Origin of the sequence: Pseudomonas sp. WPR_5_2, assembly GCF_003634475.1 — a bacterium.
Classification (GTDB): domain Bacteria; phylum Pseudomonadota; class Gammaproteobacteria; order Pseudomonadales; family Pseudomonadaceae; genus Aquipseudomonas; species Aquipseudomonas izuensis.
The window spans coordinates 57672-173014 of sequence record NZ_RBLA01000008.1; the positions used below are offsets into that span (position 1 = coordinate 57672).

General features: G+C 60.4%; 101 protein-coding genes, 1 tRNA gene, 1 pseudogene and 2 riboswitches (2 of these 105 cut by a window edge). Of the genes and pseudogenes, 52 read left to right on the forward strand and 51 right to left on the reverse strand.

The features are described from left to right. Positions 1-370, reverse strand: the beginning of a protein-coding gene (locus tag BJ917_RS25720; protein WP_121105201.1) for an L-lactate permease. It extends 1394 nt beyond the left edge of the window; 370 of the gene's 1764 nt are visible here — the first part of the coding sequence; the start codon lies at positions 368-370; its stop codon lies off the left edge, out of view. A 172-nt stretch (positions 371-542) separates the two neighbouring features. On the opposite strand from BJ917_RS25720, the gene BJ917_RS25725 reads away from it, so the two are divergent. After that, the gene (locus tag BJ917_RS25725) at positions 543-779 is read left to right on the forward strand and encodes a hypothetical protein (protein ID WP_096512092.1); all 237 of its coding nucleotides are present in this window, start codon (positions 543-545) and stop codon (positions 777-779) included. A gap of 596 nt (positions 780-1375) precedes the next feature. Here BJ917_RS25725 and BJ917_RS25730 read toward each other — a convergent pair. After that, on the reverse strand, positions 1376-1795 hold the full coding sequence (locus BJ917_RS25730; RefSeq protein WP_096512091.1) for an organic hydroperoxide resistance protein: 420 nt from the start codon (positions 1793-1795) through the stop codon (positions 1376-1378). Positions 1796-2031: 236 nt separating this feature from the next. Here BJ917_RS25730 and BJ917_RS25735 point away from each other — a divergent pair, with 236 nt between their 5' ends. Next, positions 2032-2466: a GNAT family N-acetyltransferase gene (locus BJ917_RS25735; RefSeq protein WP_096512090.1), complete on the forward strand. Its 435-nt coding sequence runs from the start codon at positions 2032-2034 to the stop codon at positions 2464-2466. Between the two features lie 117 nt (positions 2467-2583). After that, positions 2584-5283, forward strand: a complete 2700-nt coding sequence (gene mdeB / locus BJ917_RS25740) for an alpha-ketoglutarate dehydrogenase (protein ID WP_121105203.1) — start codon at positions 2584-2586, stop codon at positions 5281-5283. A gap of 17 nt (positions 5284-5300) precedes the next feature. On the opposite strand, the gene BJ917_RS25745 is transcribed toward mdeB, so the two are convergent. The 4 genes from BJ917_RS25745 to BJ917_RS25760 form a co-directional block, all read right to left on the reverse strand. Beyond that, positions 5301-6047: a hypothetical protein gene (locus tag BJ917_RS25745; RefSeq protein ID WP_121105205.1), complete on the reverse strand. Its 747-nt coding sequence runs from the start codon at positions 6045-6047 to the stop codon at positions 5301-5303. 306 nt (positions 6048-6353) lie between these two features. Beyond that, positions 6354-7244, reverse strand: a complete 891-nt coding sequence (locus tag BJ917_RS25750; protein ID WP_121105207.1) for a DUF2950 domain-containing protein — start codon at positions 7242-7244, stop codon at positions 6354-6356. A gap of 26 nt (positions 7245-7270) precedes the next feature. Then, the gene (locus BJ917_RS25755) at positions 7271-8809 is read right to left on the reverse strand and encodes a DUF3300 domain-containing protein (RefSeq protein WP_121105209.1); all 1539 of its coding nucleotides are present in this window, start codon (positions 8807-8809) and stop codon (positions 7271-7273) included. A gap of 186 nt (positions 8810-8995) precedes the next feature. Then, positions 8996-9571, reverse strand: a complete 576-nt coding sequence (locus BJ917_RS25760) for a hypothetical protein (RefSeq protein WP_096512085.1) — start codon at positions 9569-9571, stop codon at positions 8996-8998. 276 nt (positions 9572-9847) lie between these two features. On the opposite strand from BJ917_RS25760, the gene BJ917_RS25765 reads away from it, so the two are divergent. Continuing rightward, entirely contained in the window at positions 9848-10138 is a 291-nt protein-coding gene (locus tag BJ917_RS25765; RefSeq protein ID WP_096512084.1) for a hypothetical protein, read from the forward strand. Positions 10139-10385: 247 nt separating this feature from the next. Then, positions 10386-10796: pseudogene (locus tag BJ917_RS32415) on the forward strand (NUDIX domain-containing protein); the annotation flags it as partial. On the opposite strand, the gene BJ917_RS32420 reads toward BJ917_RS32415, so the two are convergent. Next, positions 10788-11117 (reverse strand): DUF2834 domain-containing protein, encoded by a 330-nt coding sequence (locus BJ917_RS32420; RefSeq protein ID WP_256658575.1) that lies wholly within the window; start codon positions 11115-11117, stop codon positions 10788-10790. The pseudogene BJ917_RS32415 and the gene BJ917_RS32420 overlap by 9 nt on opposite strands. A 108-nt stretch (positions 11118-11225) precedes the next feature. On the opposite strand from BJ917_RS32420, the gene BJ917_RS25775 reads away from it, so the two are divergent. Next, positions 11226-12041, forward strand: a complete 816-nt coding sequence (locus BJ917_RS25775) for a helix-turn-helix domain-containing protein (RefSeq protein WP_121105213.1) — start codon at positions 11226-11228, stop codon at positions 12039-12041. 134 nt (positions 12042-12175) lie between these two features. On the opposite strand, the gene BJ917_RS25780 is transcribed toward BJ917_RS25775, so the two are convergent. After that, on the reverse strand, positions 12176-12823 hold the full coding sequence (locus BJ917_RS25780) for a TetR/AcrR family transcriptional regulator (RefSeq protein ID WP_096512081.1): 648 nt from the start codon (positions 12821-12823) through the stop codon (positions 12176-12178). Positions 12824-12948: 125 nt separating this feature from the next. Between BJ917_RS25780 and BJ917_RS25785 the strand changes: the two genes are divergently transcribed. The 7 genes from BJ917_RS25785 to BJ917_RS25815 all read left to right on the forward strand — a co-directional run bounded on the left by BJ917_RS25785 (position 12949) and on the right by BJ917_RS25815 (position 20542). Next, complete coding sequence (locus BJ917_RS25785; RefSeq protein ID WP_121105215.1) at positions 12949-14985, forward strand: NADH:flavin oxidoreductase; 2037 nt, start codon at positions 12949-12951, stop codon at positions 14983-14985. A gap of 126 nt (positions 14986-15111) precedes the next feature. Then, on the forward strand, positions 15112-16419 hold the full coding sequence (locus tag BJ917_RS25790) for a Xaa-Pro peptidase family protein (protein WP_121105217.1): 1308 nt from the start codon (positions 15112-15114) through the stop codon (positions 16417-16419). A 13-nt stretch (positions 16420-16432) separates the two neighbouring features. Next, positions 16433-17242 carry an amino acid ABC transporter ATP-binding protein gene (locus tag BJ917_RS25795; RefSeq protein WP_121105227.1) on the forward strand — a complete coding sequence of 270 codons (810 nt, stop codon included), beginning with the start codon at positions 16433-16435 and terminating at the stop codon, positions 17240-17242. Next, entirely contained in the window at positions 17242-17883 is a 642-nt protein-coding gene (locus tag BJ917_RS25800) for an amino acid ABC transporter permease (protein ID WP_121105229.1), read from the forward strand. Before BJ917_RS25795 ends, BJ917_RS25800 begins: the two co-directional genes overlap by 1 nt. Next, the gene (locus tag BJ917_RS25805; protein WP_096512076.1) at positions 17880-18539 is read left to right on the forward strand and encodes an amino acid ABC transporter permease; all 660 of its coding nucleotides are present in this window, start codon (positions 17880-17882) and stop codon (positions 18537-18539) included. The genes BJ917_RS25800 and BJ917_RS25805 overlap by 4 nt, the downstream gene beginning before the upstream one ends. A gap of 58 nt (positions 18540-18597) precedes the next feature. Continuing rightward, the gene (locus BJ917_RS25810; protein WP_096512075.1) at positions 18598-19431 is read left to right on the forward strand and encodes an ABC transporter substrate-binding protein; all 834 of its coding nucleotides are present in this window, start codon (positions 18598-18600) and stop codon (positions 19429-19431) included. A gap of 103 nt (positions 19432-19534) precedes the next feature. After that, the gene (locus BJ917_RS25815) at positions 19535-20542 is read left to right on the forward strand and encodes an Ldh family oxidoreductase (protein ID WP_121105231.1); all 1008 of its coding nucleotides are present in this window, start codon (positions 19535-19537) and stop codon (positions 20540-20542) included. Positions 20543-20785: 243 nt separating this feature from the next. On the opposite strand, the gene BJ917_RS25825 is transcribed toward BJ917_RS25815, so the two are convergent. Next, positions 20786-21712 (reverse strand): LysR family transcriptional regulator, encoded by a 927-nt coding sequence (locus tag BJ917_RS25825; protein WP_177435613.1) that lies wholly within the window; start codon positions 21710-21712, stop codon positions 20786-20788. A gap of 289 nt (positions 21713-22001) precedes the next feature. Here BJ917_RS25825 and BJ917_RS25830 point away from each other — a divergent pair, with 289 nt between their 5' ends. The 8 genes from BJ917_RS25830 to BJ917_RS25865 all read left to right on the forward strand — a co-directional run bounded on the left by BJ917_RS25830 (position 22002) and on the right by BJ917_RS25865 (position 30174). Beyond that, on the forward strand, positions 22002-22517 hold the full coding sequence (locus BJ917_RS25830) for a flavin reductase family protein (RefSeq protein WP_096512043.1): 516 nt from the start codon (positions 22002-22004) through the stop codon (positions 22515-22517). A gap of 203 nt (positions 22518-22720) precedes the next feature. Continuing rightward, positions 22721-23563, forward strand: coding sequence for an ABC transporter permease (locus BJ917_RS25835; RefSeq protein ID WP_254007525.1), 843 nt, complete (start codon positions 22721-22723; stop codon positions 23561-23563). Positions 23564-23620: 57 nt separating this feature from the next. Continuing rightward, on the forward strand, positions 23621-24571 hold the full coding sequence (locus BJ917_RS25840; RefSeq protein WP_096512041.1) for a sugar ABC transporter substrate-binding protein: 951 nt from the start codon (positions 23621-23623) through the stop codon (positions 24569-24571). A 23-nt stretch (positions 24572-24594) separates the two neighbouring features. Next, on the forward strand, positions 24595-26094 hold the full coding sequence (locus BJ917_RS25845) for a sugar ABC transporter ATP-binding protein (RefSeq protein ID WP_096512040.1): 1500 nt from the start codon (positions 24595-24597) through the stop codon (positions 26092-26094). 29 nt (positions 26095-26123) lie between these two features. Next, positions 26124-26921 carry an SDR family NAD(P)-dependent oxidoreductase gene (locus tag BJ917_RS25850; protein ID WP_096512039.1) on the forward strand — a complete coding sequence of 266 codons (798 nt, stop codon included), beginning with the start codon at positions 26124-26126 and terminating at the stop codon, positions 26919-26921. Positions 26922-27122: 201 nt separating this feature from the next. Then, positions 27123-28226 carry an LLM class flavin-dependent oxidoreductase gene (locus tag BJ917_RS25855; protein WP_096512038.1) on the forward strand — a complete coding sequence of 368 codons (1104 nt, stop codon included), beginning with the start codon at positions 27123-27125 and terminating at the stop codon, positions 28224-28226. 79 nt (positions 28227-28305) lie between these two features. Next, positions 28306-29190, forward strand: coding sequence for a transketolase (locus tag BJ917_RS25860; RefSeq protein ID WP_096512037.1), 885 nt, complete (start codon positions 28306-28308; stop codon positions 29188-29190). Positions 29191-29193: 3 nt separating this feature from the next. After that, positions 29194-30174 (forward strand): transketolase family protein, encoded by a 981-nt coding sequence (locus BJ917_RS25865; protein WP_096512036.1) that lies wholly within the window; start codon positions 29194-29196, stop codon positions 30172-30174. A gap of 201 nt (positions 30175-30375) precedes the next feature. Here BJ917_RS25865 and BJ917_RS25870 read toward each other — a convergent pair whose 3' ends face one another. Continuing rightward, positions 30376-31281, reverse strand: coding sequence for an NAD-dependent epimerase/dehydratase family protein (locus BJ917_RS25870; RefSeq protein ID WP_096512035.1), 906 nt, complete (start codon positions 31279-31281; stop codon positions 30376-30378). Positions 31282-31429: 148 nt separating this feature from the next. Between BJ917_RS25870 and BJ917_RS25875 the strand changes: the two genes are divergently transcribed. Both BJ917_RS25875 and BJ917_RS25880 read left to right on the forward strand, forming a co-directional pair. After that, complete coding sequence (locus BJ917_RS25875; RefSeq protein WP_121105235.1) at positions 31430-32353, forward strand: LysR family transcriptional regulator; 924 nt, start codon at positions 31430-31432, stop codon at positions 32351-32353. A 118-nt stretch (positions 32354-32471) separates the two neighbouring features. Next, positions 32472-33254, forward strand: a complete 783-nt coding sequence (locus BJ917_RS25880) for an SDR family NAD(P)-dependent oxidoreductase (protein WP_096512033.1) — start codon at positions 32472-32474, stop codon at positions 33252-33254. Positions 33255-33445: 191 nt separating this feature from the next. On the opposite strand, the gene BJ917_RS25885 is transcribed toward BJ917_RS25880, so the two are convergent. The 6 genes from BJ917_RS25885 to BJ917_RS25910 form a co-directional block, all read right to left on the reverse strand. Further along, positions 33446-34378 (reverse strand): cupin, encoded by a 933-nt coding sequence (locus tag BJ917_RS25885; protein WP_121105237.1) that lies wholly within the window; start codon positions 34376-34378, stop codon positions 33446-33448. Between the two features lie 88 nt (positions 34379-34466). After that, complete coding sequence (locus tag BJ917_RS25890; protein ID WP_121105239.1) at positions 34467-35783, reverse strand: MFS transporter; 1317 nt, start codon at positions 35781-35783, stop codon at positions 34467-34469. A 119-nt stretch (positions 35784-35902) separates the two neighbouring features. Further along, positions 35903-36724, reverse strand: coding sequence for an enoyl-CoA hydratase (locus BJ917_RS25895; protein WP_121105241.1), 822 nt, complete (start codon positions 36722-36724; stop codon positions 35903-35905). Beyond that, on the reverse strand, positions 36721-38160 hold the full coding sequence (locus tag BJ917_RS25900) for an aldehyde dehydrogenase family protein (protein WP_121105243.1): 1440 nt from the start codon (positions 38158-38160) through the stop codon (positions 36721-36723). The genes BJ917_RS25895 and BJ917_RS25900 overlap by 4 nt, the downstream gene beginning before the upstream one ends. Next, a complete protein-coding gene (locus BJ917_RS25905) occupies positions 38157-38951 on the reverse strand; it encodes an enoyl-CoA hydratase/isomerase family protein (RefSeq protein WP_121105245.1) in 795 nt (264 codons plus the stop codon). Before BJ917_RS25905 ends, BJ917_RS25900 begins: the two co-directional genes overlap by 4 nt. Further along, a complete protein-coding gene (locus BJ917_RS25910) occupies positions 38948-41038 on the reverse strand; it encodes an acetate--CoA ligase family protein (RefSeq protein ID WP_121105247.1) in 2091 nt (696 codons plus the stop codon). The genes BJ917_RS25905 and BJ917_RS25910 overlap by 4 nt, the downstream gene beginning before the upstream one ends. Positions 41039-41198: 160 nt before the next feature. On the opposite strand from BJ917_RS25910, the gene BJ917_RS25915 reads away from it, so the two are divergent. Continuing rightward, positions 41199-42095: a LysR family transcriptional regulator gene (locus BJ917_RS25915; RefSeq protein WP_121105249.1), complete on the forward strand. Its 897-nt coding sequence runs from the start codon at positions 41199-41201 to the stop codon at positions 42093-42095. A gap of 304 nt (positions 42096-42399) precedes the next feature. Here BJ917_RS25915 and BJ917_RS25920 read toward each other — a convergent pair. Next, positions 42400-42487 (reverse strand) — tRNA-Ser (locus BJ917_RS25920). A 123-nt stretch (positions 42488-42610) separates the two neighbouring features. Here BJ917_RS25920 and BJ917_RS25925 point away from each other — a divergent pair. After that, on the forward strand, positions 42611-43282 hold the full coding sequence (locus BJ917_RS25925) for a Bax inhibitor-1/YccA family protein (protein WP_121105251.1): 672 nt from the start codon (positions 42611-42613) through the stop codon (positions 43280-43282). A 59-nt stretch (positions 43283-43341) separates the two neighbouring features. Here BJ917_RS25925 and BJ917_RS25930 read toward each other — a convergent pair whose 3' ends face one another. Further along, a complete protein-coding gene (locus tag BJ917_RS25930) occupies positions 43342-43671 on the reverse strand; it encodes a YceK/YidQ family lipoprotein (protein ID WP_096512024.1) in 330 nt (109 codons plus the stop codon). A 57-nt stretch (positions 43672-43728) separates the two neighbouring features. After that, positions 43729-44166, reverse strand: coding sequence for an Lrp/AsnC family transcriptional regulator (locus BJ917_RS25935; RefSeq protein WP_096512023.1), 438 nt, complete (start codon positions 44164-44166; stop codon positions 43729-43731). A 136-nt stretch (positions 44167-44302) separates the two neighbouring features. Between BJ917_RS25935 and BJ917_RS25940 the strand changes: the two genes are divergently transcribed. Further along, positions 44303-45196: a DMT family transporter gene (locus BJ917_RS25940; RefSeq protein WP_121105253.1), complete on the forward strand. Its 894-nt coding sequence runs from the start codon at positions 44303-44305 to the stop codon at positions 45194-45196. A gap of 7 nt (positions 45197-45203) precedes the next feature. Here the strand turns inward: BJ917_RS25940 and BJ917_RS25945 are convergent, their stop codons facing one another. Further along, positions 45204-46244, reverse strand: coding sequence for an FUSC family protein (locus BJ917_RS25945; RefSeq protein WP_121105457.1), 1041 nt, complete (start codon positions 46242-46244; stop codon positions 45204-45206). 44 nt (positions 46245-46288) lie between these two features. Beyond that, positions 46289-47914 (reverse strand): NADP-dependent glyceraldehyde-3-phosphate dehydrogenase, encoded by a 1626-nt coding sequence (locus BJ917_RS25950; RefSeq protein ID WP_121105255.1) that lies wholly within the window; start codon positions 47912-47914, stop codon positions 46289-46291. Between the two features lie 299 nt (positions 47915-48213). Between BJ917_RS25950 and BJ917_RS25955 the strand changes: the two genes are divergently transcribed. The 9 genes from BJ917_RS25955 to BJ917_RS26000 all read left to right on the forward strand — a co-directional run bounded on the left by BJ917_RS25955 (position 48214) and on the right by BJ917_RS26000 (position 56736). Beyond that, positions 48214-49101 carry a Dyp-type peroxidase gene (locus tag BJ917_RS25955; RefSeq protein WP_096512018.1) on the forward strand — a complete coding sequence of 296 codons (888 nt, stop codon included), beginning with the start codon at positions 48214-48216 and terminating at the stop codon, positions 49099-49101. A gap of 206 nt (positions 49102-49307) precedes the next feature. Beyond that, positions 49308-50060: a GntR family transcriptional regulator gene (locus tag BJ917_RS25965; protein WP_121105259.1), complete on the forward strand. Its 753-nt coding sequence runs from the start codon at positions 49308-49310 to the stop codon at positions 50058-50060. Next, positions 50057-51802 (forward strand): fumarate reductase/succinate dehydrogenase flavoprotein subunit, encoded by a 1746-nt coding sequence (locus BJ917_RS25970; RefSeq protein WP_177435614.1) that lies wholly within the window; start codon positions 50057-50059, stop codon positions 51800-51802. The genes BJ917_RS25965 and BJ917_RS25970 overlap by 4 nt, the downstream gene beginning before the upstream one ends. 26 nt (positions 51803-51828) lie before the next feature. Continuing rightward, complete coding sequence (locus BJ917_RS25975) at positions 51829-52074, forward strand: ferredoxin family protein (protein ID WP_008060065.1); 246 nt, start codon at positions 51829-51831, stop codon at positions 52072-52074. Between the two features lie 235 nt (positions 52075-52309). Further along, on the forward strand, positions 52310-53716 hold the full coding sequence (locus BJ917_RS25980) for an ABC transporter substrate-binding protein (protein ID WP_096512015.1): 1407 nt from the start codon (positions 52310-52312) through the stop codon (positions 53714-53716). 140 nt (positions 53717-53856) lie between these two features. Next, positions 53857-54639 carry an ABC transporter permease gene (locus BJ917_RS25985; RefSeq protein WP_121105261.1) on the forward strand — a complete coding sequence of 261 codons (783 nt, stop codon included), beginning with the start codon at positions 53857-53859 and terminating at the stop codon, positions 54637-54639. Then, positions 54639-55487, forward strand: a complete 849-nt coding sequence (locus tag BJ917_RS25990; protein WP_121105263.1) for an ABC transporter ATP-binding protein — start codon at positions 54639-54641, stop codon at positions 55485-55487. The genes BJ917_RS25985 and BJ917_RS25990 overlap by 1 nt, the downstream gene beginning before the upstream one ends. Beyond that, positions 55484-56446 (forward strand): HEAT repeat domain-containing protein, encoded by a 963-nt coding sequence (locus BJ917_RS25995; protein ID WP_121105265.1) that lies wholly within the window; start codon positions 55484-55486, stop codon positions 56444-56446. Before BJ917_RS25990 ends, BJ917_RS25995 begins: the two co-directional genes overlap by 4 nt. Next, on the forward strand, positions 56443-56736 hold the full coding sequence (locus BJ917_RS26000) for a DUF971 domain-containing protein (protein WP_121105267.1): 294 nt from the start codon (positions 56443-56445) through the stop codon (positions 56734-56736). The genes BJ917_RS25995 and BJ917_RS26000 overlap by 4 nt, the downstream gene beginning before the upstream one ends. A 103-nt stretch (positions 56737-56839) precedes the next feature. Here the strand turns inward: BJ917_RS26000 and BJ917_RS26005 are convergent, their stop codons facing one another. Then, entirely contained in the window at positions 56840-57577 is a 738-nt protein-coding gene (locus BJ917_RS26005; protein ID WP_121105270.1) for a TorF family putative porin, read from the reverse strand. A gap of 138 nt (positions 57578-57715) precedes the next feature. After that, positions 57716-59458: an amidohydrolase gene (locus BJ917_RS26010; RefSeq protein ID WP_096512009.1), complete on the reverse strand. Its 1743-nt coding sequence runs from the start codon at positions 59456-59458 to the stop codon at positions 57716-57718. A gap of 103 nt (positions 59459-59561) precedes the next feature. Here BJ917_RS26010 and BJ917_RS26015 point away from each other — a divergent pair, with 103 nt between their 5' ends. The 5 genes from BJ917_RS26015 to BJ917_RS26035 all read left to right on the forward strand — a co-directional run bounded on the left by BJ917_RS26015 (position 59562) and on the right by BJ917_RS26035 (position 66358). Beyond that, a complete protein-coding gene (locus BJ917_RS26015) occupies positions 59562-60476 on the forward strand; it encodes a LysR family transcriptional regulator (RefSeq protein ID WP_096512008.1) in 915 nt (304 codons plus the stop codon). A 150-nt stretch (positions 60477-60626) separates the two neighbouring features. Then, the gene (gene lexA, locus BJ917_RS26020) at positions 60627-61244 is read left to right on the forward strand and encodes a transcriptional repressor LexA (RefSeq protein ID WP_121105272.1); all 618 of its coding nucleotides are present in this window, start codon (positions 60627-60629) and stop codon (positions 61242-61244) included. Continuing rightward, positions 61244-61861 (forward strand): translesion DNA synthesis-associated protein ImuA, encoded by a 618-nt coding sequence (gene imuA, locus BJ917_RS26025; RefSeq protein ID WP_121105274.1) that lies wholly within the window; start codon positions 61244-61246, stop codon positions 61859-61861. Before lexA ends, imuA begins: the two co-directional genes overlap by 1 nt. A gap of 7 nt (positions 61862-61868) precedes the next feature. After that, on the forward strand, positions 61869-63284 hold the full coding sequence (locus tag BJ917_RS26030; protein ID WP_096512005.1) for a DNA polymerase Y family protein: 1416 nt from the start codon (positions 61869-61871) through the stop codon (positions 63282-63284). Then, entirely contained in the window at positions 63281-66358 is a 3078-nt protein-coding gene (locus BJ917_RS26035) for an error-prone DNA polymerase (protein ID WP_121105276.1), read from the forward strand. Before BJ917_RS26030 ends, BJ917_RS26035 begins: the two co-directional genes overlap by 4 nt. A 131-nt stretch (positions 66359-66489) precedes the next feature. Here the strand turns inward: BJ917_RS26035 and BJ917_RS26040 are convergent, their stop codons facing one another. The 7 genes from BJ917_RS26040 to BJ917_RS26070 form a co-directional block, all read right to left on the reverse strand. After that, positions 66490-67152: a flavin reductase family protein gene (locus tag BJ917_RS26040; protein ID WP_121105278.1), complete on the reverse strand. Its 663-nt coding sequence runs from the start codon at positions 67150-67152 to the stop codon at positions 66490-66492. A 12-nt stretch (positions 67153-67164) separates the two neighbouring features. Beyond that, positions 67165-68652, reverse strand: coding sequence for an amidohydrolase family protein (locus BJ917_RS26045; protein WP_121105280.1), 1488 nt, complete (start codon positions 68650-68652; stop codon positions 67165-67167). Beyond that, positions 68649-69845 (reverse strand): amidohydrolase family protein, encoded by a 1197-nt coding sequence (locus BJ917_RS26050; protein WP_121105282.1) that lies wholly within the window; start codon positions 69843-69845, stop codon positions 68649-68651. Before BJ917_RS26050 ends, BJ917_RS26045 begins: the two co-directional genes overlap by 4 nt. A 147-nt stretch (positions 69846-69992) precedes the next feature. Continuing rightward, positions 69993-71045: an extracellular solute-binding protein gene (locus BJ917_RS26055; protein WP_096512000.1), complete on the reverse strand. Its 1053-nt coding sequence runs from the start codon at positions 71043-71045 to the stop codon at positions 69993-69995. A gap of 19 nt (positions 71046-71064) precedes the next feature. Further along, complete coding sequence (locus BJ917_RS26060; RefSeq protein ID WP_096511999.1) at positions 71065-71853, reverse strand: ABC transporter permease; 789 nt, start codon at positions 71851-71853, stop codon at positions 71065-71067. Next, the gene (locus tag BJ917_RS26065) at positions 71850-72767 is read right to left on the reverse strand and encodes an ABC transporter permease (protein ID WP_096511998.1); all 918 of its coding nucleotides are present in this window, start codon (positions 72765-72767) and stop codon (positions 71850-71852) included. Before BJ917_RS26065 ends, BJ917_RS26060 begins: the two co-directional genes overlap by 4 nt. 1 nt (position 72768) lies before the next feature. Then, complete coding sequence (locus BJ917_RS26070; protein WP_121105284.1) at positions 72769-73851, reverse strand: ABC transporter ATP-binding protein; 1083 nt, start codon at positions 73849-73851, stop codon at positions 72769-72771. Positions 73852-73991: 140 nt separating this feature from the next. On the opposite strand from BJ917_RS26070, the gene BJ917_RS26075 reads away from it, so the two are divergent. The 3 genes from BJ917_RS26075 (at position 73992) to BJ917_RS26090 (ending at position 79755) form a co-directional block, all read left to right on the forward strand. Then, the gene (locus BJ917_RS26075; protein WP_095194661.1) at positions 73992-74681 is read left to right on the forward strand and encodes a GntR family transcriptional regulator; all 690 of its coding nucleotides are present in this window, start codon (positions 73992-73994) and stop codon (positions 74679-74681) included. Between the two features lie 253 nt (positions 74682-74934). Next, entirely contained in the window at positions 74935-76998 is a 2064-nt protein-coding gene (locus BJ917_RS26085) for a PAS domain-containing sensor histidine kinase (protein WP_096511995.1), read from the forward strand. Between the two features lie 126 nt (positions 76999-77124). Continuing rightward, the gene (locus tag BJ917_RS26090) at positions 77125-79755 is read left to right on the forward strand and encodes an excinuclease ABC subunit UvrA (RefSeq protein WP_121105287.1); all 2631 of its coding nucleotides are present in this window, start codon (positions 77125-77127) and stop codon (positions 79753-79755) included. Positions 79756-79864: 109 nt separating this feature from the next. On the opposite strand, the gene BJ917_RS26095 is transcribed toward BJ917_RS26090, so the two are convergent. The 7 genes from BJ917_RS26095 to BJ917_RS26125 all read right to left on the reverse strand — a co-directional run bounded on the left by BJ917_RS26095 (position 79865) and on the right by BJ917_RS26125 (position 86045). Continuing rightward, positions 79865-81808 carry a response regulator gene (locus BJ917_RS26095; protein WP_121105289.1) on the reverse strand — a complete coding sequence of 648 codons (1944 nt, stop codon included), beginning with the start codon at positions 81806-81808 and terminating at the stop codon, positions 79865-79867. Beyond that, positions 81798-82673: a sensor histidine kinase KdpD gene (locus tag BJ917_RS26100; RefSeq protein ID WP_096511992.1), complete on the reverse strand. Its 876-nt coding sequence runs from the start codon at positions 82671-82673 to the stop codon at positions 81798-81800. The genes BJ917_RS26095 and BJ917_RS26100 overlap by 11 nt, the downstream gene beginning before the upstream one ends. After that, positions 82666-83676 carry an ATP-binding protein gene (locus BJ917_RS26105; protein ID WP_096515437.1) on the reverse strand — a complete coding sequence of 337 codons (1011 nt, stop codon included), beginning with the start codon at positions 83674-83676 and terminating at the stop codon, positions 82666-82668. The genes BJ917_RS26100 and BJ917_RS26105 overlap by 8 nt, the downstream gene beginning before the upstream one ends. Beyond that, a complete protein-coding gene (locus tag BJ917_RS26110; RefSeq protein ID WP_096511991.1) occupies positions 83673-84077 on the reverse strand; it encodes an anti-sigma regulatory factor in 405 nt (134 codons plus the stop codon). Before BJ917_RS26110 ends, BJ917_RS26105 begins: the two co-directional genes overlap by 4 nt. Next, positions 84074-84436: an STAS domain-containing protein gene (locus tag BJ917_RS26115; protein ID WP_096511990.1), complete on the reverse strand. Its 363-nt coding sequence runs from the start codon at positions 84434-84436 to the stop codon at positions 84074-84076. Before BJ917_RS26115 ends, BJ917_RS26110 begins: the two co-directional genes overlap by 4 nt. A gap of 4 nt (positions 84437-84440) precedes the next feature. Next, a complete protein-coding gene (locus tag BJ917_RS26120; protein ID WP_096511989.1) occupies positions 84441-85292 on the reverse strand; it encodes an STAS domain-containing protein in 852 nt (283 codons plus the stop codon). Between the two features lie 231 nt (positions 85293-85523). Next, positions 85524-86045, reverse strand: coding sequence for a DUF4142 domain-containing protein (locus BJ917_RS26125; RefSeq protein WP_121105291.1), 522 nt, complete (start codon positions 86043-86045; stop codon positions 85524-85526). 208 nt (positions 86046-86253) lie between these two features. Between BJ917_RS26125 and BJ917_RS26130 the strand changes: the two genes are divergently transcribed. Both BJ917_RS26130 and BJ917_RS26135 read left to right on the forward strand, forming a co-directional pair. Then, complete coding sequence (locus tag BJ917_RS26130; protein WP_096511987.1) at positions 86254-86487, forward strand: DUF465 domain-containing protein; 234 nt, start codon at positions 86254-86256, stop codon at positions 86485-86487. 109 nt (positions 86488-86596) lie between these two features. Next, positions 86597-86776 carry a hypothetical protein gene (locus tag BJ917_RS26135; protein WP_121105293.1) on the forward strand — a complete coding sequence of 60 codons (180 nt, stop codon included), beginning with the start codon at positions 86597-86599 and terminating at the stop codon, positions 86774-86776. Positions 86777-86889: 113 nt separating this feature from the next. Here BJ917_RS26135 and BJ917_RS26140 read toward each other — a convergent pair whose 3' ends face one another. The 6 genes from BJ917_RS26140 to BJ917_RS26165 form a co-directional block, all read right to left on the reverse strand. Next, complete coding sequence (locus BJ917_RS26140; RefSeq protein WP_121105295.1) at positions 86890-87981, reverse strand: SMP-30/gluconolactonase/LRE family protein; 1092 nt, start codon at positions 87979-87981, stop codon at positions 86890-86892. After that, positions 87978-89123, reverse strand: coding sequence for an SRPBCC family protein (locus tag BJ917_RS26145; protein ID WP_121105297.1), 1146 nt, complete (start codon positions 89121-89123; stop codon positions 87978-87980). The genes BJ917_RS26140 and BJ917_RS26145 overlap by 4 nt, the downstream gene beginning before the upstream one ends. Before the next feature lie 106 nt (positions 89124-89229). Then, positions 89230-90093, reverse strand: a complete 864-nt coding sequence (locus tag BJ917_RS26150) for a LysR family transcriptional regulator (RefSeq protein WP_096511984.1) — start codon at positions 90091-90093, stop codon at positions 89230-89232. Between the two features lie 196 nt (positions 90094-90289). Beyond that, the gene (locus tag BJ917_RS26155; protein ID WP_177435615.1) at positions 90290-92134 is read right to left on the reverse strand and encodes an amidohydrolase; all 1845 of its coding nucleotides are present in this window, start codon (positions 92132-92134) and stop codon (positions 90290-90292) included. 293 nt (positions 92135-92427) lie between these two features. Further along, complete coding sequence (locus BJ917_RS26160; protein ID WP_008154977.1) at positions 92428-92742, reverse strand: SCP2 sterol-binding domain-containing protein; 315 nt, start codon at positions 92740-92742, stop codon at positions 92428-92430. A 78-nt stretch (positions 92743-92820) separates the two neighbouring features. Further along, entirely contained in the window at positions 92821-93531 is a 711-nt protein-coding gene (locus BJ917_RS26165; protein ID WP_121105301.1) for a histidine phosphatase family protein, read from the reverse strand. Between the two features lie 201 nt (positions 93532-93732). Between BJ917_RS26165 and sohB the strand changes: the two genes are divergently transcribed. Together sohB and BJ917_RS26175 are read left to right on the forward strand one after the other, a co-directional pair. Further along, positions 93733-94755: a protease SohB gene (gene sohB, locus BJ917_RS26170; RefSeq protein ID WP_096511980.1), complete on the forward strand. Its 1023-nt coding sequence runs from the start codon at positions 93733-93735 to the stop codon at positions 94753-94755. A 237-nt stretch (positions 94756-94992) separates the two neighbouring features. Next, positions 94993-98880, forward strand: a complete 3888-nt coding sequence (locus BJ917_RS26175) for a dermonecrotic toxin domain-containing protein (protein ID WP_121105303.1) — start codon at positions 94993-94995, stop codon at positions 98878-98880. Positions 98881-98936: 56 nt separating this feature from the next. Here BJ917_RS26175 and BJ917_RS26180 read toward each other — a convergent pair whose 3' ends face one another. Further along, positions 98937-99431, reverse strand: coding sequence for a DUF934 domain-containing protein (locus BJ917_RS26180; RefSeq protein WP_096511978.1), 495 nt, complete (start codon positions 99429-99431; stop codon positions 98937-98939). Continuing rightward, positions 99415-101073, reverse strand: a complete 1659-nt coding sequence (locus BJ917_RS26185; RefSeq protein WP_121105305.1) for a nitrite/sulfite reductase — start codon at positions 101071-101073, stop codon at positions 99415-99417. The genes BJ917_RS26180 and BJ917_RS26185 overlap by 17 nt, the downstream gene beginning before the upstream one ends. A gap of 521 nt (positions 101074-101594) precedes the next feature. Between BJ917_RS26185 and BJ917_RS26190 the strand changes: the two genes are divergently transcribed. Further along, the gene (locus tag BJ917_RS26190) at positions 101595-102692 is read left to right on the forward strand and encodes an ABC transporter substrate-binding protein (protein ID WP_121105307.1); all 1098 of its coding nucleotides are present in this window, start codon (positions 101595-101597) and stop codon (positions 102690-102692) included. On the opposite strand, the gene BJ917_RS26195 is transcribed toward BJ917_RS26190, so the two are convergent. Both BJ917_RS26195 and metH read right to left on the reverse strand, forming a co-directional pair. After that, positions 102689-102907, reverse strand: a complete 219-nt coding sequence (locus BJ917_RS26195) for a DUF2970 domain-containing protein (protein ID WP_096511975.1) — start codon at positions 102905-102907, stop codon at positions 102689-102691. The two genes, BJ917_RS26190 and BJ917_RS26195, sit on opposite strands and share 4 nt — an antisense overlap. A gap of 195 nt (positions 102908-103102) precedes the next feature. Continuing rightward, positions 103103-106813, reverse strand: coding sequence for a methionine synthase (gene metH, locus BJ917_RS26200; RefSeq protein WP_121105309.1), 3711 nt, complete (start codon positions 106811-106813; stop codon positions 103103-103105). A gap of 156 nt (positions 106814-106969) precedes the next feature. Between metH and BJ917_RS26205 the strand changes: the two genes are divergently transcribed. Then, positions 106970-109255 (forward strand): fatty acid cis/trans isomerase, encoded by a 2286-nt coding sequence (locus BJ917_RS26205; RefSeq protein ID WP_121105311.1) that lies wholly within the window; start codon positions 106970-106972, stop codon positions 109253-109255. A 194-nt stretch (positions 109256-109449) separates the two neighbouring features. Continuing rightward, positions 109450-110034 (forward strand): Fe-S biogenesis protein NfuA, encoded by a 585-nt coding sequence (gene nfuA, locus BJ917_RS26210; RefSeq protein ID WP_007912592.1) that lies wholly within the window; start codon positions 109450-109452, stop codon positions 110032-110034. A gap of 142 nt (positions 110035-110176) precedes the next feature. Here nfuA and cobM read toward each other — a convergent pair whose 3' ends face one another. The 4 genes from cobM to BJ917_RS26230 all read right to left on the reverse strand — a co-directional run bounded on the left by cobM (position 110177) and on the right by BJ917_RS26230 (position 112338). Next, a complete protein-coding gene (gene cobM, locus BJ917_RS26215) occupies positions 110177-110923 on the reverse strand; it encodes a precorrin-4 C(11)-methyltransferase (RefSeq protein WP_121105313.1) in 747 nt (248 codons plus the stop codon). Between the two features lie 94 nt (positions 110924-111017). Then, positions 111018-111431 (reverse strand): cobalamin biosynthesis protein, encoded by a 414-nt coding sequence (locus BJ917_RS26220; protein ID WP_121105315.1) that lies wholly within the window; start codon positions 111429-111431, stop codon positions 111018-111020. Further along, positions 111428-112132: a CbtA family protein gene (locus tag BJ917_RS26225; RefSeq protein WP_096511970.1), complete on the reverse strand. Its 705-nt coding sequence runs from the start codon at positions 112130-112132 to the stop codon at positions 111428-111430. Before BJ917_RS26225 ends, BJ917_RS26220 begins: the two co-directional genes overlap by 4 nt. Before the next feature lie 11 nt (positions 112133-112143). Further along, complete coding sequence (locus BJ917_RS26230; protein WP_121105316.1) at positions 112144-112338, reverse strand: CbtB-domain containing protein; 195 nt, start codon at positions 112336-112338, stop codon at positions 112144-112146. Between the two features lie 120 nt (positions 112339-112458). Further along, a riboswitch (cobalamin riboswitch) is annotated at positions 112459-112685 on the reverse strand. Positions 112686-112873: 188 nt separating this feature from the next. Beyond that, a riboswitch (cobalamin riboswitch) is annotated at positions 112874-113086 on the forward strand. 98 nt (positions 113087-113184) lie between these two features. Between BJ917_RS26230 and cobW the strand changes: the two genes are divergently transcribed. Continuing rightward, entirely contained in the window at positions 113185-114246 is a 1062-nt protein-coding gene (gene cobW / locus BJ917_RS26235; protein WP_096511968.1) for a cobalamin biosynthesis protein CobW, read from the forward strand. A gap of 3 nt (positions 114247-114249) precedes the next feature. Continuing rightward, positions 114250-115343: the 5' end (the start) of a cobaltochelatase subunit CobN gene (gene cobN / locus BJ917_RS26240; RefSeq protein ID WP_121105318.1), read on the forward strand. It continues 2755 nt past the right edge of the window; 1094 of the gene's 3849 nt are visible here — the first part of the coding sequence; the start codon lies at positions 114250-114252; its stop codon lies beyond the right edge, outside the window.

Below are 115343 nucleotides of genomic sequence, written 5' to 3' on the forward strand. Positions count from 1 at the left end.
AGCAGAACGCGATCAGCAGCAGTTGCAGGCGACGGTCGTCGGTGATTCGCGCCAGGGAGTCCTGCAGCACTTTGAACGAGCCGTTTTCCGTGGTCAGCCGGTGCAAAAAGATGATGTTCAACACGATCCAGCCAATCGGCAGCAAACCATTGGCGGCCCCGTACAGTGCCGCCGAACCGGCCATGTTGGCGGGCATGCCGAAGGCGAAGATGGCGATCACCAGCGCCGAGGCCAGGGCGAGCAACGCCGCCAGGTGTGCCTTGACATGAAAAAATGCCAACGAAGCAAGCATCACCACCACCGGCACTGCCGCCATGACGGTTGAAAGCACCGGGTTATTGAACGGATCGTAGATTTGCTGCCAGACCATGTTCCACCTCTGCTTCTTATTGTTGGAAATGCAGACCCCCGTGGGGGGAGGTGGCTTGTAGTATAGGTGGCATTACGCCGCTGTCCTTTTGTCTCATGAGCCCGCGCTATTTCGATGGCCTGAGCTAGCATGGCCAATAGGGTCGATCACCAGCAATGGGAGGAATGCCGCGATGACAGAGCGTCATGAGGAACACAAGGAGACGCTGTCGAACGGATGCAGTATCAGGGTCAAGGCCGAGATTTTGAAAGACGGCTCGTTGGGGATGTTCATCGGAGTCTACCGGCCGGATGGTTCGGTCATTGATGAGAACCACGATCCGAAGCCCCATATGCTGGACATGGAAGCGGCGATGGATTGGGGGATTGATATTGCCAAGGGGATTGGCAATAGCCAGCGCACGTTGTAGTGGCTGGCTTGCAGTAAACCTGTGGGAGCGAGCCTGCTCGCGATAGCGGTTCCACATCTATGTTGAATGTAAAACGGTATTCGCGAGCAGGCTCGCTCCCACAAGAGATCTTCGTTGTCAGAGGGTGGCCCGTTGACGTTTTGCGCATAGCATTTTTCTTTCCTGCGGCATTTTCCACAGGATGAAATCGGTCTAAAAACACCGTCGCATTCTGTGAGCACTTTGCTAATCTAGACCTTGTAGGTGAAAACGCAGACTGATGCGCAAGCGGATAGCGAGGAAGCGTGGGGCGCGTTCCGAAGGGTACACGGTTAGAAAGATCTCCGCGCTGAGATCCAGCCCTTATGCCGTGTGAAGCAGGACAGCGCATTGCTGTACCTGTGGGAGTCCTGATAAACCTCGTAAGCCAGAGACCAGCGCTGGCCACCTACTAAACCCACTAGAGCCCGCCTTGCGCGGGCTTTCTAATGCCCGTCGGAAATTGGATGCGGCTTTTTTGTGGGACCGAGCCTGCTCGCGAAGAGGCCATCACATCCAACATCCATGCTGACCGACCCACCGCTTTCGCGAGCAGGCTCGCTCCCACAGAAGGGCGGTTAAATCAGATTGATCGTCACGTCGATGTTGCCCCGGGTCGCCTTGGAGTACGGGCAGTTCTGGTGCGCGGCATCCACCAGGGTGCGGGCCAGCACCGGGTCCACGCCCGGCAGGCTGACATTCAGGCGCGCCTGGAGGAAAAACGCGTTGTCGGTCTTGCCCAGGTCGATTTCGGTGGCGACGCTGACGTCAGCCGGCAAGCTGACCTTCAACGCCACAGCGGCTTTGCCCATGGCACCGATGAAGCACGCCGACCAGCCGGCACCCAGCAGTTGTTCGGGATTGGTACCACTGCCGGAAGAACCGGGAGGGGAAAGCTTGACGTCCAGACGTCCATCGTCACTGCGCGACTCGCCTTGGCGGCCGCCGGTGGTGACGGTCTTGCCGGTGTACAAAACGGTTTCGATTTGATTGATCATTGGGGGCTCCTGAAGGTTGTTGGCACTCGGGCCTGGATGTCGCTCAATGGGTCGACCCCTGCACTTTTTCACCTTCATGTACGCCACGTGTGTCCTGAACCGGCGCGGGCGTATCGCTGTGTAAAATCATCCGGCAAACCTACACAGTGATACAAATCATTGACTGCGCATCGTCACACAACCGCCTCACGGCTTTTGCTAGCCTGCGCCCTCCGTCACTCAACAGGCGCCTTCCAATGTTCACTCTGCGTGTCATGACCATGGACGATTACGATGCGGTGATCGACCTCATGTGCCATACCCCGGGCATCTCCCTGCGCGATGCCGACTCCCGCGAGTCGACATCGCGTTACCTGCAGCGAAATCCGGGCATGAGTTTCGTGGCCGACATAGACGGCACCCTGGGCGGCTGCGTGATGTGCGGGCATGACGGTCGCCGAGGCTACCTGCAGCACTTGCTGGTCCTGCCCGAGCACCGTGGTCAAGGCATTGCCAGCGCGTTGGTCGAGCGTTGTCTGTCGAGCCTTGAGCGACAAGGCATCCTCAAATGTCATCTCGATGTATTCAAGACCAACGAGACAGCCGCTCGCTATTGGCAAGGCCAGGGGTGGCAGCTGCGCGATGATATCGACCGGTATTCGTTTATCCGGTCGGGGGACCGGAATGCGTGAGAGCACCTACAGACCAGCGATGAATGCCAGTCATGTGCTGCAATTTAGCGAAAGTCGACCATATTGACTGAAGCATCATGGTTTCCGAGCGTCGCCCGACACTTGCAGGAGTTGCCCATGAACCCGCCCGACAGCCCTGCCCAATTACCGGGCCAGGCAGCAGAAGATCTCCAGGAAATCGCCGAATGGCGTGATGCCTTGCGCTCGGTCATCGCCCATGGCGGCACAGCCCAGGCGAAAAAGATCCTCGACATGCTGGTGGCGGTGGCAAGCGAGTCGGACATCGGTTGGCGGCCCAGTCATGGCACGCCTTACATCAACACCATCAGTGTCGAGCATCAGCCGGTGTTTCCGGGGGATCTGGCCATCGAAGAGCGACTGGCCTCGATCATGCGCTGGAACGCGCTGGCGATGGTTGCCAGGGCCAACCATGCCTATGGCGAACTGGGCGGGCACATCGCCAGTTATGCCAGCGCCGCCGACCTGTTCGAAGTGGGTTTCAACCATTTCTTCAAGGCCCGCACCGAAAGCAGCGGGGGCGATCTGGTGTTCTATCAGCCGCACTCGGCGCCGGGCGTCTATGCCCGGGCCTTTCTCGAGGGACGCCTCGACGAGCAGGATTTGCAGCACTATCGGCAGGAAATCGGCGCAAAGACCCAGGGTGCACGGGGCTTGTCGAGTTACCCGCACCCCTGGTTGATGCCGGACTTCTGGCAGTTCCCGACGGGGTCCATGGGCATCGGTCCGATCAGTTCGATCTACCAGGCGCGTTTCATGCGTTATCTGCACCACCGGGGCCTGCAAGACACCACGGGCCGGACCGTCTGGGGCGTGTTCGGCGACGGTGAAATGGATGAGCCGGAGAGCATGTCGGCGCTGACCCTGGCCGCACGGGAGGGGTTGGACAATCTGGTGTGGGTGGTCAATTGCAACCTGCAGCGGCTGGACGGGCCGGTGCGCGGCAATGGTCGCATCATCGACGAGCTGGAGGCACTGTTCGGCGGGGCCGGCTGGAACGTGATCAAACTGGTCTGGGGGTCCGATTGGGACGGGTTGTTTGCACGGGATACCGATGGCGCGCTGGTGCGGGCGCTGTCCAGCACCGTCGATGGTCAGTTCCAGACGTTCGCAGCCAAGGACGGGCGCTTCAATCGCGAGCAATTCTTCGGTCAGAACGAAGCATTGGCGCACTTGGCCCAGGACCTGACCGACGAGCAGATCGACCGCCTCAAGCGCGGTGGACACGACGTGGTGAAGATCTATGCCGCCTACCGCAGCGCACTGCTCGAAGACCGCAAACCCACGGTCATTCTGGCGCAGACCAAGAAGGGGTTCGGCATGGGTGATGCCGGGCAGGGCCGGATGACCGTGCACCAGCAGAAGAAGCTCGACAGGGAGGCACTGATCGCGTTTCGCAACCGTTTCAATCTGCCGTTGACCGATGAGCAGGCCGCCGCGTTGAGCTTTTTCAAACCCGACGAAGACAGCGCCGAAATGCGCTATCTGCATGAGCGTCGCCGGGCGTTGGGCGGGTACATGCCCGCGCGATCCTCCGCCTGCGAGCCATTGGCCGTCCCTGGCATCGACAGCTACGGTGCCTTTGCCATCGCCGCCGCCGACAAGGAAATGTCCACCACCATGGCCTTCGTCCGGATGCTCGGCGGATTGCTGCGGGACAAGCAACTGGGGCCGCGCATCGTGCCGATCGTGGCCGATGAAGCGCGTACGTTCGGCATGGCCAGCCTGTTCAAGCAGATCGGCATCTACTCCAGCGTCGGCCAGCGATATGAACCGGAAGACATCGGTTCGATCCTGAGCTATCGGGAAGCCCTGGACGGGCAGATTCTGGAAGAGGGCATCAGCGAGGCCGGGGCAATCAGTTCCTGGGTGGCAGCCGCGACCAGTTACTCGGTGCATGGCCTGCCGATGTTGCCGTTCTACATCTACTACTCGATGTTCGGCTTCCAGCGCGTCGGCGACCTGATCTGGGCGGCGGCCGATCAACGGGCCCGGGGCTTCCTGCTTGGGGCCACCGCAGGGCGCACGACGCTGGGGGGCGAAGGCCTGCAACACCAGGACGGCAACAGCCACCTGATGGCGTCGACGGTCCCCAACTGCCGCGCCTACGACCCGGCATTCGCCGGCGAATTCGCAGTGATTCTGGACCATGGCATGCGCCAGATGCTGGAGCGTCAGGTGGACGAGTTTTACTACGTCACCTTGATGAACGAGAACTACCCGCAGCCCGACCTCCCTGAAGGTGTCGAACAGGCGATCATCAAAGGCATGTACCTGTACGCCCGACAGGAAGCAGAAGGTGCCCGTGGCCGCGTGCAGTTGCTGGGCTCCGGGGCCATCCTGCGCGAAGCCATCGCCGCCGCCGAGTTACTGGCCCGCGACTGGAACATCGATAGCCAGGTGTGGAGCGTCACCAGTTTCACCGAGCTGGCCCGTGATGCCCGTGATGTCGAGCGCTGGAATCGCTTTCATCCAGAACAACCGGCGCGCCAGAGTCACGTTCAACAATCACTCAACGACACGGCGCCGATCATTGCCTGCACCGACTACGTTCGCGCCTTGCCTCAGTTGATCGCCAGTTATCTGAATGCCCGTTACACGGTACTCGGCACCGACGGCTTCGGACGCAGCGATACCCGCCACCGGCTGCGCACGTTTTTCGAGGTGGACCGTCATCAGATCGTGTTGAGCGCGTTGACGGCGCTGGTGCACGAGGGACTGCTCGATGCCGGTGTCTGCTCCGAGGCGATTGCCAGATACGGCATCGATGTCGAGGGGGTGGCGCCTTGGCAGGCGTGAAGGCTGGCTTCAAGCCGTTAAAAGACGAAACCCAGTTTTACGCCATATTCATCCCTGGTTTGTTTGTCCAGGTCGGTGACTGCAAATTGACCTTCCAGGTCATATTTGAAGCGGTTGTAGTACAGGGAGGCGATCAACGGAATTGATCCTTGCCGGTTAAACAGGACACTCAACTCGACAAAAGGATTACTGCTATCTTTCACATCCAGGTTTTCGCTATTGACGCCATGGAGTTTCAGTTGTGAGTCACCGTTTATAAACTTTCGAATGCCCGCTTCAAGGCGCAGGGTTGAAGTGCCGAATTGATGATTGTAGCCAATCGCGGCTTTAGCGAAAGGCGTGCGACTGGTCAGATCAATGTCGTACTTGTTAGAGTCCGGGTGAAATCGATTCCATTTGTACCCTGCGCCCAGCAAGATATCTATAAAGTTGCGGGTATCCAAAGCCATTCTCCAGCCAAGATCCAGGTCGGCCTGGGCATCCTTTACTTTCTGATTCTGCTTTTCCGAGTACTGCCCACTGAGTTCTGCCTGGTAAACAAGCCCGCTCTGTGCCGTCATCTTGTTGCCAAAGTTAAGAAAAAGCCCTCCTTCTGGCATGTGCTCGGTGTTCGTGCTTTTGTGTCCCTTGAATTCAAGCACGCTGTAGCTTCCAAGCAAGCCAAATGCGAAAACCGGTTCCGTTGGAGAAGCAGCGTAGGAAAGTGTGGGCAGGGTTCCTGCGATAAGCGTGGTGACAACAGCAGCAAGATTGGTTCTTTTCATAAGAACTCCATCAGTGCACTACTGGTCTGGAGTAGACCGATTACTTACAACCATAGTCGCTTTTTTGCGTTGGACTAGTTAACGAAAGTATTAGTTGTTAAGGCGGGTTCTCTCGAGCCAGGAAGGGCGATGAAAGTTAAATTAAGTATGTTGTCGCAGGAGAGCTACAATCAATGGTCTCTAATAAAAGTTCGGAAGCGATACCCCCGGAGTCGATAAAAAGCCAAGCCGTGGAAACGGCAACGCCCTGAATAGTCAGGGCGTTGTATAGGCGCTAAGTTTGTTTATCGCCAAGCCAGATAAATATTACTCTTTTTGATCGACGGTCACTTCTTTCCAACTGTCATCCGGATCGAAACGCTTCATCGACTTCGCCACTTTGTCACCCTTGGGTCCCAAGTCTTTCTCGAATACCTGTCCTTCGTGACTGATCATGAAACTCATCACGCCGGTGTCATCGTATTTTGCCGGCCAGGCAATCAGTGCAAAGCCGCGGCTCATCTTGTCGCCGATGAGGTAGCTGTAAGCGCCACCGGGTGCCGACGGGCCTTGTCCCTCAAGGATGCGGAAGTGATAACCGTGCCAGTCTTCACCGACTTTAGCTGTGCCGAACAGGGGACCCAATGGACTGATCTGGCCGCTATCATCGTCTGCCCAATACAGCCCGTCGTGCATGCCGGGTGTGCTGAAGATTTTCTGCGCATATTCGAGTGCGCCGTCACCGTCACGATCCACGGAGGCGTAGTCCATCTGGGCGTCGTGATAGGTCAGCACCGATTGCACTGCGGCGAGTTCGTTGCTGCCAATTCGACGCGCACGGATTTCGGCGCTACCGGCCTTGATGTCGAAGCGCCAACCATTTTTGGCCTTGATCATGGGGATCGGCAATGTCCAGTGATCACTGCCGACCGCCAGCACTGCCTTGCGCTCGCTGGGTTTTTCGATGTCATGTTGCTCGTGGTACAGCTTCAAAAACGCATCCACGTCACTGCGTTGTACGCCGCCTCGCGGTATGTAAATGCGCCAGTCTTCACCCAACAGCTCTGTCAGGCGTGCCTGGTCGGCGTGTTTCGTACCCAGTGCTTCGACGAACGCTTGCGCGGCTTTTTCCGGCGTTGGAAATGCCTGCTGCGCCATGGCAATGCATGACCACGCCAGGCCGAAAGCGATTGCCAGAACACGAGGGAGCAAGTCCATGGGTACCTTCACTCGAAGATGGATGTTCAACGCCGGCCCCCCCCTCGTTGTCGCATGGGTGGGCTGGACGGCCTGCTGATCTGACGACCGGCAGATCGCTCGGCACTCGGGCGCAGGGCGGATGCCTGGCTGGAGCGACCACGGGCAGCTTGCAGGTTGGTCTGCGACGGTGACCGCGCGCCGGCGAATGCGTTGTTGCGGGCACTGCCGGGACTGGCGGCCGGTCGTTTTTGCGTAGCCTGGCGCGCCTGCGGGCTTTCCTGTCGACGCTGATTGGTCTGAGCGGTCTGTCTCCCGGGCTGCTGATTGTCCCGAATGTTCCGGTTTGTGCCCTGGCTCCTGTCAGATGCCCTTGGTCTGTCCGCACCGGCTGTGCCCTGGCCCCTGTCAGCCGCCCTGGGTCTGTCAGCACCGGCTTGCATCCGATTACCGACCGAGGCATCGGACTGCGCTTTGCGCGCGTGATCCCGGGCCTGGCGATTGCTGGTGGCAGGTCGTTCGATACCGGCCCTGTCCATGGAACTACGGGCGTTTTCTCGAGCCTGGGCTCGTTGGGCATTGTCCCCTCGAAAAGCTTCACGCTGATTGGCACCGTTCAGTTGACGGCCGTACTGTTCCCGGCTCCTGTTGTCGCGATAAGGCACGCCATCGCGATGCACTGCGTTGTGCTGCCATTTGTTCTGGTTATTGGTGATCTGGTTGTTGCGATTGATGTTGTTGTAACGATTGACGTCGATGTCGACGTCGTTATTACCCCAGTCACAATCACCCCATAACGAGGCGACGATAGCCACACCGGTCCCAAACGCCAGCCCGGCCACCAATGCCGAACCGGGGTAGTAAGCGGGCGGCGGTGGATAGTACGCGGGCGGCGACGCAGGATAGGGCCAGGTGCCGTAGGTGGTTGTCGGGTTGTAAGTGGGTACGTACACAACCTGTGGATCGGCGGGCTGAATGATGATGGTGGAACTGCTGCTGGCAGGCGCAGGGGCGGGAGCAGGGGCCGAAGAAGTTGTTGGCGCAGGTGCCGGTGGCGCCACCGCCTGAACCGTCACATTCTGATATTGGTTGCTCTGGAGGTTGCCGGCGGCTTGCGCCTGGCGGCGCAAACGTTGCACACCCCCCATGACATCGTCCGGTTGCGCCAGGAAGGCATCGCCCAGGCGCTGTACCCAGACGGGATCCTGTCCCAGCGTTGCCAGGACCTGTGGGAAGGCAACCAGCGCCTGTACGCTCGGATCCCAGGTCTGGTTCGCCACTTGTTTGACCGCGTCATCGCCCTTGGCGTCCGGATGGGCCTTGGACCAGGTGACCGCCTCGGCGATTTCCCCCGGGTATGTGGAAGCCATCAGGACCTGTGCCAGCAGTGGGTCCGGGTAAAGTGCAATGGGAGCCAGCATTTGATCCAGCTGCTCCTGGGTAAATACGGCATCTTTGGCCGCTGCCGTCACGGGCGCTGTAGCGGCAGCGTTTGCGGGAGCGGGTGCGTCCACTGGCTGCGCCAGGCATGTAGATCCACTTAGAAACAGTACAGCTGACACCGCGTAAAATAATGAAATACGCATTGCGCCTTACCCCTATGTGGTCAGGCAGGCATGGATTGACCGGATCAACGTCAGGCACTGAAAGCAGGCAACCTCGTTGCCACTCACTAATGGTAGCAACATATTTTGTTGCCATGGATCCAGATCCTATTTTCCATCATTGGCCCTGAACGGAGCCCGGCAGCCCGCGATGCCCAGCCGATGTGACTAGCGTGAAGTTTTGACATGCATGACTTCGGTGTAGATGGCGTTGATCGTCTGACCCACCTGGAGCTTCTTCATCCGGACCTGGAGCTTGGGGTCCTCGACCTTCAGGACGGTCTCTTTACCTTCTGGAGGAAGCAAGGTCACCTCATGCCGTTTCAAATCAATGTGGGTGATCTTCGAAGTGACCTTGACCTGACGAACCGCTTCACCACCCGGATTAGGATTGTCCTTGGTGGCCCGGATGGTCATGGATTCGTTGCTGACGCCCGGCGCGCCGTCGACATCGGTGTCGAGCACGTAGGCAACTGAGCGAATAACGTGAATATCGACCGTGTCGCCGACTTTCAAATTGTGCAGGGCTTTGGCTTTGTCCGTGAGCTGGATGGGCACCGGGCTTTTGTCGGGGCCTTCTACAGTGACCTGATAGTTCGCCGGATCGACGGCTACTACCCGCGTAACGATGTGGCCTTCCATGGAATGGCTACCCAACGGCACATCGGCTGCACGGGCAAAACCGGCGGTGGAGATGATCGAGGCAAGGGCAACCACGCAGGTAAGGGAGCGGATCGGTTTCATCGGCCTGTATTTCCATGTGATGGCTGACAGATCAGCGCGATGGATCTTGGGTCAGAGCACGTTGCACCCCAAGCATAGTCATTGATCGCTGATGTGTCCGGGGCGTTTGAAGTGGCCCGGGCAGGGTGCTTGCGGCTTCAACCGGTGGTCGTTGCCTTTGGCTTGTCACCGGCGCGTGGCTAAGCTTAATAAATCGAGGCGAATTGAAACTTGGGTGGTACCGGTCATCAACGGATCTGGATCGGCATCAAGACGGTGCCCCCAAAGGAGACGAAAATGTATGCGGTCATAAGAACCTACCTGGGTGCAGGCGCGAGGCAGCTGTTCGCGCTGCTGGAAGAGCGCAACACGGACGTCGAAGCGACCCTGCGGACAGTGCCAGGTCTCGTCAGCTACACACTGTTGAATACGGGTGATGGCGGCACGTCGGTGACTGTTTGCACGGACAAGGCCGGCAGCGATGCGAGCTTGAAAGTCGCACGTGAATGGATTCAGAAAAATGCATCGCATATCCACGCGGAGCCGCCGATCGTAACGGAAGGCCCGGTGGTTGTGCAGATCAAATAGTGCGTCCTTGCGATTGATCTCACGACACTATCGCTGTCGCGGGTTTTGTGTGTTTGCTTCGCAGAGATCTGATCGTCCGCGAACCATCGGGTTGTGTTTGATTGCAGTGGAAACGAACGACGGGGCGGGGCCTTTTCAGCCTGTCTCGGGAGGCAGAAATCGACCTGAGGCGGGCATCTGGATATCTGGCCGCGCGTAAGGGATAAGGCCGTAAGATGTGTGCTTCATTGCCGATAAGGAAGTCGCCATGTCACCGAACAAGGCTTGCCCCGTCATCCTCTCCAGTATTCCTGGCACACACATCCTTCTGTTCCGCCATCCAATAGCAGGCGTACAACTGGTCAAAGGGACAATCGAGACAGGTGAAACGCCAGCTCAGACCGCTCTGCGTGAATTAAGCGAAGAATCAGGCATAAAAGCCGCCTCGGTTGTCAGCGATATGGGCTGCTGGGACGCTGTGCATCTGGACCAGATATGGTCATTTCAACTGTGTTGCACGCAGGCGCTTTTGCCGGAGCAATGGACTCATCACACGCTCGATGACCATGGTCACACCTTCAGCTTTTTTTGGGCTCCGCTCGATGATTTGCCGTTTGCCGACTGTCATCCGGTCTTCCGTCGAGCCTTACGGCACCTGACTGCCGCGCTTTCAGCGCAAGGGTATGTATTGCCCGCGCGGCCCCGCAACCCCCTTGACCACGATGTACAGGAGTGGGCCTATGGAAACGAAAATGAGCGTAAGCAACAGGTACGGCAATGCACCAAGCCACGAACCGCCTCTCGACCTTGTGTCGTTAATCATCCAGAGGCAAGCGAGCGCCGCCATCAGATAGAGATCGATGACTACTTGCGCGGTGTCAGGCCGGGACATTAACTCCAAACCAAAGGCAAAAAGCGACTGTTCTGCCATCAACAACGTCCAGCCGGTATAGAGCGAAAAAATCAGTAACACGGGTAGTGCAACGTAGACGCCTTTCATGTCCTTCTCCTTGGTGGGTAGCGTCTACACAGTAGTGATAGTGTTGCTCGTCTCACAATGACCTGAGAGGTCATAGACACTCTTCACATGGACAGTCAGAGTTGAATAATGGGCCAGCACTCCTTTCATCCTACGTATTCAGTCGCCAGTAATGCCGCTGGCGAGCACCTACGACGCCTCCGTCAGCAAGCGGGGCTCAGCCAGCTAAATCTTTCCCTGTTGGCAGGCATATCTCAACGTCACCTTAGCTGCGTCGAGACGGGTCGTGCCAAGGCCAGCCCTGGCACATTACATGCGCTATTAACAGCCCTCGATGTACCTCTCGAGCACTGCAACGTAGTATTCATTGCGGCTGGCTATGCGCCGCGCTACGTTGCTTCTGCGCTGGACGCTCCGGCATTGGAGGTTGTCCACGTCGCGATCGATCACATTCTGCAAGCCAACAATCCTGCACCAGCCATTGTCATTAACAGCAGCTGGGACATCACCGCAGCCAACGCCAGCGCGGGATTGCTATTCGAAATGGCCGGTGTTTCAGTGGCTGGTGAGTCAGGTCTCAACCTGCTGGATACCCTGTTGCGTCCCGGCGGCTTGGGTGATTGTCTGGCGAATGCGCAAGAGATACGGGCTATTGCTTGGCAACGCGCCGCAAGGGAATCCGCCAGCAATCCCGATTTGGCTCGCCTCCTGGAAGACCTGGCAGGGCCGAAAGAAATACCACTGCACGTCCCACCGTCACCCTTGATACTGACTCGAGTGCGCACCGAAAACGGGGAACTTCGCTTTCTATCCACATTTACAACTTTCGGAATGCCGCTCGATATCACGGTAGCGTCATTGCGCATCGAACATCTTGTCCCCGCCGATGCTCATACCTGGCAAAGGATGAAAGCAGCTTATGACCAGTGGTTGGCGGCTAGATGAGCGAATCGCCCTGGCGTCCTTCCAGGACTGCCTCATGCAGCCAATTCAGTCAGGTATCGGGAAGGCCGAGACAGGCTCGGAAACAAGGTGGACCACGCGCATTTTCAAAAAAACTGACTTGTGAGTCGATGTTTCTAGACGTTCAAATCGGCACCGCTAAAACCGTTGCGCTGATAAAAGCGCTCCAGCTCACGGGCTTCCGGCTCCCTGCCGGTGAAAATCTTCAGGTACTCGGGGATGTAGCGCATGCGCTGGGCCAGGGGCTCCCGGGTTTTCATGCTGATGTAGCCGATTTGCGTGAGGTAGATCGAACGGGCGCGGGTAATCGCAGCATCGTGTTCAAAGCCGAAACGGTCGAACATCTGCCGCAATGCCTCGACGCGCTGCGCGTCAGCCTCGCTGATTTCCTGCGCCACTTCCGGTGATTGCAGCGCCCAACTGCGCATGGCGAACTCGAACTGCGAGTCGAACAATTCGCTGTTCAACCAGCAGTCGAAGACGTTGAGAATCGCCTCGGTGATGGACTCGGCATAGGCCTGGGATTTGGTCACCAGGTTGAAGGTGTTCTTGTTTTTCCATTGCTCGATCAAGGCTACGAGCAAGGCATCGCGGTCTTCGAAAAACCAGTAGAAGCTGGTGCGCGACAAATTCAGTTTTTTCGCCAGCGGCATCACTCGCACGGCATCGACGCCTGACTCAGTCAGACTTTCGTAGGCCGCATTAAGCCAGCCTTCCAGTGAGCCTCGGCCTGCCGGTTCCGCCGTTGAGGTGGTTGCTTTCATGGGCATTTCTTCCCTGTTTGAATTTGCTTTTCGTGGTCAACTGTACACCAGTGTCAAGAGTATTGACACCTGTGTACAGAGGGGCATATTGTCGGCGTGCCTGATGACCTGTTTGCGAGACCGATATGAAAAACGATCCGCTACTTCAGCCTTATCGCCTCAAGCATTTGACCCTGCGCAACCGCATCATAACCACCTCCCACGAACCGGCTTACCCGGAAGACGGGATGCCGAAAAAGCTCTACCGGGCCTACCACGTTGAACGTGCCAAAGCCGGTGTCGCCATGACCATGACCGCAGGCTCCGCCGCGATCTCCCGTGACAGCCCGCCCGTGTTCAACAACATTCTGGCCTACAAGGACGAAGTGGTCGGCTGGATGAAAGACCTGACCGACGAGTGCCACGAACATGGTGCGGCGGTGATGATCCAGCTCACTCACCTGGGCCGGCGTACCCGATGGGACAAAGGCGACTGGCTACCGGTGGTGTCGCCCTCGCACAATCAAGAACCCGCACACCGCGCCTTCCCCAAGCAGCTCGAACAGTGGGACATCGACCGCATCATTCGCGACTACGCCGATGCCGCCGAACGCATGAAAGCCGCCGGCCTGGACGGCATCGAGTTGCAAGCCTACGGCCACTTGATGGACCAGTTCTGGTCGCCACTGACCAACGAACTGGAAGGACCGTACGGCGGCTCGCTGCAAAACCGCCTGCGCTTTACCTTCGATGTGCTCACGGCCATTCGCAAACGCGTGGGCTCGGAATTTATCGTCGGCATTCGCTACACCGGGGACGAAGTCCTCGCCGGCGGCCTGCAGAAAGAGGAGGGCTTGCAGATCTCCCAACTGTTGAAAGACAGTGGCATGATCGACTTCCTTAATGTGATTCGCGGCAACATCGCCACCGACGCCGGGCTGACCGACATCATCCCGATCCAGGGCATGCGCAATGCCCCGCACCTGGACTTTGCCGGCGAAATCAAGGCGCTGACCGGCTTCCCGACCTTCCATGCAGCGAAAATTCCCGACGTGGCCACGGCGCGGCATGCCATTGCCTCGGGGTTGGTGGACATGGTCGGCATGACCCGCGCGCACATGACCGACCCGCACATCGTGCGCAAGATCATCGAAGGCCGTGAAGACGATATCCGCCCTTGCGTGGGCGCCAACTATTGCCTGGACCGCATTTACAACGCTGGCGCTGCCTACTGCATCCACAACGCCGCGACCGGGCGTGAAACCACCATGCCTCATGAAATACCCAAGGCTGCGCAGAAGCGCAAAGTGGTGATTATCGGTGCCGGTCCCGGTGGCCTGGAAGCGGCACGGGTGGCAGGAGAGCGCGGCCACGAGGTGGTGGTGTATGAGCTGGCGGACAAACCCGGCGGACAGATTCGCCTGACCGCGCAGTCCGAGCGGCGCAAAGAAATGATCAGCATCATCGATTGGCGCATGGCGCAATGCGAGCGCCTTGGCGTGACGTTTCACTTCAACACCTGGGCAGACGCCGCGATTGTTCTCGATGAAAATGCCGACGTGGTGATCGTGGCGACCGGGGGCATGCCGCACACCGAAGTGCTGGAACACGGCAATCAGTTCCTGGTTTCAAGCTGGGACATTATTTCCGGCGACGTGAAGCCTGGGCGCAATGTGCTGGTGTACGACGATGCGGGCGACCACGCCGGCCTGCAAGCCGCCGAATTCATCGCCCGCAGTGGCGCCAAGACTGAAATCATGACCCCCGACCGCTCGTTCGCGCCGGAAGTCATGGGCATGAACCTGGTTCCCTACATGCGCTCGTTGCAGCAACTGGACACCACCTTCACCGTCACCTACCGGCTCAAGGTTGTGGAGAAACAAGGCGACCAATTGCTGGCTACGATCGGCACCGATTACAGCGACCTGACTAAAACACGCCTGGTGGATCAGGTGGTGGTCAACCACGGCACCCGTCCGCTGGACGAGCTGTATTTCGAACTCAAACCCTTGGCCAGCAACGAAGGCGCCGTGGAGTACATGGACCTGATTGTCGGCAAGCCGCAAACCGTTGCGAGCAACCCCGAAGGGCGCTTCCAGTTGTTCCGCATTGGTGATGCCGTGGCGTCGCGCAATACCCATGCGGCCATCTACGATGCCCTGCGGCTGGTCAAGGACCTCTAGCTGCCGTGTGTCGCCCACAACAATAAAGACAGCCGTCGCCTGATTTAGAAGCCTTTAGTTACTGCCCCGACAGTTGGTCTGATTGAATTTGATGAACATCAAACTCTTCCCAGCGGAGGTTGTTGCATGCATACGGGTTCTGATTCCATTGAGCTGCTCACTGCGTTAACCGAACGCGACCTGCGCTTTCGCAGCGATGCCAAGGTCACTGAACATGCCCTGGCGCCGGTCGACACGGCGTTACTCGATGCGTATACCGCCATCGATCGCAAAGCCCTGCGTCATTACCGCCTGGAGCGCATTCGCGAGCAACTGCGCGCCCAGGATTACGCCGGCATTCTGTTGGCCGATCCGATCAATATTCGCTATGCCACCGACACCAATAATCTCGGCTTGTGGGTGATGCACTCGCCCAGCCGCTATGTGTTTGTGGCCACCGACGGCCCGGTGGTGCTGTTCGAGTTCACCAGCAGCCGGCACAACAGCGAGCACGTGGAAACCATCGATGAAATTCGCCCGGCGATTCCCTGGCTGTATTTTCTTGCCGGCCCCCGCGTGCAGGAAAAAGCCGAGCGCTGGGCCCAGGAAGTGGCGGACCTGATAGCCCGCCACGGTGGCGGCAATCGCCGCTTGGCGGTGGACCGTTGCGACCCTTGGGGCGCGCAGCGCCTGACGCATAAGGGCATTGAGCTGTTTGATGCGCAGCCGTTGATGGAGCAGGCACGCTTGATCAAATCGGCGGAAGAGGTCGCCAGCCACCGGGTGTCCATGTGCGTGTGCGACCTGGCCATTGCCCGGATGCGCACAAGCCTGGTGCCGGGGGTCACTGAAAACCAGCTGTGGAGCATCATGCACGGGACTAATGTCGCGCACGGCGGGGAATGGGCCGAAAGCCGCTTGCTCAGCTCCGGGCCGCGCACCAACCCGTGGTTCCAGGACGCCACCGACAAGGTCATCAAGGCCGGTGAGATGGTCTGTTTTGACACCGACATGGTCGGGCCCGGTGGTTACCTTTCGGACATCTCTCGCAGCTTCGTCTGCCCTGGCAAGGCGCCGACAACGGCCCAGCGCGACTTGCTGGAAATCGCCTCGCAGCAGATCAACCACAACGTCGAACTGCTGCGCCCGGGCCTGTCCTTTCGCGAGTTTGCCGAACACTGTTGGCCTGTGCCCAAGCGCTTTGAACACAACCGCTACATGATGATGCTGCACGGCGTCGGCCTGGTGGACGAGTACCCCAGCGTCGCCTACGCCGTGGATTTCGCCGAGTGGGGTTACGACGGCCTGTTCGAGGAAAACATGGTGGTGTCGGTGGAAAGTTACATCGGTGAACAAGGCGGTGGGGAAGGGGTGAAGCTCGAAGAACAGGTGCTGATCAGCGCCAACGGGCCGATAAAACTTTCGTGCACGCCCTTAGTCGACGGCGATCGATAGCTGGAGCAAAACCATGAGCAGTATGACCGTGATTGAATCCGCGCCCTCCTTGGCGCCGCGCCCAGTGGCCAGCGCCGAACCGTTCTTGCGCCTGGAGGGAATTCATAAACAGTTTGGCCCCTATCCCGTCCTGCACGACGTGTGTTTTGAAATGAGCAAGGGCGAGGTGGTGGCCATTATTGGGCCTAGTGGTTCGGGCAAGAGTACCTTGCTGCGCTGTATCAATCAGTTGGAGCCGCCGACTCAGGGCCGGGTCAGTATGGATGGTGTGCACATCGAAGCTGGCAAAACGTTGCCCCGTACAGAGCTGCTCAAGCTGCGCCGGCGCATTGGCATGGTGTTCCAGTCGTTTAATCTTTTTCCGCACCTGACGGTACTGCGCAATGTCAGCCTGGCGCAAATCCGTACCTTGGGCCGCAGCGCCAAAGAGGCCGACGCCCGCTCCATGCAACTGCTCGAACGCGTGGGGTTGGCCGACAAGGCCCAGCATTATCCGGCGCGCTGCTCCGGTGGCCAGCAACAACGGATCGCCATCGCCCGCGCCCTGGCATTGGACCCTGAATTGATGCTGTTCGATGAGCCGACCTCGGCGCTGGACCCCGAACTGGGCCTGGAGGTGCTGGCGGTGATGAAAGAGCTCGCCAGCGAAGGCATGTCGATGATCGTCGTGACCCACGAAATGCACTTCGCCGAAACCGTGTCCGACCGCGTGGTGGTGATGGCCGAGGGGCGAATCATCGAGCAGGGGCCGAGCCAGCAAGTGATGCGCCAGCCCGAGCATGAACGGGTGATCCAGTTCCTCCAGGCCGTGAGGAATCGCTGATGCAAGACATCCTGATGATGCTGTTGAACGGTGTGCCGTGGACCATTGCGGTCACCGTGCTCGCCTTCTGCGTCGGCGTAGTGCTGGGGTTTCCGATCTGTGCCCTGCGCCTGTCCAGGGTCAAGCCACTGCGTTTTCTGGCGGCCATGCTGGTGCTGACCCTGCGCTCCATTCCGCCGATTGTCTGGCTGTTTTTCATCTTCTTTGGCATCGGTGGCGGCTATATCAGCCTGTCGCCGTTTACCGCGGCAGTGGTCGGCCTGGGGCTGATTACGGCGGCGCACATGTCCGAGGTGTACCGCGGTGCTTTCGCGGCGATTCCCACCGGGCAGTTCGAAGCCGCCTATGTGCTTAACCTGTCGACATCGCAACGGTTTTTCGATGTGGTGTTACCGCAGTTGGTGCGCATCGCCATTCCCACCTCGGCCACCTACGCCATTGGCCTGCTCAAGGATTCGGCCGTGGCCTCGACCATTGGCGTCGGCGATATCAGCTTCCAGGCCTATCAGGTTTCACAACAAACCTTTCAGGGCCTGAGTGTCTACAGCGCGGCGGCGCTGGTTTACCTGGTGCTCAGCGTGCCGGTGGCTTTGTTCTCCCGTTGGCTCTCGGCCACGTTGAAACAGAGGATTGCCCGATGAGCGAACTGCTGACGATGTGGGCCCAATGGCTGCCGGAGTTGTGGAAGGGCTTTGTGCTGTCGATGCAGGTCACGGCGGTGAGCCTGGGCCTGGGTATTGTACTGGGGCTGGTGCTGGCACTCAGTGTCTCGGCCCCGAGCCGCTGGTGGCGTTACCCGTCTTTGGTCATCGTGGAGTTTGGGCGCGGTGCGCCGGCGTTGATCCTGCTGCAGTATTTTTACTTTGGCCTGCCCAGCGTCAACCTGACCTTGACCTCGTTCTGGGCTGCCGCGCTGGCCATGGCGTACTGCACGGCGGCCTACACCAGTGAAATCATTCGCGGTGGCATCGAGGCGGTGGCCCCAGGGCAAACCGAGGCCGCTGAGGTGATCGGCCTCAACCGGTTCGACGCCCTGCGCTTTGTGATCCTGCCTCAGGCCTTGCGGGTAGCGCTGCCGTCGCTGCTGGGGTTCTCGATCATGATGTTCCAGGCCTCGTCGCTGTGTTTCACCATCGCCCTGCCGGAAATTGTCAGCCGGGCGTCTTCCATAGGTTCCTCCACGTTTGAGTACATGCCGGTGCTGATCCTGGCCGGTTTGATGTATGCCGCTGTCTGTGCTCCGGCGACCCTGGGCGTGGCAGCGCTGGAAAAAAGACTGGCACCCAGCCAGCCATAACAACAAATGCCACTCACGCCGTTTTCGGCTGCTGCTCTCTTATTGCAAAGGTGACGTCATGACTCGCTCATTTAAACGTTTTACCCATTGGATGTTCTTGTGTTCGACCCTGGCCGGCGCGCCGTACGCCCTGGCCGAATGCACCCCGGCGAACCAGTTTGAAACCATTACGCCGGGTGTACTGACCGTGGCGGCGTATGTCTTCCCGCCTTACTCGATACCGGGGCCGAACAACCAGTTGAGCGGCGTGGATGGCGAGATCATCAAGCGCATCGCCGAGCGCGAATGCCTGAAGGTCAAGACCATGGTGGTGGACACCGCAGCGGTGGTGCAGGCAGTGGTGGCAAAGCGCGCCGATGTCGGCATCGGTGACTGGTATCGCACGGCAGAGCGCAGCAAGGCGTTGGGGTTGTCGGCACCCTTGTACCTGGACGTGATGGGCATTATTTCGGATGAGGGTTACACGAAGATTTCCGAACTGGACGGCAAGCGCATCGGCACCGTGCAGGGCTACTTGTGGGTAGACGATTTGAAGAAGGCCTTTGGCGATAATCTGGTGCTCTACCCGAACCCGGTGGCCATGGCCCAGGACCTGGCGTCCAAGCGCATCCAGGTCGGCGCGGACAGCTTCGCGGTGGGGGTTTCTTCGCAGCAGAAGGGCGCCTACCCCGGCAAGAGCATCAAGGTGTCCGAGCCCGATCAGCGGGTCAAGGCCACGCTTGAGCCTGGGCAGAGTGCCTTCCCGTACACCAAGACTAACGCAGCCTTGGGCGAGGCGTTGGGCAAGAACATCCAGGCCTTGCATGCCTCGGGCGAAATCGCGGAAATCCTCGCCTCCTTTGGCCTGGACCGCGAGGCTGCGCAGGTGGGTGAGCCGAGGATGATTCAGTAGAGATAATCAACTGAACGACACAAATCCTGCGGGAGCGGCTAAAGCCGCTCCTGCAGGTTCTCAAGCTGCGGCACACCTACAATCCGAGAACACTGAAGCCACCATGGACGACAACAAACCCGACAAGCGCCTGTCTCTGACCGATGCCACTACCTTCGCACAACAGCTCTGCATGGCCCACGGCACCAGCTACGCCGTGGCCTCGGCGCTTGCCAACGCCACGGTATCAGCCCAGGCCCATGGCCAACACGAAGTCGGTTTCGGCCATTTGCCTGACTACCTCAGCGGCTTTGCCACCGGCCGAATCGCCATGGCTGCCGAGCCCATCGTGACCCAGGTCGCGCCGGCCATGATCCGCTGCGACGCGGCCCAAGGCATCGCGCAACTGGGGTTCGATCGCGCTTTCCCTGTGCTGTGCAGCAATGCGCATCAACTGGGTATCGCCCTGTTTGCGCAGTTCAACGCGTTCACCTGTGGCGAGTTGGGCTATTACACCCGTCGCCTGGCGCGCGAGGGGCTGGTAGCGTTGGCGTTCACCAATGGCTCACCGCTGCTCACCGTGGCGGGCCAGAGCCGGCCGCTGTACTCCACCAACCCCATCGCATTTGCCGCCGCCAGTGCTGCGGGTCGTTTACTGGCGATTGACCAGGCCAGCAGCGCCACGGCCTACGTAAACCTGCTTCGGGCCGCTGAAGCGGGGGAGGCGATACCGGCAGGCTGGGCGGTTGATGCACAAGGCAATGAAACGCGCAGCGCACGGGAGGCACTGCACGGGACGTTGCTGGCATTCGGGGGCGGTCGCGGCGCCAACATCGCGTTGATGGTCGAGGTGCTCGCGGCGGGTTTGACGGGGGCCAATTGGTCGTTGGATGCAGCAGATTTCCGTACCGGCAGCGAGTCCCCAGGGGCTGGCATGCTGGTGATTGGCATTGCGCCCAGGTTGCTGGACGAGTGCTTTGCCTCACGGCTGGGCGAGCAGATGACGCGGCTTGAAGCCTTGGGCGTTTACCTGCCGGGCAAGGCCAAAGAGCAAGCCTATGCCCGTGCGGTCCGCGAGGGCATCAGCCTGCCGTTATCGGCGTACGACGCGTTCAAGGCGCAGGTGGAATAGAGTTGGCTCGCGATTGTCCACCGGGAGGCGGGCGTTAGATTATCGCCAAACGGACTTTCAGGGATGTCCGCCTTTGGCCCGGAGTGTGTAAAAACCAGCCTCCACTCAAGGCCGCCGGCGCCTTCATCAGATTCTGCTTACCAAGGATTTTCACTGCCCGCTTCAAGTTATAGGCGAGCGCATTCAGCTCATTTCGGTGCTCACCCCCAGCTTTGCTGATTGCGATCATGTCGACGCTAAGGTCTAAGGTGGGGGCAGGATGTATCGCGATGGCGTATCGAGCTTTTTGAAGTACTGCACGGCAAAGTCGACGAAGGTCTTGACGCGTAACGGCAGCTTTTTGCCACCCTCCGTCAGCAGGTGAAATCCGGTGCTTGGGCATTGATAGTCTTCAAGCAGTGGGATCAACCGATTGGCTTGTATGTCGTCCGCCACCTCCCAGACCGACTTCCAGATGATCCCCAAGCCTTGAACTCCCCATTGACGCAAGGTAAATCCGTCATTGGCCAGCCGATTGCCCTTGACCTGAATTGTGGTTGGCACCCCTTTGTCCATGAATTTCCAACGATCAAGTGTGAAATCCGCACTCAGGTGTACCAGGCAGTTGTGATGCTGCAGGTCTTCAGGGCTGAGCGGTGCGCCGCGCTGCTCAAGATACTGCGGAGAACAGCAAACTATATGCCGGTCCACTCCAAGGGAGCGGGCGATAAGTGTGCTGTCCGGAAGGTCACCGAACCTGATCGCAATGTCCGAGCCGGACTCGACAAAGTCCAGTACGCGGTCGGTGAGAAAAAGGCGAACGCGGATATCGGGATTTTCGCTGATGAAGCTATCGACCAATTGGCTGATCCACTGCCGACCCAGATCGGTAGGGCACGTCAGGCCGATAGTGCCTAGCAAATCGCTTTGGCCGTTTTTGATGATGCTGTCGAGGGCGTCGACCTCCTCGAGAATTTTCTGGGCATTTTCAAACAGCAACTGGCCTTCGGCGGTAGGGCTCAAGCTTCGGGTGTTGCGCTTGAGCAAGCGCAATCCGTAGAAGTCCTCCATCGCCTTGAGTCGACCACTCATGGCGGCTGGCGACAGGCCCATTTGCCGACCCGCCGTTGAAAGTGAACCTGTCTGAACGACGAGACGAAACAGCCGCATGTCCTGCAATCGATCGACCATGGGGATTTTGCCTCGTGAAAGTTACGTTTTATTGTTAACAAAGTATCAGTCAATTGTTCAGTAAAAACCATCTAATCAAAAAGTCGGCAGGTAAGGCGAGCAAGTACGCAAGCGCTTTGGAATAGGGGTTTGAGGGCGCCTGTGAAGCGAATTCAAATATGTTTGTTGTTGGGTTCATCTTTCAGTTTCAGTGAAGAGTCAATTTTCTAAAATCGAATAGAAAAGTTCGGCTGATTGTTAATAATGCAAGCCAGTGCCTGTGAGTCACAATAAAAAGAGGGTTTATGCTATGCGTGTTCAATATCAAGAGGCCGCCCCTTCGATAGACCTGGCCGGTCAATTCAAATCGGCAATGGGCCGCTTTGCCTCTTCTATAACCCTGATCACCACACTTGATGACGATGGTCAGCCCCACGGCCTGGCCGCGACTGCCTTTTCCTCGGTGTCGATGGACCCTGCGTCGGCTCTTATCTGTGTCAATCGCAGCGCCAGTGCGTCACCGATCATCAAGCGTTCCGGGCTGTTCTGCGTGAACATGCTGCAAAGCCAGCATGAGCCGATCTGCAAAATATTCAGTCAGCCCGATCTGCGCGAACGACGCTTTGTCGAGGGTGACTGGCGTACCGGAGTTCACGGCATTCGTTACTTGGCCGACGCCCAGGCAGCGATCTTTTGCGAAGTGGTGCAGGAGATTGAACACGGTACGCACACGGTGATTATCGGCAACGTCATTTATGTCATCACTCAATCACTGGAAGAGCCACTTCTCTATATGGGAGGACGCTATCGGGAACTGGGTCGTTAATTCGTAGCTATCACGTGCTGCTCGATCTTATAACAATCAAATAAGAAGTGGATGTGGGTATGAACAATCAGTTGTTGGTAAAAACAAGATTGCCCGGGTCGATTCCAAAGTGGATTGGACTGGACAACAGTGTGGCGGGTCCGATGGCCGGGCTTTTATTGTTATGCGCAGTATTAACCTTCTTTACCAATAGTTTTCTGACCTTGAGTAACTTGCTCAATGTGCTGGATCAAGTGACGGTGCTGGGCATCATGGCGCTGGGCATGACGCTGGTGATTCTCATCGGTGGTATCGACTTGTCCGTGGGTGCTGTGCTGGCGGTGGCGATCATGGTCATGAGCTGGCTCGAACAGGCGCTCGGCCTGCCGATGTGGGTGGCCATGCTCGGGGCGATTGCCGTGGGTGCAGCCTGTGGTTCGACCACGGCCTTGCTGGTGGTTCGGGCCGGCCTTCCATCATTCATTGCGACGCTGGCGATGATGTCCATCGCCCGCGGCCTGGCCTATATGGTCACGGACGGTGCGCAAGTCAGTGGATTTCCGGAATGGTTCAGCAACCTCTCGGTTATCCGCTACGGCGGCGTGCTGTCGCTGACTGTCTGTTGTTTCGTGGTGCTGGCGCTGGTGTTCTGGTTCGTTCTCAAGTTCACGGTATCCGGTCGCAGCCTGTATGCCATCGGCGGTAGCAGCAAGGTGGCCAAGCTCGCCGGAATCCGGGTCAAGGGTTACACCAGCGCGGTGTACATCATCTCGGGCATCTGTGCGGCCCTGGGCGGCATCATCATGACATCCCGCCTGGACACCGCTGGCGCTGGTGCAGGTGTCGGCTATGAGCTGGATGTGATCGCTGCCGTGGTGATCGGCGGCGGCAGCCTCAAGGGCGGTGCGGGGAGTGTGGTCGGCACGATCATCGGTGTGTTGATCATCGGCGTATTGCGCAACGGCTTGAACCTGGCCGGCATTTCACCCTTCGTCCAGCAAGTGGTCATCGGCGCGGTGATCGCATTCGCGGTGATGCTCGATCTGCTCAAGCGCAAGGCTGACTGATCTCGGGTCATCGATCAAAACCGGCATCGTTCCACGCACAATAAAAAGGTAAAAAACATGAACCTGTCTGCTTTTTCGCTTCGCTTTCTGTGGCTGCCACTGCTGGGCTGCCTGATGTCGGCCGGTGCTTACGCACAAGGCAAACCTACGGACGAAATCACCGTCGGGATGTCGATCCCGAGCCTGCAATGGGTGTTCTACCTGATGGTCCGGGATGGCGTCATGGAACAGGCCAAGACCCTCGGCATCAAGAATGTACTGGTGGCTGATGCCCAGGCTGATCCCGCGCGCCAGGTCAGTCAGATTCAGGACATGTTGAGCAAAGGAATCGATGTACTGCTCTACACCGCGACCGGTAGCGCCGCCTCGGCCGTGCCGGTGCGACTGGCGCGACAGCAGGGTGTGCCGGTGATCTGCATTGACAACTTCCCGAAAAACGTCGAGTGCGACGCCTACATCTCCACCGACAACCTGGCCGCGGCGGGTGAACTGGCCCGGCAAATGATCAAGTTGACCGGCGGCAAGGCTGAAATCGGCCTGCTGCAAGGCACTCTCGGCGACTCCACTGAAGTGGCCCGGGCCAAAGGCCTCGATGCGGTGCTGTCCGAGGCGCCGGAGATGAAGATCATCGACCGCAAACCGACAGACTGGCTGCAGGACAACGGCTTCAAGGTCGCCCAGGACATGCTGCAGAAGAACCCGAAGATCAACGTGTTCATCGGACGTTCCGATGCGCCGGCGCTCGGTGCGGCTCAGGCGGTAAAGGTGGCCAATATCGATCACAAGGTCTGGGTGTTCGGTTATGACGGTTTGCCATCTGCTCTGGAAGCGATTCGCGATGGAAAACTGGACATGACCATCACGCAACAAGCCGTGGAAATGGGGCGTTCCGCATTGCGTACCGCCGTCGATCTGCAGCAAGGCAAACAGGTGACCAAGACGCAGCTATTGCCGGCCTTCGTCACCACCCGGGAAAACGCAGCAACCTTCCTTGAACAGCATCCTTGAGAACGGTGAAGGGAGGGCAAGTCATGAGTGCGATCAATACCACCCGGGAGCCGTTGTTCCGCGCGAGCAACATCGGCAAGTCATTCAACTCGGTCAGGGTGCTGGAAGATATCAGCCTCGATATCGGCTACGGAGAAGTGGTGGCGTTGCTGGGGGAAAACGGCGCAGGAAAATCGACCTTTTCCTCCATCGTCGCCGGCGCACTGACACCGTCCAAAGGCTCGATGTTCCTGGCTGGTGAACCTTATGCGCCAACCGGGCCGGGAGCTGCCATGGCGCTGGGGATCAACATGATCCATCAGGAAATCCACCTGCTGCCTGACTTGAGCGTGGCGGAGAACGTTTTCCTCGGTCATCTGCCGACCCGCGACGGCATCATCGACCGTAAGGCAATGTTCCGTGAAACAGAGAAGCAACTGCGGCGCCTGGGTCTGGATATATCGCCGGATACACCGGTGCGGCAACTGAAAATCGCCGCCCAGCAACTGGTGGAAATCGCCCGGGCCCTGACGCTCAACTCGCGCTTGTTGATTCTCGACGAGCCGACCGCAGCCCTGGGCAAGGACGAAACCGACCTGTTGTTCAAGCAAATCGAGGAACTGAAGAAGGAGGGGGTGTCCTTCATCTACATCAGTCATCGCATGGATGAAATTGCCCGGATCGCCGACAAGGTCGTGGTCATGCGTGATGGTCACCTGATCGCGCGTCACGACAGCGGTACGGCCGATGTCGGCGTCCTGGTGTCGCAAATGGTGGGGCGCCCGATCGATCGCTTGTTTCCAGAGTTGCCGGCCCCTGGGGATGCGGTGGTATTGAGCGTCGAGCAGCTGTCGGACAAGGCGGGGCGCTTTCACGATGTGTCTTTTTCAGTGAAGGCCGGGGAGATTTTCGGCATTGCCGGCATCGTCGGCGCGGGTCGAACGGAGCTGGTTCAGGCGATAGCCGGGTTGAGTGCATTGAGCCAGGGCAGGGTGATGCTGGGGGATCGATCACTGCCGGCCAATAACGTGCTGGCGGCGATCCATGCCGGCGTCGTGCTGATCCCGGAGGACCGCAAATCCGAAGGCGTGGTGCTGAGTCAGACGATTGCCGAAAACCTGGCCTACTGCAATCTGGATAGCCTCAGCTCCTGCGGTGTCATGGCCAACCACCGGGTAGCGGCATTCGCCCGTGAACGTATTGCGACGCTGGGAATCAAGGGCGTGGCGGGGCAGGTGCTCGACAAGTTGTCCGGCGGCAACCAACAGAAAGTGGTGATCGCCAAATGGATCGCGCGTAATCCGAAAGTCATCATTCTCGATGAGCCAACGCGGGGCATCGACATGGGCGCGCGCGCGGCGATTTACGAACTGATCATCAATCTGGCCAAAACCGGGGTGTCGGTGATTGTCGTGAGTTCCGACCTGGAGGAGGTCATCGGTCTGTCCCATCGGGTGATGGTCATGGCGCGCGGCCGTTCCCAAGGCATCCTGCATCGGCCGCAGATTGCCCCCGACAGCATCATGACCCTGGCGACCGCTTGATGACGGGCGCTAATCGAGGAGGTTCAAACATGTCGGCCCCATACCAGGCAATGCCGTATCGACCCTTTGCCGAGCTATTGGATTTGTCCGGAAAAACCGCGGTCGTCACGGGTGGCAGCAGCGGCATCGGTTTCGCCATCAGTCGGCGACTGGCCGAAGCAGGGGCCAATGTACTGATCGGCAGCCTGGCGCCGGAGCGTAGCGGGGAATTGATGGAGGCGGGTTATGCCGTGGCATTTGAGGTCACCGATGTCAGTCGTCCGGGTGACATTCAGCGGCTGGCGGACATCGCGGTCGAGCGTTTCGGTTGCCTGGATATCTGGATCAATAACGCCGGTGTCTACCCGCTCAAGGCGATTGATGACGTCGATGCGGATTTCTGGGACGGACTGCACGCGATCAACACGCGCGCTGTGTTTCTGGGGGCTCAGGCCGCACAACGGCAGATGCGCCGGCAGAAAGGCGCCGGGGCGATCGTCAATCTGTCGTCGATCTGCGGTCATCGTCCCATGGCTAATCACTGCACCTATGACGCCTCCAAGGGCGCGGTACTGGCCATGACCCGAAGCCTGGCGAAGGACTTGAGTGCCTCCAACATTCGGGTCAATTCGATCTCGCCAGGCTTGACCGCGACACCGGGCAACCTGGAGCCGGAGCTGCTTGAGCAGCACCGGCAGAACAACGTGCTGGGCAACATCGGCCTGGGTCGGGCGGCCGAACCCTGGGAGATCGCCGATGCTGTGCTGTTCCTGGTTTCGCCGCTGTCGTCCTATGTGACAGGCATCGATTTGCTGGTGGACGGCGGCTGGTTGCTGCACGGAAGTTGAATCGCAAACAAAGCATTTGAGGGTGAGCTGCACGCGCTGATGTAACGCGTCACTTGCCCCGGATATTTAACCCATTCCTTGAACGTTGCGACTTGCAGCGCCGGCACTGGCACGCCTGCGAAACGAGCGCTCGTCATGAAAACGGTGTGCAGCGAAACAGTTTCGCAGCGCACCGGTCACTGAAAACAGCAGGAGAACGACATGAAACTCGCCATGTTCATGCAGCCACTTCATCACAAGGGCTGGGACTATCACGAGATGTACGATCAGGACATCGCGTGTGCTGTACATGCCGACAGCGTCGGTTTTGATGAGCTTTGGGTCGGTGAACATACGTCACAGCGCACCGAGCCGATAACCAATGCGCTGCAATTTCTATCCACCCTGATTCCGTTGACCCAACGCATGAAACTGTGCACCGGAGTGCTGAATCTTCCGCACCATTTCCCGGCTCGAATCGCCGCCGATGCCGCGATGTTCGACCACATGTCCAAGGGGCGTTTCATCATGGGTATCGGCCCGGGTGGACTGGCTTCCGACTTCGAGGTGTACGGCAGCAACGGCAAGGACCGTGGACAGATGATGGTGGAGTGCTACGAGATGATCCGTGCGATCTGGAACTCGGGCGCGCCCTATGATTTTTCCTCGCAGCACTACCAGGTCAGCCTCAAGGATGCGGTGCACCACGAATTGGAAATTGGCTACATGCCGACGCCATTCCAGAAACCGTTTCCGCGGGTGGCAACCACGGCCATGAGTCCGTTTTCCGGCACCGCAAAACTTGCGGGTGCCAAGGATTGGGACCTGATGTCCGCCAACTTCAACCCGACGGCAACAGTGGCTTCCCATTGGCAGGCTTACTGCCAGGGCGCGGAAAGTGCCGGGATCAAGGCCGATGCCAATAATTGGCGCGTGGCCCGTTCGGTATTCGTTGCCGACTCCCAGGCCCAGGCCGAGGACTATCTGGCGCAAGAGAGCTGCACGCTGCGGCGCTACTTCGACTACATGATCGATAACCTGGCCACCAACCACTACACCAAGATCTTCAAGACCCGCCCCGACATGACCGACGAGGAAGTGACGGTCGACCACTGCATCAAGGAAATGGTGATTTACGGCGACGTGAACTCCGTCACCGAGCAACTGGTGGCGTTCAGTGAGCAGACCGGGCCGTTCGGCACGTTGATGACCACTTTCCACGAGTGGGATGACGAAGCGCTGTGGCGGCGCTCGATGCAACTGACTGCGCAACAGGTCATGCCGCGCCTCAACGACTACATGACGCCACGTTTGAAAGCGCAGTAATCGCCCGATTGCGCTGGGCTTATGTGCGGCCGCATCACGGATGCGGCCGAAACTCTGGTAACGCGCCTGGACACTACATATGACTGATTTGACAGATTTCCGCGACAACGCGGATCACGCTTTTGAACTGACTGCGAAAGAGTTGACTCGCCTGCGGGAAAAAGCCCAGTTCATTCGCCTGGAAACCATCCGGCTGATCGAGATCGCCAAGGTCGGCCACTACACGTCGGTGTTCTCCGCCGCCGAGTTGTTCGCCGCGTTGTATTACGACGTAATGGACTTGCGATTCGCCGAGCCCAAATGGCCCGACCGCGATCGTTTCATGATGGGTAAGGGGCATGCGGCCGTCGGGTTGTTTCCGGTGTTGGTGGAGTGGGGTTTCTTCGCCAAAGAAATCCTCGACAACTACACGCGCCTCGGTAATCCGCTGGGTGACCACCCTGATATGCGCAAAGTCCCTGGAGTGGATTTCTCCTCCGGTTCCATCGGTCATGCGCTGTCCGGCGGCTTGGGCATGGCCCTGGCCGGGCGGATGCTGGGCAAGACGTTCACCACTTACGTGATGCTCGGCGACGGGGAAATGCAGGAAGGGCAAGTGTGGGAAGCGGCGCTGTCGGCGGCCCACCATAAAACCGCAAACCTGGTGGCAATCATCGATCGCAATGGCTTTCAGCTCGACGGTAATGTCGATGACGTCATCGGTATCGAGCCGTTGGCGGACAAGTGGATTGCGTTCGGTTGGGAGACACACGTGGTGGACGGCCATGATCTCGCGGCAGTCACCCGCCTGTTGCGTCGCCTCAAAGCCGACACCACGCGTACGCAGCCGGTGTGCATCATCGCCAATACGGTGAAGGGCAAAGGGGTTTCCTACATGGAAACCGAGCCGGGTTGGCACTTGGGGTATCTCGACCCCGAAGATGCGCAACGTGCTATCGACGAAATCAAAAGCAAGGTGATCTAACTCATGAATACCGCACCTCTGTCGAACAACTCCTGGCAATACCGGGAACTAAACAGCCAGACGCCGAGCTTGAATGCCTTGTCGGATGCCCTGATCGAACTGGTCGAACGGGGCGAACCGATCGTTGCCGGTACCGCTGACCTGCAATACTCCAACGGCCTGTCAAAGTTCGCCGAATTGCACCCGGAAAAATTCGTGCAGTTCGGTATTTCCGAACAGAACATGGTGTCTGCCGCGGCCGGGATGGCGGCGGTAGGCATGAAGCCGTTCGTGGCGACCTTTGCATCCTTCCTGCCATTGCTGTGCTGCGAGCAGATCCGGATGGACGTGGCGTACTCAGCCTTGCCGGTGCGCCTGATCGGCCATCATGCCGGGATTTCTCTGGGCTTCTACGGCACCTCGCACCACGCCACCGAAGACCTGGCGATCATGCGTTCTATTGCCGATATCACGGTGGTTGCGCCAGCCGATGGCAATCAACTCAAGGCCGCGATACTCGCTTCGGCCAACTACCCGCAACCGATCTACTTTCGCATCCAGCGCGGGCGTGATCCGGTGGTGTACGAGACCGTTCCGGACTTTGTCTTCGGCAAGGCAACTGTGCACCTGACCGGCGATGAACTGACCATCATCGCGACCGGCTCAACAGTTCATCCGGCACTTGAAGCGGCGCGAGCCTTGAATGCCGCCGGGCGTTCGGTAGGCGTGATCGATATGACCACCATCAAGCCATTGGACCGTGAGGCGGTACTGACCGCCGCGCGCAACAGCCGATCCATTCTTACCGTTGAAGAACACAACATCATTGGCGGTCTGGGTGGTGCTGTGTGTGAAGTGATCGCGGAGGAGGGCATTGGGGTGAAAGTGCGACGCCATGGTATTTACGACGAGTACAGTCTTATTGCGCCGCCGACTCACCTTTATCGTCATTACCGGCTGGACGCGGCGGGTATCGAAAGCGTAGCGCTGGAGGTGTTGGCCTAAGCCTTGATATCGGGCGAAGGCGTTTGACTGACGGTTTTCCCCTTTAGGCTCAATGGGCCTGACGTGCAGCGAGGGTCTTCATTGACGATGACCCTGGTTGCACGTTTTTTTATGGGTGTGATTTGCCTGGAAGAGAGCATTCGCCAGCGCATAAAAAAGCTCACCGAAGTGAGCTTTCAGAATCTCGACAGTCAGCGGGTATTACCATTGTACTCCGCTGTTTTCGATCCACTGCAAAATCGATTCGCGCTTGGGCTTCCAGCCGAGCAGATTGCGCGCATTGACTGCCCGCACGCGGCTGTTGGAACCGATGGCAAAGCGCGCCCAATCTCCAAGCTTGGCGATGGCTTCATCAGCCGGCCAGCTTTGAGTCTCGCCGCCAAAGCCAAGGGATTTGCTGATGGACGTAGCGATTTCGAGGAAGGATGCTTCGCCGTTCTCGGCGAAGAACAACGAGGCCGATGGGGCCTTTTCGATTGCAAGGCGATAAAGCTCTGCCAGATCTTCGATGTGCACGTTGGACCAGCGATGCACCCCGGCCCCCATGTAGGCCCCGGCGCCATATTTACGCGATTGCGCGAACAGCTTGGGCAGTTGATCGCTTTTTGCCGGCAACCCCAATGATTCACCGTAAATCATGGTCGGGCAAAACACGATGCTGCGAATACCGTGTTCGACACCTGCGCGCCGCACGATCTGGTTGATGTGGACCCGATCCTTGCGGATGTCCATGGGGGTGAATGGCGTCTCGTCGGTGAAGATCTCGGCACGTTCATAAGCACCGCGAGCATCGTCACCCACAACACTTGAGCCTGAGGTGTGCAGCAGTACTTTTCCGCTGCCGCTCAGAGCGCTGATAAAGGTTTGTACCGAGGCCAGGTGATCCGAATTGGCCGCATTCACGACGGCGTCGGCAGCACGCGCCTGTTCGCTGAGAATGAAAGCGTCATCCAGGGTGCCGAGCACAGGGGTGATACCCAGCGCCAGTAGCGCACTGCGCTGTTCCGGGTTACGCAGCAGGCCACTGACTTCATGCCCCGCATCTACCAGGTATTTGGCAACCGAACCGCCGATGTAACCGGTCACGCCGGTAACGAAAATTTTCAATGTTCTGTCTCCTTCGCATCTTGAGTTTGCCCGGCCCTCACTTGAAACAAAGGCGCGGTCATTCCTGGTTAAGGAATCTCTTCACGATACGACGGGGTCCGTTTGTGAGCTAGACTGCTCTAACTACAAGTATCTGTGAATACAGTTCATGCTAAATCTCAAAGACATCAACCGCTCCGGCGAAATGGAAGTATTCACCCGAGTCGTTAATGCCGGCACCTTCTCCGAGGCCGCCCGGCGTCTGGACATGTCACCCTCTGCGGTGAGCAAGTTGATCGCCCGTTTGGAAACGCGACTGGGTGCGCGTTTACTTCATCGCTCTACCCGACGCCTTGAACTCACGGCCGAAGGCGAGCGATTCAACAATGAATGCCTGCGGATTCTTGAGCTGATTGACTCCGCCGAGCGTGATATTGCCAATGTAGCCAAACCTAGCGGGTTGATTCAGGTCAATGCCAATCTTCCTTTTGGCCTGCATTGCCTGCTACCGCAATTGCCTGATTTTCTGGCGGCTTACCCGGACATCACCCTGAACGTGGAGCTGACCGATACCGTTGTGGATCTACTGGAACGACGCGCGGATGTCGCGATACGTACCGGACCGATGAAGGAGTCGAGCCTGGTTCAGCGTCGTCTGGGTGAAAGTCGAATGATCACAGTGGCGTCACCGGCGTACATCGCGCGCTGCGGTCAGCCGAAAACCCTGGAAGACCTGCAGCGACATAATCGGCTGAGCTTTGGTTTTCATCGTCATTCGCAGGCCTGGGTTTATCGCGACGCCGAAGGCCAGCGCATCGAAATCGAGCCCAAAGGCAACGCCTTGTTCAGCGATGGCGAGAGCATGCGCCAGTCTGCGCTGGCTGGATTGGGTATCGCTCGACTGGCGAGCTTCCATATCAATGCCGATATCGAGTCGGGGCGTTTGATGCCGCTGCTGGAGCAATACAACAGCGGTGAAACCGAGGCGATTCATGCGGTGTTCATCGGCCCGGGACAGCAACTACCCCATCGTGTCAGGGTTTTTATTGATTTTCTGATAGCGAGGATTGGCCCGCATCTCACACCCTCATGACGGCAGGTCAAGCACCCATTTTCAGAGATTTGTTAAAGCAGTCTTCTGCAACCCTTGAAAGACTTCAGCCCGAGCCTGGGGCAAGATTTTGCGCATAACAACAAACAAGGCAGCTTTCATGGATTATCAACTGACTGGCAAAACCGCACTCATCACAGGCGGGGCGACAGGCATTGGCAAGGCCATCGCCCAACGCTTCATTCTCGAAGGTGCGAAGGTTGTCATTAGCGGGCTATTGGCAGACGAAGTGAATGCGGCGGTTGAAGAACTGGGCGACTCCTGTCAGGGCCTGGTTGCCGATCTGACGCAGGACGGGGCGGCGGAGCGCCTGGTCGAAATGGCCCAGGCGTCCGGCCCGATCGACTTCCTGATCAATAATGTCGGGATATTCGAGGTCAGGGACTTTTTCGAAACGGACGATGCCCAGTGGTTTCATTACTTCAACGTCAATGTCATGAGCGGTGTGCGCATGACTCGCCTTGTCATGAGGGATATGCTCAATCGCGGGCACGGGTCGATCGTCTTTATCAGCAGTGAATCCGCCGTAAAGCCTCAGCCGTGGATGGTTCACTACGGCGCGATGAAAACCTGTCTGCTGGGTATTTCCAGGGCCCTGGCTGAGTTGACCAAAGGCACAGCGGTGCGCGTCAACTCGATACTGCCCGGGCCGACCTCCACCGAGGCGGTCAAGCGCTATCACCGGGAAATCGCGGAAGAGAAGGGCATCTCGGCACAACAGGTGGTACACGATTATTTTGACGAAACCGAACCCACATCACTGATCAGACGCATGATCGAGCCCGAAGAAGTGGCTTGCAGCGTCCTGCACCTGGCCGCATCACCGGCGCTCAATGGCATGGCCATGCGCATTGAAGGTGGAACCATACGGTCGATACTTTGAAGTGGTACCCGCTCTTTCACCCTGACGAAAGATAGCACTTCACAGTGCTGTCCTCTTTCCGCCTATCCCGCAGATAAGGCGGTCCGGGCTACCTCCCGCGCAAACAGCAATTGGGATTTACTGCTGACCACACCTGCAACACCCCGCCCGGTTGCGAAGGGTAGAGCAACAAGGGATGTGGTCAGCCTGTTTCAGCTGAAGCGAATATCCAGTGAACGAAGATGTGTCTGCAAGCCCGCATCTTGAATCGGGATCAGAAACGCTTCCTGATCCGACTCATTGAAATGGGCGTGCCAGTATCCGGGTGGTGTCACAAATGCCAACCCCGGAGCCCAATCCACCCGAACCGGGTTACGAATTCGCCCATCGACATCCAGCTCCGTCCCTACCAGGGTGTAGCAGCCTGTCGGGCAATCGATAATGAAATCCAGCGCAATGGACTGGTGCCGGTGAGGTTTCTGGATCGAGCCGGCAGGCAGAATTCCATACATGGCCCAGAGCACGTGGGTCACGGTTCTGGTTTGCGGGAAATTGCTATTGCCAAGCAAGATGCTGATGCGGCTGCGGTCTTGCGCGCGCGGATCATTGGCGGCTTCACGCAGCTTCGCGTTGACTGTCTGCGCGGGATACAGCGTGGGAGCGAAGCGATCGGTGCTGCGGGTCACACCGAGATAGCGCAACAGGGGTTCGTCATGAACGTAGTAGAGCCGGGCGTCCTCGGTCGCGCTGAAGCGGGCATCCAGAAGACCCGGTAGCGCAATGAAGCAGCCCTGGGACCACTCAATGCTGTGCTCACCCTGGATGACTTTTCCTGCGCCGGCAATCACGTAAAACACCTGTGAGGTGGCGTTGGGTTGAAGCGTCAGGCTGTCGCCCGCGTTGAGGCGGATGAAGTTCGCGCACAACCCCGGCCCGGTCGCGGGACCTTCACAGCCAAGGGCGTCGCTCAAGTCCAGCGGTATGACCCGAGAGGGCCCGCTGTCACAGAGTGACGCTGGAAAGTTGTGGTAGGGAATTCGGGTAATGAGGTTAGCGCTGATCGGATTGGCCGCCTTGCTGTACTCGAAGTATTCGGCTTCCAGTTGATTGGCCGGTACCGCATCGATCTTCATTGGGCTGTTCATGGTGGTCACTTCAGTCTCTCGTCCTTTGATGCAGCTTCTGCCGGGTTGTCGCCAGAAGCTGTGATGGGTTTACAACAGGAAAGGCAGACTATCGGTTGACCATCCTGGCGGGTACGAACACCAGGATGATCATGGCCGACACAAACACGCAGCCCGCGACGATGACCAGGCCGGTGGTCATGGATTGCGTCAGGTCCTTCAGGAAACCGAGCAACGCAGGGCCGGCAAAGCTGGCCAGATTGCCCGTGGAATTGATCAGCGCAATACCCGCCGCTGCTCCAGCGCCGCCCAGGAATGAGGTCGGCAATGCCCAGAACATGGGCAGGGACGTGATGATCCCCGCCGTCGCAATGATCAGGCCGGTAATCGCCAGCCAGGGCGTCAGCGGGAAAAAGGCGCAAATCAGGAACCCGGGCACTGCCACCAACAGTGGAATGACCGCGTGCCAACGACGTTCACGGTGGCGATCGGAACTTTTACCGGCCAGGTACATACCCAGCAGTGCTGCCAGGTAAGGCACCGCGGAAATGATCCCGATCGTTCTTGGATCGGTAATGCCGGAATTGCTGATGATGCTTGGCTGCCAGAAGCCGATGGTGCTGGTGCCCATGACCAGCAGGAACAGAATGGAGCACATCAGCCATACTCGCCCGCCGAGCAGTCCCTGACGAACCGAACTGTGGGTTTTGGCACGGTTGTCCAGGCTGATTTCTTCGGCAACGATGGCTCGCTGCTCGTTGCTCAGCCAGTGCGCGTCGTCAACTTTGTCGGTGAGAAAGAACATCACCACCAACCCGAGTATCAGTGCCGGTGCGGCTTCGATGATGAACAGCCATTGCCAGCCTGCCAGGCCATGGACCATGTTCATCGTGTGCAGGATATAGCCCGACACCAGCCCACTGAGGATGCCGGACACCGGGTTGCCGGCCATCAGCAGCGCGACCATCTTGCCCCGGCGATGGGCGGGAAACCAAAGGGTGAGGTAGAGCACGATGCCAGGAAAAAAGCCCGCTTCGGCGATGCCCAGGAAAAACCGCGCGATATAGAACTGCATCGGCGTCTGCACCAGCGCAGTCGCCGCCGAGATCAGCGACCAGGTGATCATGATTCGCGCGATCCAGCGTCGCGCGCCAACGCGGTGCAGGATCAGATTGCTCGGCACTTCGGCAAAGAAATAGCCGATGAAGAACACGCCGGCGCCCAGGCCGTAGACCGCGTTGCTGAAGGACAAATCGTTGAGCATGGTCAGCTTGGCGAAGCCGACGTTGATCCTGTCGAGATAGCTGACGACGTAGCAGAGGAACAACAGCGGCATGAATCGCCACATGATTTTCTTGAACGTCGATTCGGCGAGGGCAGGGTCCTGCACGCCGATTGGCTGTTCTGCGGTATTGAGAATAGTCATCGCTGACTCCTTGTTATTTTTATGGAGTGCTCGTGATTTCAATGCCCTGTGATCCCCAGCGAGACGTCTGACGACTGTACGCCGGGGATTGTGGCAGCTCTGAAGGTTGTCTGGAGAAATCAGCGGCCGCTGAAACGTGCCGGTCGTCGCTCCATGAAATGCGCCACACCTTCCTTGAAATCATCACTCTGGATACTCAGGAACATTTCCCGGTTGGCCTGGGTGATGGATTCGGTGAGTGTCTGGAAGGGTGATTCGCCCAACTGTTGCTTGATGACCTTTATCGAACGCGGCGAGACATTCAGGGCCAGGTCTTCGGCGTATTTCAGGGTCTGGTCCAACAGGGTATCCGGCGCGAACAGGCGTTCGACCAGGCCCATGCTCAACGCTTCCTGCGCCGAAACCTTGCGTGACGAGAGCAGCAAGTCCGCGGCGTGCCCGGGCCCGACAACACGCGGCAGCAGCCACGCAATGCCGTGCTCGGCAATCAATCCACGTTTGGCGAAGGCCGTGGAAAACACGGCGGTTTCACTGGCAAAACGCATGTCGCTGTACAGCGCCAACACCAAACCCAATCCCGCAGCAGCGCCGTTGATCGCGCTGATAATGGGTTTGCGCACACCGGGGAAATACGAGTAACGGCTTTGATAGTCGGCGCGACGGTTCATGTCATAGGCGCGCATCCAGGCCATTTCACTGATGTCGTCCGGTGGCAGCACCTCGAGTTCATCGATGTCCATGCCGGCGCAGAACGCCCGGCCGTTACCGGTCAGCACGATGACGCGCACGCTGTCGTCGCGATCCAGTTGGGCAAACGCTTCGCGCAGTTCGGCCTCCATGACTTTGGTCAATGCATTCATCTTGTCGGGACGCATCAGCGTCACGACGGCAACGTGCTCTTGGGTGCCAAAGCGGCTGAGTTCAATCTGAGTGAAGTTCATGATTTCTCCTGGGTTCTGGCAACTGGCATCTGAATGGCACGGACCTCGACAAACTCCTCGATGCCATAGGTCCCGCCTTCTCGACCGAGGCCGGAATCGCCGAAGCCACCAAAGGGAGCCGCCGGGTTATAGGGTGCGCCATTGACATCGACCTGACCGGCACGCAGTTGAAGTGCGAGGCGAAGGGCGTGATCGACATCGGCCGCCCAGACGGCACCGGCCAGGCCATAGGCCGTGCCGTTGGCAATCTCGATGGCCTGCTGTTCGGTTTCGTAAGTGATGACGCTGAGCACCGGACCGAACACTTCCTGTTGCGCCAGCGTCGATTGAGGCGGGACTCGTCCGAAAATGGTCGGCGCGATGTAGTAACCCGTCGCCGGCACCGGTGCCTGGCTGCCGCCGGCAATCAGGTCAAATCCTTGGGATTGGCTCTCAGCAATCACGGCGTGTACACGGTCGCGATGCGCCGCTGACACCAATGGCCCCATGCGCGTGGCCGAATCCATGGGATCGCCCAGCGTCAGGCGCGTCACGGCATCGGCCAGCAAGGCGCGGTAGGTGTCATACCGCTCGACAGGGACCAGCAGGCGAGTCAGCGAATTGCACGATTGACCCGAGTTCAGGAAGCACGAGCCGATCACCTGGCGGACGACGTTCTCGGCCGGGGCATCGGCTGTCGCGATGCACGCTGATTTACCGCCCAGTTCCAGCGCAACCCGCTTCAGGGCCTGGCCTGCCGAGGCGGCGATGCGCCGGCCCACGGCGGTGGAGCCGGTAAACGACAACAAGGCGACATCGGGATGATCAACCAGGGCCTGACCGGTAGCCGCATCGCCCAGGACGATGTTCAGCACGCCGTTGGGCAGGCCGGCGGCCAGCGCGGCTTCACCCAGCGCACGTGCTGTGCAGGGAGCCAGCTCCGAGGGTTTGAGCACCACGGTGCAACCGGCGACCAAGGCGGCGGCCACCTTGCCGGTGATCTGGTGCAAAGGGTAGTTCCACGGCGTGATTGCGCCGACCACGCCCACCGGGACATGGGTGATGGTGGAGTTGCCGACCCGGGCATCCGCCAGGCAATCGACCGCCAGATCAGCCGTCGCCCTCCAGGCCAGAATGGGGGCTTGCACCTGTATGCGCTGTGACAGCTTGAGCGGCATGCCGACCTCGGCGGCGATGCCCCGCGCGAGGGAATCAACGTGTTCTTCCAGTTGGTTGGCGATCCCGCGCACGAAGTCGGCTCGTGTGCTCACCGGCAGCGCTGACCATGAGGCGAAGGCGTTTTTTGCGGCCTGAACGGCAAGGCCGATTTCTGCGTCTGTGCCGTGGGCGACGTGCCCCAGTTCGGCTTCACTCGCGGAGTCGAAGACGCGGGTGCGGTCGGCGGATTGTGCCGGCGTCCAGCGTCCGTCGATGAGGTGATGTTGATAGGCAGTCATGGCGTATTTCCTTTGCGTGCACGGGCGTCGAGAAACGCACTCATCAAGGTCTGTGGTTCATCGCTGGCATAGCATTCGAGCTGGGCGCGGATGCCGGCGGTGCAGGCGTCGTCGAAGCCGGGTTGCGTCAGCGCCCGGAAACGTTGTTTGGACAGGCGGACAGCGGTCGTGGGCAGCTGCGCCATCGAACGTGCGCGGGCAAGGGCCGCGCCGAGTACGTCTGAAGCATGCAGCTCTGTCACCATCCCGATCTCATGGGCGCGCTGCCCGTTGATGAGTTCGCCGGACAACGACAGTTGCGTGTTATGGGTCAGGCCGACGTGCAAGGAGAGCAAGTAGGAGCCGACGATGCTCGCCAGGCCCGCTTTCACTTCAGGTTGACCAATGCGGGCGTCCGGTGAGGCAATCCGCCAGTCGCCACACAGCGCCAATTGCATGCCCGCGCCGGCGGCGACGCCGTTGATGGCGACCACACAAGGCTTGTCCAGATCGCGAACGGCCTGGTACATGGCGCGTTGCGCGCTCAGCCAAGGGGCAATCTGCTTCCAGTCGACCGTGCTGGCTTCTTCCAGGTCCTGGCCGGCGCAAAAGGCGCGGTCACCGGCACCGGTCAGGACCACGGCTTTGACCGCCGGGTCTTCATTGAGCTGTGCCAGCGCGGCAATCAATGCGCTACGCAGGTGCTGATTCACCGCATTCAGGTTGGCCGGGCGATTGAGCGTCACCAGTGCCACCTGATCCTTGACGTCAATCAGGACGCTGCGTTGTTGATCGAGATGACTGATGCTCATGATGCCTCCTTGTATTGGATAACGGCGTCGACAGCGACCACGCCTTCGGCCATGACCATGACCGGGTTGATGTCGACGCTCAGCAGGTTCGTCTGGTGTTGCAGGGCAAAATTCCCCAGCGCCACCGCCGCCCGGGCCAGGGCCTCGGCATCGAGTGATGGTTGGCCGCGTGCGCCCTTGAGCACCGGGGCAATGCGCAGTCGTTCGATCGCTTGCCTTGCTTGCGCCTCGGTGAAAGGGGCGAGCAATGACACGGTGTCCTTGCGAATCTCGACCAGGGTTCCGCCTTCACCGATGACCACCAGCGGGCCGAACAATGGATCGACGACGACACCGAGCATGAATTCATGCAGGCCTTTGACCGAGCGCGCGACGATCAGTCGACCGTGGGGCACACCCAGTGAGTCCAGGGCGCCCAGGCAGCGCTGCGCGGCGTCCTGCACCGCTTGCGGATCGCCGAGGTTGAGGTGGACCAGGCCGTGTTCGCTCTTGTGCGGTACCTGCGCTGCGCATCCCTTGACGACGATGCGCCCGCCGAACTCAGTGGCGATCCGGGCTGCGCTATCGGCGTCATGGCACACCTGATGCTCGACGACCGGCACCCCGGCATGTGCCAACAGGGCCAGGCTCTGCGCTTCATCGAGCAGGCCAGCGTATGCACTGACAGTGGTTGCCCCGGCAGCGGGGGGTGTTGAACCTTGCCATTGGCAGTGCCGGGCGTACTGACGAAGCGCCGACACCGCTTCGCTTTCGTTGCGAAAGCCTGGAATGCCGGCCTGTTGGAATTGCGCCCGGACATCCGCTTGAGGCGCGGTCATCACCACGGGCTTGCCGGTGTGCTGCATGAATCGCGCGGTGGTTTGGGCGAGCCCCGGCACGTCGTAGCCCGGGCCTGCCACGGGGATTCCGATAAGAAACATGTCCGCCTCGGGGTCTTGGCCCAGCACATCGAGAACGGCAGGAAACATCCCGCCGTTGCCAAGCAGGGCGGCGGTGAGGTCCAGTGGATTGGCGGCGCTGGCGAAGTCAGGGATCAGACCTTTGAGGCGTTCCAGGGTTGGCGCTGCCAATTCGGTCAGTGGCAGCCCGACACGTTCGGCGGCATCGGCGCACAGCACACCCACGGCGCCGCTGTGGCTCATTACCACGGTGCGGCCCGCGCCCGGAGCAAAACCGCTCAGGTACAACGGTGCTGCATTGACCAGTTCGTGTATGTCGTGGGCACGCCAGATGCCGTGTTTGTCGAGAAATGCGTCGAGGGCGCCGTCCTGACCCACCATGGCGCCGGTGTGCGAGGCGGCGGCAGCAGCGCCTTTGTGACTCACGCCGCCTTTAAGTAGCACGATTTGGCAGCCGTTTTGCCGGGCAATGTGGGCCGCCCCGGCGAGCAGTTGCGGATTCGAAACAGTCTCCACGTAGACCAGAATCAGGCGGACCTGCGGGTCGTCCACCAGCATCCGCGTCAGCTCCGACACGCCCAGATCGGCGTCGTTGCCGGTGGCTGCCAGGTAGCGAACGCCATAACCCTGTTCACGCAACATCGCATAGGGCATGACGCTGGCCGCACCGCTTTGGCTGACAATGGCGATGGGGCCGTCCGCAGGCGTTACTTCCATGAACATGGTGCTGAAGTTCAGCACCGCGCCGTTGGCGAAATTGGCGAAGCCCTGGGCGTTGGGGCCGATCAGGCGCATGCCGTGATGCCGGGCGAAGTCCACCAGTTCATTCTGCAACTGACGGCCGCTTTCACCGGTCTCGGCAAAGCCTGAGGCCATGACCACGGCGGTTTTTACACCCGACAGGGCGCAGGCCTTGATTGCATCCACTGCCGCTTGGCCCGAGACCGCGATGATGGCGGCGTCGGGAACGATGCCCAGCGCATCCAGGTCCGGATAGCAACGCAGGCCTTGCACCGACTCGCGCTTGGGGTTGATCGGCAGGATCGTGCCGGTGTAGCCGAACTTGAGCATGTAATGAATGGGGCGCCCGCCGACTTTGTTCGGGTCTTCGGATGCGCCAATGATGGCGACACTGGACGGGTCGAACAGCGATAACGCTGGCGGACTGATTTTATTGTTATGGGCCATGATGGCTCTCGGTGGCTTCAGGTCTGATGCGAGTCTAGGGAGCACCTTGGCCATCTGGAAGTGTCATGAAGGCGATATCAGATACATCAAAAAGTGATGGCGCGCTGCTTGGTGGTCGTTTATGTTCCGACCACTGCAAGAGGGTGCGAGGACAGGGTCGATGAATCTGAAACAGCTACAAAGCGTGCTGCTGATGGACGAACTCGGGTCTATTTCCCGAACGGCGGTAGCGCTGGGCACCGCTCAATCACTGGTCAGTCGGCAATTGGCGCAACTGGAGACGGAGTGGGGCGATCAGCTGTTCGTGCGTACCGGGCGCGGCCTGGTCGTTTCGGATTTCGGTCGGCTGGTACTGCCGGAGATTCGCTTGCTGCTTGCCCAGGCCGAGCGCCTGGAAACTTTGGTCAGGGAATCCTCGGGCGTACCGGCGGGCACGGTGCACATCGGGATCTTGCCGTCGATGTCACGCCGGTTGCTGCCGATGCTGTTCACGGCGCTGCAAACCCATGCCCCCGGCGTGCGCCTGCACGTAGTCGAAGGCTTCAGCGGTGACCTCGATGAACAACTGGCCGCCGGTGCCCTGGACCTGATCGTGGTTAACCGGTACGGCATTTCCAACGCCCGGGACGAAGAAACGCTGGGGGTCGTCGATACGTATCTGGTGGGGAAGGCCGCAAGCCTCTGCGGGCTCGGGCAATCAATCGAGTTCGCTGCCTTGCCGGATTTTCCGCTGATTCTGCCTTCACGCCCCAACGGATTGCGCACCACCCTGGACCAGTTGGCACGCAAACATCAGCTGTCGCTGAACGTGGCGATCGAAGTCGATACACTCAATGCAATGAAAGACGTGGCGGCGGCTGGCGGGGCGTTCACTATCCTGCCTTATCTGGCAGTACAGGAGGATGTAGAACGCGGCTTGCTGGATGCGGTGCGAATCGATAAGCCGCAGATTAAACGCACGATTGCCCTGGCGTTTACTCACCAGCATCCGCTGTCCAGGGCTGCCAGAGTAGTAGGCGGAAATGTGCGTGAATTGTCGAAAGTGCTTCTCGAGTAGGCCAGAGCGCTTCTTGCCGCTCATCTCTGCACTCACCTCGTTAAGCTTTCGGGTCAGGAAGTGTGTCGCGCGGGAAGGGAGCAGATCTGAGTTGGGCATCACGAATCCTCGGTTATGAGATCAGCGTAGTACCAGGTTCAATGAAGGATTTTTCAGGTTTTGCAGGAGGCCGGGGGAGGGGAACATTCAGCTGAGTTCTGGAACACATCCAGAATAATTATGGAACACATGCCCAGCGTCGCGGATTTCGCCAAACCCCAGAAACGACAAAGCCCTGAATAATCAGGGCTTTGTCGTATAAAGATGGCGGAGGCGATGGGATTCGAACTCATGGACCTGTTACAGTCGACGGTTTTCAAGACCGTTGCCTTAAACCACTCGGCCACACCTCCGTTTGCGTTGCGGGCGCCATAATACCTGAATGAAACACACTGTCAAACTCTCTGCATAGCTTGTTACAGGGCGTCTGTTATGATCTTTGCGACTGAACGTTTCAAACCAACAGGAGTGTCGCCATGCGCGAACAGGATTACGCAGTTAATAACAGCTTGCAGGCTGAGCAGCTAGAGGTTAGCCGCGTCCTGCGCAACACATACGGCTTGCTCGCCCTGACCCTCGCATTCAGCGGTCTGACGGCTTACGTCGCCCAACAGATGCGGGTCGGCTACCCGAACGTTTTCGTGGTGCTGATCGGCTTCTACGGCCTTTTCTTCCTCACCAACAAACTCCGTGATTCCGCCTGGGGCCTGGTATCGGCATTTGCCCTGACCGGTTTCATGGGTTTCCTGCTGGGCCCGATCCTCAACCGTTACCTGGGCATGCAGGGCGGCGCTGAAGTGGTCAGTTCGGCCTTCGCAATGACGGCACTGGTGTTCGGCGGTCTGTCGGCCTATGTGCTGATCACCCGCAAGGACATGAGCTTCCTCGGCGGTTTCATCACCGCGGGCTTTTTCGTCCTGCTCGGTGCGACCCTGGCCAGCTTCTTCTTCAAGATCAGCGGGCTGCAACTGGCGATCAGCGCAGGTTTCGTGCTGTTCTCCTCGGTCTGCATTCTGTTCCAGACCAGCGCCATCATTCATGGCGGCGAGCGCAACTACATCATGGCCACCATCAGCCTGTATGTATCGATCTACAACCTGTTCATCAGCCTGTTGCAGCTGTTCGGCATCATGAGCCGCGATGACTGATTGTCAGCGTTAAATAAAAAACCCGCTTCGGCGGGTTTTTTATTGTCTGGCATTCAGGGTTATTCGGTAATGATGATGCTTCCATCGGCTTGCTGCCGGTAGAGGGTGTAGGGCAACAGCAAGGTGTCGAAGGCGCCGGAAAGGACCACATCGATCAGCACAATGGCTGGGGCGCTGTCATGGACCTGCGCGTCCCGTCCTTTTTCCAAAGGCGCATTCAGATAGCAGAAGTCATACGTCACACCGCTGTAGATTCGGGGAACTGCGCCGCAGTAACTATTTTTCTCCCTGAGGCTCTTTGCGGCCACGTCGTCTCCACGTACAACCGTCTGGACTGTGCCGCAACCCGAAAGCATCAGCGCTGCCAGTAACATCAACCGAAGTTTCATACCGCCAATCCTTAGCTGTAAAACGACCAATTTACGCCTCTTCGAAAAAAACTGCATTCACGCCATCGGGGGTAACCGGCGTTTGACCGGGGTTTTCTTGACGATTGCGGTGTTGGTTTCGGCGTGGGTATTGAGCCGGTCGAGCAGGGTGTCCAGTTGTTCCATCGAGCGTACATGCAGGCGTGCGATGAAGCAGTCGTCGCCGGTGACCTTGTCGCACTCGGTGAACTCGGGGATGGCCATGATTTGCCGTTCAACTTCCTGTAACTGGCCGGGTAGCGGGCGAATGCGCACGATGGCCTGGAGTTGATAACCGAAGCATTTCGGGTCGATTTCAACGGTGTAGCCCTTGAGTACACCGCGCTCTTCGAGGCGACGCAGGCGTTCTGCAACGCTGGGCGAAGACAAGCCGCTGAGGTGCGCCAGGGCCTTGAGTGAGCGTCGCGAGTCTTCCATCAATGCCGTGATCAGCACCTGGTCGATGTCATCGGTCATGGCGAAAACCTCTATTAGGCAGTTTTTCAAAATCGCCTTTATAAAAAAGGCAGATTCCGAGTTTAGCCTGATTTTTACGCTGGAGAAGCGCCTCGGCTGATTGGCATACTTTGCCCATCAACAGAGGAGTCTGGAAATGGACAAAACAATTCGTCGCGGCTCGTTCGAAATGACCGCCGCCATGCTGATCTCCGGGACCATCGGCTGGTTCGTGCTGGTATCGGGGCAACCGGTGCTGGACGTGGTGTTCTGGCGCTGCCTGTTTGGTGCCGGCGCGCTGTTGCTGATTTGCGCGGTATTCGGCTTCCTGCGGCCCGGCATCCTGACCCGCACCACGTTCCTGTTGGCCGTACTCAGCGGCGTGGCGATCGTCGGCAACTGGGTGTTGTTGTTCGCCTCCTATTCCCGCGCCTCGATTGCCATCGGCACCGCCGTCTACAACGTGCAGCCTTTCATGCTGGTGGGCCTGGCCGCGGTGTTCCTCAACGAGAAAATCACCCTGCAGAAACTGGCGTGGCTGGGCGTTTCGTTTCTCGGGATGCTGGCGATCGTCAGCGCCCATGGCGGGCAGGGCGAGAGCGGCAATGAATACCTGATCGGCATTGTGCTGGCGTTGGGCGCTGCATTTCTCTACGCGATTGCCGCGCTGATCATCAAGCGCCTGACCGGCACGCCGCCGCATTTGATCGCGTTGGTTCAGGTCAGCACCGGTGTGTTGCTGCTCGCGCCATTCGCGCACTTCTCGGCACTCCCGCAGGGCCAAAGTGCGTGGGGCAGTCTGATCACCCTGGGTATGGTGCACACCGGCGTGATGTACGTATTGCTGTACGGCGCGATCCAGAAGTTGCCGACGGCATTGACTGGCGCGCTGTCATTCATCTATCCGATCGCGGCAATTTTCGTCGACTGGTTTGCCTTCGGTCATCGTCTGGAACTGATGCAATGGATCGGGGTTGCCGCGATTCTGCTGGCTGCTGCCGGGATGCAGCAGGGTTGGAGCCTGAAATGGCGACGCACAGTGACCCAATAGGCAGGCGTCAGATGTTCCAACGTGGTGCAGACTTAGCCAGCCGCTGGCGCATCTCACCAATGTTGGTTGCCAGTTGTTGAGTCAACAATCGATAACCGTCCAGCGCGTTGTAGATCGGCGCATCAAGGCTGACGGCCGGCAACTCCATGGTTCGACTCAGCCGTTGGGTGGCGCCTGACTTCAGTGCCCTGGCCATGCCAATCAGCTGCACGCGAATCAGCCGGTGCTCCGCCTTCAGCGCCGATTGCAGTTGAGCCATGGCATCGGAGTCACTGGCATCCGGTCGGGTATTGCCGAGAATCTCCAGGGTGCTGACACAGGTGCGCAGTTGACGTTGAATGGCATCGAGCTCGGTCATCGACATCTTCACTTCTTTCGATACCGATGGCATCAGTGAGCGCAGTTGCACCATGACCGTGTTCAGGCGACCCATCAGCTTGAGGTGTTCCTCAGCCGTGACGGGTTGGCCGTCGATAATGCGCCCGTAGATCGCCGCGCAGTCGCGCAAGGCATCGGCCAGGTTGTAGCGCCAGGAATAGACCGCATAGAGAGGCAGGGCAAAGGAAAATGCCAGGGCCAAGGCAATGCCAATCAGGATATCCACCCCGCGCCATAGGCCGTCGGTGACCGGATTGTCGCCATGTCCGGCAACGATGAACACGGTAATCGCGGCCAGCAGCGCGGTATAGCCACCCTTGCCGATGGCGTGGTACGAGAAAAACCCACAAATCACCGCCATCGCGAAATAGGTCAGCCATGGCATGCCGAGCCAGGCCTGTTGCACCACCAGCACCAGACCGATAGCGGCGCCGACCAGGGTGCCGATGGCTCGTTCGGCGGCTTTTTTGCCGATATTGCCATGGTGCTGTAAACCGCCGATCACCACCAGCATCGTCACCGATGCCCACTCACCGTGGGGCAGATGGATGCCGGTGGTCAGCAGGATAGTCGCCAGTAACCCCACCGACACGCGCACCGCGTGAATCACCTTGGCATGCCGATAGCGCTGGTATGGGTCAATCAGCGGACGCAGTAGCCGGCGCAGCAGCGGTGGCAGTCGAGGGGTAGTGGATGTGCTCAGGTTCACTCTCCTCAGAAAATGTAGTCAGTGGTCAAAAAGCTCGAACTGCGTCCGCTGATGATTTCACTGATCAACTCCTTGTTGGTCTCCTGGAATTTGGTCGCCACCAACGTGCGGATCGAAAACACCCGTAACGCGTCATGCACCGACAAGGTGCCTTCGGCGGAGTTTTTGCGGCCATTGAAGGGATAGGTGTCAGGGCCGCGCTGGCACTGGGCGTTAAGGTTGATGCGCCCGACCTGATTGGCGAAGGTGTCCACCAGCCGGCCGACCGCTACCGGGTTGGTGCCGAAGATGCTCAATTGCTGGCCGAAGTCCGACTCCAGGACGTAATCGATCACCGTGTCCAGGTGGCGGTAAGGCACGATCGGCACCACCGGGCCGAACTGTTCTTCCTGATAGACACGCATCTGCGGCGTCACCGGGTACAGCACCGCGGGGTAGAAGAACGACGCACGGGCTTCGCCGCCATTGGGGTTCACCACTTTTGCGCCTTTGTCGACGGCATCGGCTACCAGTGCGTGCAGGTAATCGACCTTGCCAGACTCCGGCAGGGGCGTCAGGGCGACGCCGCTGTCCCATGGCATGCCGGGTTTGAGCGTGGCCAGTTTGGCGTTGAGTTTCTCGATGAAGGCATCGACCACGTCTTCGTGGACAAACAGGATTTTCAGTGCCGTGCAGCGCTGGCCGTTGAATGACAGGGCGCCGGTGACCGCTTCGTTCACGGCGTTGTCCAGGTCCACTTCCGGCAGGACGATGCCGGGGTTCTTCGCATCCAGCCCCAGCGCCGCGCGCAAGCGATGCGGGCGCGGATGCAGTTTCTTCAGGTCACTGGCGGCCTTGTTGGTGCCGATGAACGCAAAGATATCGATCTTGCCGCTGGCCATCAGGGCACTGACGGTCTCGCGGCCGCTGCCGTAGATCACGTTGATCACTCCGGCCGGGAAACTGTCGCGGAACGCCTCCAGCAGCGGACGTATCAACAGCACGCCCAGCTTGGCTGGCTTGAACACCACCGTGTTGCCCATGATCAAGGCCGGAATCAGTGTGGTGAAGGTTTCGTTCAATGGATAGTTATAGGGCCCCATGCACAACGCCACGCCCATCGGTACGCGGCGGATCTGGCCAAGGGTGTCCTGCTCCAGTTCGAAGCGGCTGGAGCGGCGGTCGAGTTCCTTCAGGGCGTTGATGGTGTCGACAATGTAGTCGCAGGTGCGGTCGAACTCTTTTTCCGAGTCCTTGAGGTTCTTGCCGATTTCCCACATCAGCAGCTTGACCACCGCTTCGCGCTGTTCGCGCATGCGCCCCAAAAAGGTTTCGACATGCTGGATGCGCTCGGCCACGCGCATGGTCGGCCACAAACCCTGGCCGCGGTCGTAGGCGCGGACGGCAGCGTCCAGGGCGGTCAGTGCGGTGTCGGCATCCAGCAGCGGCGTGCTGCCAAGGATCACTTGTTCGTCACCCGCAGCACTGTTTATGTACACCGGGCTGCGCACGGTGGCGAGGGGACCCGGCCAGGTTTTCAGGACACCGTCGACCAGGTATTCACGCTGCTCGATCTGGCCGTCCAGGCGATATTTTTCCGGGATTCTGTCGGCCTCGGGAAACAGGTTGCCAAGGAGATCTGCTGTGCTCATGTTGCTACCCCATATGAAATGTCACCCGCGAACCCTGCTGCCACCCCCAGCACCCTGTAGGAGCGAGCATGCTCGCGATGGTCGTGAACGATGACGCGGGCTATCAGGTATCCCGCGGCGCTTGGGCGTTTTTCGCGAGCATGCTCGCTCCTACAATAGGGTTTCCGGCGCTAATAGGCAGAATAGAGGGGTTGAGGGTCTGGATCTTGTGTCTCAAGCGTAGACCGCAATCTTTGACCTCGCCGCACACAACCATCGGTGCTGCGGTTAAACTTCGTGTTCTTTCTGAAGGAGTTCACATGAGTCACTACCAGCCGGGCATTCTCGCCACCCCTGTTCCGCCTCACGCCCGCCATATGTTCTTCGCCCTCGAATCCGTTGCCGATCTGCCGGCCGCACTCGACAAGTTGGTGCAACAGGTGGACGGCAAGTCGGCGGTGGTCGGTTTCGGTGAATCCCTGGTCAAGGCGCTCGATGGCAACATTGAAGGGCTACGGCCGTTCCCGGCACTGACCGGCGTGGGCGTGGATAACCCGTCGACGCAACACGCGCTGTGGTGCTGGCTGCACGGTACCGACCGTGGCGAACTGCTCAATCGCAGCAACGCTCTTGCCGCCGCATTGGCCCCGGCCCTGCGCCTGGTCCAGGTGACCGAAGGCTTCCGCCACCGCGATGGCCATGACCTGACCGGCTACGAAGACGGCACCGAAAACCCCCGCGACGAAGCCGCTGCGGCTGCGGCGCTGGTGGGCGAGGGTGTTGAAGGCACGGTCGGTGGCAGCTTCGCCGCGATCCAGCAGTGGCAACATGATCTGAAGCGTTTCCACGGGATGCCGTCCCATGAAACGGACGACATCATGGGCCGGCGCTTGAGCGACAACGAAGAACTCGATGACGCCCCGATCTCGGCCCACGTCAAACGCACCGCACAGGAGAGCTTTTCACCTGAAGCCTTCATCGTCCGTCGTTCGATGCCATGGATCGAAGATGAGCGCGCCGGCCTGATGTTCCTGGCCTTCGGTTTTTCCCTCGACGCCTTTGAAGTCCAGCTGCGCCGCATGAGCGGTCTGGAAGACGGCATCACCGACGGTCTGTACCGTATCAGCCGACCGATCACCGGTGGCTACTACTGGTGCCCGCCGCTCAAAGATGGCCAGCTGGACTTGCGCGCCTTGCGCATCGCCTGACGCATCTGAACCTGTGGGAGCGAGCCTGCTCGCGAAGGCGCAGTGTCAGCCAACATCAATGCTGACTGTTCCGACGCTTTCGCGAGCAGGCTCGCTCCCACATGAGATATCACGGCGCATCTAACCTTATGCCCAAACAATATTTCTCAGGTCCTTCATTAGAACTTTAAGATCACGTCATAACTCGTTATGACAAGTGATCCCAGATGACCGATAACGTTCTTCCTCTCAGTAGCGTTCCGTTGCACACCCAGCTACGCGACGTACTTCGCGCACGCATCCTCGACGGCGAATACCCGCAAGATAGTCAGATGCCTTCCGAAAGCGAGCTGGGCGCGCTGTTCAAGGTCAGTCGCATCACCGTGCGCCAGGCCCTCGGCGATCTGCAGAAGGAAGGCCTGATCTTCAAGATCCACGGCAAGGGCACCTTTGTCGCCAAGCCCAAAACCTTCCAGAACGTCAGCACGTTGCAAGGCCTGGCCGAATCCATGACCGGACGCGGTTACGAGGTGATCAATCGCCTGCGCAGCTTCAAATTCATCGCCGCCGACAAGCTGGTCGCCGAGCGTTTGCAGGTCGCCGAAGGCGAGACCGTGGCGCAGATCAAACGGGTGCGCCTGATCAACCGCGAGCCGATTTCGCTGGAAATCACCTACCTGCCCAAGGCCATCGGCGAGCGGCTGGAAAAGGCTGACCTGGTGACCCGCGACATCTTCCTGATCCTCGAAAACGACTGCGGCCTGGCCCTGGGCCACGCCGACCTGGCCATCGACGCGGTGCTGGCTGACAGCGACCTGACCCAGGCGCTGAACGTTGAGCCCGGTTCGCCAATCATGCGCATCGAGCGTCTGACCCACGACGCTGACGGCCAGCCGCTGGACTTCGAACACCTTTACTACCGTGGCGATGCCTTCCAGTACCGCCTGCGGATCGACCGGCAAAAAGGGGACCAGGCATGAGCCACAGCTCTATAACCAGAAGCACCCTCGAACAGGAATACGACATCGTCGTGATCGGCGGTGGCACCGCCGGACCGATGGCGGCGATCAAGGCCAAGGAGCGCAACCGCGATCTGCGGGTATTGTTGATCGACAAGGCCAACGTCAAGCGCAGCGGCGCGATCAGCATGGGCATGGACGGCCTGAACAACGCGATCATTCCCGGCCATTCGACGCCGGAGCAGTACACCAAGGAAATCACCATCGCCAACGACGGCATCGTCAATCAGGCTGCGGTGTATGCCTACGCCACCCACAGCTTCGAAACGATCGAGCAGCTGGACCGCTGGGGCGTGAAGTTCGAGAAGGACGAGACCGGCGACTACGCGGTGAAGAAAGTCCATCACATGGGCGCCTACGTGCTGCCGATGCCGGAAGGCCACGACATCAAGAAAGTCCTGTACCGCCAGTTGAAGCGGGCGCGGGTGAGCATCACCAATCGTTTGGTCTGCACCCGTTTGCTCAAGGACGAAGAGGGCACGGTCAACGGGGTGATGGGCTTCGATTGCCGCACCGCCGACTTTCACGTGATCAAGGCCAAGGCGGTGATCCTCGCCTGCGGTGCCGCCGGACGTCTGGGCCTGCCGTCCTCGGGTTACCTGATGGGCACCTACGAAAACCCGACCAATGCCGGCGACGGCTATGCCATGGCCTATCACGCCGGGGCCGAGCTGGCGAACCTGGAATGTTTCCAGATCAACCCGCTGATCAAGGATTACAACGGCCCGGCCTGCGCCTACGTCACCGGTCCCCTGGGTGGCTACACCGCCAACAACAAGGGCGAACGCTTCATCGAGTGCGATTACTGGAGTGGCCAGATGATGTGGGAGTTCCACCAGGAACTGGAAAGCGGCAACGGCCCGGTGTTCCTCAAGCTCGATCACCTGGCCGAGGAAACCATCCAGAACATCGAGCAGATCCTGCACAGCAACGAACGTCCCAGTCGTGGCCAGTTCCACGCCAATCGCGGCACCGATTACCGCACGCAGATGGTCGAGATGCACATCTCCGAAATCGGTTTTTGTAGCGGGCATTCGGCGTCCGGGGTGTGGGTCAACGAGAAGGCCGAGACGTCGGTCAAGGGCTTGTACTCGGCCGGTGACATGGCCGCGGTGCCGCATAACTACATGCTCGGCGCCTTCACCTACGGCTGGTTTGCCGGAACCAACGCGGCGGACTTTGTCGCCGGGCGCGAATTTTCAGCACTGGATGCCCGGCAGATCGAAACCGAAAAACAACGGGTCTACGCACCACTGGACCGCGAACACGGCCTGCCGCCGGCCCAAGTCGAGTACAAGCTGCGACGCTTCGTCAACGACTACCTGCAGCCGCCGAAAGTGACGAAGAAGATGCAAATCGGCCTGCAACGCTTCAGCGACATCCAGCGCGACCTCGACCAGATCAAGGCGCACAACGCCCACGAACTGATGCGCGCCATGGAAGTCAGCATGATCCGCGACTGCGCCGAAATGGCCGCCCGCGCTTCGTTGTTCCGTGCCGAAAGCCGTTGGGGGCTGTACCACTATCGCGTCGACCACCCACAACGCAATGACAGCGAGTGGTTCTGCCATTGCCACCTGAAGAAAGGCGAAAACGGTTTGATGAGCAGTTTCAAGAAGCCCGTCGAGCCTTACATCATCCCGCTGGACGCCGATGAAATGCAGGCCTACGACCGATTGCGGGTCGGTGCCGACGCGGCTTGACGCCGTCAATAAACGAGAGAGCGAACATGGCCTATCAACCCCAGGAAATCTTCTTCCGATCCAACGCACCGGTTACCGTCGACGAGGACCTTTGCATCGCCCACAAAGGCTGCACCGTATGTGTCGACGTCTGCCCGATGGACTTGCTGGCGATCAACCCGGCCACGCAAAAAGCCTACATGGCCTTCGACGAGTGCTGGTATTGCATGCCCTGTGAAAAGGACTGCCCGACGGGGGCGGTGAAAGTGGATATCCCTTATTTGTTGCGCTGACTGACAGGACGCCATCGCTGGCAAGCCAGCTCCCACAGGTTTTCTTGGTGTACACAAGATTTGCGTCCGACCCCGCCCACTGTGGGAGCTGGCTTGCCAGCGATGAAGCCAGTACAGACAAACCCAAGCCATCCGGCCACAACCGGACGCCCGCTTCAAAACACCCCTCGTTTCCCACCACGCCCTGATCGTGGCGGAGACGAATATCCTACAAATGATTCGAGGGGAAACACCCATGTTCTTGCGCACTGCTATCGCCGGTCTGGTACTGGCTTCGTTCACCCTGTCGGCCTCGGCCGAAACCATCCGCATCGCCATCGGCACCCAGGACACCACCATCAACTGCGCCGCCGGCGGGCTGTTGATCCGCGAGCTGGGCCTGCTGGACAAATACCTGCCCCACGACGGTCAGTACAAGGACGCCCAATACGACGTGCAGTGGAAGAACTTCACCAGCGGCGCACCGCTGACCAACGAGATGGTCGCCGGCAAACTCGACTTCGGCGCCATGGCCGATTTCCCGGGCTCGTTCAATGGCGTGGCGTTCGAGGCGGCGGGCAAGCACAGCCTGTTCATCAGTGTGCTGTCGGGCAGCACCAAGGGCAGCGGCAACGGCATCGTGGTGCCGAGTGCCTCGGGCGTGCAGTCGCTGGCCGAGCTCAAGGGCAAGACCATTTCCGTGCCGTTCGCCTCCACCGCCCATGGCATGTTACTGCGGGCCGTGGCGGCCCAGGGCTGGGATCCGCTCAAAGACGTGAACATCATCGCCCAGCCGCCGGAAGTCGCCGGTTCCGCGTTGCAGGCCGGCAAGATCGATGCCCACGCCGACTTCGTGCCGTTTGCCGAACTGTTCCCGAGCCGTGGTTTCGCCCGCAAGATCTACGACGGTTCCCAGGCCGGCGCGCCGACCTTCCACGGTGCGCTGGTCGATCAGGGCTACGCGAAAAAGTACCCGGAAATTGTCGTCGCCTACCTGCGTGCCAGCCTCGAGGCTAACCAGTTGCTCGCCGCTGAACCGGAGAAGTACAGCGAACTGATCGCCAAGGTCACCGGGGTCGATGCCGAGGTCAACTACCTGTTCCACGGCCCGCTGGGCGTGCAAACCCGCGACCTCACCTGGAAACCCGAATACCGCCAGGCCGTCGGCACCGCCATCGATACGCTCAAGTTGTTGAAGAAGGCCGATCGCGGACTCGATCTGAATACCTTTATCGACGACCAGTACATCCGCGCCGCGTTCAAGGCGTCGAACCTCGACTACAGGGCGCAGTTGGCCAACTACGCGCAGGCGCCGCTCAAGGCAGTGGATGCATCGAGCGGCAAAGCCATCACCGACTTCAGCCATGTGGCGGAAATCTGGGTGCGCGGCGAGCCGAAAGTCCGCCAGTACGCCTCGGCAGAGTCGGCGTTCACTGCACTGGCCAGTCTCAAGCAGGAAGGCAAGAGCATCCGCGCGGTGTATGCCCAGGCGAGCGACAGCGGGATCAAGTTGCTGGCGGATCAGGCGTGGTTTGCCAGTGATGCGAAGGGGCGGCTCAGCGCATTTCTGTTGAAGGGCCAGGCCCAGCAGTTCGCGTCGGCGCAGGGGGGGAAGGTGTTCGATTTTACCGATGCCACCACACAGGCCGTGGCCGTCCGCTAACCCCCAAAAACACCACAATCCCCTGTGGGAGCGAGCCTGCTCGCGAATGCGGTTCAACATTCAACATTAATGTCGACTGACCCACCGCTTTCGCGAGCAGGCTCGCTCCCACAGGGTGGGCTTGGTTGAGAGGACGAATTGTGTACGGATCAATTAATCGCTGGCTTCCAAGAGCCGCCTCGCTGCTGTTCTGCCTGTTGTTCTGGCAACTCGCCGCCAGCCATCACTGGAACCTCGGCCTGGTGACCTTCGCCAACGTGCCGACACCGCTGGCGGTGATCGACGCAGCGCTCGGCCTCGGTGACTCCGGCAAACTCGGCCAACACCTGAGCAGCAGCCTTGGCCGGGTATTCGCCGGTTACCTCGCGGCGCTGGTCGTCGGCATTGCCTTGGGCCTGGCCATCGGTCGCTCGAAATGGGCCGAAGATTTACTGCTGCCGCCACTGGAAGTGCTACGCCCGATTCCGGCTGTGGCCTGGATTCCCCTGGCGATCCTGATGTTCCCGTCGTCCGAGCTGTCGATGGTCTTCATCACTTTCACCGGTGCCTTGTTCCCGATCCTGCTCAACACCGTGCATGGCGTCGAAGGTGTGGACCCACGGCTGATCGCTTCGGCGAAAAGCCTCGGGGCAGGGCGCAGGGCCATGCTGCTGGAGGTGATTTTGCCGGGCGCCGCGCCGAGCATCATCACCGGCCTGGCCATCGGCATGGGTACCTCCTGGTTTTGCCTGGTGACTGCGGAAATGATCTCCGGCCAATTCGGCATCGGTTACTACACCTGGGAGTCCTACACCATTCAGAACTACCCCGACATCGTGGTCGGCATGTTGCTGATCGGCGTACTCGGGATGGGCAGCAGCCTGCTGATCAAACGCCTGGGCGGGCTGTTCACGCCCTGGCATCGACCACGAGGAAAAGCCTGATGAGCGTCTTTCAACAACCTGAAGGTCGTATCGATATACGCGACTTGTCGATCAGCCTGGGCGAGGGCGGCGCGGCTTTCGAAGCCGTGCAGGGCCTCGATTGCCAGATCGAACCGGGCCAATTCGTGTGCATTCTCGGGCCGTCCGGGTGCGGTAAATCCACCTTGCTCGGCGCCCTGGCCGGTCACCTGCAACCGTGCACCGGCAGCCTCAAGGTCGATGGCGTGCCGGTATCGGGCCCGTCACCGCAACGGGGCATGGTGTTCCAGCAACACACGTTGTTCCCCTGGCGCACGGTGCGCGACAACGTCGCCTTCGGCCTGAAAATGCGCGGCATCGGCAAAGCCGAACGGCACAAGGCGGCCTCCGACATCCTCGCGCTGGTCGGCCTCGAAGGCTTTGCCGAACGCTGGCCGAATCAGCTGTCCGGTGGCATGCAGCAGCGAGTGGAAATCGCCCGGGTGCTGGTCAATCGTCCACGCCTGTTGCTGATGGATGAGCCCTTCGGTGCCCTCGATGCCTTGACCCGCCTGAACATGCAGGAGCTGTTGCTGGACATCTGGACGCGCATTCGCACCACCGTGGTGTTCGTCACCCATGACATCGACGAAGCACTGTTCCTCGCCGATCGCCTGCTGGTCATGAGTCCGCGTCCCGGCCGCATCATCGAAGACCTGCGCCTGGATTTCCCCCGGCCCCGTACCACTGAATTGGTGACGAGCCACGAATTTTCCCGCTTGAAGCGTCACTGCCTCGAGTTATTGCGTCACGAAGAGGGTCGGCAGCTACCGCGCCTGAACCCTCTCGGACTTCCTCCAGAAAACCAACTGCCGCGATTTGCCCTATGACCTCACTATTCGCTGTAACCGATAACGATGAGATTCTCGCCCTGCAACCGCGCCTGACCGATGAGGATGCCGGCGTGCGCCGCATCGCACTGATCGAACTGGCGGACCTGGAAGAGCCGGACGGCCTGCTGTGGCTGGTCAATCGACTGGCTGAAGACCCGGTCGCCGACGTCCGCGCCGAAGCCGCGCGCTTGCTGGAAGCCTGGGAGGACGAACCGGTGGTCGAGGCGCTGTGCCAGGCCTTGACCGACCCTTGCGACACCGTGCGGGCCTCCGCCGCGCAAAGCCTCAGTCTGCTCAAGAGCGAAGCGGCGGGACGGGTGATTCTGCCGTGGACCGGGTATGCCGACATTGGTGTGCGCATTGCCGCGTTCCGGGCCTTGCGCGAATTGCGCTTTGCCGAAGCGGCCCCGGCTGCCGTGTCGGCGCTGAGCGACCGGGACGCCAATGTCCGGCGCGAAGCGGTCGGCGTACTGGGTTGGCTCAAGCAGCTCGATGCCTTGCCGGCCTTGGCCAGGTTGGCCAGCGATGACCCGGACACCGACGTCCGTCGCGCCGCCACCGGGGCATTGGGCCTGGCCTCCGATGCGCAGGTGTTGCCGGCGTTGCGCCAGGCTTTGCAGGACCAGGCCTGGCAAGTGCGCGAAGAAGCCGCCACCACATTGGGCAAGGTCGGTCACGCCGATGCCGGGCCGGCGCTGGTTGAAGCCTTGGGTGACGACTATTGGCAAGTCCGCCTGCGCGCCACCCGCAGCCTGGGTCGCTTGCGCTACACCCCGGCCCTCGACCCGTTGATCGAAACCCTCGGCCACCGCATCAGCAACCTGCGCAAGGAAGCCGCCCTGGCTCTCGGTGAATTGAACGACAAAGGCGCCATCGCAGCGTTGCAGGCCGCGCAAGATGACGGTGATCCTGAAGTGCGCAAAGCCGTGCGCATCGCCTTGAGTCAACTGCAATGAACCCGGTGGCGGTGGGTAATTCACGCAGCCAACAGCAACTGCGCCTGCAATGGCCGGATGGCCACGAGCAGGTGCTGGGTCATGCCGAGTTACGGCGGCAGTGCCCGTGTTCGCAGTGCCGGGCGTTTCGGTTGCGGGGGATGAACCCATTGGTCGATGACCGGGTTCGCGTGATCGAACTGAACCCTCAAGGTTACGGCCTGCAGTTGATCTTCAGTGACGGACATGAACGCGGAATTTACCCGTGGGCGTATCTGGCACAACTGGGTCTCAAAACCAAAGAGGTTTAATGTGGGAGCGAGCCTGCTCGCGAAGGCGGTGCAACATTCAACATTGATGTTGACTGACTCACCGCTTTCGCGAGCAGGCTCGCTCCCACAGGGATCCGCATGTTCAGAAGGATTTGCTGACACTCGCCACGACGGTGGCGCTGCACACATCGTCGAACCCCCAGTTACTGGCGCACTGGCTTTTCGATAGATCCGTGTCGATATAACTCAGCCCCAGCACCACACCGGCCAGTTCATGGGTCAGCTTGACCTCCCATTCACGGTACGAGTCTTCGGCCTTGCCCGAGCTCGAATACAGGTGCGGGTCCTTGAAGTCCATCATGCCGTAACGCAGTTTCAGGCCAATGTCATAGGGCAATTCGGTCTCGTAACCGACGTAGCTGTAGAGCGAATTCTGCTTACTGTCGATGCCCGGCGCATCGTCGGAATAATAGGCCGCGAGTTTCACCCCGTAGAGGCTGAGAATGCCGTAGACCTCGCTCTGATTGAACTGGCTCTCTCTTGGGTAAGTGTATTTGAGATAGCCGACATCGAGAGTGAGATCGTCAGTGGCCTGCCACAGCCAACCGGCGTAATAATCGACTTCCTGGCGGGTTTTCAGGTCGCCGCCAAAATCGACGTTGGAGCTCCAGGCGCCCAGGTACAGGCCGCTGCTGTGGGCGAGGGTTGCACCGGCCTGCACGGCCGGGTCGTTCCGGGTCTGCGAGATGCCGCGGGTGCGGTAGTCGCTGGCCAGGGTCACGTCCAGCAGCAGCGAGAAATCCTCGTTCAAGGTCAGGGCCTGGCTGCTCAAGGGCAACAGGCTCAAGGAAGTGAGGGCGAGCAGGGGCAAGGCTTTCATGTGAAGTCCCGTTATTGTGATTGTTTTGGGGCGCGAGGAAACCTGTGGGAGCTGGCTTGCCAGCGATAGCGGTGCATACACGTTGAATGTCAGGCCGCAATCGCCAGCAGGCTGGCTCCCACAGGGAGAACAGTGCTGCTAGAGGGTTGGAGCGTAAACCTGGCGACCGGCGAACCAGGTTTGCAGCACCTGGGTGTCGTGCAGGGCTTTGTTGTCGACGCTGAACACGTCGCGGTCGAGCACGATGAAGTCCGCTTGCTTGCCGACGCTCAGCGAGCCGATCTGGTGGTCCAGGCCAATGGTCCGGGCGGCATTGAGGGTGTAGGCGTAGAACATGGTTTCGCGGTCCAGGCGTTCATCGGCGTTGAGCACGCCCAGCGGGCCGTCACGGGTGATGGCCTGGGCCATGGCGTTGAACGGGTTGGGCGAGGACACCGGCCAATCGCTGGCCCCGGCGATGGTTGCACCCTGTTTGAGCAGCGAGTGCGCCGGGTACTGGTAGCGGAACGCCAGGGCGCTGACGTAAGGCTTGATCATGTCCGTGGTGTAGTCGTCGGCGCTGGCCCAGAGCAGTTGCATCGAGGCGATGACATCGAGCGGCTTGAACCGGGCGAACTCTTTCGGGTTGACCATCTGCAAGTGAGTGATGGAGTGGGTGACGCCGCTCTGGCGATCCTTGCGCGCCTGTTCGATACCGTTCAGGGATTCGCGTACCGCCCGGTCACCGATGGCATGAATGTGCACCAGCCAGCCCCGTTGATCGATGGCGCTGACCAGCTCGCCGAAATGCTTTGGATCGATCAACAGTTCGCCCTGTTTGTGCGAGTTGCTGTAGGGATCGATCATCGCAGCACTCTGCGCCGGGTACTCGATCACACCGTCGGCGAAGATCTTGATACCCGGCAAGGTCAGGTTGGGGACGCCCTGAAATTGCTGGCGAACCTTGTCCAGGGTGTCGAGATCGGCCGGCACGCTTTTCGGATTGGCCACCAGCAGCGCGGCGACATGGGCGGTCATGCCGCCGCTTTGCGACAATGCCTTATACACCGGCAGCACGCCGACGGTTTTTTCCGTGGGTTTGAGCGCGAACACCGGTTCGCCGGGCGCGGCGTTGGCGGCGGGGTCCATCCACGCGGTGATGCCGAGGCTGTTGTTGTAACGCACCGCGGTTTGCGCGGCCTTGAGCAGGTCGGCGGCACTCGGTGCCGGCATTTTCGAGGCGACCCGGTCCCAGCCTGCGTCCACCAGAAAGCCATTGGGCCTGCCGTCCTTCAGCTTGCCAATGGTGCCGTCTTCAGCGGCCGGCAAAGACTTGATCAGCGCGGCATCGACGCCGGCGCGCTTGAGCATCACGTCGTTGGCCCAAGCCGTGTGGTGGTCGCTGCCGGTAAAGACGACGGGCACGCTGGCCCATTCGCCACTGTTGAATGTCTTGCCCAGCGCCTCGGACTGCGCCCAGTACGCCGAGCTCATGCCCGCCACGCTGAGCACATCGCCGTGCTTCGCCTTGCCATCGTCACGCCAGCCACGCAGGCGTTTTTCCAGTTCGCCGAGATCGACCACCTCGTCTTCCATGTTCGCCGAAACCATTTCCAGGCCGCCGAAAATGGCGTGGGAGTGGCTGTCGATCAGGCCGGGCATCAGGGTCTTGCCGCCCAGGTCGATGACCTGGGTTCCTGACTCGATCAGGGCCTTGATTTGCACATCACTGCCCACTTGCAGCACTTTGCCGTCCTGCACAGCCAGGGCTTGAACCGTGGGCTGGCTGCGGTCGGCGGTGAAAATCTTGCCGTTGAGCAGCACCAGATCGGCTGCCGCCATGGCTTCCAACGAGGCAAAACTCATGGCGGCCATCAATAGATTCGGGATGAATCTTTTCATTGAATGTTTCCTTGTTATTGCGTCTGATGGCCAGATTAGTGGCTTGCTGCGCTGGGCAGAACGCCTCGCTGGCGAAAAACGTTTTTGCCTGAATGGAAAAAGCATGGACAAGTTGGGTGCACTGAAAATGTTCGTGGTCACGGCGCAGTTGGGCAGTTTCAGCCGCGCCGCCGAGCAGTTGGGCAAGACCCCTTCGGCCCTGACCAAAGCGGTCACTCACCTGGAGACGGAACTCGGCGCGCGCTTGTTCGAGCGCAGCACCCGGCGGATTGCGCTGACGGAATCCGGGCGGCTCTATCTGGAAACCGCGCGCCAGGTGTTGCAGCGACTGGATGAAGCCGGCGAGGAAATCGAACAGTTGCAACACGGCTTGCGCGGCAGCCTGAAAATCACCGCGCCGCTGGCCTACGGTCAGGCCTTTCTCGATCAGGTGTGTGGCGGTTTTCTGGAGCAATACCCGCAAATCAATCTGCAGGTGGACCTGTGCGACGACTTCGTCAATCTGCTGGAAAGCGGCTACGACCTGGCCTTGCGCGAAGGCCATGACGACCTGCCGGGGCTGATTGCCCGTGTGGTCGGCAGCAATCGCCTGGCGTTGTGTGGCAGCCCGGAATATTTGTCGCGCAAGGGGCTGCCGGTCACGCCGCAGACCCTCGATGAGCACGATTGGTTGCTGTATCGCCATCCACTGCTCAGCCGAGAGTTCTGGTGGGCCGAGCGCGATGGCCAGCGCCTGAGCATCCCGCAGCCCCCGGCACCGCGTCTGCGCAGCGACAATTACGACTTGCTGCTGGCCAATGCCCTGGCCGGGCGCGGGTTGCTGCATACGCCGTTGTGGAGTGCCGCGCCGTATCTGGCCGACGGGCGACTGGTGCGGGTGATGGCCGACTACGACATCGACCCGGACAGCTTCGGCCCGCACATCCTGGCGGTGTACCCCAGCCATCGAAGGGCCACGGCCAAGGTGTTGGCGTTTATCGATTACATCACCGGTTTCCTGGCTTCCCCCGTCCTGTAGGAGCAAAGCTTGCTCGCGATTGCGTTTCCACAATCAATATTGATGTGTCTGACGCACCGCCATCGCGAGCAAGCTTTGCTCCCACAACGGTGTGCGCCACAGTGCGAGCAGACGGACAGTTCTTGTAAGAAAATTCGCAGAAGAGTACAAATGTACTCCATGACGACATTAACTCCCCGCCGTACCGCCATCCTGACCTTTATCCGCGATCGAATCGCCGAGCACGGTCAGTCCCCGAGCCTCGCTGAAATCAGCGAGGCGTTCGGTTTTGCCTCGCGCAGTGTGGCGCGCAAGCATGTGCTGGCGCTCACCGAAGCCGGGTTTATCGAGGTCAACCCGCATCAGGCCCGGGGCATCCGCCTGCTCGGGCAGCCGCCGCGCCCCGAATTGCTGGATATCCCGGTGCTCGGCCGGGTGGCGGCCGGTGCGCCAATCGGCGCCGATGCCGAAATCCATGGCCGATTGCTGCTCGACCCGGCGATTTTCTCCCGGGCACCGGACTACATGCTGCGGGTGCGCGGCGACTCGATGATCGAAGACGGCATTCTCGACGGCGATCTGGTGGGGGTGCACCGCAGCCCCGAGGCGGTCAATGGCCAGATCGTCGTGGCGCGGCTCGACGGCGAAGTCACCATCAAGCGCTTCGAACGGGTCGGCGACACAGTGCGCCTGCTGCCGCGCAACCCGGCCTATCAGCCGATCATCGTCGAAGCCGACCGGGACCTGGCCATCGAAGGGGTGTTCTGCGGCCTGGTGAGGCAAGGCTGATGGGTGCCGTCGTTGCGCTGGAGACGCTGTTCAATGGCGGCCAGGTCTGGAAGGGCCGGCCTGCGCCACCGGCCGCCAGCCCGCAACCCACCGGGCATGCCGCGCTGGATGCGGCGTTGCCCACGGGGGGCTGGCCCGAAGCGGCACTGAGCGAAATTCTCCTGGCCGGGCAGGGCGTGGGCGAACTGCAACTGGTGTGGCCGACGCTGGCACGGCTGTCGGCGGCGGGCGAGCGCATCGTGCTGGTGGCGCCGCCCTATGTGCCGTATCCCCAAGCCTGGCAGAGCGCCGGAGTCGATCTGCGCCAGTTGTCGATCATCCAGGCCAGCGAGCGCGATGCGTTGTGGGCGGCGGAGCAATGCCTGCGTTCGGGCAGTTGCGGCGCGGTGCTGTGCTGGCCGCACAAGGCCGACGACCGCGCCTTGCGCCGCTTGCAGGTGGCGGCGGAAACCGGCCAGACCCTGGCGTTCGCCTACCGTTCGCTCAGTGAAGCGATCAATCCTTCGCCAGCCGCCCTGCGCATCGCCATCGATGCCAGGCCTGCGCAATTGCGCGTGCTCAAGTGCCGGGGCGGCCTGGCCCGCTCGGCGCCGATTGCCTTCTGCGTGGGGCATTGAGGTTGCCATGCGCTGGGTGTGCATTCTGTTCCCGCAATTGGCGCTGGACGCGGTACTGCGTCAGCGCGCCGATCCCGACGAGCCACTGGCGCTGCTGACCGGTCCGGCCCAGCGCCGGGTGTTGCAGGCGGTCAACGGGCCGGCGCGAGCGCTGGGGCTGCGTCCCGGCCAGTCCATGAGCGCCGCCCAGGCCTTGAGCAAAGGCTTTGCCACGGCCGAGTACGACCTCACCGACATCGAACACTGGCAGCAATTTCTGGCCGCTTGGGCCTACCGCTTCAGTGCCCAGGTCAGCGTGCATTACCCGCGGGCGCTGGTGTTTGAAATCGAGTCCAGCCTGGGCCTGTTCGGCGCCTGGCCGCAATTGGAGGCGCGCTTGCGCAGCGAACTCGGCGAACTGGGCTTTCGTCACCGCATTGTCGCCGCGCCCAACCCGGTGGCGGCGCGGATGCTGGCCAATGCCTATGACGGCCTGGTGGTGCCCGACGATCACGCCTTGCAGCATTACCTCGGACAATTGCCCGTGGACCGCATCGGCCTGGAACCCGGCGTTGCCACGGCGTTGTCGCGCATGGGGCTGCGCACCTTGAGCCAGGTGCAGGCGTTGCCCCGGCAGAGTCTGGCCCGGCGTTTCGAGGCCCGGGTGCTCAAGCATCTGGACGACTTGTTCGGGTTGCGGCGGCTGGCGCTGGCGTTCTATCTGCCGCCGGATCGTTTCGATGTGCGCATCGAACTCAACTTCGATGTGCAGTCCCATCAGGCCCTGCTGTTTCCATTGCGCCGCTTGACCGGTGATCTCTCGGCGTTCCTCTGTGGCCGGGACAGCGGTGTGCAGCGCTTCGACCTGCACCTGGAACATGCAGGGTTGCCGGACACGCTGATCAAGGTCGGCCTGCTCAGTGCCGAACGCGATCCGGCGATGCTCTTCGAGCTGGCCCGGGGGCGGCTGGAGCAGGTCCAGGTCGAGGCACCGGTGCGCGGGTTTCGCCTGCGCGCCGAAGACTTGCCGGCCTTCGTGCCCCAGTGTCAGGAGCTGTTCGACGACCGCCCGCAGCAGTCCTTGCCCTGGGAGCAACTGCGCGAACGCCTGCGCGCACGGTTGGGGGACGATGCCGTGCATGGCCTGCGCTTTCAGGCCGATCACCGCCCCGAGTGTGCGTGGCAGGCCAGTGCCGACAGTCAGCCCTGTACGGGATTGCCCACCGTGAAACGACCGGGCTGGCTGCTGACCGAACCGCTGGCGGTGCATGAGGGCTCGACACGCATCCTCATGGGACCGGAGCGCATCGAGTCCGGTTGGTGGGATGGCGACGACGTGCGCCGCGATTACTACCTGATCGAAACCCGTGCCGGCCAGCAGGGCTGGGCCTGGCGAGCGGTCGGCGAGGGCGGCCCCTTGTGGTTGCAGGGCTGGTTCGCATGAGCACCGGGTATGCCGAGCTGCACTGCCTGTCGAATTTCAGTTTCCAGCGCGGTGCCTCCAGTGCCCTTGAGCTGTTTCAACGGGCCAAAAAACAGGGCTATCAGGCGCTGGCGATCACCGACGAATGCACCCTGGCCGGCATCGTCCGTGCCTGGCAAGCGGCGAAGTCCGTCGAGCTGCCGCTGATCATCGGCAGCGAAATGCGCATCGAGAACGGCCCGAAACTGGTGCTGCTGGTGGAGAACCTCGAGGGTTACCAGACCCTGTGTCGGCTGATCACCCGGGCCCGCCGTCGTACGCAGAAAGGCCAGTATCAAATCCTGCGCGATGACTTCAGCGAACCGCTGCCGGGGCTGCTGGCGTTGTGGGTGCCGGACACGGTGGATGACATCGAGTCGGGTCGCTGGCTGAAGCAGGTGTTCGCCGAGCGCCTGTGGCTGGCGGTGCAGTTGCATCGCGGTCAGGACGATACCCGGCGCCTGAACGATCTGCTGAGCCTGGCCAGGGAACTGCGCATCCCTGCCGTGGCCAGCGGCGATGTGCACATGCACGCTCGCGGTCGCCGCGCCTTGCAGGACACCATGACCGCGATCCGTCACCATCTGCCGGTGGCCGATGCCGGGTTGCGCCTGCACCCCAATGGCGAACGGCACCTGCGCAGTCTCGAGGTCCTGCGCGAGCTTTATCCGCCCGCCTTGCTCGACGAAACGCTGGCCATCGCCCGGCGCTGCACGTTCGACCTCGGCCAGTTGCGTTATCAGTATCCGCGGGAGCTGGTGCCTGAGGGGCACACGGCCAGCTCCTGGCTGCGCGAGTTGACCGAGCGGGGCATTCGCCAGCGATGGCCCGCCGGTGCGAGTGAGAAGGTGCGCGGGCTGATCGACAAGGAACTTGGGCTGATCGCCGAGCTGGGGTATGAAAGCTATTTCCTGACCGTTCAGGACGTCGTGGCATTCGCCAGGCGCGAGAAAATCCTCTGTCAGGGCCGGGGTTCGGCGGCCAACTCGGCGGTGTGTTTTGCCTTGGGCATCACCGAGATCGATCCGGACCGGATGAACATGTTGTTCGAGCGTTTTCTTTCCAGGGAGCGCGACGAACCGCCGGATATCGATGTGGACTTTGAGCACGAGCGCCGCGAAGAAGTCTTGCAGTACGTGTTCCAGCGCTATGGCCGGGCACGCGCGGCGCTGACCGCCGTGGTCAGTACTTACCATGCCGCTGGCGCGGTGCGTGATGTGGCCAAGGCGCTGGGGTTGCCGCCGGATCAGATCAATGCCCTGGCCGATTGCTGCGGTCACTGGAGCGACGAAACCCCACCCGTGGAGCGCTTGCTGGAGGGTGGTTTCGACCCCGAGAGCCCGGTGCTGCGCCGCGTACTGAGCCTCACCGGGCAACTGATCGGCTTCCCCCGGCACTTGTCCCAGCACCCCGGTGGTTTCGTGATTTCCGAGCACCCGCTGGACACGCTGGTGCCGGTGGAAAACGCCGCCATGGCCGAGCGCACCATCATTCAATGGGACAAGGACGATCTGGACGCGGTCGGCTTGCTCAAGGTCGATATCCTCGCGTTGGGCATGCTCAGTGCCATTCGCCGTTGCTTCGATCTGTTGCGCCGTCATCGCGATCTGGATTTGAGTCTGGCAACGATTCCCTCCGAAGACTCGTCAACCTACGACATGATTGGCCGTGCCGACACCATCGGCGTGTTCCAGATCGAGTCACGGGCGCAGATGTCGATGCTGCCCAGGCTCAAGCCACGCAAGTTCTATGACCTGGTGATCGAAGTGGCCATCGTTCGCCCGGGGCCGATTCAGGGGGGGATGGTGCATCCGTACCTGCGACGGCGAAACAAGGAGGAGCCGGAGAGCTACCCGTCGCCAGAGCTCAAGGTGGTACTGGAAAGAACCCTTGGCGTACCGCTGTTCCAGGAACAGGTGATGCAGATCGCCATCGTCGCCGCCGACTACAGCCCCGGCGAGGCCGATCAGTTGCGCCGCTCGATGGCGGCCTGGAAGCGTCACGGCGGGCTCGAACCGCACAAGGACCGACTGGCCGCCGGCATGAAGAAAAACGGCTACAGCGCCGAATTCGCCGCGCAGATCTTCGAACAGATCAAGGGCTTTGGCAGCTACGGTTTTCCCGAGTCCCACGCCGCCAGTTTTGCCCTGCTGACGTACGCCAGTTGCTGGTTGAAATGCCATGAGCCGGCGGCGTTCGCCTGTGCGCTGATCAATAGTTGGCCCATGGGCTTCTACAGTCCCGACCAGATTCTGCAGGACGCACGGCGCCATCATTTGCAGATTCTCCCGGTGGACGTGCGGGCCAGCGATTGGGATTGCAGCCTGGAACCGATCACCGGCGCACAACCGGCGATTCGCATGGGCTTGCGAATGATCAAGGGTTTTCGCGAGGACGATGCCCGGCGCATCGAGGCGGCACGATCCAGGGGCGCCTTTGCCGACATCGCCGACCTTGGCGAACGGGCGCAGCTGGACGCCCGTGCCCAGGAGCAACTGGCCGATGCCGGCGCGTTGCGAGGCTTGGCAGGTGACCGTCATCGGGCGCGCTGGGAAGTGGCGGGGGTGCAGAAGCAGCTCGGCCTGTTCGCCAGCCTGCCCCGTCAGGAGGAAGGTGCGGTGGCGCTGCCCAAACCGACGGTCGGCGAAGACCTGCGGGCCGATTACGCCAGCGTCGGCACCACCCTGGGGCCGCATCCGCTGGCGTTGTTGCGCGGTGAGTTGAAAGCCCGGCGTTGCCGCAGTTCGAAGGAACTGCTGGAGGTCGAGCACGGGCGACCGGTGAGCGTTGCCGGACTGGTGACCGGTCGACAACGGCCGGGTACCGCCAGCGGCGTGACCTTCGTCACCCTGGAAGACGAGTTCGGCAACGTCAACGTCGTGGTCTGGCGCGACCTGGCCGATCGGCAACGCAAGGTGTTGGTCGGCTCGCAGTTGTTGAAAGTCGATGGGCGCTGGGAGAAGGAGGGCGAGGTGCGGCACCTGATTGCCGGACGCTTGAGTGACCTCAGTCCACTGCTCGACGGCATCACCGTGCGCAGCCGGGATTTTCATTGATCTGTGACTGCAGCAGATCCCATGTGGGAGCGAGCCTGCTCGCGAAGAGGCCGGTACATTCAGCATTGATGTCAACTGACAGACCGCCTTCGCGAGCAGGCTCGCTCCCACAGGCTATGTGTGAAGGTTGATTACTTGATGATAGGCCAAAACCGCTCCCCACCCCCCGGCGCCTCCGTCCAGGCCTGCAACGAGCGGGTCGGCAGGTCAAAGTAATCCCGTGTGCGCGCATAACCATGGCCACCCATCCGTCCAATCGCATCAAGCCCCAGTTGATCGATGTACAGGGTTTTCGGATCGATCAATTCGTCCCGCACGTGGGCCATCAGCACTTCGCCAAAGATGATCTCCCGTGACTGGCCGATGGACAGCGCCATCATCCGCCGGCATTCCAGTGCCACCGGGGCTTCGCCGATGCGCGGGCATTTGACCGTGGTGCCGGGGATGGCGGTGAGGCCGGCGGCGGTCAGCTCATCGAAGCCGGGCGCAAAGGGTACGGCGCAGACGTTCATGGCCTCCACCAGGGCATCGCTGACGATGTTGACGGTGAATTCCTGGTTGAGCTGGATATTGCGCGTGGTGTCTTTCGGGCTCTGGTCGCCATAGTTTTCCACGCCCAGCGCCAGGATCGGCGGGTCGGCCGACAGCGCATTGAAGAAGCTGAATGGCGCGGCGTTGACGCGACCTTCACCGTCGACGGTGGTGACCAGGGCAATCGGGCGTGGCACTACGCTGCCGATCAGAATCTTGTATTTGTCCCGTGGGCTCAGTTGGCTGAAGTCGAAGCTTTGCATAGGCAGCGTTCTCTAAAGAAGGGGATCACTGGCGCACAATGGTGCCTGTGCGCTGTAGTCGTCGGCGAACGGAATGGCCGGTCGGAACAGGCTCTTCCAGTCCGGTTGACCGAAGGCCCGATCGCTGTGACTGCGCATCAGTTTTTCGAATTGTCGTTGGGCCTGGCGTTGCAGGGCGGGGTAGTCGATGCCCTTGACCTGACCGTCGTCCATCACGCACCGGCCGTCGATCCAACTGGCGATGCAATCGTCACCACGCCCGGCCAGCACCAGGTTTTTCAGCGGATCAAACAGCGGCCCCAGGTGCAGGCCACGCAGGTTGAACACGGTGATGTCGGCCTTGGCCCCCGGCGCCAGACGCCCAAGGTCATCGCGACCCAGGGCCTTGGCGCCGCCGAGGGTGGCGGCGTTGTACAGATCGAGCGTGCTGGTCAGCGCGTTGCCGCCCTCCATCAGCCGCGCGACGTTCAAACCCTGGCGCATGTTGTCCAGTAAATCCGCCGGCCAGGTGTCGGTGCCCAGGGCGACGTTGATGCCCTTGGCCCGATAACGACCGAACGAATTCAGCGCCTCGCCATCCCGGGCAAACACCACCGGGCAATGCACCAGGCTGGCGCCGCCGTCCACCAGCCGTTGCAAGTCATCGTCGCCATGGGTGTAGATGCCGTGGGGCAACAGGCTGCGCGGGGTCAGCAGGTCGAGCTGCTGCAACCAGCCCAACGGAGAGGCGCCACGCAGTTGCTCGACCATCGCCACTTCGCCGAGCCCCTGGCAGCAATGCAAACGCATCGGTGCATTCAGCTCGCGGCTCAGCGCTGCCGTACGTTGCAACAATGCGGGTGTACAAGTCTGGATGCGGTCCGGCAGCAGCGCACCTCGAATCAGGCCGCCATTCGCGCCATCGAAATCCCGGAAAAAACGCTGCGCCGCATCGAGCCCGGCCAGGCCCCGGGCTTCGTCCCAGTGGTGGGCCAGCGTGCCGTTCGCCTGCCAGTAACTCATGCCGCTCATATAGCAGGGGCCGAGGTAGGTGCGCAGCCCCAACTCGGCGGCCACGCCGGCCACCGCGGCAAACTCGTCGTACGTTTCCGCCCACTCGCGGTAATACATCGAGGTGATCGGCATGGCGGTGGTGATGCCGTTACGGATCAACTGAGTGAAGGCGTAGCGGTACTTGAAGACCTCTTCGTCCGGGCTGTAGCTCTCCCGTGGACCGCGCGCCAGATACTCGGCGGACCACATGCGGCCCATGTCGCGCTCGTCGCCGTTGTCCAGGGTCAGCACCGTGGAGTCGAGATCGCCCAGGGCATCCAGATCAATGAAACCGGGGCCGATCAGCGCGTTGCCATAGTCGATCCATTGATCTACCGGCCCTGGATAATCGCGTCCGACGAAGACAATGCGCGAGCCTTCGAAGACCACTCCGCCATTGCGCCATAGCACATGTTGCGTGCCGTCGAAACCGACTACGCAGCTGGCTCGCAAGCCGATGCGCTTCACAAACGACTGTCCAGCAAGCGGCCACCCGAAGCAATCAATTGCCCGTTGCGATACACCTGACGCACCGGCCGCGACACCACGGCTTCACCCAGGGTCTGCACCGGCATCAGCAAAAAGTCCGCTGGCCGACCGATCTCCACGCCATAGCCTTCGATACCCAGCGCCTGGGCACCATTCACGGTCGCCGCATCGAACGCCGCCGCCAGTTCCTCGTCCTTGTTCAAGTCGAAACGGAAGGCCAGCAACATCGCCCGCTCCAGCATGTCGCCATTGCCCATCGGTGACCACGCGTCACGAATGCCGTCCGAACCCAGGCAGACATTCACCCCGGTTTCGCGCAAGGCGAGGAACGGCGGCACCGCGCAATCGGCTGGCGCGGAACTCATCAACGAAATCCCCAATACCGCCAGGCGTTCGGCGACGGGTTTGACCTGGCTCCACGGCAGCATGCCCAGGCAATAGGCATGGCTGATCATCACCCGGCCCTGAAGCCCGAAGCGCTCGGTGTAGTCGGCGATCAATTTGATCTGCCAGAGACCCAGCTCGCCCTTGTCGTGCAGATGTATGTCCACGCCACGGTCGAACTCGCTGGCCAGTTTGAACACGAAATCCAGTTGCGCGATGGGATCGTTGTCGATGCCGCAGGGGTCGAGACCACCGACGTTTTCCACGCCCAGCGCCATGGCTTCGCGCATCAGTTCGGCAGTGCCGGGGCGGCTGATCAGGCCGGTTTGCGGGAACACCACCAGTTGCAGGTCGATCAGGTCGCGGTATTTTTCACGCAGTTGCTGCATGGCCTGGACATGACGCAGGCCGAATTCGGGGTCGATGTCGACGTGGCAGCGCAGGGTCAGCGAGCCACGGGCGATGCAGTTTTCCAGCAGCGCGCCCGCACGTTGCGCGATGGGAGCTTCGACTTCGCGCAGCACACGGCGCTCGTTGGCAATGTAGTCCTTGAGCGTCGGGCCGGCGCTGTTCGGGCGCCAGGGTTGGCCGTACAGGGTCTTGTCGAGATGCACGTGGCTTTCCACCAAAGCACCGGTGAGCAGTTGGTTGTGGCCGTCGATGTCGGTGGCGAGCAGTTCAGTGGTCGAAGCCGGGCGACGTTGGGTGAACCGGCCATTTTCGATCAGCAGGTCTTCGGCGGGGGCGCCGTAGGGGCGTACGTTGCGTAGCCAGCGGGGTTGAGTCATTGCATACCTCAAGTTTGGTGGTGAATTGGCGGGCCTCATCGCTGGCAAGCCAGCTCCCACAGTGATGTGTGTTGATCACAACATTTGTGAACACCCCAAACCCTGTGGGAGCTGGCTTGCCAGCGATGGCCGCGACTCGGTCTCGGATCAGCCCTTGAGCTTCGCCCAGATCCGGTCCTGCAGTTCCCGCGCCTTGTTGCTGCATTCCTTTTCAGGGCGCAGGCGCGAGGCGAATTCGTCGGGCATGTTGATGGCGTCCATCACCCGCCATTTGGCGTCGATCAGCTTGTCGCTCTGGATGCCGTTGGCATAGGCGATGGCGTTGGACACGGCGGCGGCGTTTTCCGGTTTCATCATCCAGTCGATGAAGATCTTCGCGTTGCCGGGGTGCGGTGCGCTTTTCGGTACGGCGAAGTTGTCCTGGAACATCGCCAGGCCTTCTTTCGGATACACGTACTTGATGGTGCTCTTCTGCAGTGTGGCCCGGGCAGTGGAGCCGTTCCAGTTCTGCATCATGATCACTTCACCGGAGGCCATGCGGTCGACGGTGTTGTCCGAGCTGTACATCTTCAGGAAGGGTTTCTGTTTTTGCAGCAATTCGAGGATGCGCTTGGCGTCCTGCGGGTTTTCGCTGCATTCGTCGACATTCAGGTAATGGCTGGCGGCATTGATCACACTGCTGGAGGTGTCGAGGGCGGCGAGTTGGCCTTGCAGTTCCTTGCGCGGTTCGAAGAATTCTTTCCACGAATCGTCCAGTTTGCCGCCAGGCACCCGCGCGCTGTCATAGGAGAACCCGGTGGTGCCCCACAGGTACGGCGCCGAGAATTTGCGGCCGGGGTCGAAACTCGGGTCACGGAACGCCGGTTTCACGTACTGGAAGTTGGGCAGGGTGGGGGTGTCGATTTCCAGCAGCAGGTTCTGGTTGATCAGGGTGCGCATGATCGACTGCGACGGCACGATCACGTCATAGGCGGCGCCACCGGCCTGCAACTTGGCCAGCAGGGTTTCGTTGCTGTCGTAGCCGTCCATGGTGACCTTGATCCCGGTCTCTTTTTCGAACTTGGCCAGCAGGTCCACCGGGTAGTAATCGGTCCAGTTGTAGAAGAACAATTCCTTGGGTTCGGCAGCCTGGGCACTGAAGGCGGTGAAGCAGCTCAGGGCCAGGCTGGCAACGGCGAAACGCAGGCTTTTTGTTTTCATGTTTGAAGCGCTCCAGGGTTTATTGGTTTTTGCCGCGCTGTCCCAGCCAGAAGGCCAGCACCACCAGCACGATGGAAATCACCAGCATCAGGGTCGAGATCGCGTTGATCTCCGGCGTCACGCCGGCCTTGATCGCCGAGAAGATGTACACCGGCAGGGTCGTGGAACCGGGGCCGGCAACGAAGAACGTCATGATGAAATCGTCGAGGCTGACCACGAACGCCAGCACCGAACCGGACAGCACCGCCGGCCACAACAGCGGCAGCGTCACCCGACGGAACACCTGCCACGGGTTGGCGTACAGATCGTTCGCCGCTTCCAGCAGGCTTTTGTCCAGGTCATTGAGCCGCGCCCGGATAGGCAGGTAGGCAAACGGAATGCAGAAGCCGACGTGCGCGACGATCACCGTCAGCAAACCGAGCTTGATGCCCAGCGCCATGAACAGCAGCAGGGTGGCGACGGCGGTGACGATCTCCGGCAGGATCAGCGGCAGGTTGATCCCGCCTTCGACCATCTTCTGTCCGTAGAACGGCCGGTAGGTCGCCAGTGCCGCGAGCAGGGCAATGGCGGTGGCGCAAACCGTGGCAATACTGGCGACGATGATCGAATTCAACGCGGCGGTCTGGATCGACGGGTTGGCCAGGATTCGCCCATACCAGTCCAGCGAGAACTCGGTCCACACCGTCGCCGAGCGGTTGGCGTTGAAGCTGTAGGCGATCAGCACAAAGATCGGCAGGTACAGATAGGCCAGCATCAACAGACTGACTTCACGGGTCAGGGGCAGTTTTTTCAGGTGCAGGGCGATCATGCTTGGGCTCCCCGACGCAGGGTCTTGGCGGCATTGCGGCTATAGAGGGCGTACAGCACCAGGGACAGCAGCATGATTCCCAGCAGCAGGAACGACAGCGAACTGCCCAGCGGCCAGTTACGTGCGGTGCCGAACTGTTGCTGGATCAGGTTGCCGATCATCAGGGTCTTGCCACCGCCAAGAATCGCCGGGGTGATGAACGCACCGAGGCTCGGCACGAACACCAGCAGCGAGCCGGCAATCACCCCCGGCATCGACAGCGGCAGGATGATCCGCCGCAAGGCGTGCCAGCGATTGGCACCCAGGTCATAGGCGGCTTCCACCAGGCGCCAGTCGAGTTTTTCCAGGGTCGAATAGATCGGCAGGATCATGAACGGCAGGAAGCTGTAGACCAGCCCGACACTGACCGCGAAGTCGTTGTAGAGCAGGGTGATGCCACCGGCGGAAGGGAACAGTGCATTGAGGCTCTGGGCGACCCAGCCTTGTTCACGCAGGATGATTAGCCAGGCGTAGTTGCGGATCAGCAGGTTGGTCCAGAACGGGATGGTGATCAGCAGCACCATCAGGTTGCGCCGGCGCGGTGTCAGGCTCGACATCCACAGCGCCACCGGAAAGCCGAACAGGAAACACAACACTGTGGTGCCGCCGGCCTGGAACACCGAGCGGATCAGCGCCTGGGCGTAGACCCAATTGAGCTCAAGCTCACCGTCGAAGCCTTCCTGGAAAAACAGCTGCACGTAGCTTTGCAATTGCCAGTTGGCCTGCCAGTCGACGCCACCGTAGACGTTGCGCGGCAACAGGCTGATGTAGCCCATGATGCCCAGCGGAATGGCGATCAGGGCCAGCAGGGTCAAAACCACCGGGCTGAGCAACAGCGCCCGGTTGAGGGCGGGGGAAGTGCTGCTGACGCTCATCTCAGGCCTCCATCAACAGGCAGGCGTGGGGCGGCAGGTTGACCGCCACGCGATCGCCGACCCCGCGGTTGCGGTTCAGGCCTTCGTTGTTCTCGCGCAGCATGACCTTGATATCGTTGTTCAGGCGGCATTGGTAAAGGGTCGCGGTGCCGACGTACAGCACGGCTTCGATCACGCCGCGCAGGTGATGCGGTTGCGTCGGGTCCACCAGTTGCGAACGCTCCGGGCGGAACGCCAGTTGCACCTTGCCGTCGATGCCTTGGGGCGGGCAGGGGATTTCCACCGGCATGCCGCTGGGCACGAACAGGTTCTCGTTGTGCTGGCCGCGCTTGAGATGACCCGGCAGGAAGTTGATGTCACCGATGAACTGGGCGACGAACTGGTGCTGCGGCCGTTCGTAGATGTCGTTGGGGGTGCCGATCTGCAGGATCTTGCCGGCGGACATCACGGCAATGCGATCGGACAAGGTCAGGGCTTCTTCCTGATCGTGGGTGACGAAAATGAAGGTGATCCCGGCTTCCTTCTGCACGCGCTTGAGTTCGACCTGCATCTCCTTGCGCAACTTGAGGTCCAGCGCTGACAGCGGTTCATCCAGCAACAGTACTTTCGGTTTTGGCGCCAGGGCCCGGGCCAGAGCCACCCGTTGCTGTTGGCCGCCGGACAGTTCCGCCGGTTTGCGCTTGGCCAGGTGCTGCATCTGCACCAGCGCCAGCATTTCATCGACCCGTTGCGGAATCTGCTTGCGATCAAGACCCTGCATCTCAAGCCCGAAGGCGATATTCTGCGCAACACTCATGTGCGGAAACAGTGCGTAACTCTGGAACACCGTGTTGACCCGGCGCTTGAAGGGCGGCAGGTCGTTGACCGGTTCCCCCGCAAGTCGGATTTCACCGTCGCTGACATGCTCGAAGCCGGCGATGGTGCGCAGCAGGGTGGTTTTGCCACAGCCGGAGGGGCCGAGCAGGGTGAAGAACTCGTTGTCGGCAATGTCGACCGAGACGTTGTCCAGGGCTGGAGCCAGTCCTGGATCGTCGGAATACCGCTTGGAGACGTTACGCACTTCGATTGCAACTGGATGACCCATAATGGTGCATTCCTCTAATTATTGTATGCAAAATCTGGATGCAATTTAGAAATACCCGGATTAACCTGCTCTTGCAACCCCCCTTTTCAAGGCTGTTCATTCGCCTTGGGTCGGTCGCATAGCGCTGAAGGAGTCTTCGTATGGCGGAAAAGAAATTGGAAACAACGGTCGATCGCGTCTACCAAGGGGTTTACGAAGCGATCAGCAAGCGCACCCTGCGGCCCGGCATGAAACTCGGTGAGGCTTCGCTGGCTGAACTTTTCAATGTCAGCCGCACGTCGGTTCGTGCCGCCCTCAAGCAGTTGGAAGCCGATGGCCTGGTCACCACCGAGCCCAATAAAGGGGCGTCGGTGTCGTTGCCCAGCGACGAAGAAATCCGTTCGCTGTTCGAAACCCGGCGCCTGGTCGAGATCGGCATCGTCAGCGAGTTGTGCCGGCGTCGCGACACCGCGGTGACCCAGGATCTGCGCGATCATTTATTGCTGGAGGACGAAGCGCACCAGAGCGGCGACCATGAGCGACTGATTCATCTGCTCGGCGAGTTCCACATCAAACTCGCCCGCAGCCTGAACAATCCGGTGTTGCTCGACTGGTTCCAGAAGCTGATTTCCCGCGCCTCGCTATACGCCGCCGCGCTGGATGACGACAGCCACGAAGCCTGTCGCGATGACGAGCATTTGCGCTTGATCGAGTACATCGAGGCGGGTAATCAGAGTGCGGCGATCGAGTTGACCTGCATGCACTTGAACGGCATCGAGAAAGCGATTCTCGATGTCGCCGCTACGTTGAAAACCAGCTACAACCCGCTCAAGCATTTGATTGAGGTGTAATTCACGCTGGAGATCAAACTGTGGGAGCGAGCCTGCTCGCGAAGGCTGAGTGTCAGGCACCATCGATGTTGAATGTACCGGACTCTTCGCGAGCAGGCTCGCTCCCACAGGGAACTCTGGATACCACTGAAATCAGCTATACCTCTATGAAACCATTGGCATCCGCGATGCTCGAAACAAACGGGTGCAGATACAGAGCCAGCCAATGCAGTTTCTAGACGATAGCCACGGGTGTGCCGGCTGGTGCGGCGAAATGGCCGGGCGTATTCGTGCGTTCGACTGGAGCCGTACCGAACTGGGTGCCATCGACACCTGGCCCAGGAGCCTGAACAGCACGGTGCAGTTGATGCTCGCCTCACCGCTGCCGATGGTGATGCTCTGGGGCCGGCCAGGCTACATGATCTATAACGACGCCTATTCGAAGTTCGCCGGCGGTCGCCATCCCTATCTGTTGGGTTCACCAGTGGAACTGGGCTGGCCGGAAGTCGCCGATTTCAACCGGCATGTGGTCGATACCTGCCTGGCCGGCGGCACCTTGTCCTATCGCAATAAAGTGCTGGTGCTGTTACGCGACGGGGTGCCTGAAGACGTCTGGCTGGACCTGTATTACAGCCCGGTCGCCAATGATGACGGCTGTCCTGCCGGGGTCATGGCAATGGTGGTCGAAACCACCGAATTCGTGATTTCCGAGCGCCTGCGCCAGGCTGCCGAAAATGCTTATCGCGCCGACAACGAACGGGTGCGCCTGGCATTGAATGCCGGGGCCTTGCTCGGCTCGTTCGTCTGGGACATCAAGGCCGATGTACTGAGCGGCGATGAGCGCTTTGCCCGCACGTTTTCCTATCCCGCCGGGCAGAACCTGGACAACTTGCCCCAGGAGATCGCCGAAGCGCACATCCATCCCGATGATCGCAGCTGGGTTCAGGAGCAGATCAAACAATCCATGGAAACGGCTGTGCCCTATAACGCCGAATACCGGGTGTTGCGCCCGGATGGCAGTTACCTGTGGGTGCTCGCCAGCGGTTGCTGCGAGTTCAATGAGCTGGGCGAACCGTTTCGCTTTCCCGGGGTGTTGATCGACATCCATGAGCGCAAGGCCGCCGAAGATTCCCTGCTCAAGTTCACCCGAAATCTGGAGCAGCGCGTGGCCGACGAAGTCGAAGCGCGGCTGGCGGCGGAAGAGCAACTGCGTCAGTCACAGAAGCTCGAAGCCATCGGCGGCCTGACCGGTGGCGTGGCCCACGACTTCAATAACCTGTTGCAAGTCATCGCCGGCAACCTGCACTTGCTGGCGCGCCATGAGCCGGACAATGCCAACGTGCAACGGCGGGTAACGGCGTCGATTGCCGCCGTCGAGCGCGGCGCCAAACTGTCTTCGCAATTGCTCGCCTTCGCGCGACGCCAGCCGTTGTCCCCGGCGATTTGCACGCCGCAGCAGATTTTCGACGGTCTTGGCGAACTGTTGCAGCGCGCACTGGGGGAAACCATCCAGATCCAGATGAGCGCCGTGGCGGACCCCTGGCCGGTATTCGTCGATCGCAATCAACTGGAAAACACCATCCTCAATCTGGCGATCAATGCCCGTGATGCGATGAGCGGCGAGGGGACCATCGAGCTCAACGCCCAAAACATCACCCTCGACCCTGCGTTCTGCGCGGGTAAGGGCATCGTCGCCGGCGACTACGTGTGCGTGACCGTGGCTGACACCGGCACTGGCATGCCGCCGCAGGTGCTCGACCAGGCCTTCGAACCGTTTTTCACCACCAAGCCCGACGGCCAGGGTACGGGGCTAGGCCTGAGCATGGTGTTCGGTTTCGTCAAACAGAGCGGCGGGCATATCGAGATCGCCAGCGTCGTCGGGGAGGGCACCCGGGTTCAGCTGTATTTCCCGCGCAGCCTGCGGCCGGTGGACAGTCAAACAACGGTTCCGGACGTGCAGCCGCGGGGCGGACACGAACGGATTCTGGTGGTCGAGGACAATGAAGCGGTGCGTACCTCGACCGTGGAGTTGCTGCGCGAAGAGGGTTATCAGGTGCTGACCGCCGCCAATGCCGACATCGCCATGCAGATGTTGCTGGAGGGCGAGTTGGTGGACCTGATCTTCACCGATGTGGTCATGCCCGGCCTGATCAAGAGTTCGGACCTCGCGGCGTGGGCGAAAGTGCAGAGCCCGCCATTGGTCGTGCTGTTCACCTCCGGCCACACCCGTGACATTATCTCGCGCAACCACCAGCTCAGCCCTGACACCCATTTGCTGAGCAAGCCCTATAGCCCGCAAGCGTTGACCCAAATGATCCGCACAGTCCTCAATGCTTAAAGACACCAAACCTGTAGGAGCAAAGCTTGCTCGCGATAGCGGTGTGTCAGGCAGTACGCTATCGCGAGCAAGCTTTGCTCCTACAGGTTCGCGTTACTCCTTTGAACCTTCCATTAAAGGCCGCTCATGACTTCAACGCGCACCCCCAACCCTCCCTCAGGCATGGTCAGGGTGCGCGGCGCCCGGGAACACAACCTCAAGAACATCGATGTCGATATCCCCCGCGATGCCCTGGTGGTGTTCACCGGGGTGTCCGGTTCCGGGAAGTCGTCCCTGGCGTTTTCAACGCTCTACGCCGAGGCGCAGCGCCGCTATTTCGAATCCGTGGCGCCTTATGCGCGACGCCTGATCGACCAGGTCGGCGTGCCGGATGTCGATTCCATCGAAGGCTTGCCACCGGCGGTGGCCTTGCAGCAACAGCGCGGCACGCCGAGCACACGTTCATCGGTGGGCAGCGTGACGACCTTGTCGAGCCTGATCCGCATGCTGTACTCCCGCGCCGGCAGTTACCCGGCGGGGCAGCCGATGCTGTACGCCGAAGATTTTTCACCGAACACGCCCCAGGGTGCGTGCACCGAATGCCACGGCCTGGGCCGGGTGTATGAAGTCACCGAAGCATTGATGGTGCCGGACCCGAACCTGACCATCCGCCAGCGTGCGGTCGCTTCCTGGCCGCTGGCCTGGCAGGGCCAGAACCTGCGGGACATCCTGGTGACAATGGGCTACGACGTCGACATCCCCTGGCGCGACCTGCCGAAAAAACAACGCGACTGGATTCTCTTTACCGAAGAAACCCCGACGGTGCCGGTGTATGCCGGGCTCACCCCGGAAGAAACCCGGATCGCCCTCAAGCGCAAGATGGAACCCAGTTACCAGGGCACCTTCACCGGTGCGCGGCGCTACATCCTGCACACCTTCACTCACTCGCAAAGTGCGCTGATGAAGAAGCGCGTCTCGCAATTCATGCTCGGCAGCCCTTGTCCGTTGTGCGATGGCAAACGCCTCAAGCGTGAGGCGTTGTCGGTAACTTTCGCCGGTTACGACATCGGCGAGTTATCGCAGATGCCGTTGCTGCAAGTGGCCGAAGTCCTCAAGCCGGTGGCGGCCGAGCACTATCTGCAAGAAGGTGAAGAGGCGGGCGAGGTATTGACCCACAGCCAGACCCGCGAAGCCCGTGTACAGCGCTTGGCCCATGGCGCCAGCGGCCACGTCAACGCGCCGGATGTGCGCCACACACCGAACCTGTCGGTGGAAAAACGCCTGGCCGCGCAACGGATCGCCCAGGACCTGCTGGAGCGGGTCAGCACCCTGACTGACCTGGGCCTTGGTTACCTGGCCCTGGAGCGCAGTACGCCGACGCTGTCGTCCGGCGAGTTGCAGCGCTTGCGCCTGGCGACGCAGTTGGGTTCGCAGTTGTTCGGGGTGATCTATGTACTGGACGAGCCCTCGGCGGGCTTGCACCCGGCAGATGGCGAGGCGTTGTTCGAAGCCTTGCAGCGCTTGAAAACCGCCGGCAACACCTTGTTTGTGGTCGAGCACGACCTGGAAACCATGCGCCGCGCCGACTGGTTGATCGATGTCGGTCCGGCGGCGGGCGAGCATGGCGGTCGGGTGCTATACAGCGGTGCGCCGGCGGGACTGGCCAATGTGCCTGACTCACAGACCCGCGCCTATTTGTTCGCCGAGCACATCGCCAAGTCGCAAACCTTGCGCAAGCCAAGGGATTGGCTGCGCCTGCAAGGCATTACCCGCAATAACCTGAGCAATCTCGATGTCGAGTTTCCGCTGGGCTGTTTTACCGCGGTCACCGGCGTTTCAGGTTCAGGCAAATCGAGTCTGGTCAGCCAGGCATTGCTGGAGCTGGTCGGCGCGCACCTCGGGCGTCCGGCCACTGACGGCGACTCGCAAGAGCCGAGCCTGGAAGACGATGCGCCACAAACCAGTGGTGGCCAGGTCACGGCGGGACTGGCGTCAATCAAGCGTCTGGTGCAGGTCGACCAGAAACCCATCGGCCGCACCCCACGCTCCAACCTGGCAACCTACACCGGGTTGTTCGACAACGTGCGCAAGCTCTACGCCGCCACGCCTGAAGCCCTGGCGGCGGGTTACGACGCCGGACAGTTTTCCTTCAATGTCGCCAAGGGTCGTTGCCCGACCTGCGAAGGCGAGGGCTTTGTCAGTGTCGAGTTACTGTTCATGCCCAGTGTCTATGCTCCCTGCCCGACCTGCCATGGCGCCCGTTACAACCCGCAAACGCTGGCGATCACCTGGCAGGGGCGCAACATCGCCCAGGTGCTGCAACTGACGGTGGATCAAGCGGTGGAGGTGTTCGCCGAACAAGCCGTCGTGCGCCGCTCGCTGGAGGTGCTGCGCGATATTGGCCTGGGTTATCTGCGCCTTGGTCAACCGGCGACGGAGTTGTCCGGCGGCGAGGCCCAGCGCATCAAGCTGGCCACGGAGCTGCAGCGCAATCAGCGCGGGGCGACGCTGTACGTGCTCGACGAACCCACCACCGGGTTGCACCCTCAAGACGTTGACCGTCTGCTGGAGCAGTTGAACAACCTGGTGACGGCGGGGCACACGGTGATCGTGGTCGAACATGAAATGCGCGTGGTGGCACAGAGTGACTGGGTGATCGATATCGGGCCTGGGGCGGGGGATCAGGGGGGCAGGATTGTGGTGGCGGGGACGCCGCAGAAGGTGGCGAAGAGCAAAAAGAGCCGGACGGCGCCGTTCCTTGCCAGAGTACTCGGATAAGATTTTCTGTGAATGTACCGGCCTCTTCGCGAGCAGGCTCGCTCCCACAATGGATCTTCGGTGTCCACAACCTCCCTGTGGGAGCGAGCCTGCTCGCGAAAGCTATCTATCAGGCGCCGTCGAGGGTGCGCCTTACCTTGTCCAGCAATTCATTGATCTGGAACGGCTTGACCAGCATCTCCATGCCTTCGCCAAGAAACACCTGACGATTGATCGCGGTCTCGGCGTAGCCGGTCATGAACAGGATTGGCAGCTTTTCGCGCCAGCCCCGCGCCACATCGGCCAGCTCGCGGCCGCTCATGCGCGGCAGGCCGACATCGGTCAGCAGCAGATCGATGGATTCGTCGTTCTGCAGGCGTTCCAGCGCGGTTTCAATTTCGCCGACCTGGGTGCAGCGGTAACCGGCGTCCACCAGCACTTCGGCCACGAACATGCGCACCGACGGCGTGTCCTCGACGATCAGTACATGCTCGCCGGCCCCTTGAGGATCGACGGTGGAGGGGGTGACTTCGCTGGCCGTGGGGTCGGAGCTGGCTGGCAGCATGATGGTCACTTCGGTGCCGCGCCGCGCTACGCTGCGAATGTGGGCATCGCCACCGGACTGCCGGGCAAAACCGTAGATGGTCGACAAACCGAGCCCGGTGCCCTGGCCCAGGGGTTTGGTGGTGAAGAACGGGTCGAATACCTTGTCGATCACGCTGTGTTCGATCCCGGTGCCGTCATCGCGCACCGACAACGCGACATAGGCGCCATCGGCCAGGTTGGGATCGCCATGGGAGTAAGCGGCATAGGTGTTGACCCAGATGTTGCCGCCCTGGGGCAGGGCATCGCGCGCGTTGATGACCAGATTGAGCACGGCACTTTCCAGCTGGATCGGGTCGACCAATGCGATGGCGGCTTTGCTCGTGAGCTCAAGCTTCAGGGCGATGCGTTCGCCGATGGTGCGCACCAGCAGTTCTTCGAGGGAGCGGATGTGTTCGTTGATGTCCACGGGCCGGGTATCGAGGGGCTGTTGCCGGGCGAAGGCCAGCAGTCGATGGGTCAGGGCGGCCGCACTCATGGCCGAGTTCAAGGCCGCTTCGGCGTAGAACTCCACCTTGTCGGTGCGCGAATCGGCGACGCGCTTCTGGATCAGTTCCAGGCTGGTGATGATGCCGGTGAGCAAGTTGTTGAAGTCGTGGGCAATGCCGCCGGTCAGCTTGCCCAGGGCATCCATTTTCTGCACCTGCAACAATTGAGCTTCGGTACGCACGCGTTCGGCGACTTCCTTGGCCAGTTGTGTGGTGGCGTCGTCCAGCCGCGCCAGGTGCGAGCGTTCGCGGTGACGGTGCTCGGTGACGTCTTCGACAAACACCAGGCTCAATTGCGGGGTGCGATAGGGTGAAATCTGCCACTCGGTTTCGCGAACTTCACCCGCGACGCGCATGCTCAAGGTGCCTTTCCAGCGTTCGCCATAGGCCAGGCGCAGACGCAGTTCTTCGATGACCGCGAGTTGGTCGTCGGCAAAGCACTCGCGCAAAGTGCCAGTGTCGAGGTTGTCTTGAATCAGCTGGGAAAATGCGTGATTGCACTCATGAACGTTCAGGCCGGCATCGAGCACGGCGATGGGGGCCGACACGTTGGCGAAAATCTCGCGAAAGCGTGCCTCGCTTTCACGCAGGGCGTTTTCCGTATCCCGCACCCGCAGCAGGGTGCGCAGGGTCGCCAGCAGTACATCCGGGTCTATCGGGTGAATCAGGTAGGCATCGGCCCCGGCGTCGAGGCCGGTGATAATGTCGCCGCTCTGGATCGAAGCGGCCGACACGTGAATCACCGGCAGCAAGGCGGTGGCCGGGTCGGAGCGCAGTTTGCGCACAATGTCGAAGCCACTCATGTCCGGCAGATTGACATCGAGCACCAGCGCGTCGAGGTCGACGCTATCAATCAATTCCAGACCCTCGCTGCCGGTCCCGGCTTCGAGCACTTCATAGCCATGACGCTCCAGGCGCCGGCGCAGGGCGTAGCGCGTGGCGACGTTGTCGTCGACGATGAGCAACCGCAGGTCATGTTTCATCGGCAGGCTCCAGGTTGATGGCCAGCGGGATGATGACGTGAAAGGTCGAACCGGTGCCCGGCGTGCTTTGCATCCCGACTTCGCCACCCAGCAACCCGGCGAAGCGTTTGCACAGGGACAGTCCGAGACCGGTTCCGCGCAGGCGTTTTTGCAGCGGTGAGTCGACCTGGGAAAAGTCCTCGAACAATGCGCCATGCAGCTCGGGAGCGATCCCTATTCCGGTGTCGCTGACGGCAAAGCGCACATGGGAGCTGTTTTCCAGCTGCGCCGAGACCCGGACTACCCCGCGTGTGGTGAACTTCAGCGAATTGGCAATGAAGTTGCGCAGGATCTGTGCGAGTTTCTTGTCGTCGGTGTACAACCGCGGCAGTCCCACCGGTTCTTCGAAAATCAGATCCACGGCCGTGGCATCGACAATCGGGCGAAACATGCCGCGCAGGGCCGCGAACAGGTCGAGCATGTCAAACCAGGCCGGGGAAATGGTGATGCGCCCGGCTTCGATCTTCGCCAGGTCCAGCAGGTCGTCGACCATGTCGCTCAGCTCCCGCGCGGAGCTGCTGACAAAGGCCACTTGCTTGTGTTGTTCGGGACTCAAGGGGCCGTCGAGTTCATCGCTCAACAGGCTGGCGATACTCAGGATCGAGCCCAGCGGCGTGCGAAACTCATGGCTCATGTAGGACAGAAAACGGCTTTTCAGATCCGAGGCCTGTCGCAACTCTTCGGCCTGGGTGTCGAGTTCGGCATACAACGCCAGAACGCCCTGGTTGGTTTCATCCAGCTCGGCGCGCAGGGCATCGGCTTCACCTTGCAATTGCGCAATCTGCGCCGCTTGTTCGTCAATCTGACTCGTGGGTGCTTCAGGCATGGGCTGCCTCCAGAGCAATGACCAGCACCGTGACGTCGTCCCGTCCACGACAGAAATCACGGTGCAAAATGGCGGCAATCACGGCGGGATGGCGGTGCACCAGACCGGGGTAGTCCTGCAGGTTCCAGCGGGACTGCAGGCCGTCGCTGTACATGATCAACAGCTGTCCGTTCACCTGAGCATAGTCAAAGGGTTGCGCCCTGCGATACTGGCCACCGACGATACCCGGATGGGAGGCCAGGCCCCGGGACTTGTCCGCCGCGACCAGACAGGCACCGATATTGCCGATGCCGACGAATGTCAAGGTATCGCTGCCGCCGTCGAATTGCGCGATGGCCAGTGCACCGCCACGGGTGGCGGTCATGGCCAGATGAATGTCCTCCAGCGCCACCAGCGGCGAGGCAAACGGCAGTTGCGCGAAGGCTTTTTCACCGGCGCGGGCGGCGCGTTCGGCTTCTTCGCCATGGCCCAGGCCGTCGATCACCAGCGCACTGATCCGTGGCCCGTCGAATGCCAGGTGCCACACATCGCCGCAGGCCGGGTCGTTGTGCAGTGAATGCTGGCTGATGCCGATGCGCCGGTCAGGGGCCTTGTCCTGGCGCGGGTACAACCGCGTGAGCAGTACGGCACCCCGTGAATCGGCATAAACGTCGAACACCTCTGCCTGGCGCGATACCGCCCCCAGTCCTATGCCCTGGGTACCACCGGTGGAAAAACCATCGGTCAGGCACGCCTGTAAATCAAATCCCTGGGCGCGGTCGATCGCGAGGATTTCGATGCCGATGCCAGTGGCGCGAGGCAAGGCCCTCAGGTGCAGTTCGCCACGGTTGGCGTGTTTGAGAATATTGCTGGCGAGCTCGGTCGCCACCAGCGCCACCCGCCCGGCATCGTTACTGTCGAAACCGCATTTTTCCGCGAGTTGCTGCGCGGTGCGCCGGGCGTGACCGACTTGGCTGATGTCTTCGACCACCAGTACCTGCGTCATCGTACCGACGATGTTCATGTCCATCGGGTGATCGTCACACGAGTGCCTCGGCCCGGCGCGGTGTCGATTTCGAATTCGTCCACCAGGCGCTTGGCCCCCGTAAGGCCCAGCCCCAGTCCGGCGCCCGAGGTCCAGCCGTCGGTCATCGCCAGTTTGATGTCGGCGATACCCGGCCCTTCGTCACGGAACGTGAGGCGCAAGCCGGTACGCGGGTTTTCGTCGAGGATCTGCCAGTCCATGTCGCCGCCACCGCCATACACCATGGTGTTGCGCGCCAGTTCGCTGACGGCGGTGACCAGTTTGGTCAAATCGATCAAGCGCATGCCACACTCTTGCGCGAGCTTGCGTGCCAGTTGCCGCGCCAGGACGACATCCTGCTCGATATGGATCGGATGAGTGCCGCTGCTGCGCGTGTTCATTGCTCATGTACTCGATCCTGAAGCAGTTTCATCCCGCGCTCGACATTCAGCGCGGTACTGACACCGGGCAGGGTCAGGCCGAGCTCCACCAGGGTGATCGCCACCGCGGGCTGCATGCCGACCAGCACGGTCCGGGCATCCATGATTTTCGACAGGCCGGAAATGGTTCCGATCATCCGGCCAATGAAGGAGTCCACCATATCCAGCGCGGAAATATCGATCAACACGCCACGGGCGGAGGTCTTGCTGATGCGTTCGGACAGATCGTCCTGAAGGGTCAGGGCCAGTTGGTCATGCATGTCGACCTGGATCGTCACCAGCAGGAAATCGCCCATTTGCAATATCGGAATGCGCTCCATGGGCTCAGTCCGCCTTACTGATGGTCAATCCCAGCCGGGTCAGTGCCAGCTTCAGGGCATCGGCCAGATTGGCCTTGGTCACCACGCCTTGCAGGTCCAGCCCCAGGTGCACGATGGTCTGGGCGATCTGCGGACGCACGCCGCTGATGATGCAATCAGCGCCCATCAGGCGAATCGCGGTCACGGTTTTGAGCAGGTGCTGCGCCACCAGGGTATCGACGGTCGGCACGCCGGTGATGTCGATGATGGCGATCTCGGAACCGGTGTCGACGATCCGCTGCAACAGCGATTCCATCACCACCTGGGTGCGTTGCGAATCGAGGGTGCCGATCATCGGCAGCGCCAGCACGCCATCCCAGAGCTTGACCACCGGGGTCGACAGTTCCAGCAGCTCTTCCTGTTGACGCTTGATCACCGCCTCGCGGGATTTCTGGAAGGTGCGAATGGTGTGCAGGCCCAGGGCATCGAGCAGCTCGGAAATTTCCCAGAGCTGTTCGGCCAGCAAGGCGGGGCTGTCCTGGTAGTGGTTCTGCAGCAGTGCAAACAGCGGGCCCTTGAGCGAAAAGATGAAGCTGGCGGTCTGCTGCGAGTCCTGGCCGAGCAGGGCACGGCTGTGGGAAAGCTTGTCGAGGAACTGACGGATCTCGTCCCACCCAGGTGTGGCGATGTTCTGACCGTTGCCGTTCTGCAGTCCGGTGAGGACCAGTTGCAGGAATTCCGAGGTCTGCTGTTGCAGGTCCTGTTCCTTGAGATTACGCGTGGCGCCACTGGCTTCGAGGCCGGTTGTCCATTCGGCAAGCAATTGCGTCTGGTTTTTTTTCATCGCATCGAGCGTGCTGGATTGCAGTGCCGCCATGATTTTTGACTCCTTGAATGTGGGCACCGGTTCCCCCAAAAAGTGACCGGCGCAAGTCAGTGACATTTGACGGGTGAAATAGTTGTTCGTTTTTGACAGGTGTTTTCATCCGCTGCCTATGGACTGTAGTCGGCACCCGCAGCGGCAGCGCTTTTTCGTTGCAAATCAGCCATCCGATGGGGGTCAACAAAAAGCCGCATCCAGGATGCGGCTTGCGGTTTTGCAGTACGGCTATTTACCCGGATGAGCGGCCTGGAGCTTTTTCGCCATATCGAGGTGTTTTTCCAGCCCCGGCAACATTTTCTGTGCAAAGCCTTTCAGTTCCGTGGCGCCTTTGGTCCTGTCGTCCGTCACCGTGTTGGCTTCTTTCTTGAACAAGTCCAACGCTTCTTCATGGGCCTTGACCTGGTTATTGGCATACGCTGCATCGAACGACTCGTCGCGCATGTCGAGGATTTTTTCCTTGGCCTGCTTCACCAGCGTCGTGCTGTCCGGCACTTTGATGTCATGCTTTTTCGCGATGGTCGCCAGTTCATCGTTGGCCTTGCCATGATCGGTGATCATCATATTGGCGAAGGTCTTGACGTCCGCTGACTGGCTCTTTTCGAGAGCCAGGCGGCTGGCTTCGATTTCGGCGATGCCGCCGGCGGCTGCCTTGTCGACAAAATCATTTGAGGTCGCCGCGAATGCCGCGCCCATGCTGCTGCTCAAGGCAACGGCCAGAACGAGATGACGCAAGTCGAATCCGTCCATAAGTGCTACTCCACACGGGTGATCGAGGTAATGGTTAACCTGTGGAGGCTGGCGCCCGGGCAAAGGTTTTATCGTTTTAGAGACAGGGCGACGAACGGGCACCGCCGGTCGGACAGATGGTCGACACAACCGGCCAACCGAGGCCATTCTGATAGTTGGTGAACGCAATCAGTCGCGTTTGCTGCCGATTATCAAACGGAGGTGTTCCATGCCGGTGCCCCATAACCTTTTTCTGGACCTGAGTTGCACAAAGGAAGAAATCCAGCAGAAACGCTCCAAGGATCCGTTACTGGATTCACTGATCAATAAGTATTCCCAGGCGGATGCCGAAGTGGTGAAGGCGGAGGAAGCCAAATCCAGCGATGACGCGGTGACGAAGCTCAAGGCGAAGCGCTTGGAGGTCAAGGACAAGATCGTCAGACAACTTCAGTCGTCGTCCTGATTCAGGGTAATGAGTCACCGACGACCGGTGACTGAATAATTGGAACGGCGAAAAAACCGGCACCTCGAATACTCAGAGTCCGAACATCGGGCTCGATGCGAGGTGCCCCATGAAGCAAAAATATCCCAGCGAAGAACAGGGCGGCTTCGACCCGATCCCTACCCATCCCGAACCCTTGAGTCCAGGACGCACAGCCGTCCATCCCGAAGAAGAACCGGGCATCGATGAGTTGCCCAACAACGAAGAGGCCATCCCCGGAAAACACGATGGCGAGACGGATCCGCGGTGATGGAAAAAACAACACCGATCCCCTGTGGGAGCGAGCCTGCTCGCGAAAGCTGTCTGTCAGTCGATTACGAGATTACGTGACAGTCCGCCTTCGCGAGCAGGCTCGCTCCCACATTACTTCTGCAATGCCGCACTCAACGGCAACCGCACCATGTTTTTCGCCGTCAGCGACCCGAAATACAACCACTCCCCATACTCACGCACAGTGGTGATCGGCGAGTAGCTGTCGCTGCTGCCATCCTGAAGGTTGGCGATCACCTTGCCCTCGACGTCCAGGCCCAGGGCAAAGGCGCGTTTTTCCACCGGTTTGGGCAGGACGGTCATGGCGCGCGCAAGCATCTTGCGTACGAATGGGTGCTTGGCGGTAGCGTCAAGCAGAGCGCTGCGCGGCGCGTACATCGCCACCCAGATACGGTCGCGGCCATTGAACGAAAGGTTGTCCGGCAAACCTGGCAGGTTGTCGATGAACAGATCGTGAGTGCCGGCTTTCGGTCCGCTCAGCCAGTATCGGCTGATGCGATAGGCGCCGGTTTCGTTGACCAGCACAAAGGCATCGTCCGGCCCCAGGGTGACGCCGTTGGCAAACTCCAGCTTGTCCAGCAGCATTGAGGTCGTTCCGGTCTGGAAGTCGTAACGCAGCAAGCGACCATCGCCACCATGCTCGATGATCGCCTCGCCGTCCGTGCCGTAGCCGAAGCGGCTGGAGGCGTCGCTGAAATAGGCGTAGTGCCCGGGCTTGTCGATGGCCACGTCGTCGGTGAACCCGAAAGGCACGCCGTCAGCCGCCGTGGTCATGGCCACCAGACGGCCCTGGGCGTCCAGTGACAGCAAGCCCTTGACCGCATCGGCGATCACCAGCAAGCCGTTGGGATGGCGAGCCAGCCCCAGGGGCCGGCCACCGGTATCGGCCAGGACTTTGGTGACCTTGCCGTCGAGGCTGGTGCGGATCAGGCGGCCGTCATGCAAACCGGTGATCAGCGTATCGCCTTCCAGCAACAGCGCTTCCGGGCCGTCAATGTCGGCGGCACCGACCCGCTCCACGCCCTTGAGGCGCTGATTATCGGCATAGATGCCGCTGGTGAGGGAGGGCGCTGGCGGCGGCGTCCAGGCCACCGGCCGCACTTTGGTCGGCATCAGCAGCAGGAACGCGGCGATGGCGATGATTAGCAGCAACAGCCAATGACGGAACCGGATCCACCGACTCACACTTTGGCTCCCGACTGTGCCAGGTGTTTTTGCGCCATCTCCCGCAACGCCAGCATCGACGCGGCCGATTCGCGATCAATCCGCCGCCTGAGCAGCCATTTGTTGGCGATGCGCATCGCCAGTCCGCTGAACTGATACTCCAGGGTGCGGATAAATCGCGTGCCGTCGCCCTCGGCCTCACACTCATAAGTCAGTAGCAACGACAGGCCGTGGTCGCCCTGGGCCTGGGCAATCCAGCGCCGTCCCGGCAAATACTCGTCCACCACCCAGGTCAAATGCCCCTCACGTCCACCGGCGCGGATGTCCTCGTCGAACCGCGCACCGGCATGCAATGGGCCTTTTTGACCATTGATCTTGAGGGACGATGGATGCCACTCCGGCCAGCGGGTCACGGTGCTGGCGTAGGCAAGTACGGCGACAGGGTTGGCGGCAATTACGATCTGATGCTGCAGGCGGGTCATGGGCGTTCTCGGCAGATACGGGGTGGCCTGATCCGGTTCCCAGTACAGGGTGCCGAACAGGTAATCCATCAACGGAAAAACGATGTTGAAATTGCGTTCGCGCATCATCTCGCGACGGTGATGCAGTTCATGCAGGCGCCGCATCTGGCGGATCCACGGCAGCTGTGTCAGCGGATTGTGCGGCGGCAGATGCTCGCAGGCGTGGAACACTTCATAGGCCAGGTAACCGAGGACCAGGCAACCGCCGACCAGTCCGGCAGCATTGGCATCGAACGGTTTGAGCAGCCACCAGATCGGCAAGGTAACGAGCAGGGTGTGCAGGACAATCAGCCAGGCCGGAAACAGAATCACCCGCCAGTCGCGGGCACTGTCGTAGGTCATGTGCCCGGGAGCGAAAAAGTTGTGGTGGTCGCCGGCATGCCGGGCATAGAACATGCGCGCGAAGGCTTTTTTGTGATGGCCCAGGTGCCGATGCACCATGTACACAACAAAGTTGAAGAGCAGCATGCTCAACGGCACCGCCAGCCACTCCCGGGGTTGAGCCTGGTGCACGGTGCTCCAGAACGCGGCGATGACCCCGATGCCGAACAGCAGCACAAAGGTGCCATGCAGCCACGGGTTGTAGAGCGGATGAATGTTGGCGCGATAACGGCTGCGGAATGCTTCGGTGGTCTGCCTCACTGCAATCACCTGTCGTTATTGTTATCTCCAGCAGATTAGTCGATTCAGGCGTTTTGGCTGGCCGAACCTTGAGGACACATTGGCCATGATCCGGTGCAAACCGTATTCAGGTCAGCGGGTCCCAGCGTTGCGACCAGTCGTCATTGGTCTTGATCACTTCGCGCAACAGATCAAAAGCCTTTTGCAGGGTTGGCGAGTCGCGGTCGCGGGAATAGACCAGGTAGGTCGGGTAGTTGAATTCCGGGGCCTTGGGCACTTGCTCCAGCACGCCGCTTTCCAGGTAACTGTGCACGACGCGGGTACGGAAGTAACCGCTGCCGCCGTTTTCCAGAATGTACTGCAAACCCAGTGGGCCGAGATTGAAACTCAGGGCCGCCCTGGCCTTTTCCGGCAATGCGGCATCGTGGCGGCGGCGGAAGTCCTGGCCCCAGTCGATGTAGACGTAAGGATCGGGGCGCCCGGGCAAGCGTACGAGCACGAGTTTCTCTTCCAGGATTTGCTCGACTTGCAGACGCGGCCAGTACTCCGGCTGATAGACCAGCGCCGCATCCAGTACCCCCAGCTCCAGTTGGCGTAGCAGGTTTTCACCGTCGCGGATCTCCATGCGCAGGGCATGGCCGGGGATCTTCTCCCGCAGTTGCCCGGCCCAACTGAGCATCAACGGGTTGCACAGGCTGACCTCGCCGCCGATGTGCAGCACGTCGTGATAACCCTCCGGCAAGGGCAGATCCCGCCGCGCGGCGTCCCAGGTCTCCACCAGTTGATTGGCATACACCACGAAGGCTTCGCCGTTGGGTGTCAGTCGGGCTCCGGCGCGGTTGCGCACAAACAGGGTGCTGCCCAGTTGGATTTCGAGTTTCTGCACCCGCGCGGTGATGGCAGTCTGGGTGACGTGGAGCTTGTCGGCGGCCGCGGCGAGGCTGCCGTGGCGGACGATTTCCAGGAAGGTGCGGGCGAGATCGATGTCCATGGGGTGGCCGGTATTGGAAGTGCCGGCATTGTAAGAGCACCGCTGGACTGTGGCGAGCGGGATACAGGGCCTGCACTTGTAGGAGCGAGCCTGCTCGCGAAGACGGCGTGTCAGTCAACATCAACTGTGATTGTCTCACCGCGTTCGCGAGCAGGCTCGCTCCTACAATGGATGCTTCGTATTCGTTGGATCACCGTTAAAACGCAAAACACGAACAGCCAAACGCTCCCCAGAACGCCCGGAAGTCACTGACCGGCGCATTCGACAATCGCGCACGTTCATGACGGTGCGCATGTACCGCACATGCGCCGACGCATTGATGAACCTGCGCAGTCAGCGGTGCCGCTTTCCAATGCCCCGGCACCTTGGCCACTGGCGACCACTCAGGCACCACCGGAATCGGCGGCGGCCCGAGTTTTTCGAATTCGGCGCTGCCATGGACAATCTTGCCATCGACGATGGTCAGCACCGCTTCGATGTCCTTGATGGCGTTGTCCTCGATGTGGAAATAGTCCGCCGACAGCGCAATCAGATCCGCCAGTTGCCCGACCTTGATCTGGCCCTTCTTGCCTTGCTCGGAGGAGAACCAGGCGCTGCCGTGGGTGAACAGTTCCAATGCGGTGTCGCGGCTCAAACCGTGCGGATACAGCTCCAACCCGCCGACGGTACGGCCGCTGACCAGCCAGTACAATGAAGTCCAGGGGTTGTAACTCGACACCCGCGTGGCGTCGGTGCCGGCACCCACCGGTACGCCTTCGGCCAGCATGCGGGCAATCGGCGGTGTGGTTTCGGCAGCTTTTGCGCCATAACGCTCCACGAAGTACTCACCCTGGAACGCCATGCGGTCCTGAATCGCGATGCCACCGCCCAGGGCTTTGACCCGATCGATGTTCTGCGGGGTGATGGTTTCGGCGTGGTCGAAAAACCATGGCAGGCCATCGAACGGGATGTCGCGATTGACCTTTTCGAACACGTCGAGCATGCGGCTGATGGATTCGTTGTAGGTCGCGTGCAAACGGAATGGCCAGCGTTGTTCCACGAGATGACGGACCACCGGCTCCAGGTCTTGCTCCATACCGGCGGGCAGGTCCGGACGCGGTTCGAGGAAGTCCTCGAAGTCGGCGGCGGAGAACACCAGCATTTCCCCGGCGCCGTTGTGTCGCAGGAAGTCATCGCCCTGACCGTACTGAGAGGTCGAGGTCCAGTGTTTGAAGTCGACCAGTTCTTCCTTGGGTTTCTGGGTGAACAGGTTGTAGGCGATACGCACCGTGAGTTGCTGGTCCTTGGCCAACTGCTGGATGACCTGATAGTCGTCCGGGTAGTTCTGGTAGCCGCCGCCGGCATCGATGGCGCTGGTAACCCCCAGGCGATTGAGTTCGCGCATGAACTGACGGGTCGAGTTGACCTGGTACTCCAACGGCAGCTTCGGCCCCTTGGCCAGGGTCGAATACAGAATCATCGCGTTGGGTCGGGCGATCAGTATGCCGGTGGGGTCGCCATTGGCATCACGCTGGATTTCGCCGCCCGGCGGGTTCGGCGTGTCACGGGTATAACCCACCACTTTCAGGGCAGCACGGTTTAGCAGGGCGCGGTCGTACAGATGCAGGACGAACACCGGGGTGTCGGGCGCGGCCTTGTTCAGTTCGTCGAGGGTCGGCAGGCGCTTTTCGGCGAACTGGAATTCGTTCCAGCCACCGACCACGCGCACCCATTGTGGCGTCGGTGTGCGGTCGGCCTGTTCCTTGAGCAGGCGCAAGGCGTCGACCAGCGACGGAACACCTTCCCAACGCAGCTCGAGGTTGTAGTTGAGGCCACCGCGGATCAGGTGCAGGTGCGAGTCGTTGAGGCCGGGAATCACCGTGCGCCCGTGCAGGTCGATGACTTGCGTAGTGGGGCCTTGCAAGGCCATGGCCTGGGCATCACTGCCGACCACCACGAAATGCCCGTCCTTGATCGCGACGGCACTGGCCTGGGGTTTCTTGCGGTCGACGGTGTGCAGGCGACCGTTGTACAGGATGAGGTCGGCGGGTACTTGCGGCATCGTTTTACTCCCTGCGAACAGCGGGCTGACCCAGGCACCCACGGCACCCGCAGAAAGGCCTTGAAGTACGTGGCGGCGGTTGATGCCGTTGTGGTCGTCAGATGGGCTCATGCCAGTGCTCTCCGCAACTTGAGTCGAGGACAAACAACCGCTGGCTGACGCGGGCGGCCAGAAGGAATATAGACGGCAAATCCATTGCCAGTCGTTTCCCGGCGCCGAAAACGACGAATCCCGCCACAAGGGGCGGGATTCGTATGCAGCCAGGGAGGCTCCCGAAACAGGGAGCCGCCGTCTTAGGCCGGGAACAGCTCGGACAGTTTCATTGCCAGCATCATGTCGCCTTCGGCGCGCAGCTTGCCACCCATGAACGCCTGCATGCCGTCGGTTTCGCCGCTGACGATGCCTTCCAGGGTTTCGCCGTCCATCACCAGGGTCACCTGGGCGTCCGGGTTCTCGCCTTCCTGCAGTTCGCAGGTGCTGTCCTTGACGATCAGCGAGAAGTTCTTGGTGTCGTCGATGCGGAAACCGAAGACCAGGTCCAGACCGGCAGCAGCGGCTGGGTTGAACTTGGCTTTCATTGCTTGTACGGCATCAGCTACGGAGGTCATGGTTTGATCCTTTTTTTGGTCATTGGAGCAGAGTAATAAGAGCTGGGTGATTACAGCCAGGGTCACAATAGTCCGGACTCAGCGAAACGTGATGAGTTCCGGGGCCTTCAGCAGTTGCAGGTGCGCATGACTGTTGAAGGAAGCCAGGGCCACCTCGCGACCACGAAACTTCAGGTGGTTGAGCGAGGTGTTGACGATTTGCCAGTTCAATTCAAAGGCCTGCCGCGCAGGCATTTGCGTGATGAGGTGGAGCAGGGCGGTGATGGTGCCGCCGGAGGTGAACACCGCGATTTTCTGGGTGTTGTCGGCGCTTTCAAGGATTCTGTGCAGACCCGCCCGAACCCGCTCGACGAAGGCCAGCCAGCTTTCCAGTTCCGGGGTGTCGTAGGTGCCGGCCAGCCAGCGTTCGATGATCAGGGCGAAGATGCGCTGGAACTCGGCGCGGTTTTGCGCAGCGTTGCGCAGGATGTTCAAGGCTTCGGGTTCGTCCGGCAGCATGCCCGGCAACAGCGCGCGGATCACCGCGTCGGCATCGAACTCATTGAAGGCGGAATCGGTTTCCAGGATCGGTACCGGCAGGCCCATGGCGGCAAACTGTGCCAGCGCGCTGTTGGCCGTATGCTGCTGGCGACGCAGGTCGCCCGCCAGGCAGCGATCGAAGCTGATACCGAGTTCGGCCAGGTGTTGGCCGAGGATTTCCGCCTGGCGAATACCGATGGGCGACAGGACGTCATAGTCGTCTGCACCGAAGGAGGCCTGGCCATGTCGAATCAAATAGATGCTGCCCACGTCCGCGTCGTCCCGGTACGTTGAAGGTTTGGCGAGGTTATGAGGATGGCGGTGAGCTGTCAATGAAAAAACATACGCTTGTTTGAAATGTCCGTTACAGGCCCGTTTCCAGAGGTTTCACGGCTGGCCGCAAGGGCGGCGCATGGGTATGCTGGAGGTATCCCGCGCGCTTCCATACCGCGCATCGTTTAAGGAGTCCCTGTGGAGTTTTTGTCCGAGTACGCCGTTTTCCTGGCCAAGACCGTGACCCTGGTGATCGCCATTCTGGTGGTCCTGGCCAGTTTCGCGGCATTGCGCAGCAAAGGTCGACGCAAGTCCGCCGGCCAGTTGCAGGTCAGCAAGCTCAATGATTTCTACAAAGGGCTGCGCGAGCGCCTGGAGCAAACCTTGCTCGACAAGGACCAGCTCAAGGCCTTGCGCAAGTCCCAGGCTAAAACCGATAAAAAACAGAAGAAAAAGCCCGAGGCCAAGCCGCGGGTGTTCGTGCTGGATTTCGACGGCGACATCAAGGCCTCGGCCACTGAAAGCCTGCGTCACGAAATCACCGCGCTGCTGACCCTCGCCACGCCCAAGGATGAAGTCGTGTTGCGCCTGGAGAGCGGCGGCGGCATGGTGCACAGCTACGGCCTGGCATCCTCGCAACTGGCGCGCATCCGTCAGGCCGGCATTCCATTGACCGTATGCATCGACAAGGTCGCGGCCAGTGGCGGCTATATGATGGCGTGCATCGGCGAGAAGATCATCAGCGCCCCATTCGCGATCCTCGGTTCGATCGGGGTGGTGGCGCAATTGCCCAACGTCAATCGCCTGCTGAAGAAGCACGACATCGACTTCGAAGTGCTGACCGCCGGCGAGTACAAACGCACCCTGACGGTGTTTGGCGAAAACACCGAGAAGGGCCGCGAGAAGTTCCAGGAAGACCTGGATATCACTCACCAGCTGTTCAAGAACTTCGTTTCCCGCTATCGCCCTCAACTGGCCATCGATGAAGTGGCCACCGGCGAAATCTGGCTGGGTGTTGCCGCGCTGGACAAACAACTCGTGGACGAACTCAAGACCAGCGACGAATACCTGGCCGAACGCGCCAAACAGTCCGAGCTTTATCACTTGCACTATGCCGAACGCAAAAGCCTGCCGGAACGCATCGGCATGGCGGCCAGCGGGTCGGTCGACCGCGTATTGCTGAGCTGGTGGAGCCGACTGACCCAGCAACGCTTCTGGTAACCCGCCTGTAGGAGCGAGCTTGCTCGCGATGGACGTCAACGATACCGCTGGAGGCCTGGCATCCCGCGGTGCTCTCAGGATCATCGCGAGCAAGCTCGCTCCTACAGGGTATTCTGAGCATTCGCCGTTTCTATCCGGACACAGCGAATTTTCCTAAAATCGCTGTCGATCACTCCCACATTGCAGAGCGCTCAGATTGGTTAGGGTGAAGTCCCCCAATCTGCAACGGACTGCAAAATGTACGAACGATCAGACGACCATACCCCTCATCCGCGCCCCGCATCACCTCTGCCCATGCGCGACGAACTCAAATTCGCCGTGGAAGCCGCCTTACCGCAAACCCCGTCGCAATTCGGCGAACACCTGATCAAGGAGAAGTGGGGGCGAGATCTTGATCCGCAGACAGCGCAATTGGTCACGCTGCATTACGACTATTGGCTGCGTCCCGAGCCGGACGGCAGCCATCGCGGATGCGTGGCACGTTCGCGGTCGTTGGTGCAGGCGCTATTGTCCGATTACCAGACTGTTGGCGATGGCCGGTTTGGCGAAACGGCCTTCGGTTTGTACACGCCACCGGAGGTTGGTCCGACGGTGCGCCTGATGGAGGAGCCCGAACCGACTGACGACCACCGCACTTATGAAGGTATTTACCGGCGCTCGATCCCGCAAACCTATGGGCCACACACGCAAATCAACCTGCGGCCCGCCGATTTCAAACAATGGGTTTGGAAGCTGGATTTCAAGGACTTGTATCAGGCGTATGTCGACAAAACCTGGCCTTCTGACGAAAGACTCGCCGAGTCCAGTCCCTATTCCCTGAGAACCTCGACCAAAGCGGCTTTTGTCATGAGCGCCTGGCTGCAGCATCGTGAAAACTGCCTGTCTCTGCGTGGCTTGGAGCTCGCCATGCAGGCTGCTGCTTTGCCACCCGATCAGGCATGGGAATCGCTGACCCTGCAGCAAGTGCAAGCGCCGACGCGGATACCCTCAAGTGTCGAGGCCAGCCGTCTGAAGCTCTATCGTTACACCGCGAGGGATATCTGGTGCTACCGCGACCGGGCCAGCGGCAGGGTGTTGATGTACATCCCCGGTAACTCCTCACCGTTGCACGAGTTTTCCGATACCGAGCAGTTGCGTCGCTGGATCGTGGAGCAGGGCAAGGTGCTTGAAACAAAACAGGCATTGGCTGCGCACTTCGCCGATGAGGATCGTGTCGACGGAACGTTTCATGCGGGAGTTCTGACTGCACTGGACGGAATCGCGATGTATCCCAAGGCACATCGACTCACCCGAGAGGCCGGTTTTTTCAATGACGATGGTTACTGGGAGCCAGGCGAATACATCGGCTTGGACCTTGCGTCCGCAAAAACCGATCCCTTCGCGCAGCTGGTGTTGACGATGAAGCAGGCGGCCCAAGCGAGCGTCGCGACCATTCGCGATGATGCTCAAGTCAACCGTGCCAATCTGAGCGCCATCGTCGAGCCGATCGTCCAGTGGGTGAATCAATTCGGCCCATTGGCGCTTTTTGTACCGGGCGGCGAGGGGCTGCTGGCCCTGGCCGGGCTGATTGATGCCGGTTACGGCCTGGACCAGGCCATTAACGGTGAGTCGGCGCACGCGCGTTCCCAGGGCGTGACACGAACGGTATTCGGCTTGCTCAATGCGTTGCCTTTGGCTGCGGGTGTCGCCTCGTTGAGCGCCGAAGGGAAGGAGGTGGCCGCGCTGGCGAGGAATGTGGATGAGGAGGCTTCGGCCATGCCGAGGCCCGAATCTGCTGTGGCACCTTCGCGGCCGGTGCTGCCATTGCCGTCGCGCATCGACCTCCTGCGAGGCATCGGAGCCCCCGCCGGCACGTTCAGCGATGAGGTGCTGGCCCAGATCGGCAAAGTCAGCGCAGTCGATGATGACATGCTGCGCCTGATGCAGGCAGGGCGACCACCGACCCCGATGCTGGCGGACACGATCGAGCGGTTCAGGATCGATCAGGAAGTTGCTGCAATCGCTGATTCATTGCCTGCCCGCAGGGAAATGTTCAATCAGCGCTACCAGGTACTCCAGCAATCGGAGCACGAATGGGTGCGATTGTTTCAACGACAATATCCCGACCTGCCCAAGTCTGCCGTGGAGCAGATGCTCGACCGTTATGGCATCGATTTCAAGGCACCACCCGACGCCGTCGAAGCCAGGCGGCTGTTCAAACAATTGGACAGCAAGGCTCGCCAATACCAGCAGCATGTGCGCCTCAATCGTGCCTATGAGGGGCTTTATCTACATTCGACCACCAGTCCTGAGACGGGGACGCTGGCATTGCATTCGCTGAGAAAACTGCCCGGATGGCCCAAGACGCTACGAATCGAAGTGTATGACCTTTCGCCCATCGGCCGTGTGCTGGATCACAGCGGTCCGCTCGATGCGCCTGACTGTCGACGCCTGATCAAGGTTGATGATCGTTATCTGCCGTACAGCTTTTCACTCCAACCTTCAGCGGGCACGAGTTTTTATGAGGCTATTGTCGGTGTTCTGTCCGAGGAAGAACGTTCGGCCTTGCAGCTCTTGTCAAAGGAGCCCGCCGCTGAGCTCAAGCGCTCAATCAGCGATCATGCGTTGTCGCGTTCAGAGCTTGGCCTTGGGTTGGGCAGGATGGACTCAAGGTTGCCTTTCGAGGCGCAGGGGCTCAAGGGGGGAGGTTATCCAGGAACGCCTCAGGAAGCGGTTTTGACGCATGCCGTGATGAGATTACAGCTCAAGGATATTTACCCCGAGTTTTCCGACGATGAGGCCGATGCAATGTTGCAGCGGCTGGGAGGCGGGGCTCAGGCGTATATCGACCGGTCAAGTCTCGAGCTGCAGCAGCTGTTCGTGGATCTGGATGGCTGGCTTGACCGGGTGACGGATGATATCGACGACATGGATATCGGATTCCTGCAAATGGGTGATCCCGGCACGGAAGGGCTGACCCACCTGCAAATTGGAATGCTCAATGCGCAGCGATTGCAAGACACGATTGCCTATGAACGGGAAACCCGCGGCGAACTCGGTGACGAACTGGTTGCCATCTTTCAAAAACGGGCTCCTCAGCAAAACAGCCATTACTCAGGCAATCATGTCGACGGCTTTACGATGAATATGAGCCACGAAGACTTTCATCGACTCCCGGAGCTGAACGTGCGCTTCAACGATGTGGTCGAACTCAATCTTGAACATTTCCATTTGTTCGAACGCGAGACCCTGAATGGCTTTCTGGGGCGCTTTCCGAAACTGCGCAGCCTGAATCTGGAAGGCACTGACTTGCGATTGCCCAACAACAATGGGGAACTGGAGAGCTCATTGCCGTCCACGATTCCTCAGTTGCGGCATCTCGTTTCGTTGAATTTGAGTTCTACCGAGCTGAGGTTCCAGGAAAATACCGCAGCGCAACTAAGCCAACTGATTAATCTTCAGTCACTGGATTTAAGTGAAAACCCGTTGGGTGTGCCTCCCGTCGTATTGGGCATGGACCAGTTGCGCACGCTTAAGCTGAACGACACAAGAATCAGGAATTGCCCGGTCGGGATTATGGAACGGCCATACCTGACCACGCTGGATTTGCGTAACAACCAGATTAACCGTGTTCCGCAAGTTGTATTGAACCAGGCCATCGCCAGGGATCGAGTGCTGCTGTGGAACAATCCCCTGACCGACGAGGACACCTTGCAGCGGCTGGTCAGGCATCGGGAGCAAACCGGTATCAACCTGTGGCTGAGCAGTCCGGGAACTGGCTATTCAGATTCGGCCGCCTGGTTGCGCGGGCTGCCAGGAGCGCAGCAGGATGCCCACCTGCAAATCTGGCAGCGATTGGCGCTCAAACAATCCGGCATGAGATTTTTGGGGACGATCAATACACTGAGCCTTACCCCGGATTTCCTCGTGGGTTATCCAGCGCTTCAGTCACGGGTATGGCAGCTCTTGAGTGAGGCGGATGCCTCGGATCTGCTGTGGGAGCAATTGGTGCAGGTTGTTCCTCGGGCATTGGCAGCAGCGGACAATCCGTTTGTCGTGTTCAGGGCAATGGAGGACCGCGCGAGGCTTCACGCCAACTGGGTGGCGATGGGGCAACCGTTTGCGCTCGGGGAGCATCAGCCCTGAAAACAAAAAAGCCTGGCTCCGTTTTGGAGCCAGGCTTTTTCATTCAAGCGCAGACTTCAACGACGACGGAACAGCGGCAGCGGTTCGTCGGTGGCGGCCTGATAGGTCACCGAGAAGTCCTTGAGACCTTCCAGGGCTTCGTACGGGTCTTTGTCGGCGCGGATGGCAAATGCATCGAAACCGCAGCGGTGCATGTAGAACAACTGGTCGCGCAACACATCGCCAATCGCCCGCAGTTCGCCTTTGAACCCATAACGGTCACGCAGCAGGCGGGCATTGGAGTAGTTGCGGCCATCGGTGAAGGCCGGGAAGTTCAAGGCAATGACCTGGAAGCTTGCCACGTCTTCACCGATTTCTTCGGCTTCTTCATCGGCATCCAGCCACACGCCCAGGCCGCCGTCGCGGGCCAGAAGCATGCGGCTGTGTTCACGCCACAACTGCAACGGGACGATGTAGTCGTCGCAGTTGGTGATTTCGTCGATGTTGAAATCCTTGGGCAGCAGGTGCCAGGTTTCGTCGACGACTTCGTTGTTCTTAATGATTCGCTGCATAGACGCGTTCCTTGAAGAGGTCGATGCCAATACGCTGATAAGTGTCGATGAAGCGCTCGTCTTCGGTCCGTTGTTCAATGTACACGTCGATCAGTTTTTCGATCACGTCAGGCATATCGTCCTGTGCGAAGGAGGGCCCAAGGATCTTGCCCAGGCTGGCGTCACGGCTGGCGCTGCCACCGAGGGACACCTGGTAGAACTCTTCGCCTTTCTTGTCCACCCCGAGAATGCCGATGTGGCCGACGTGGTGGTGACCGCAGGCGTTCATGCAACCGGAGATGTTCAGGTCCAGTTCGCCGATGTCGAACAGGTAGTCCAGGTCGTCGAAGCGGCGCTGGATCGATTCGGCGATCGGGATCGACTTGGCGTTGGCCAGGGAGCAGAAATCGCCGCCCGGGCAGCAGATGATGTCGGTCAGCAGGCCGATGTTCGGCGTGGCGAAACCTTTCTCGCGCAACTCGCCCCATAGGGTGAACAGCTTGTCCTGCTCGACGTCGGCCAGGATGATGTTCTGCTCGTGGGAGGTGCGCAATTGGCCGAAGCTGTAGCGCTCGGCCAGATCGGCCACGGCGTCGAGCTGCTTGTCGGTGATATCGCCCGGTGCAACGCCGGTCGGCTTCAGCGACAGCGTCACCGCCACATAACCCGGCTTCTTGTGGGCCAGGGTATTGCGGGTACGCCAGCGGGCAAAGCCCGGGTGTTCCTTGTCGAGCTCGGCCAGTGCGGCGCTCTGGTTGTCCAGGGCCTTGTAGTCCGGATCGACGAAGTGTTTGGCGACGCGATGCACTTCGGCTTCGGTCAATGTGGTCTGGCCACCGCGCAGGTGCTCCATTTCCGCATCGACTTTCTGGGCGAAGACTTCAGGCGTCAGCGCCTTGACCAGAATCTTGATTCGCGCCTTGTACTTGTTGTCGCGACGACCGTAGCGGTTGTAAACCCGCAGGATGGCGTCGAGGTAGCTCAACAGGTCCTGCCATGGCAGGAATTCATTGATGAACGCACCCACCACCGGGGTACGGCCCAGGCCACCGCCGACCAGCACACGGAAACCCAGTTCGCCCGCGGCGTTGTGCACCGGCTCCAGGCCGATGTCGTGGACCTCGATGGCGGCACGGTCGGCGGTCGAACCGTTGACGGCGATCTTGAACTTGCGCGGCAGGTAGGCGAATTCCGGGTGGAAAGTCGTCCATTGACGAACGATCTCGCACCATGGGCGCGGGTCGATCAATTCGTCGGCGGCAACACCGGCGAACTGGTCGGTGGTGACGTTGCGCAGGCAGTTGCCGCTGGTCTGGATCGCGTGCATCTGCACAGTCGCCAGTTCAGCCAGGATGTCCGGGATGTCTTCCACGGTCGGCCAGTTGAACTGCACGTTCTGCCGGGTACTGATGTGGGCATAGCCCTTGTCGTAGTCACGGGCAATTTTCGCCATCATTCGCATCTGGCGCGAAGTCAGTTGGCCGTAAGGCACCGCCACCCGCAACATCGGTGCGAAGCGCTGGATATAAAGCCCGTTCTGCAGGCGCAGGGGGCGGAATTCTTCTTCGCTCAGCTCGCCTGCCAGATAGCGTCGGGTCTGATCACGGAACTGCTTGACGCGGTCCTCGATGATCCGCTGATCGTATTCGTCGTATACGTACATATAAGTCCTGTTCTCAGGCTTGGGTCGCTCGGATACAGCTGCGTTTTTGTGCTTGCCGCAGTCCAGGAGCCTCTGCAATTCTGCGCGCACGGCCGCGCACTCCCTACGGAGCCGGGGCAAGATACCAGTTTGCAGTTATGCGCAAAAGTGATGTTTCAATATATGTAAAGAACCAAATCGCCTAACGAGAATAGTTGTCGGCTAACCCACATTTGTCGTGCGGGCAATCATCGTCTTAACTCTGGTCGAGTCTTTCTGCAATCACCGATAAAACCGACAAGAGGCGATGCAATGAGCAACCCAACCAAAGCAAGGAAAAGCGATAGCACCGTCGATGCCTGGGCGATTCTGTTTCTGATTATCCTGGTCGTCGGCACAGCAGTATTTTGGGTCAGTCATCAATAAGCGACCCCGTCCGGGTCCCGTTCCGACGATTGTCGGACAAAAACCGGAATAAACGCCGTTTTGCGGGCGTTCGCTGGCTATAATGCGCGGCGAATTTCCGGGGGCTCGGACGACCAATGTTGAAGTTTCTGTGTGGCGTACTGCTGACGCTGGGTATGGTCATGTTCATGGTCATTGCACCTTGTGCTCAGGCCGCGTCGGTGCTGTTCCTCAATCCGGGAAACACCCGGGAAGCGTTCTGGGTCAGTTACTCGCAATTCATGCAGGCCGCCGCCAGGGACCTGGGCATGGAACTGCGCATCGAGTACTCCGACCGCAACTCTGAAATTACCCTCGCGCAGGCACGCGAAGCCCTGCAAGGGCCAAAGCGTCCCGACTACCTGGTATTCGTCAACGAGCAATATATCGCCCCCGAGATCCTGCGCCTGGCCCACGGCAGCGGGGTGAAGCTGTTTATCGTCAATAACGCCCTGACCCCGGACCAGATGCGCCTGCTCGGTGCCCGGCCCGACAAGTACCCCGATTGGGTGGGCAGCCTGGTGCCCAACGACGAGGAGGGCGGCTACCTGATGCTCAAGGAGCTGATCCGTCTGCACCCTCCGGTCGCTCCCGGTCAATCCATCGACCTGCTGGCCTTCTCCGGGCTGAAAATCACACCGTCCGCGCAGTTGCGTGAAAGGGGCATGCGCCGGGCGTTGGCCGAACATCCTGAAGTGCATCTGCGCCAATTGGTATACGGCGGCTGGACCCGGGAGCGCGCCTATGAACAGGCCAAGCTGTTGTTCAAGCGTTATCCGCAGACATCGCTGGTCTGGTCGGCCAATGACGAAATGGGCTTCGGTGTGATGCGCGCGTTCGAAGAGTCGGGCGGCAAACCCGGCAAGGATGCACTGTTCGGTACCATCAACAATTCACCGGCGGCATTGCACGCGTTGCTGGACAACCGCTTGAGCGTATTGCTGGGCGGGCATTTCAGCCTGGGTGGCTGGGCCATGGTGCAGTTGCACGACTACGATGAGGGCGTCGACATCAGCCAGTATGGCGGTCGTGACCGGCAGATTCCGTTGTTGCAGCTGATTGACCGGGCGCAAGCCAGGCAGCTGCTGGCGATGGGCGCCTCACAGGATTTCGGTGTGGATTTTCACAAGCTTTCCGCCAAGGGACGACCGACGTCCTATCGTTATCCGTTCAGCCTGCAAACCCTGATGCACTAAACCTTTGCCAGATGCACCACCAGTTGCACGATGCCGTAGAGCGTCAATGCAAACACTACCGTGAACAGGATTCCCAGAATCACGAAATGACTGGGCTTGCCGTGGGTGAAATCCCGCGCCCGGTTTTTCCCGCTCTGCACCCCGAACGCCGCGGCCATGACGCTGTGCAGCATCTGCCAGAAGGTCGGCGGCTTGTTGTCGGCTGGATCGTCCATAAACCCCTCGTCACCTGTGTGTGAAAAGTAAGCATAGTCAATCAACCCTGGGGCGACACAAAACCTGTGGGGGCGGGCTTGCCCGCGATAGCGGACTGGCAGTCACCAATAATGTTGACTGGAAAGGCCTCATCGCGGGCAAGCCCGCTCCCACAAGGATCTCTGCCAACCACAATATCGTGGCCGGGAGCTGTTTTAGTCGTCGTAACCCAGGTTCGGCGCCAGCCAGCGCTCGGTCACGCTCAACTCCTGGCCTTTGCGCGACGTGTAGCTCTGCACCTGGTCCTTGTCGATCTTGCCCACGGCGAAGTATTGCGCCTGCGGGTGAGCGAAGTACCAGCCGCTGACTGCCGCTGCCGGGAACATCGCATAGTGTTCGGTGAGGAACACGCCGCTACGGCCGGCACGCATTTCGGCGGCCTCGGGGTCGAGCAACGCAAACAGCGTGGCTTTCTCGGTGTGATCCGGGCACGCCGGGTAGCCCGGGGCAGGGCGGATACCGGTGTATTGCTCCTTGATCAGCGCCTCGTTGTCCAGGGTTTCATCCTTGGCGTAACCCCAGTGCTCTTTACGCACCTGCTGGTGCAGCCACTCGGCGCAGGCCTCGGCCAAACGGTCGGCCAGGGCCTTGACCATGATCGAGTTGTAGTCGTCGCCGGCGTCCTGGTAGGCCTTGGCCACTTCTTCGGCACCGATGCCGGCGGTGGTGATGAAGCCGCCCACGTAGTCGGTCAACTCGCTGTCCTTCGGCGCCACGAAGTCGGCCAGGGAGAAGTTCGGTTTGCCGTCGGTCTTGATGATCTGCTGACGCAGGTGATGCAGCTTGGCCAATGGCTTGCCGTCATCGCCATAGAGCTCGATGTCATCGTCGCGTACCTGATTGGCCGGCCAGAAGCCGAACACCGCACGGGCGCTGATCAGCTTTTCGTCGATCAGTTTGGCGAGCATTTCCTGGGCATCGGCGTACAACGCGGTGGCGGCTTCGCCGACCACTTCATCCTGGAGGATGCGTGGGAATTTGCCGGCCAGGTCCCAGGAGATAAAGAACGGCGTCCAGTCGATGTACTCGGCCAGCACCTTGAGGTCGATGTTATCCAGCACTCTGGAACCGGTGAACGTCGGTTTGACCGGCGTGTAGGTGCTCCAGTCGAACTGCGGTTTTTTCGCAATGGATGCGGCGTAGCTCAGGCGTTCGGTACGGGCACTGCGGTTGGCGGTGCGCTCGCGGACGTCGATGTATTCCTCGCGGGTCTTTTCGACGAAACCGGCTTTCAGTTCCTTGGACAACAACTGCGTGGCCACACCCACCGCGCGGGAGGCGTCGGTGACGTACACCACCGCATCGTTGCTGTACTTGGGCTCGATCTTCACCGCCGTGTGCGCCTTGGAGGTGGTGGCGCCACCGATCATCAACGGCAGATGGAAATCCTGGCGCTGCATTTCACGGGCAACATGGACCATTTCATCCAGCGACGGGGTGATCAGGCCGGACAGGCCAATGATGTCGCACTTCTCTTCCTTGGCCACCTGGAGGATTTTTTCCGCCGGCACCATCACGCCGAGGTCGACGATGTCGTAACCGTTACAACCCAGCACCACGCCGACGATGTTCTTGCCGATGTCGTGTACGTCGCCCTTGACCGTGGCCATGAGGATCTTGCCCTTGGCTTCCGGCTTGTCGCCTTTTTCCAGTTCGATGAACGGGATCAGGTGGGCCACGGCCTGCTTCATTACGCGGGCGGATTTCACCACCTGCGGCAGGAACATTTTGCCGGCGCCGAACAGGTCACCGACGATGTTCATGCCGGACATGAGCGGGCCTTCGATCACTTCGATCGGGCGGGCGAAGGACTGGCGGGATTCTTCGGTGTCTTCGACGATGTGCGTGGTGATGCCCTTGACCAGTGCATGCTCCAGACGCTTGTTGACGTCCCAGTTGCGCCATTCTTCGGTCTCGGCTTCCTTGACGCTGCCGTCGCCCTTGTACTTGTCGGCGATGGCGAGGAGGGCGTCGGTGCCTTCCGGGGTACGGTTGAGGATCACGTCCTCGACCGCGTCACGCAGCTCCACCGGAATCTGGTCGTAGATTTCCAGCTGACCGGCGTTGACGATACCCATGGTCAGGCCGGCGCGGATCGCGTACAGCAGGAATACCGAGTGGATTGCCTCGCGCACCGGGTTGTTGCCACGGAACGAGAACGACACGTTGGACACGCCGCCCGACGTAAGGGCATACGGCAGCTCGTCGCGGATGTAGGCACAGGCGTTGATGAAGTCCACGGCATAGTTGTTGTGTTCTTCGATACCGGTGGCCACCGCGAAGATGTTCGGGTCGAAGATGATGTCTTCCGGCGGGAAGCCGACTTCGTTGACCAGAATGTCGTACGAACGCTTGCAGATCTCTTTCTTGCGCGCTTCGGTGTCGGCCTGGCCGGCTTCGTCGAACGCCATCACCACCACGGCGGCGCCATAGCGCTTGCACAGCTTGGCGTGATGGATGAACTGCTCGACGCCTTCTTTCATGCTGATCGAGTTGACGATGCCCTTGCCCTGGATGCACTTGAGGCCGGCTTCGATCACTTCCCACTTCGAGGAGTCGATCATGATCGGTACGCGGGAGATGTCCGGTTCGCCGGCAATCAGATTGAGGAAGGTCACCATGGCCTTCTTCGAATCGAGCATCCCTTCGTCCATGTTGATGTCGATCACCTGGGCGCCGGCCTCGACCTGCTGCAGGGCGACTTCCAGGGCTTCGGTGTAGTTGTCCTCGCGGATCAGCCGGGCGAATTTGGCGGAACCGGTGATGTTGGTGCGCTCGCCGACGTTGACGAACAGCGAGTTGCGATCGATGGTGAACGGCTCCAGGCCCGAGAGGCGGCAAGCCTTGGGGATTTCCGGAATCTGGCGCGGCGCATAGCCGGCCACGGCCTTGGCGATGGCTTCGATGTGGCCCGGGGTGGTGCCGCAGCAGCCGCCGACGATGTTCAGGAAGCCGCTTTGGGCGAATTCTTCGATGACCTTGGCGGTCTGCGATGGCAGTTCGTCGTACTCGCCGAATTCGTTCGGCAGGCCGGCGTTCGGGTGCGCGGAAACGTGGGTGCCTGCCTTGTTCGACAACTCTTCCAGGTACGGGCGCAATTCGCTTGCACCGAGGGCGCAGTTCAGGCCGACCGAGATCGGTTTGGCGTGGGCCACGGAGTTCCAGAAGGCTTCGGTGGTCTGGCCGGACAGGGTACGGCCGGAGGCGTCGGTGATGGTGCCGGAAATCATGATCGGCAATTCGACGCCCAGTTCTTCATAGACGCCTTGCACGGCGAAGATTGCGGCCTTGGCGTTGAGGGTGTCGAAAATGGTTTCGATCAGGATCAGGTCGACGCCGCCTTCGATCAGGCCTTTGGTGGCCTCGGTGTAGTTTTCCACCAGCTCATCGAAGGTCACGTTGCGGTAGCCGGGGTTGTTCACGTCCGGGGACAGCGAGCAGGTACGGCTGGTCGGGCCGAGCACGCCGGCGACGAAGCGCGGCTTGTCCGGGTTCTCGAGGGTTTTCGCGTCGGCGACCTTGCGCGCCAGGCGGGCGCCTTCTACGTTCAGTTCGTAGGCCAGTGCTTCCATGCCGTAATCGGCCATGGAAATCCGGGTGGCGTTGAAGGTGTTGGTTTCCAGGATGTCGGCGCCGGCATCCAGGTAGGCCTTCTCGATGCCGCCAATCACATCCGGGCGGGTCAACACCAACAGGTCGTTGTTGCCTTTGACATCGCTCGGCCAGTCGGCGAAGCGTTTGCCCCGGTAGTCCTGCTCTTCGAGCTTGTAGCTCTGGATCATCGTGCCCATGCCGCCATCGAGAATCAGGATGCGCTCTTTGAGGGCGTGCTTGAGAGCTTGAAGGCGGACGCTGCGATCGGACATTGGGACTACTCGAAAAGACCATGACGAAGGGCCGGGATCATAGCAAACCTGTGCGCTTTTGGAGCATGTGCGGGTTTTGCATGAATATCGCTCATGTTGGGCCGTGCGCCAGCCCGGTAGAATCGCGGCGTTTTTTCCAGGATCGGGACCAGGGACATGTCGTATCGCGTCGTCATCAGCACTGTATTGCTGTTTTTAAGCTGGGGCGCGCTGGCGCAGACGCCAGTTATTTCCTACACCCGCGACATTCAACCGATCTTCACCGAAAAGTGCGTGGCCTGCCATGCCTGCTACGACTCCGCCTGTCAGCTCAACCTGGGCAGTGGTGAAGGCGCGGCCCGCGGCGCGAGCAAAACCCCTGTGTACGACGGCGATCGCAGCCAGGCCGCCGCACCGACCCGGCTGTTTTATGACGCCTTCGGCAAGCGTGCCTGGCAGCAGAAGGGCTTCTATTCGGTGCTCGATGCCCAGGGCAGTCAGGCGGCATTGATGGCGCGCATGCTCGAACTGGGCCACCGCACGCCATTGCAACCCAATGCCAAACTGCCGGACGACATCGTCCTGGGCCTTAACCGCGACAACCAGTGCGCCATGCCGGCGGAGTTCGACGGCTACGCCAGTTCCCATCCGAAACAGGGCATGCCGTTGGCGGTCACCGGCCTGACCGACCCGCAATACCAGACCCTGCAACGCTGGCTGGCTTCCGGCGCGCCCATTGATGAGCAGGGCCTGGTGCCCAGCACCAGGGAAGCGTTGCAAGTGGTTCAGTGGGAAAACCTGCTCAACGCACCGGGCGCCCGGCAGAGCCTGGTGGGGCGCTGGTTGTTCGAGCACTGGTTTCTCGCACACATTTACTTCAAGGACGGCGAGCCGGGGCATTTCTTCCAGTGGGTGCGTTCGCGCACGCCCACCGGCCAGCCCATTGACCTGATCAATACCCGCCGCCCGAACGACGATCCGGGCGCGCAGTTTTACTACCGCTTGTGGCCGGTGCAGGGGGTGATCGTGCACAAGACCCACATCACCTATCCGCTCAGTGCGGCGAAAATGGCTCGGGTCAAAAGCCTGTTCTATAACGGCAAGTGGCAAGTCAGCGCATTGCCGGGCTATGGACCGCAAAGCCGGGCCAATCCCTTTGCCACCTTCGAAGCGATTCCAGCCCAGGCGCGTTATCAGTTCATGCTCGATAACGCCGAGTATTTTGTGCGTACCTTCATTCGCGGCCCGGTCTGCCGGGGGCAGATCGCCACGGACGTGATCCGTGACAACTTCTGGGCGCTGTTTCAGGCGCCGGAGCATGACCTCTACATCACCGACCCGAACTATCGCGGCCAGGCCACGCCGCTGCTGGCGATGCCGGGGCAGAACGACGATGTCGGCAGTGTCCTGAGCCTGTGGCACGACTACCGCGACAAGCGAAACACGTACGAAGCCTTGCGCCGTGACAGCTACGCCGAACTGCCGGCGCCGAGCTGGTCGACCCTGTGGGCAGGCAACGATAATGCGTTGCTGAGCATCTTCCGGCATTTCGACAGTGCCTCGGTGACCAAGGGCCTGATCGGCGATGTGCCGCAAACGATGTGGCTGTTCGACTATCCGCTGCTGGAGCGGACGTATTATCAGTTAGCGGTGAATTTCGACGTGTTCGGCAATGTTTCCCATCAAGCCCAGACACGCCTGTACTTCGACCTGATACGCAATGGCGCCGAGCAGAATTTCCTGCGCCTGATGCCCGCCGATTCCCGGGACGGCTACCTCGACGATTGGTACCAGAGCAGCGGCAAATTCAAGATGTGGCTGGATTACGAGTCCATCGACAACGACAAGCCGACCGCGCTGAAACTCGATGCAAAGGACCCGAAACGCGACTTCGCCCTGCAGTTGCTGGCGCGCTATGGCGAGCTCAACGCCAAGCCTGATCCGATCAATCGCTGCGACGGCGCCTACTGTTCGCGACCGAACATCGACCTGGCGTTGCAGAGTGCCGAGCAGGCCTTGAGTCGCCTGGCTTCCCGCCCGGCGGCCGGGCTCAAGGTCATTGATCAACTGCCGGAAGCAACCCTGCTGCGCGTCGAAACGTTAGGCGGGCAGCGTGTGGTGTACAGCCTGCTGCGCAACCGCGCGCACAGCAACGTGGCGTTTTTGCTCGGCGAGTCGCTGCGTTATCAGCCGGGGCTGGATACTTTGACGATCTTCCCGGGCGTACTCAGCAGTTACCCGAACTTCATGTTCAATATTACGGCCGGGGAAGTTCCGGCGTTCGTGGATGCGATGGAAAAGGCCAAGGATGCCGATCAATTCGAAAGAATCGTCGAACGCTGGGGGATTCGGCGCAGCCATCCGCAGTTCTGGCAGTACTTTCATGACCTGAGCCGCTATATCCACGAGACCGATCCGGTGGAAGAGGGCGTGCTGGACATGAATCGCTACGAAAACCTGTAATCAACCTGTAGGAGCAAAGCTTGCTCGCGATGGCGGTATGCCTGCAAACATTGAGGCTGAATGTGCCGCCGTCATCGCGAGCAAGCTTTGCTCCTACAGGGGGGGGGTAGCGAAATCTTTCCCGACAAAAATACTAGGACTTTGTGCGCGGCGATGATTGGCGTAAACTGCGCCCAAGCCTGCGAGGAGTTTCCATGACCGCTATTACCATCACCGACGCCGCCCATGATTACCTGGCTGATCTGCTCTCCAAGCAGAACACCCCGGGCATCGGCATCCGCGTCTTCATCACCCAGCCTGGCACCCAGTATGCCGAAACCTGCATTGCCTACTGCAAGCCGGGCGAAGAAAAACCTGAAGACACTGCGCTGGGGCTGAAAAGCTTCACCGCTTACATCGATCACTTCAGCGAAGCCTTCCTGGACGACGCGGTTGTCGACTACGCCACCGACCGCATGGGCGGCCAGCTGACCATCAAGGCGCCCAACGCCAAAGTACCGATGGTCAACGCCGACAGCCCGGTCAACGAGCGCATCAACTATTACCTGCAAACCGAGATCAACCCGGGACTGGCCAGCCACGGCGGCCAGGTCAGCCTGATCGATGTGGTCGAGGACGGCATCGCCGTTCTGCAGTTCGGTGGCGGTTGCCAGGGCTGCGGCCAGGCAGACGTGACCTTGAAGGAAGGCATCGAGCGCACCTTGCTCGAGCGCATTCCCGAGCTCAAAGGCGTCCGTGACGTCACTGACCACACGCAGAAAGAAAACGCCTACTACTAAGGTGTTCGCTGCAAACATGAAAAACGGCGCCCCGTGAGCGCCGTTTTTTTATGCGTGAAATTCATTGGCCCCTTCGCGAGCAGGCTCGCTCCGACAGGTGACCGCATTCCATTGTGGGAGCGAGCCTGCTCGCGAAGTGGGCCTAAGGGCGATACAAATGCGCATGCCCGGCACGATACAGCGACGATTCGCTGAAATGATCGCTACCCAACACCCGGCCCACCAGAATCAACGCCGTACGCCGAAACCCCTTGGCGGCAACCTTCCCGGCAATGTCCTCAAGCGTCCCCACCACCCAATCCTGATCCGGCCATGTCGCCCGGTGTATCACCGCAATCGGACAATCCGCGCCGTAATGCGGCAGCAACTCAGCCAGGATTTTCTCCAGATGATTGACCCCCAAATGAATCGCCATGGTCGCCCCATGCTGCGCCAGGCTGCCCAGCTCTTCGCCCGCCGGCATGGCGGTTTTGTCCGCGTAGCGGGTCAGGATCACGCTTTGTGACACATCCGGCAACGTCAACTCTGCGCCCAGTAGCGCCGCACACGCTGCCGTCGCGGTCACGCCGGGAATGATTTCGAAAGGAATACCGAGTTCACGCAGGTGGCGAATCTGTTCGCCGATGGCGCCATACAGGCTCGGATCGCCGGAATGCACGCGGGCCACGTCCTGGCCGTTGGCATGGGCGTTTTTGATCAGTTCGATGATCTGTTCCAGATGCAATTCGGCGCTATTGACCACCTGTTCGGCGCAATGGCCTTCCAGTACCGCAGTGGGCACCAGCGAGCCGGCATAGATGATCACCGGGCAACTGCGAATCAGCCGCTGGCCCTTTACGGTGATCAGCTCCGGGTCGCCGGGACCTGCACCAATGAAATAGACGGTCATCGTCAGCTCCTGTGAAAAAGAGGGTCAGTAAAGAGGGCCAGGCAAGCTTCAGATGAAGATTGCTCATGATCGAAGGCGGGGATTATCGGGGATTTTACGCGGCGCCGGCCAATGCCAGAGTCGCCTGGGCATATTTTTGTCGTGGGATCAGCAGTTTGGCAGGGGTCTTGGCCAGTTGTTCGGCGAGGGCCAGCGCGGCACTTTCCGCCACGCCGTAGCAACCGGTGCGTTCGAAGGCGATCTGCGAATGGTGGCTGAGCTGCGGTTGATAAACCGCCAATTGTTCGCTGCTGAAATACATCATTTGCAAGCCAAGCTGCTCGGCCAGTTCGATCAGGGCCGGTTCGTCGCGCTTCAAGTCGATGCTGGCCAGTGCCTTGATCTGATGAAGTTCGATCTGGTTGGCCTGTAGCGCCTGATCGAGCAGCGCCCGCAGCGTGCTGACGGGACAGCCTCGCTGGCAGCCCAGGCCGACCACCAGGGTCGGCGCTGTGCTTGCATCAGTCATGCGTGGTATTGGCCATCGTTTTTGCGGCGGAACAACCAGGCGCTGATCAGGCCCAGGGCCAGCCAGAACCCCATGTTGGTCAGCTGCGAAGCGATTTTGAATTGGGCTTCGAGGGCTTCCGGGGCGAGCATCGAGTGCACTTCCGGTTGCGGTGCGCCAATCACATGGGGAACGGCAAGGATCGCCGCGCCGAGGACTTTCATGAGCCAGTGGCGGCTGAACACGATCAGCGCGATACCGACAGCGGTGGAGGCGGCCGTACCGATCCACCAGATCTGCCGTTGTGCCAGGTCGGCGGCAGCGGTGCCCGGCAATTCCGGTGGCAGGCCGAGGGTCGGCGCCAGTACGAAGGTGGCGTAACCGGCCAGGCCCCAGAGCAGGCCCTGGGAGGTTTTGGTTGGCGCGCGCAGGGTGTACAGACCGGCGAGCATCAGGGCGAAGCCAACAGCTACCACCAGATTGCCGCCCGTGGTCGACAGCACGCGCTGCCAGCCATCTTCCGGCTCCCAGGCCTCGGCATCGTGGGTATGGGCGGCGACGCCGGCGGCATGTTCATGAACTTCCACGACCGCTGGCTCGGCTTTTTCGTAGGTTTCGGCCTGCAAAATCAGCGGGGCGACCCAGAAACTTTGCAACAGCGTCAGCAACAGGGCCGCCAGCAAGCCGGTGAACCCTGCAGTTTGCGCAATACGCTTGATCATGTCGGCAGGTCTCAATGGCACGGGAACGCGGAGCTGTGACGGGTATCGTGGGCGGCGTTGTGGACCGCTTCGATGTGCGAGAAACCGGCGAAATACACAAGGCATGCACCGAGGATCGACGCGCAGACGGCGGCGGTGATGCGTTGGGCAAGGGTGGAAGTCGTGCTGGAGGAGGCTGTGTGGCCGGTGCTGCTGATGATCGACATGGCGTTTCCCTCTGTTCTGTCAGCGGGGGAATCAAAAGCGCATGCAGAGTCACTGCACGAACGGGCGCGCAGAGATTCGAACAGCGCCCGCCCACCGCGGGTTTGTCATTCAGTGAAGTTTGATCACTTCGTGTTGCGGGCCGGTCTCCGGGCTCACGAGGGGCGCAGGCAAATGCCTTGACCTTCAAGCATCACCTTCCCATGCCACATCGGCACAGTGGATCTGACGCTTCGCTCGCTTACCGTTGCGGGGGCAGCACCGGACTGACATGGCTTTAGAGTAAAGCACATGATTCACCGGTTTCCCGTTTCACCCTGTGAAGGGCACCCGTAACAAGGTGTGTAGGAGAGCATGGGCGGGGGTGGGGCGTCAATTGGCACCGGTTCTCATCTTGAGACCGAGTTGCCCCAATCGCGAGCAAGCTTTGCTCCCACAAGGACACCGACAACCTGTAGGAGCAAAGCTTGCTCGCGATGGCGGCATCCCGGCCACCACAGAACTCAGCATGATCATTGACCCGCCCCAATACGATGCGTAGCCTTGCGCTTTCGAGGTTCTTCGGCATTTGCCGAAGCTAAGAAGGGAACGCGGTCAATGCCGCGGCTGCCCCCGCAACTGTGAACGGTGATGTTCGCTGCCACGCCACTGCACGCTCAGGTCCTGAGCCCGCGGGAAGGCGCAGCCAACGCCAATCCAAGGATTGGCACACTGTCAGCCAGGAGACCTGCCTCGATACAGATTCTCACTACAACCGGGCGGGGTGATCCGGTGGCGAATGCTTCCGGCGCGCAGGCGCGTTGCCGGTTCTCGTCCCGTATGCCCGCCACCTTGCCAAAGGGCATCCGATGAAAACACTGGCCAAACTCCCCGTCACCATCGTCACCGGCTTCCTCGGCTCGGGCAAAACCACCTTGCTGCGGCACATGCTCGACAATGCCCAGGGCCGCCGTATCGCGGTGATCGTCAACGAGTTTGGCGAGCTGGGCATCGACGGCGAAATCCTCAAGCAATGTTCCATCGGTTGCACCGAAGAAGAAGCCAACGGCCGCGTCTACGAGCTGGCCAACGGCTGCCTGTGCTGCACCGTGCAGGAAGAATTCTTCCCGGTGATGCGCGAACTGGTCGCCCGTCGCGGCGATCTCGATCACATCCTCATCGAAACCTCGGGCCTGGCCCTGCCAAAGCCCTTGGTCCAGGCCTTCCAGTGGCCGGAAATCCGCAGCGCCTGCACCGTTGACGCGGTGATCACCGTGGTCGACAGCCCGGCGGTGGCCGCCGGCACTTTCGCTGCGTTCCCGGACCAGGTCGACGCCCAGCGCAAACTCGACCCGAACCTGGATCACGAGTCGCCGCTGCACGAGCTGTTCGCCGACCAACTGTCGAGCGCCGACCTGGTGATCCTCAACAAGGCCGACCTGATCAATCCGGAAGACCTGGCCCGCGTGCGCCTGGAAGTCGCCGAAGAGCTGCCGCCGGCGGTGAAGGTCATCGAAGCCAGCAACGGTCGCCTGCCGCTGGACGTGCTGATCGGCCTCGGCGCCGGTTCCGAAGAACACATCGACAGCCGTCACAGTCATCACGATCACCACCATGAAGGTGAAGACGATCACGACCATGACGCGTTCGATTCCATCTCCATCGAACTGCCTGCCTCTGACGAGAGCCTGCTGCTGGACGCGCTGACGCAACTGGTGGTCCAGCACGGCATCCTGCGGGTCAAAGGCTTCGCGGCGATTCCGAACAAACCGATGCGCCTGCTGATCCAGGGCGTGGGCACCCGTTTCGACAAGCACTTCGACCGTCAGTGGGGCGCCGAAGAAGCGCGCACCACACGTCTGGTGTTGATCGGCCAGGAACTGGACGCCGCCGCACTCGAAGCGCAATTGCGCGCCGCGCTCAGCGTGTAAGCCATGCACCTGCTCAGGACCCAGCCCGGCGGATTCGTGTCGGAAGACAACATTGCCGACCTTGGACAAACCCCCGCCGAGCTGGTGATCCTGTGCAGCGGCGACTCCAGCCTGGCGCTGCTCGCCGAAGCGGCGCAGCAGTTGCCCGACGATTACCCGAGCGTGCGCCTGGCCAATCCGATGCAGGTGCAGAATCACGCTTCGGTCGATCTGTACGTCGATGAGGTGCTGCGCCATGCCAAGGTCATATTGATCTCGCTGCATGGCGGCATCGCTTATTGGCGCTATGGCGTCGAGCGTTTGGTCGAACTGTCGCAGCGCGGTGTGCAACTGATCCTGGTCCCGGGCGACGACCGTCCGGACCCGGAGCTCAGCGACCTGAGTACGGTGACTCCCGAGGATCGCGACCGGCTCTGGCACTTCCTGCGCCAGGGGGGCATGGCCAATGCGCTGGACCTGTTTCGCTGTCTGGCCAACCGTTGGCTGGGCCGTGATTACACCTGGGCCGAGCCACACATCCTGCCGCGCACGGCGGTCTACCACCCACGAAAAAGCCCCGCGGCCCTGAAGGATTGGCAGGCTGACTGGCAGGCCGGTCAGCCGGTAGCGGCGGTGTTGTTCTACCGCTCGCACTTGCAGGCGGCGAACACCGGATTCATCGATGTTTTCTGCCAGCGTTTGCAGGCAGCGGGGCTGAACCCGTTGCCGATTGCAGTGGCCAGTCTGAAAGAACCCGGCTGCCTGTCGGTGGTCGAGGACTGGCTGGACGAAGTCGAGGCGGGGGTGATTCTGAACACCACCGGGTTCGCGCAATCGAGCCCCGAAGCGCCGCATCTGCGGCCGTTCCGCCGCAATATCCCGGTGATTCAGGCAATCTGCGCCCAGGACAACGAACCGGGTTGGCGCGCCAGCGAGCAGGGTCTTGGGCCCCGTGACCTGGCGATGCACATCGCGCTACCGGAACTGGACGGGCGGATCATCAGCCGGCCGATCAGCTTCAAGGACCTGGCCTGGCGCAGCGAGCGCAGTCAGTCCGATGTGGTCTGCTACCGGCCACAACCGGAACGCATGGATTTTGTCGCCGAACTGGCACGACG

Coding starts and splice junctions, on each gene's coding strand:
- BJ917_RS25725 (WP_096512092.1), top strand. CDS start 543: ATGACAGAGCGTCATGAGGAACACAAGGAGACGCTGTCGAACGGATGC.
- BJ917_RS25730 (WP_096512091.1), bottom strand. CDS start 1,795: ATGATCAATCAAATCGAAACCGTTTTGTACACCGGCAAGACCGTCACC.
- BJ917_RS25735 (WP_096512090.1), top strand. CDS start 2,032: ATGTTCACTCTGCGTGTCATGACCATGGACGATTACGATGCGGTGATC.
- mdeB (WP_121105203.1), top strand. CDS start 2,584: ATGAACCCGCCCGACAGCCCTGCCCAATTACCGGGCCAGGCAGCAGAA.
- BJ917_RS25745 (WP_121105205.1), bottom strand. CDS start 6,047: ATGAAAAGAACCAATCTTGCTGCTGTTGTCACCACGCTTATCGCAGGA.
- BJ917_RS25750 (WP_121105207.1), bottom strand. CDS start 7,244: ATGGACTTGCTCCCTCGTGTTCTGGCAATCGCTTTCGGCCTGGCGTGG.
- BJ917_RS25755 (WP_121105209.1), bottom strand. CDS start 8,809: ATGCGTATTTCATTATTTTACGCGGTGTCAGCTGTACTGTTTCTAAGT.
- BJ917_RS25760 (WP_096512085.1), bottom strand. CDS start 9,571: ATGAAACCGATCCGCTCCCTTACCTGCGTGGTTGCCCTTGCCTCGATC.
- BJ917_RS25765 (WP_096512084.1), top strand. CDS start 9,848: ATGTATGCGGTCATAAGAACCTACCTGGGTGCAGGCGCGAGGCAGCTG.
- BJ917_RS32420 (WP_256658575.1), bottom strand. CDS start 11,117: ATGAAAGGCGTCTACGTTGCACTACCCGTGTTACTGATTTTTTCGCTC.
- BJ917_RS25775 (WP_121105213.1), top strand. CDS start 11,226: ATGGGCCAGCACTCCTTTCATCCTACGTATTCAGTCGCCAGTAATGCC.
- BJ917_RS25780 (WP_096512081.1), bottom strand. CDS start 12,823: ATGAAAGCAACCACCTCAACGGCGGAACCGGCAGGCCGAGGCTCACTG.
- BJ917_RS25785 (WP_121105215.1), top strand. CDS start 12,949: ATGAAAAACGATCCGCTACTTCAGCCTTATCGCCTCAAGCATTTGACC.
- BJ917_RS25790 (WP_121105217.1), top strand. CDS start 15,112: ATGCATACGGGTTCTGATTCCATTGAGCTGCTCACTGCGTTAACCGAA.
- BJ917_RS25795 (WP_121105227.1), top strand. CDS start 16,433: ATGAGCAGTATGACCGTGATTGAATCCGCGCCCTCCTTGGCGCCGCGC.
- BJ917_RS25800 (WP_121105229.1), top strand. CDS start 17,242: ATGCAAGACATCCTGATGATGCTGTTGAACGGTGTGCCGTGGACCATT.
- BJ917_RS25805 (WP_096512076.1), top strand. CDS start 17,880: ATGAGCGAACTGCTGACGATGTGGGCCCAATGGCTGCCGGAGTTGTGG.
- BJ917_RS25810 (WP_096512075.1), top strand. CDS start 18,598: ATGACTCGCTCATTTAAACGTTTTACCCATTGGATGTTCTTGTGTTCG.
- BJ917_RS25815 (WP_121105231.1), top strand. CDS start 19,535: ATGGACGACAACAAACCCGACAAGCGCCTGTCTCTGACCGATGCCACT.
- BJ917_RS25825 (WP_177435613.1), bottom strand. CDS start 21,712: ATGGTCGATCGATTGCAGGACATGCGGCTGTTTCGTCTCGTCGTTCAG.
- BJ917_RS25830 (WP_096512043.1), top strand. CDS start 22,002: ATGCGTGTTCAATATCAAGAGGCCGCCCCTTCGATAGACCTGGCCGGT.
- BJ917_RS25840 (WP_096512041.1), top strand. CDS start 23,621: ATGAACCTGTCTGCTTTTTCGCTTCGCTTTCTGTGGCTGCCACTGCTG.
- BJ917_RS25845 (WP_096512040.1), top strand. CDS start 24,595: ATGAGTGCGATCAATACCACCCGGGAGCCGTTGTTCCGCGCGAGCAAC.
- BJ917_RS25850 (WP_096512039.1), top strand. CDS start 26,124: ATGTCGGCCCCATACCAGGCAATGCCGTATCGACCCTTTGCCGAGCTA.
- BJ917_RS25855 (WP_096512038.1), top strand. CDS start 27,123: ATGAAACTCGCCATGTTCATGCAGCCACTTCATCACAAGGGCTGGGAC.
- BJ917_RS25860 (WP_096512037.1), top strand. CDS start 28,306: ATGACTGATTTGACAGATTTCCGCGACAACGCGGATCACGCTTTTGAA.
- BJ917_RS25865 (WP_096512036.1), top strand. CDS start 29,194: ATGAATACCGCACCTCTGTCGAACAACTCCTGGCAATACCGGGAACTA.
- BJ917_RS25875 (WP_121105235.1), top strand. CDS start 31,430: ATGCTAAATCTCAAAGACATCAACCGCTCCGGCGAAATGGAAGTATTC.
- BJ917_RS25880 (WP_096512033.1), top strand. CDS start 32,472: ATGGATTATCAACTGACTGGCAAAACCGCACTCATCACAGGCGGGGCG.
- BJ917_RS25885 (WP_121105237.1), bottom strand. CDS start 34,378: ATGAACAGCCCAATGAAGATCGATGCGGTACCGGCCAATCAACTGGAA.
- BJ917_RS25890 (WP_121105239.1), bottom strand. CDS start 35,783: ATGACTATTCTCAATACCGCAGAACAGCCAATCGGCGTGCAGGACCCT.
- BJ917_RS25895 (WP_121105241.1), bottom strand. CDS start 36,724: ATGAACTTCACTCAGATTGAACTCAGCCGCTTTGGCACCCAAGAGCAC.
- BJ917_RS25900 (WP_121105243.1), bottom strand. CDS start 38,160: ATGACTGCCTATCAACATCACCTCATCGACGGACGCTGGACGCCGGCA.
- BJ917_RS25905 (WP_121105245.1), bottom strand. CDS start 38,951: ATGAGCATCAGTCATCTCGATCAACAACGCAGCGTCCTGATTGACGTC.
- BJ917_RS25910 (WP_121105247.1), bottom strand. CDS start 41,038: ATGGCCCATAACAATAAAATCAGTCCGCCAGCGTTATCGCTGTTCGAC.
- BJ917_RS25915 (WP_121105249.1), top strand. CDS start 41,199: ATGAATCTGAAACAGCTACAAAGCGTGCTGCTGATGGACGAACTCGGG.
- BJ917_RS25925 (WP_121105251.1), top strand. CDS start 42,611: ATGCGCGAACAGGATTACGCAGTTAATAACAGCTTGCAGGCTGAGCAG.
- BJ917_RS25930 (WP_096512024.1), bottom strand. CDS start 43,671: ATGAAACTTCGGTTGATGTTACTGGCAGCGCTGATGCTTTCGGGTTGC.
- BJ917_RS25935 (WP_096512023.1), bottom strand. CDS start 44,166: ATGACCGATGACATCGACCAGGTGCTGATCACGGCATTGATGGAAGAC.
- BJ917_RS25940 (WP_121105253.1), top strand. CDS start 44,303: ATGGACAAAACAATTCGTCGCGGCTCGTTCGAAATGACCGCCGCCATG.
- BJ917_RS25950 (WP_121105255.1), bottom strand. CDS start 47,914: ATGAGCACAGCAGATCTCCTTGGCAACCTGTTTCCCGAGGCCGACAGA.
- BJ917_RS25955 (WP_096512018.1), top strand. CDS start 48,214: ATGAGTCACTACCAGCCGGGCATTCTCGCCACCCCTGTTCCGCCTCAC.
- BJ917_RS25965 (WP_121105259.1), top strand. CDS start 49,308: ATGACCGATAACGTTCTTCCTCTCAGTAGCGTTCCGTTGCACACCCAG.
- BJ917_RS25970 (WP_177435614.1), top strand. CDS start 50,057: ATGAGCCACAGCTCTATAACCAGAAGCACCCTCGAACAGGAATACGAC.
- BJ917_RS25975 (WP_008060065.1), top strand. CDS start 51,829: ATGGCCTATCAACCCCAGGAAATCTTCTTCCGATCCAACGCACCGGTT.
- BJ917_RS25980 (WP_096512015.1), top strand. CDS start 52,310: ATGTTCTTGCGCACTGCTATCGCCGGTCTGGTACTGGCTTCGTTCACC.
- BJ917_RS25990 (WP_121105263.1), top strand. CDS start 54,639: ATGAGCGTCTTTCAACAACCTGAAGGTCGTATCGATATACGCGACTTG.
- BJ917_RS25995 (WP_121105265.1), top strand. CDS start 55,484: ATGACCTCACTATTCGCTGTAACCGATAACGATGAGATTCTCGCCCTG.
- BJ917_RS26000 (WP_121105267.1), top strand. CDS start 56,443: ATGAACCCGGTGGCGGTGGGTAATTCACGCAGCCAACAGCAACTGCGC.
- BJ917_RS26005 (WP_121105270.1), bottom strand. CDS start 57,577: ATGAAAGCCTTGCCCCTGCTCGCCCTCACTTCCTTGAGCCTGTTGCCC.
- BJ917_RS26010 (WP_096512009.1), bottom strand. CDS start 59,458: ATGAAAAGATTCATCCCGAATCTATTGATGGCCGCCATGAGTTTTGCC.
- BJ917_RS26015 (WP_096512008.1), top strand. CDS start 59,562: ATGGACAAGTTGGGTGCACTGAAAATGTTCGTGGTCACGGCGCAGTTG.
- lexA (WP_121105272.1), top strand. CDS start 60,627: ATGTACTCCATGACGACATTAACTCCCCGCCGTACCGCCATCCTGACC.
- imuA (WP_121105274.1), top strand. CDS start 61,244: ATGGGTGCCGTCGTTGCGCTGGAGACGCTGTTCAATGGCGGCCAGGTC.
- BJ917_RS26030 (WP_096512005.1), top strand. CDS start 61,869: ATGCGCTGGGTGTGCATTCTGTTCCCGCAATTGGCGCTGGACGCGGTA.
- BJ917_RS26035 (WP_121105276.1), top strand. CDS start 63,281: ATGAGCACCGGGTATGCCGAGCTGCACTGCCTGTCGAATTTCAGTTTC.
- BJ917_RS26040 (WP_121105278.1), bottom strand. CDS start 67,152: ATGCAAAGCTTCGACTTCAGCCAACTGAGCCCACGGGACAAATACAAG.
- BJ917_RS26050 (WP_121105282.1), bottom strand. CDS start 69,845: ATGACTCAACCCCGCTGGCTACGCAACGTACGCCCCTACGGCGCCCCC.
- BJ917_RS26055 (WP_096512000.1), bottom strand. CDS start 71,045: ATGAAAACAAAAAGCCTGCGTTTCGCCGTTGCCAGCCTGGCCCTGAGC.
- BJ917_RS26060 (WP_096511999.1), bottom strand. CDS start 71,853: ATGATCGCCCTGCACCTGAAAAAACTGCCCCTGACCCGTGAAGTCAGT.
- BJ917_RS26065 (WP_096511998.1), bottom strand. CDS start 72,767: ATGAGCGTCAGCAGCACTTCCCCCGCCCTCAACCGGGCGCTGTTGCTC.
- BJ917_RS26070 (WP_121105284.1), bottom strand. CDS start 73,851: ATGGGTCATCCAGTTGCAATCGAAGTGCGTAACGTCTCCAAGCGGTAT.
- BJ917_RS26075 (WP_095194661.1), top strand. CDS start 73,992: ATGGCGGAAAAGAAATTGGAAACAACGGTCGATCGCGTCTACCAAGGG.
- BJ917_RS26085 (WP_096511995.1), top strand. CDS start 74,935: ATGGCCGGGCGTATTCGTGCGTTCGACTGGAGCCGTACCGAACTGGGT.
- BJ917_RS26090 (WP_121105287.1), top strand. CDS start 77,125: ATGACTTCAACGCGCACCCCCAACCCTCCCTCAGGCATGGTCAGGGTG.
- BJ917_RS26095 (WP_121105289.1), bottom strand. CDS start 81,808: ATGAAACATGACCTGCGGTTGCTCATCGTCGACGACAACGTCGCCACG.
- BJ917_RS26100 (WP_096511992.1), bottom strand. CDS start 82,673: ATGCCTGAAGCACCCACGAGTCAGATTGACGAACAAGCGGCGCAGATT.
- BJ917_RS26105 (WP_096515437.1), bottom strand. CDS start 83,676: ATGAACATCGTCGGTACGATGACGCAGGTACTGGTGGTCGAAGACATC.
- BJ917_RS26110 (WP_096511991.1), bottom strand. CDS start 84,077: ATGAACACGCGCAGCAGCGGCACTCATCCGATCCATATCGAGCAGGAT.
- BJ917_RS26115 (WP_096511990.1), bottom strand. CDS start 84,436: ATGGAGCGCATTCCGATATTGCAAATGGGCGATTTCCTGCTGGTGACG.
- BJ917_RS26120 (WP_096511989.1), bottom strand. CDS start 85,292: ATGGCGGCACTGCAATCCAGCACGCTCGATGCGATGAAAAAAAACCAG.
- BJ917_RS26125 (WP_121105291.1), bottom strand. CDS start 86,045: ATGGACGGATTCGACTTGCGTCATCTCGTTCTGGCCGTTGCCTTGAGC.
- BJ917_RS26130 (WP_096511987.1), top strand. CDS start 86,254: ATGCCGGTGCCCCATAACCTTTTTCTGGACCTGAGTTGCACAAAGGAA.
- BJ917_RS26135 (WP_121105293.1), top strand. CDS start 86,597: ATGAAGCAAAAATATCCCAGCGAAGAACAGGGCGGCTTCGACCCGATC.
- BJ917_RS26150 (WP_096511984.1), bottom strand. CDS start 90,093: ATGGACATCGATCTCGCCCGCACCTTCCTGGAAATCGTCCGCCACGGC.
- BJ917_RS26155 (WP_177435615.1), bottom strand. CDS start 92,134: ATGCCGCAAGTACCCGCCGACCTCATCCTGTACAACGGTCGCCTGCAC.
- BJ917_RS26160 (WP_008154977.1), bottom strand. CDS start 92,742: ATGACCTCCGTAGCTGATGCCGTACAAGCAATGAAAGCCAAGTTCAAC.
- BJ917_RS26175 (WP_121105303.1), top strand. CDS start 94,993: ATGTACGAACGATCAGACGACCATACCCCTCATCCGCGCCCCGCATCA.
- BJ917_RS26180 (WP_096511978.1), bottom strand. CDS start 99,431: ATGCAGCGAATCATTAAGAACAACGAAGTCGTCGACGAAACCTGGCAC.
- BJ917_RS26185 (WP_121105305.1), bottom strand. CDS start 101,073: ATGTACGTATACGACGAATACGATCAGCGGATCATCGAGGACCGCGTC.
- BJ917_RS26190 (WP_121105307.1), top strand. CDS start 101,595: ATGTTGAAGTTTCTGTGTGGCGTACTGCTGACGCTGGGTATGGTCATG.
- BJ917_RS26195 (WP_096511975.1), bottom strand. CDS start 102,907: ATGGACGATCCAGCCGACAACAAGCCGCCGACCTTCTGGCAGATGCTG.
- metH (WP_121105309.1), bottom strand. CDS start 106,813: ATGTCCGATCGCAGCGTCCGCCTTCAAGCTCTCAAGCACGCCCTCAAA.
- BJ917_RS26205 (WP_121105311.1), top strand. CDS start 106,970: ATGTCGTATCGCGTCGTCATCAGCACTGTATTGCTGTTTTTAAGCTGG.
- nfuA (WP_007912592.1), top strand. CDS start 109,450: ATGACCGCTATTACCATCACCGACGCCGCCCATGATTACCTGGCTGAT.
- cobM (WP_121105313.1), bottom strand. CDS start 110,923: ATGACCGTCTATTTCATTGGTGCAGGTCCCGGCGACCCGGAGCTGATC.
- BJ917_RS26220 (WP_121105315.1), bottom strand. CDS start 111,431: ATGACTGATGCAAGCACAGCGCCGACCCTGGTGGTCGGCCTGGGCTGC.
- BJ917_RS26225 (WP_096511970.1), bottom strand. CDS start 112,132: ATGATCAAGCGTATTGCGCAAACTGCAGGGTTCACCGGCTTGCTGGCG.
- BJ917_RS26230 (WP_121105316.1), bottom strand. CDS start 112,338: ATGTCGATCATCAGCAGCACCGGCCACACAGCCTCCTCCAGCACGACT.
- cobW (WP_096511968.1), top strand. CDS start 113,185: ATGAAAACACTGGCCAAACTCCCCGTCACCATCGTCACCGGCTTCCTC.